General features: G+C 72.7%; 118 protein-coding genes and 3 pseudogenes (2 of these 121 running past the window's edge). 38 read left to right on the plus strand and 83 right to left on the minus strand.

The annotated features are described in order from the left end of the window. Nucleotides 1-427, plus strand: the final stretch of a protein-coding gene (locus QI554_RS23025; protein ID WP_281472096.1) for an alpha/beta hydrolase family protein. 755 nt of this gene lie to the left of the window's left edge; only the last 427 of its 1182 coding nucleotides appear in the window; its start codon lies off the left edge, out of view; it ends in the stop codon at nt 425-427. A 164-nt stretch (nt 428-591) separates the two neighbouring features. Here QI554_RS23025 and QI554_RS23030 read toward each other — a convergent pair whose 3' ends face one another. The 4 genes from QI554_RS23030 to QI554_RS23045 form a co-directional block, all read right to left on the minus strand. Next, a complete protein-coding gene (locus tag QI554_RS23030) occupies nt 592-1827 on the minus strand; it encodes an NAD(P)/FAD-dependent oxidoreductase (protein WP_281472097.1) in 1236 nt (411 codons plus the stop codon). Between the two features lie 93 nt (nt 1828-1920). Then, entirely contained in the window at nt 1921-2385 is a 465-nt protein-coding gene (locus tag QI554_RS23035) for a hypothetical protein (protein ID WP_281472098.1), read from the minus strand. Nucleotides 2386-2491: 106 nt separating this feature from the next. Beyond that, nucleotides 2492-3049, minus strand: a complete 558-nt coding sequence (locus QI554_RS23040) for a hypothetical protein (protein ID WP_281472099.1) — start codon at nt 3047-3049, stop codon at nt 2492-2494. Nucleotides 3050-3111: 62 nt separating this feature from the next. Then, nucleotides 3112-3708: a TetR/AcrR family transcriptional regulator gene (locus tag QI554_RS23045; RefSeq protein ID WP_281472100.1), complete on the minus strand. Its 597-nt coding sequence runs from the start codon at nt 3706-3708 to the stop codon at nt 3112-3114. A gap of 245 nt (nt 3709-3953) precedes the next feature. Between QI554_RS23045 and QI554_RS23050 the strand changes: the two genes are divergently transcribed. After that, nucleotides 3954-6239, plus strand: a complete 2286-nt coding sequence (locus tag QI554_RS23050; protein ID WP_281472101.1) for a glycoside hydrolase family 3 C-terminal domain-containing protein — start codon at nt 3954-3956, stop codon at nt 6237-6239. A gap of 73 nt (nt 6240-6312) precedes the next feature. Here QI554_RS23050 and QI554_RS23055 read toward each other — a convergent pair whose 3' ends face one another. The 5 genes from QI554_RS23055 to QI554_RS23075 all read right to left on the minus strand — a co-directional run bounded on the left by QI554_RS23055 (nt 6313) and on the right by QI554_RS23075 (nt 11707). Next, nucleotides 6313-8298 carry an NACHT domain-containing protein gene (locus tag QI554_RS23055; RefSeq protein WP_281472102.1) on the minus strand — a complete coding sequence of 662 codons (1986 nt, stop codon included), beginning with the start codon at nt 8296-8298 and terminating at the stop codon, nt 6313-6315. A 66-nt stretch (nt 8299-8364) separates the two neighbouring features. Continuing rightward, entirely contained in the window at nt 8365-8721 is a 357-nt protein-coding gene (locus QI554_RS23060) for an MmcQ/YjbR family DNA-binding protein (protein WP_281472103.1), read from the minus strand. Continuing rightward, the gene (locus QI554_RS23065) at nt 8718-9371 is read right to left on the minus strand and encodes a winged helix-turn-helix transcriptional regulator (protein WP_281472104.1); all 654 of its coding nucleotides are present in this window, start codon (nt 9369-9371) and stop codon (nt 8718-8720) included. The genes QI554_RS23060 and QI554_RS23065 overlap by 4 nt, the downstream gene beginning before the upstream one ends. Before the next feature lie 124 nt (nt 9372-9495). Beyond that, nucleotides 9496-11109 carry a serine/threonine protein kinase gene (locus QI554_RS23070; protein ID WP_281472105.1) on the minus strand — a complete coding sequence of 538 codons (1614 nt, stop codon included), beginning with the start codon at nt 11107-11109 and terminating at the stop codon, nt 9496-9498. 88 nt (nt 11110-11197) lie between these two features. Then, the gene (locus QI554_RS23075; protein WP_281472106.1) at nt 11198-11707 is read right to left on the minus strand and encodes a GNAT family N-acetyltransferase; all 510 of its coding nucleotides are present in this window, start codon (nt 11705-11707) and stop codon (nt 11198-11200) included. A 211-nt stretch (nt 11708-11918) separates the two neighbouring features. Between QI554_RS23075 and QI554_RS23080 the strand changes: the two genes are divergently transcribed. Continuing rightward, nucleotides 11919-12434 carry a DUF2231 domain-containing protein gene (locus tag QI554_RS23080; RefSeq protein WP_281472107.1) on the plus strand — a complete coding sequence of 172 codons (516 nt, stop codon included), beginning with the start codon at nt 11919-11921 and terminating at the stop codon, nt 12432-12434. 37 nt (nt 12435-12471) lie between these two features. On the opposite strand, the gene QI554_RS23085 is transcribed toward QI554_RS23080, so the two are convergent. From QI554_RS23085 to QI554_RS23095, 3 genes are all read right to left on the minus strand, one after another. Then, a complete protein-coding gene (locus tag QI554_RS23085) occupies nt 12472-13716 on the minus strand; it encodes a YncE family protein (RefSeq protein WP_281472108.1) in 1245 nt (414 codons plus the stop codon). A gap of 254 nt (nt 13717-13970) precedes the next feature. Next, nucleotides 13971-15035 (minus strand): hypothetical protein, encoded by a 1065-nt coding sequence (locus QI554_RS23090; RefSeq protein WP_343230813.1) that lies wholly within the window; start codon nt 15033-15035, stop codon nt 13971-13973. A gap of 108 nt (nt 15036-15143) precedes the next feature. Further along, on the minus strand, nt 15144-17249 hold the full coding sequence (locus tag QI554_RS23095) for an outer membrane protein assembly factor BamB family protein (RefSeq protein ID WP_281472110.1): 2106 nt from the start codon (nt 17247-17249) through the stop codon (nt 15144-15146). A gap of 410 nt (nt 17250-17659) precedes the next feature. On the opposite strand from QI554_RS23095, the gene QI554_RS23100 reads away from it, so the two are divergent. After that, nucleotides 17660-18748 carry a hypothetical protein gene (locus QI554_RS23100; RefSeq protein ID WP_281472111.1) on the plus strand — a complete coding sequence of 363 codons (1089 nt, stop codon included), beginning with the start codon at nt 17660-17662 and terminating at the stop codon, nt 18746-18748. A gap of 109 nt (nt 18749-18857) precedes the next feature. On the opposite strand, the gene QI554_RS23105 is transcribed toward QI554_RS23100, so the two are convergent. From QI554_RS23105 to QI554_RS23135, 7 genes are all read right to left on the minus strand, one after another. Beyond that, nucleotides 18858-19418, minus strand: a complete 561-nt coding sequence (locus QI554_RS23105) for an SWIM zinc finger family protein (protein ID WP_281472112.1) — start codon at nt 19416-19418, stop codon at nt 18858-18860. A 2-nt stretch (nt 19419-19420) separates the two neighbouring features. Then, nucleotides 19421-21118: a DEAD/DEAH box helicase gene (locus QI554_RS23110; protein ID WP_281472113.1), complete on the minus strand. Its 1698-nt coding sequence runs from the start codon at nt 21116-21118 to the stop codon at nt 19421-19423. A gap of 420 nt (nt 21119-21538) precedes the next feature. Continuing rightward, entirely contained in the window at nt 21539-21853 is a 315-nt protein-coding gene (locus QI554_RS23115) for a transcriptional regulator (RefSeq protein WP_281472114.1), read from the minus strand. After that, a complete protein-coding gene (locus tag QI554_RS23120; RefSeq protein WP_281472115.1) occupies nt 21850-22314 on the minus strand; it encodes a hypothetical protein in 465 nt (154 codons plus the stop codon). The genes QI554_RS23115 and QI554_RS23120 overlap by 4 nt, the downstream gene beginning before the upstream one ends. Nucleotides 22315-22415: 101 nt before the next feature. Continuing rightward, nucleotides 22416-23048 (minus strand): hypothetical protein, encoded by a 633-nt coding sequence (locus QI554_RS23125; protein WP_343230809.1) that lies wholly within the window; start codon nt 23046-23048, stop codon nt 22416-22418. A gap of 200 nt (nt 23049-23248) precedes the next feature. Next, nucleotides 23249-23731: a MerR family transcriptional regulator gene (locus tag QI554_RS23130; RefSeq protein WP_281472116.1), complete on the minus strand. Its 483-nt coding sequence runs from the start codon at nt 23729-23731 to the stop codon at nt 23249-23251. Next, nucleotides 23728-24060 carry a hypothetical protein gene (locus QI554_RS23135; RefSeq protein WP_281472117.1) on the minus strand — a complete coding sequence of 111 codons (333 nt, stop codon included), beginning with the start codon at nt 24058-24060 and terminating at the stop codon, nt 23728-23730. The genes QI554_RS23130 and QI554_RS23135 overlap by 4 nt, the downstream gene beginning before the upstream one ends. A 199-nt stretch (nt 24061-24259) precedes the next feature. Between QI554_RS23135 and QI554_RS23140 the strand changes: the two genes are divergently transcribed. Then, complete coding sequence (locus QI554_RS23140; RefSeq protein WP_281472118.1) at nt 24260-24643, plus strand: hypothetical protein; 384 nt, start codon at nt 24260-24262, stop codon at nt 24641-24643. 36 nt (nt 24644-24679) lie between these two features. On the opposite strand, the gene QI554_RS23145 is transcribed toward QI554_RS23140, so the two are convergent. Beyond that, nucleotides 24680-25543, minus strand: a complete 864-nt coding sequence (locus QI554_RS23145; RefSeq protein ID WP_281472119.1) for an alpha/beta fold hydrolase — start codon at nt 25541-25543, stop codon at nt 24680-24682. Nucleotides 25544-25598: 55 nt separating this feature from the next. Here QI554_RS23145 and QI554_RS23150 point away from each other — a divergent pair, with 55 nt between their 5' ends. The 3 genes from QI554_RS23150 to QI554_RS23160 all read left to right on the plus strand — a co-directional run bounded on the left by QI554_RS23150 (nt 25599) and on the right by QI554_RS23160 (nt 27726). Continuing rightward, nucleotides 25599-26204 (plus strand): TetR/AcrR family transcriptional regulator, encoded by a 606-nt coding sequence (locus QI554_RS23150; RefSeq protein ID WP_281472120.1) that lies wholly within the window; start codon nt 25599-25601, stop codon nt 26202-26204. Between the two features lie 76 nt (nt 26205-26280). Further along, nucleotides 26281-27399 carry a hypothetical protein gene (locus QI554_RS23155; RefSeq protein WP_281472121.1) on the plus strand — a complete coding sequence of 373 codons (1119 nt, stop codon included), beginning with the start codon at nt 26281-26283 and terminating at the stop codon, nt 27397-27399. 123 nt (nt 27400-27522) lie between these two features. Further along, a complete protein-coding gene (locus tag QI554_RS23160) occupies nt 27523-27726 on the plus strand; it encodes a hypothetical protein (RefSeq protein ID WP_281472122.1) in 204 nt (67 codons plus the stop codon). Nucleotides 27727-27831: 105 nt separating this feature from the next. Here the strand turns inward: QI554_RS23160 and QI554_RS23165 are convergent, their stop codons facing one another. Then, nucleotides 27832-28416: a helix-turn-helix domain-containing protein gene (locus QI554_RS23165; protein WP_281472123.1), complete on the minus strand. Its 585-nt coding sequence runs from the start codon at nt 28414-28416 to the stop codon at nt 27832-27834. A gap of 211 nt (nt 28417-28627) precedes the next feature. Here QI554_RS23165 and QI554_RS23170 point away from each other — a divergent pair, with 211 nt between their 5' ends. The 3 genes from QI554_RS23170 (at nt 28628) to speB (ending at nt 31951) form a co-directional block, all read left to right on the plus strand. Further along, nucleotides 28628-29563, plus strand: coding sequence for a carbon-nitrogen hydrolase family protein (locus QI554_RS23170; RefSeq protein WP_281472124.1), 936 nt, complete (start codon nt 28628-28630; stop codon nt 29561-29563). After that, nucleotides 29560-30924 (plus strand): APC family permease, encoded by a 1365-nt coding sequence (locus QI554_RS23175; RefSeq protein ID WP_281472125.1) that lies wholly within the window; start codon nt 29560-29562, stop codon nt 30922-30924. Before QI554_RS23170 ends, QI554_RS23175 begins: the two co-directional genes overlap by 4 nt. Nucleotides 30925-30985: 61 nt before the next feature. After that, entirely contained in the window at nt 30986-31951 is a 966-nt protein-coding gene (gene speB, locus QI554_RS23180; RefSeq protein ID WP_281472126.1) for an agmatinase, read from the plus strand. Between the two features lie 116 nt (nt 31952-32067). Here speB and QI554_RS23185 read toward each other — a convergent pair. Beyond that, nucleotides 32068-32646, minus strand: a pseudogene (locus QI554_RS23185) (dihydrofolate reductase family protein); the annotation flags it as partial. Nucleotides 32647-32904: 258 nt separating this feature from the next. Between QI554_RS23185 and QI554_RS23190 the strand changes: the two are divergent. Next, nucleotides 32905-33126, plus strand: coding sequence for a hypothetical protein (locus QI554_RS23190; RefSeq protein WP_281472127.1), 222 nt, complete (start codon nt 32905-32907; stop codon nt 33124-33126). A 50-nt stretch (nt 33127-33176) separates the two neighbouring features. Here the strand turns inward: QI554_RS23190 and QI554_RS23195 are convergent, their stop codons facing one another. Beyond that, complete coding sequence (locus QI554_RS23195) at nt 33177-33845, minus strand: HD domain-containing protein (RefSeq protein WP_281472128.1); 669 nt, start codon at nt 33843-33845, stop codon at nt 33177-33179. Nucleotides 33846-34055: 210 nt separating this feature from the next. Here QI554_RS23195 and QI554_RS23200 point away from each other — a divergent pair, with 210 nt between their 5' ends. After that, nucleotides 34056-35162: a GlxA family transcriptional regulator gene (locus QI554_RS23200; protein ID WP_281472129.1), complete on the plus strand. Its 1107-nt coding sequence runs from the start codon at nt 34056-34058 to the stop codon at nt 35160-35162. A 282-nt stretch (nt 35163-35444) separates the two neighbouring features. On the opposite strand, the gene QI554_RS23205 is transcribed toward QI554_RS23200, so the two are convergent. After that, nucleotides 35445-35675, minus strand: a complete 231-nt coding sequence (locus QI554_RS23205) for a hypothetical protein (RefSeq protein WP_281472130.1) — start codon at nt 35673-35675, stop codon at nt 35445-35447. Nucleotides 35676-35723: 48 nt separating this feature from the next. On the opposite strand from QI554_RS23205, the gene QI554_RS23210 reads away from it, so the two are divergent. Further along, nucleotides 35724-35972 carry a hypothetical protein gene (locus QI554_RS23210; RefSeq protein ID WP_281472131.1) on the plus strand — a complete coding sequence of 83 codons (249 nt, stop codon included), beginning with the start codon at nt 35724-35726 and terminating at the stop codon, nt 35970-35972. Between the two features lie 140 nt (nt 35973-36112). Here QI554_RS23210 and QI554_RS23215 read toward each other — a convergent pair whose 3' ends face one another. Next, nucleotides 36113-36661, minus strand: a complete 549-nt coding sequence (locus QI554_RS23215) for a CGNR zinc finger domain-containing protein (RefSeq protein WP_281472132.1) — start codon at nt 36659-36661, stop codon at nt 36113-36115. Nucleotides 36662-36779: 118 nt separating this feature from the next. Here QI554_RS23215 and QI554_RS23220 point away from each other — a divergent pair, with 118 nt between their 5' ends. After that, entirely contained in the window at nt 36780-37643 is an 864-nt protein-coding gene (locus QI554_RS23220; RefSeq protein WP_281472133.1) for an NAD(P)-dependent oxidoreductase, read from the plus strand. A gap of 204 nt (nt 37644-37847) precedes the next feature. Here QI554_RS23220 and QI554_RS23225 read toward each other — a convergent pair whose 3' ends face one another. Further along, nucleotides 37848-38123, minus strand: coding sequence for a hypothetical protein (locus QI554_RS23225; RefSeq protein ID WP_281472134.1), 276 nt, complete (start codon nt 38121-38123; stop codon nt 37848-37850). A 461-nt stretch (nt 38124-38584) separates the two neighbouring features. Between QI554_RS23225 and QI554_RS23230 the strand changes: the two genes are divergently transcribed. Beyond that, a complete protein-coding gene (locus tag QI554_RS23230; RefSeq protein WP_281472135.1) occupies nt 38585-39295 on the plus strand; it encodes a tyrosine-protein phosphatase in 711 nt (236 codons plus the stop codon). A 139-nt stretch (nt 39296-39434) separates the two neighbouring features. Here the strand turns inward: QI554_RS23230 and QI554_RS23235 are convergent, their stop codons facing one another. Beyond that, entirely contained in the window at nt 39435-39833 is a 399-nt protein-coding gene (locus QI554_RS23235) for a VOC family protein (protein ID WP_281472136.1), read from the minus strand. Nucleotides 39834-39926: 93 nt separating this feature from the next. Between QI554_RS23235 and QI554_RS23240 the strand changes: the two genes are divergently transcribed. Beyond that, the gene (locus QI554_RS23240) at nt 39927-40916 is read left to right on the plus strand and encodes a helix-turn-helix transcriptional regulator (protein ID WP_281472137.1); all 990 of its coding nucleotides are present in this window, start codon (nt 39927-39929) and stop codon (nt 40914-40916) included. Between the two features lie 73 nt (nt 40917-40989). On the opposite strand, the gene QI554_RS23245 is transcribed toward QI554_RS23240, so the two are convergent. Then, entirely contained in the window at nt 40990-41520 is a 531-nt protein-coding gene (locus QI554_RS23245; RefSeq protein ID WP_281472138.1) for a hypothetical protein, read from the minus strand. A gap of 78 nt (nt 41521-41598) precedes the next feature. Continuing rightward, entirely contained in the window at nt 41599-42687 is a 1089-nt protein-coding gene (locus QI554_RS23250) for a hypothetical protein (RefSeq protein WP_281472139.1), read from the minus strand. 204 nt (nt 42688-42891) lie between these two features. Between QI554_RS23250 and QI554_RS23255 the strand changes: the two genes are divergently transcribed. Then, entirely contained in the window at nt 42892-43911 is a 1020-nt protein-coding gene (locus QI554_RS23255) for a hypothetical protein (protein ID WP_281472140.1), read from the plus strand. A 28-nt stretch (nt 43912-43939) separates the two neighbouring features. On the opposite strand, the gene QI554_RS23260 is transcribed toward QI554_RS23255, so the two are convergent. Beyond that, complete coding sequence (locus QI554_RS23260; RefSeq protein ID WP_281472141.1) at nt 43940-44431, minus strand: hypothetical protein; 492 nt, start codon at nt 44429-44431, stop codon at nt 43940-43942. Between the two features lie 192 nt (nt 44432-44623). On the opposite strand from QI554_RS23260, the gene QI554_RS23265 reads away from it, so the two are divergent. Next, nucleotides 44624-44941, plus strand: coding sequence for a carboxymuconolactone decarboxylase family protein (locus tag QI554_RS23265; protein ID WP_281472142.1), 318 nt, complete (start codon nt 44624-44626; stop codon nt 44939-44941). Between the two features lie 83 nt (nt 44942-45024). Here the strand turns inward: QI554_RS23265 and QI554_RS23270 are convergent, their stop codons facing one another. Next, complete coding sequence (locus QI554_RS23270; protein ID WP_281472143.1) at nt 45025-45228, minus strand: hypothetical protein; 204 nt, start codon at nt 45226-45228, stop codon at nt 45025-45027. 33 nt (nt 45229-45261) lie between these two features. Between QI554_RS23270 and QI554_RS23275 the strand changes: the two genes are divergently transcribed. Beyond that, nucleotides 45262-45423, plus strand: coding sequence for a hypothetical protein (locus tag QI554_RS23275; protein WP_281472144.1), 162 nt, complete (start codon nt 45262-45264; stop codon nt 45421-45423). Here the strand turns inward: QI554_RS23275 and QI554_RS23280 are convergent. Together QI554_RS23280 and QI554_RS23285 are read right to left on the minus strand one after the other, a co-directional pair. Then, entirely contained in the window at nt 45420-45686 is a 267-nt protein-coding gene (locus QI554_RS23280) for a hypothetical protein (RefSeq protein WP_281472145.1), read from the minus strand. The two genes, QI554_RS23275 and QI554_RS23280, sit on opposite strands and share 4 nt — an antisense overlap. Before the next feature lie 66 nt (nt 45687-45752). Further along, nucleotides 45753-46778, minus strand: a complete 1026-nt coding sequence (locus QI554_RS23285; RefSeq protein WP_281472146.1) for a hypothetical protein — start codon at nt 46776-46778, stop codon at nt 45753-45755. A 449-nt stretch (nt 46779-47227) separates the two neighbouring features. Here QI554_RS23285 and QI554_RS23290 point away from each other — a divergent pair, with 449 nt between their 5' ends. The 4 genes from QI554_RS23290 (at nt 47228) to QI554_RS23305 (ending at nt 50859) form a co-directional block, all read left to right on the plus strand. Then, nucleotides 47228-48640, plus strand: coding sequence for a hypothetical protein (locus QI554_RS23290; protein ID WP_281472147.1), 1413 nt, complete (start codon nt 47228-47230; stop codon nt 48638-48640). A 155-nt stretch (nt 48641-48795) separates the two neighbouring features. Next, nucleotides 48796-49062 carry a DUF4235 domain-containing protein gene (locus QI554_RS23295; protein WP_281472148.1) on the plus strand — a complete coding sequence of 89 codons (267 nt, stop codon included), beginning with the start codon at nt 48796-48798 and terminating at the stop codon, nt 49060-49062. Between the two features lie 308 nt (nt 49063-49370). Next, nucleotides 49371-49961, plus strand: coding sequence for a TMEM165/GDT1 family protein (locus QI554_RS23300; protein WP_281472149.1), 591 nt, complete (start codon nt 49371-49373; stop codon nt 49959-49961). 175 nt (nt 49962-50136) lie between these two features. Next, nucleotides 50137-50859, plus strand: a complete 723-nt coding sequence (locus tag QI554_RS23305; protein ID WP_281472150.1) for a helix-turn-helix domain-containing protein — start codon at nt 50137-50139, stop codon at nt 50857-50859. 10 nt (nt 50860-50869) lie between these two features. Here QI554_RS23305 and QI554_RS23310 read toward each other — a convergent pair whose 3' ends face one another. The 9 genes from QI554_RS23310 to QI554_RS23350 all read right to left on the minus strand — a co-directional run bounded on the left by QI554_RS23310 (nt 50870) and on the right by QI554_RS23350 (nt 60634). Further along, nucleotides 50870-52564 (minus strand): serine/threonine-protein kinase, encoded by a 1695-nt coding sequence (locus QI554_RS23310; RefSeq protein WP_281472151.1) that lies wholly within the window; start codon nt 52562-52564, stop codon nt 50870-50872. Nucleotides 52565-52688: 124 nt separating this feature from the next. Then, nucleotides 52689-53702, minus strand: a complete 1014-nt coding sequence (locus QI554_RS23315) for an agmatine deiminase family protein (protein ID WP_281472152.1) — start codon at nt 53700-53702, stop codon at nt 52689-52691. Nucleotides 53703-53942: 240 nt separating this feature from the next. Beyond that, on the minus strand, nt 53943-54119 hold the full coding sequence (locus QI554_RS23320) for a hypothetical protein (protein ID WP_281472153.1): 177 nt from the start codon (nt 54117-54119) through the stop codon (nt 53943-53945). Nucleotides 54120-54201: 82 nt separating this feature from the next. After that, a complete protein-coding gene (locus QI554_RS23325; protein WP_281472154.1) occupies nt 54202-55539 on the minus strand; it encodes a serine/threonine-protein kinase in 1338 nt (445 codons plus the stop codon). Between the two features lie 182 nt (nt 55540-55721). Then, on the minus strand, nt 55722-56258 hold the full coding sequence (locus QI554_RS23330; RefSeq protein WP_281472155.1) for a putative immunity protein: 537 nt from the start codon (nt 56256-56258) through the stop codon (nt 55722-55724). Between the two features lie 111 nt (nt 56259-56369). After that, the gene (locus tag QI554_RS23335) at nt 56370-57077 is read right to left on the minus strand and encodes a class I SAM-dependent methyltransferase (RefSeq protein WP_281472156.1); all 708 of its coding nucleotides are present in this window, start codon (nt 57075-57077) and stop codon (nt 56370-56372) included. A 432-nt stretch (nt 57078-57509) separates the two neighbouring features. Beyond that, on the minus strand, nt 57510-58079 hold the full coding sequence (locus QI554_RS23340; protein WP_281472157.1) for an ATP-binding protein: 570 nt from the start codon (nt 58077-58079) through the stop codon (nt 57510-57512). A 237-nt stretch (nt 58080-58316) separates the two neighbouring features. Beyond that, nucleotides 58317-59390, minus strand: a complete 1074-nt coding sequence (locus QI554_RS23345; protein ID WP_281472158.1) for a zinc-binding dehydrogenase — start codon at nt 59388-59390, stop codon at nt 58317-58319. Nucleotides 59391-59440: 50 nt separating this feature from the next. Beyond that, on the minus strand, nt 59441-60634 hold the full coding sequence (locus QI554_RS23350; RefSeq protein ID WP_281472159.1) for an LLM class flavin-dependent oxidoreductase: 1194 nt from the start codon (nt 60632-60634) through the stop codon (nt 59441-59443). 265 nt (nt 60635-60899) lie between these two features. On the opposite strand from QI554_RS23350, the gene QI554_RS23355 reads away from it, so the two are divergent. Then, nucleotides 60900-61862 carry a PaaX family transcriptional regulator gene (locus QI554_RS23355; protein ID WP_281472160.1) on the plus strand — a complete coding sequence of 321 codons (963 nt, stop codon included), beginning with the start codon at nt 60900-60902 and terminating at the stop codon, nt 61860-61862. A 90-nt stretch (nt 61863-61952) separates the two neighbouring features. On the opposite strand, the gene QI554_RS23360 is transcribed toward QI554_RS23355, so the two are convergent. Then, nucleotides 61953-62513 carry a hypothetical protein gene (locus QI554_RS23360; RefSeq protein ID WP_281472161.1) on the minus strand — a complete coding sequence of 187 codons (561 nt, stop codon included), beginning with the start codon at nt 62511-62513 and terminating at the stop codon, nt 61953-61955. 524 nt (nt 62514-63037) lie between these two features. Between QI554_RS23360 and QI554_RS23365 the strand changes: the two genes are divergently transcribed. Both QI554_RS23365 and QI554_RS23370 read left to right on the plus strand, forming a co-directional pair. Next, nucleotides 63038-63397, plus strand: a complete 360-nt coding sequence (locus QI554_RS23365) for a hypothetical protein (protein ID WP_281472162.1) — start codon at nt 63038-63040, stop codon at nt 63395-63397. Further along, nucleotides 63394-64005, plus strand: coding sequence for a DUF6892 domain-containing protein (locus QI554_RS23370; protein ID WP_281472163.1), 612 nt, complete (start codon nt 63394-63396; stop codon nt 64003-64005). The genes QI554_RS23365 and QI554_RS23370 overlap by 4 nt, the downstream gene beginning before the upstream one ends. 48 nt (nt 64006-64053) lie before the next feature. Here the strand turns inward: QI554_RS23370 and QI554_RS23375 are convergent, their stop codons facing one another. The 3 genes from QI554_RS23375 to QI554_RS23385 form a co-directional block, all read right to left on the minus strand. Continuing rightward, nucleotides 64054-64392 (minus strand): VOC family protein, encoded by a 339-nt coding sequence (locus QI554_RS23375; protein ID WP_281472164.1) that lies wholly within the window; start codon nt 64390-64392, stop codon nt 64054-64056. A gap of 26 nt (nt 64393-64418) precedes the next feature. Further along, on the minus strand, nt 64419-64688 hold the full coding sequence (locus QI554_RS23380) for a hypothetical protein (RefSeq protein ID WP_281472165.1): 270 nt from the start codon (nt 64686-64688) through the stop codon (nt 64419-64421). 268 nt (nt 64689-64956) lie between these two features. Next, nucleotides 64957-65802, minus strand: coding sequence for a hypothetical protein (locus tag QI554_RS23385; RefSeq protein WP_281472166.1), 846 nt, complete (start codon nt 65800-65802; stop codon nt 64957-64959). A 364-nt stretch (nt 65803-66166) separates the two neighbouring features. Between QI554_RS23385 and QI554_RS23390 the strand changes: the two genes are divergently transcribed. Further along, nucleotides 66167-67384 (plus strand): YncE family protein, encoded by a 1218-nt coding sequence (locus QI554_RS23390; RefSeq protein ID WP_281472257.1) that lies wholly within the window; start codon nt 66167-66169, stop codon nt 67382-67384. A 9-nt stretch (nt 67385-67393) separates the two neighbouring features. On the opposite strand, the gene QI554_RS23395 is transcribed toward QI554_RS23390, so the two are convergent. From QI554_RS23395 to QI554_RS23405, 3 genes are read right to left on the minus strand one after another with little or no spacing between them, the layout of a single operon-like run. Then, entirely contained in the window at nt 67394-67828 is a 435-nt protein-coding gene (locus QI554_RS23395) for a hypothetical protein (RefSeq protein WP_281472167.1), read from the minus strand. Beyond that, nucleotides 67825-68010, minus strand: a complete 186-nt coding sequence (locus tag QI554_RS23400; RefSeq protein WP_281472168.1) for a DUF397 domain-containing protein — start codon at nt 68008-68010, stop codon at nt 67825-67827. The genes QI554_RS23395 and QI554_RS23400 overlap by 4 nt, the downstream gene beginning before the upstream one ends. After that, on the minus strand, nt 68007-68819 hold the full coding sequence (locus QI554_RS23405) for a helix-turn-helix domain-containing protein (RefSeq protein ID WP_281472169.1): 813 nt from the start codon (nt 68817-68819) through the stop codon (nt 68007-68009). The genes QI554_RS23400 and QI554_RS23405 overlap by 4 nt, the downstream gene beginning before the upstream one ends. Nucleotides 68820-68961: 142 nt before the next feature. Here QI554_RS23405 and QI554_RS23410 point away from each other — a divergent pair, with 142 nt between their 5' ends. Then, nucleotides 68962-69399 carry an ATP-binding protein gene (locus QI554_RS23410; protein WP_343230810.1) on the plus strand — a complete coding sequence of 146 codons (438 nt, stop codon included), beginning with the start codon at nt 68962-68964 and terminating at the stop codon, nt 69397-69399. On the opposite strand, the gene QI554_RS23415 is transcribed toward QI554_RS23410, so the two are convergent. From QI554_RS23415 to QI554_RS23425, 3 genes are all read right to left on the minus strand, one after another. After that, nucleotides 69359-70642 (minus strand): serine hydrolase domain-containing protein, encoded by a 1284-nt coding sequence (locus tag QI554_RS23415; RefSeq protein WP_281472171.1) that lies wholly within the window; start codon nt 70640-70642, stop codon nt 69359-69361. The genes QI554_RS23410 and QI554_RS23415 overlap by 41 nt on opposite strands. A gap of 269 nt (nt 70643-70911) precedes the next feature. After that, entirely contained in the window at nt 70912-71841 is a 930-nt protein-coding gene (locus QI554_RS23420; protein WP_281472172.1) for a LysR family transcriptional regulator, read from the minus strand. A 9-nt stretch (nt 71842-71850) separates the two neighbouring features. Further along, complete coding sequence (locus QI554_RS23425) at nt 71851-72696, minus strand: aldo/keto reductase (RefSeq protein ID WP_281472173.1); 846 nt, start codon at nt 72694-72696, stop codon at nt 71851-71853. Nucleotides 72697-72886: 190 nt separating this feature from the next. On the opposite strand from QI554_RS23425, the gene QI554_RS23430 reads away from it, so the two are divergent. Next, nucleotides 72887-73225, plus strand: a complete 339-nt coding sequence (locus tag QI554_RS23430) for a hypothetical protein (RefSeq protein ID WP_281472174.1) — start codon at nt 72887-72889, stop codon at nt 73223-73225. A 59-nt stretch (nt 73226-73284) separates the two neighbouring features. Here the strand turns inward: QI554_RS23430 and QI554_RS23435 are convergent, their stop codons facing one another. The 5 genes from QI554_RS23435 to QI554_RS23455 all read right to left on the minus strand — a co-directional run bounded on the left by QI554_RS23435 (nt 73285) and on the right by QI554_RS23455 (nt 76946). Next, nucleotides 73285-73842, minus strand: coding sequence for an RICIN domain-containing protein (locus tag QI554_RS23435; RefSeq protein WP_281472258.1), 558 nt, complete (start codon nt 73840-73842; stop codon nt 73285-73287). Nucleotides 73843-73978: 136 nt separating this feature from the next. Beyond that, complete coding sequence (locus QI554_RS23440; RefSeq protein WP_281472175.1) at nt 73979-74638, minus strand: PhzF family phenazine biosynthesis protein; 660 nt, start codon at nt 74636-74638, stop codon at nt 73979-73981. Nucleotides 74639-74802: 164 nt separating this feature from the next. After that, nucleotides 74803-75186 (minus strand): VOC family protein, encoded by a 384-nt coding sequence (locus QI554_RS23445; RefSeq protein ID WP_281472176.1) that lies wholly within the window; start codon nt 75184-75186, stop codon nt 74803-74805. 57 nt (nt 75187-75243) lie between these two features. Beyond that, complete coding sequence (locus QI554_RS23450; RefSeq protein WP_281472259.1) at nt 75244-75903, minus strand: NADPH-dependent F420 reductase; 660 nt, start codon at nt 75901-75903, stop codon at nt 75244-75246. 116 nt (nt 75904-76019) lie between these two features. Then, nucleotides 76020-76946, minus strand: coding sequence for an MBL fold metallo-hydrolase (locus QI554_RS23455; RefSeq protein WP_281472177.1), 927 nt, complete (start codon nt 76944-76946; stop codon nt 76020-76022). Nucleotides 76947-77054: 108 nt separating this feature from the next. Here QI554_RS23455 and QI554_RS23460 point away from each other — a divergent pair, with 108 nt between their 5' ends. Beyond that, nucleotides 77055-77420: a winged helix-turn-helix transcriptional regulator gene (locus QI554_RS23460; protein ID WP_281472178.1), complete on the plus strand. Its 366-nt coding sequence runs from the start codon at nt 77055-77057 to the stop codon at nt 77418-77420. A gap of 148 nt (nt 77421-77568) precedes the next feature. Here the strand turns inward: QI554_RS23460 and QI554_RS23465 are convergent, their stop codons facing one another. From QI554_RS23465 to QI554_RS23475, 3 genes are all read right to left on the minus strand, one after another. After that, nucleotides 77569-79674 (minus strand): DUF5808 domain-containing protein, encoded by a 2106-nt coding sequence (locus QI554_RS23465; protein ID WP_281472179.1) that lies wholly within the window; start codon nt 79672-79674, stop codon nt 77569-77571. A 2-nt stretch (nt 79675-79676) separates the two neighbouring features. After that, nucleotides 79677-80096 (minus strand): GntR family transcriptional regulator, encoded by a 420-nt coding sequence (locus QI554_RS23470; RefSeq protein WP_281472180.1) that lies wholly within the window; start codon nt 80094-80096, stop codon nt 79677-79679. A 696-nt stretch (nt 80097-80792) separates the two neighbouring features. After that, a complete protein-coding gene (locus QI554_RS23475) occupies nt 80793-81530 on the minus strand; it encodes a PASTA domain-containing protein (RefSeq protein WP_281472181.1) in 738 nt (245 codons plus the stop codon). 257 nt (nt 81531-81787) lie between these two features. Here QI554_RS23475 and QI554_RS23480 point away from each other — a divergent pair, with 257 nt between their 5' ends. Next, nucleotides 81788-82075 (plus strand): hypothetical protein, encoded by a 288-nt coding sequence (locus tag QI554_RS23480; protein ID WP_281472182.1) that lies wholly within the window; start codon nt 81788-81790, stop codon nt 82073-82075. 432 nt (nt 82076-82507) lie between these two features. Here the strand turns inward: QI554_RS23480 and QI554_RS23485 are convergent, their stop codons facing one another. Together QI554_RS23485 and QI554_RS23490 are read right to left on the minus strand one after the other, a co-directional pair. After that, nucleotides 82508-83017: a hypothetical protein gene (locus tag QI554_RS23485; RefSeq protein WP_281472183.1), complete on the minus strand. Its 510-nt coding sequence runs from the start codon at nt 83015-83017 to the stop codon at nt 82508-82510. Then, nucleotides 83014-83928, minus strand: coding sequence for an arginase family protein (locus QI554_RS23490; protein ID WP_281472184.1), 915 nt, complete (start codon nt 83926-83928; stop codon nt 83014-83016). The genes QI554_RS23485 and QI554_RS23490 overlap by 4 nt, the downstream gene beginning before the upstream one ends. A gap of 91 nt (nt 83929-84019) precedes the next feature. Between QI554_RS23490 and QI554_RS23495 the strand changes: the two genes are divergently transcribed. Then, entirely contained in the window at nt 84020-84694 is a 675-nt protein-coding gene (locus tag QI554_RS23495; RefSeq protein WP_281472185.1) for a CGNR zinc finger domain-containing protein, read from the plus strand. A gap of 205 nt (nt 84695-84899) precedes the next feature. Here QI554_RS23495 and QI554_RS23500 read toward each other — a convergent pair whose 3' ends face one another. The 16 genes from QI554_RS23500 to QI554_RS23575 all read right to left on the minus strand — a co-directional run bounded on the left by QI554_RS23500 (nt 84900) and on the right by QI554_RS23575 (nt 100273). Beyond that, a complete protein-coding gene (locus QI554_RS23500) occupies nt 84900-85847 on the minus strand; it encodes a PDR/VanB family oxidoreductase (RefSeq protein WP_281472186.1) in 948 nt (315 codons plus the stop codon). Beyond that, nucleotides 85844-86881 (minus strand): aromatic ring-hydroxylating dioxygenase subunit alpha, encoded by a 1038-nt coding sequence (locus QI554_RS23505; protein WP_281472187.1) that lies wholly within the window; start codon nt 86879-86881, stop codon nt 85844-85846. The genes QI554_RS23500 and QI554_RS23505 overlap by 4 nt, the downstream gene beginning before the upstream one ends. 172 nt (nt 86882-87053) lie before the next feature. Continuing rightward, entirely contained in the window at nt 87054-87839 is a 786-nt protein-coding gene (locus QI554_RS23510; protein ID WP_281472188.1) for an IclR family transcriptional regulator, read from the minus strand. A 161-nt stretch (nt 87840-88000) separates the two neighbouring features. Beyond that, nucleotides 88001-88480: a MerR family transcriptional regulator gene (locus QI554_RS23515; RefSeq protein ID WP_281472189.1), complete on the minus strand. Its 480-nt coding sequence runs from the start codon at nt 88478-88480 to the stop codon at nt 88001-88003. A gap of 11 nt (nt 88481-88491) precedes the next feature. Then, nucleotides 88492-89355, minus strand: a complete 864-nt coding sequence (locus QI554_RS23520; RefSeq protein ID WP_281472190.1) for an SDR family NAD(P)-dependent oxidoreductase — start codon at nt 89353-89355, stop codon at nt 88492-88494. A gap of 222 nt (nt 89356-89577) precedes the next feature. Continuing rightward, complete coding sequence (aspS, locus tag QI554_RS23525) at nt 89578-90828, minus strand: aspartate--tRNA(Asn) ligase (RefSeq protein WP_281472191.1); 1251 nt, start codon at nt 90826-90828, stop codon at nt 89578-89580. A gap of 605 nt (nt 90829-91433) precedes the next feature. Beyond that, nucleotides 91434-92117, minus strand: coding sequence for a class I SAM-dependent methyltransferase (locus QI554_RS23530; RefSeq protein WP_281472192.1), 684 nt, complete (start codon nt 92115-92117; stop codon nt 91434-91436). A gap of 239 nt (nt 92118-92356) precedes the next feature. Beyond that, nucleotides 92357-92701, minus strand: coding sequence for a hypothetical protein (locus tag QI554_RS23535; RefSeq protein WP_281472193.1), 345 nt, complete (start codon nt 92699-92701; stop codon nt 92357-92359). Between the two features lie 7 nt (nt 92702-92708). Continuing rightward, the gene (locus tag QI554_RS23540; RefSeq protein ID WP_281472194.1) at nt 92709-93503 is read right to left on the minus strand and encodes a hypothetical protein; all 795 of its coding nucleotides are present in this window, start codon (nt 93501-93503) and stop codon (nt 92709-92711) included. Between the two features lie 114 nt (nt 93504-93617). Then, nucleotides 93618-94328: a response regulator gene (locus QI554_RS23545; RefSeq protein WP_281472195.1), complete on the minus strand. Its 711-nt coding sequence runs from the start codon at nt 94326-94328 to the stop codon at nt 93618-93620. Then, nucleotides 94321-95793 carry a sensor histidine kinase gene (locus QI554_RS23550; RefSeq protein WP_281472196.1) on the minus strand — a complete coding sequence of 491 codons (1473 nt, stop codon included), beginning with the start codon at nt 95791-95793 and terminating at the stop codon, nt 94321-94323. The genes QI554_RS23545 and QI554_RS23550 overlap by 8 nt, the downstream gene beginning before the upstream one ends. A 171-nt stretch (nt 95794-95964) precedes the next feature. Further along, nucleotides 95965-96720 (minus strand): ABC transporter permease, encoded by a 756-nt coding sequence (locus tag QI554_RS23555; RefSeq protein ID WP_281472197.1) that lies wholly within the window; start codon nt 96718-96720, stop codon nt 95965-95967. Between the two features lie 79 nt (nt 96721-96799). After that, nucleotides 96800-97771, minus strand: coding sequence for an ABC transporter ATP-binding protein (locus QI554_RS23560; protein ID WP_281472198.1), 972 nt, complete (start codon nt 97769-97771; stop codon nt 96800-96802). A gap of 576 nt (nt 97772-98347) precedes the next feature. Next, a complete protein-coding gene (locus tag QI554_RS23565) occupies nt 98348-98710 on the minus strand; it encodes a hypothetical protein (protein ID WP_281472199.1) in 363 nt (120 codons plus the stop codon). Nucleotides 98711-99412: 702 nt separating this feature from the next. Next, nucleotides 99413-99721, minus strand: a complete 309-nt coding sequence (locus QI554_RS23570) for a hypothetical protein (protein WP_281472200.1) — start codon at nt 99719-99721, stop codon at nt 99413-99415. 138 nt (nt 99722-99859) lie between these two features. Then, on the minus strand, nt 99860-100273 hold the full coding sequence (locus QI554_RS23575; protein ID WP_281472201.1) for a hypothetical protein: 414 nt from the start codon (nt 100271-100273) through the stop codon (nt 99860-99862). A gap of 609 nt (nt 100274-100882) precedes the next feature. On the opposite strand from QI554_RS23575, the gene QI554_RS23580 reads away from it, so the two are divergent. The 4 genes from QI554_RS23580 (at nt 100883) to QI554_RS23595 (ending at nt 106363) form a co-directional block, all read left to right on the plus strand. Then, on the plus strand, nt 100883-101650 hold the full coding sequence (locus tag QI554_RS23580; RefSeq protein WP_281472202.1) for an SMI1/KNR4 family protein: 768 nt from the start codon (nt 100883-100885) through the stop codon (nt 101648-101650). Between the two features lie 739 nt (nt 101651-102389). Next, on the plus strand, nt 102390-103598 hold the full coding sequence (locus QI554_RS23585) for an IS256 family transposase (RefSeq protein ID WP_281472203.1): 1209 nt from the start codon (nt 102390-102392) through the stop codon (nt 103596-103598). A 109-nt stretch (nt 103599-103707) separates the two neighbouring features. After that, nucleotides 103708-104514 (plus strand): transposase, encoded by an 807-nt coding sequence (locus tag QI554_RS23590; RefSeq protein ID WP_281472204.1) that lies wholly within the window; start codon nt 103708-103710, stop codon nt 104512-104514. A 313-nt stretch (nt 104515-104827) separates the two neighbouring features. Further along, on the plus strand, nt 104828-106363 hold the full coding sequence (locus tag QI554_RS23595) for a hypothetical protein (RefSeq protein WP_281472205.1): 1536 nt from the start codon (nt 104828-104830) through the stop codon (nt 106361-106363). Nucleotides 106364-106514: 151 nt separating this feature from the next. Here QI554_RS23595 and QI554_RS23600 read toward each other — a convergent pair. The 5 genes and pseudogenes from QI554_RS23600 to QI554_RS23620 form a co-directional block, all read right to left on the minus strand. After that, a pseudogene (locus QI554_RS23600) lies at nt 106515-107178 on the minus strand (transposase); the annotation flags it as partial. A gap of 118 nt (nt 107179-107296) precedes the next feature. Then, nucleotides 107297-107842, minus strand: coding sequence for a hypothetical protein (locus tag QI554_RS23605; protein ID WP_281472206.1), 546 nt, complete (start codon nt 107840-107842; stop codon nt 107297-107299). A 121-nt stretch (nt 107843-107963) separates the two neighbouring features. Next, nucleotides 107964-108180: pseudogene (locus QI554_RS23610) on the minus strand (IS5 family transposase); the annotation flags it as partial. Between the two features lie 538 nt (nt 108181-108718). After that, on the minus strand, nt 108719-109009 hold the full coding sequence (locus tag QI554_RS23615) for a hypothetical protein (protein WP_281472207.1): 291 nt from the start codon (nt 109007-109009) through the stop codon (nt 108719-108721). A gap of 256 nt (nt 109010-109265) precedes the next feature. Beyond that, nucleotides 109266-110135, minus strand: coding sequence for a hypothetical protein (locus QI554_RS23620; RefSeq protein ID WP_281472208.1), 870 nt, complete (start codon nt 110133-110135; stop codon nt 109266-109268). A gap of 239 nt (nt 110136-110374) precedes the next feature. Here QI554_RS23620 and QI554_RS23625 point away from each other — a divergent pair, with 239 nt between their 5' ends. After that, nucleotides 110375-110616, plus strand: partial view of an ArsR/SmtB family transcription factor gene (locus QI554_RS23625; RefSeq protein ID WP_281472209.1) — the 5' portion only. Its footprint extends 220 nt past the window's final position; the window shows 242 of its 462 coding nt (coding positions 1-242); it begins with the start codon at nt 110375-110377; the stop codon falls past the right edge of the window.

Genomic DNA, 110616 nt, shown 5'->3' on the forward strand with positions numbered 1-110616 from the left:
TCCGGGGCAGTGGGACATGATGGCGCACTTCCCGAAGGAGCTGACGGAGCGCGTGGCCGACGGCGACACCGCCGAACTCGGCGCGTTCCTGGAGCCGTTGGCGACCAGCCCCGTCGGGCGCTGGAAGTTCGTGCAGCGCGCCCTGTGGGTGCACGGCGTCGACGGCCTCGGCGAACTGGTGCTCGACATGGCCCGCTACCGGGTCTCCGACGTCGTCGACCGCATCACCTGCCCGAGCCTGGTCGTCGCCAACGAGAACGACCCCGTCAGCGAACAGGCCCTCCGACTCCACGACGAACTCCCGGGCCCCAAAACCCTCCTGCGCCTCCCGCGCGGCCAGGGCTACGACAGCCACTGCCAGACCACGAACCGCTCCGGCTACGACCGCCTGGCGTTCGACTGGCTGGACGACGTCGTCAAGCCTTAGCGGACCTGTCGCTGCCGACCGCGGAAGGCCGTTGCCGTTGTTGAGCACCACCAGCGAAGGAAGGCACCGGCTATCGTCCTGGACCGGCGGCGTGCTTTGGGGCAAGCCCTGTTCCGGCCGCCGCTCCAGATGTTCCGGACGCGGTAGCCCCCGAGGCACGACGGTCAGGTCGTGACGGCGTCGGACAGCGGGACGTTCGGGTCGGCGAGGCGGTCCGGGTCGACGGTGGCGCGGACGGCGACCAGGTCGCGGATCGCGTCGGTCTGGTCCCAGACGTTGACGTTCATGCCGGCGAGGACGCGCCCCGACGCGAGCCAGAAGACGACGAACTCGCCGGAGTCGCGGGCGCCGCGGAAGACGACCTGGTCGTAGCCGCCCGGGTCGACGTAGCCCTGGTACTCCATGCCGAGGTCGTACTGGTCGGTGAAGAAGTACGGGACGCGGTCGTAGCGGACGTCCTGGCCGAGCATCGCCTTGGCCGCGGTCTGCGGCTGGTTGAGGGCGTTCGCCCAGTGCTCGACGCGGATGTGCTTGCCGAGCACCGGGTGGAACGCGCTGGCCACGTCGCCGGCGGCGAAGACGTCCGGGTCGGAGCTGCGCAGCTGCGCGTCGACGCGGACGCCGTTGTCGACGGTGAGCCCGGCGTGTTCGGCCAGGCCCGTGTTCGGGGTGATGCCGACGCCGATGACGACCGTGTCGGCGGCGACGCGGGAGCCGTCGTCCAGGCGGACGCCCGCCGCGTGCCCGGCGCTGCCGAGGATCTCCGCGACGCCGACGCCACAGCGCAGGTCGACGCCGTGGGACGTGTGCAGGTCCGCGAAGATCCGCGCGGCCTCGGCCCCCAGCGGCCCCAGCAGCGGCAGCTCGGCCGCCTCCAGGACGGTGACCTCGACGCCCGCGGCGCGGGCCGCGGCGGCGGTCTCCAGGCCGATCCAGCCCGCCCCGATGACGACGATCCGGTCGGCCGTCGCGACGGCCTCCTTGATGCGGTCGCTGTCCGGCAGCCGCCGCAGGTAGAGGACGCCGTCCAGGTCCGCGCCCGGGACGGGGAGCCTGCGCGGGGACGAGCCGGTGGTGAGCAGCAGCTTGGCGTAGCCGAGCCGCGAGCCGTCCTCGAACGTGAGTTCGTGTGCGGCGGCGTCCAGGCCGGTCGCGGTGACGCCCAGGCGCAGGTCGACGTCGTGCTCGTCGTACCACTCCAACGGGTGAACGTAGACCTCCTCGCGGGTCTTGTCGCCCATCAGATAGCCCTTGGACAGCGGCGGTCTCTCGTACGGCCGCTCGCGTTCCTCGCCCACCAGGACGATCCGTCCCGCGTAGCCCTGGTCGCGCAGGGTCTCGGCGGCCTTTGCGCCGCCGAGCCCGGCCCCGACGATCACGAACCCGTTGTCGTCGCCCACGGTCCACTCCTCGGGCAGCCTCGTTCCGGCCCCCCGTCACGTTCAAGATCCCCGCGCGGGCGGGTGTTATGCCGCAGGGCGCGGACGTCCTGCTCAGTACTCGTTCTTGATGACGAAGAACGAGCCGCGAATGGTCCCCGCGAGCTTCGACTTCTGCCGGGCGAACTTGAACCGCGAGGCGAGTTCCTCCGGGACCTCCATCCCGTCGGAGAGCTTGAACCCGACCGCCCGCTTCCCGGCGTCGGTAATGGTGTACATCACGTTGATCGACAGCCCGCTTTCGTAGAAGACGTAGGCCATCCGGATGTCCTCGACCTGGAAGGACGTGGCCTCGAGCGGCCGGGACGCGATGACGATGTCGCGTTCCTCCATGAGGATCCGGTGCACCCAGTCGACCGCCTCCTTGGCGTCGCTCGCCGGCTCCACCGTGAAGTCGTGGTCGTACTTGTTCTTGAAATAGCGGGCCTCGTTCGCCCGCAGACCGGCGAGCGCGGTCGCGACGGGCGACGACTCCAGGCCGACGGTGGAGACGGTGTGGAAATCGACGGTGTAGGTCATCGCGGCTGCTTTCTCATCGGCGTCCCGAGGGCTGTACACCTTTTCCCTCGGCCGCCCCGCGCTAAGCCCCGCGCTCGCCGTGACCGGCGGGTCCCGCCGGCGCGGGTCACTGCGCCGAGTTGACCCGGTCCACGCGCTGGTAGCCGGGCTTGGACTGGTACGTCCGGCCGTCCACGGAGACCCGCTTGTACGCCGCCAGCAGCGTGTCCTGCGGCGTGTCGGCGGGATAGGTGCGGCGGAACCGGCTCTCCCGGGCGGGGTCCTCCAGGTACGTGAACGTCCAGGAGACCGTCTCGTGCTTCATCGAGGACAGCGCGAACAGGGCCGCCGGGCCGTAGAACTTCACCTCGTGACCGGCCGACGCCAACGTGTGGGCGTCGTTGAAGCGGGCGTCGAACAGCTGCGCCGCCGCGTCCAGGGCCGCCTGGAGAGCGGGAATCTCCGCTTCCACGGCGCCCACGGTGGCCCGGGCGGTGTTGAACGCCGCCAGGATCGCCTTGCACTGGTCCAACACGGGCGCGTCGAGCTGCTCGGCCGGCGCCAGCAGGGCGTCCAACTCCTGGCAGTCGAGCGTGAATTCGGCGGTCTTGGCGGACCGCACGTCGTCCAGGAAGACCGCTCGCGCGGCCAGCTCCGTCAGCGCCGCGTCGAGCGCCCGGGACACCTCCGCCAGCGCGCTCCCGTTCCGCTCACGGGCGACGTCCGGCGCCCACAGGCGTGGTCGGGTCAGAGCGGGTCGGTCAGCTGGGCGCGGATGTGGTCGCGCACGGTGCCCGCCATGTCGGTGGCCGGGTCGTAGAGCCACTGCACCTGAAGGCCGTCCATGAGGGCGATCAACTGGCGTGCGGCGGAGGCGGGTTCGATGCCGGGGGCCAGCGCGTCCGCGGTGCGCGCGTGCTCGTAGTCGGTGGCCGCGGTGCCGACGGTGCGGTGGTAGCGGTCGCGGAAGTACGCGTGCGCGGGGTGGTCGGGGGAGGTCGCCTCGGCGGCCAGGGCGGTGAACATCTCGACGATGACCCGGCGTCCGGCGTTGCGCTCGACCACGTCCACGGTGCGGCGCAGGCGTTCGACGCCGACCGCGTCGTCGGCCAGCAGGTGCCGCGCGTCCTCCTCGTCGCGCGCCTCGAGGACGGCGAGCAGCAGCGCCTCCTTGCTCGGGAAGTGGTGGATCAGCCCCGGGTGCGACATGCCGCACCGCGCGGCGAGCTCGCGCATCGACGTGCCGCGGTAGCCGGCCTCGCCGAACAGCGCCATCGCCTGCTCGATGATCTCGCGCTGCTTGGCGCGCCCCTTCGCGTAGCTGCGGCGTGCCTCGCCGGCCATGGTGCCCTGACGCCTTCCCGTGCCCGCCGCCCCGCCTGCCGGGGCCGGCCGTCCGCCGCCCCGGGCCGGGCCCCGGTGCGGTGCACCGGTTCCGACCTGGGCGTTGTCCGGTGGAGATGATCTCATGACCGCGAATACCTACCATGTGGTAGGTATTCATGCCTATAGTGAGCGGCACCGGCCGCCCGGACCCCCGTCCCGGCGCGGCCGCTCCGCCTTGCACCGGCAAAACTCGGAGTTGACGCATGACCACCGACGTCCCGCGCCTGGACATCCCCGCGCTGCTCGCCGCGCTCACCCTGGAAGAGAAGGCCGCGCTCCTCGACGGCTCCGACTTCTGGAACTCCCAGGCCGTCGAGCGCCTCGGCGTTCCGGCCGTGATGCTGTCCGACGGCCCGCACGGCGTACGCAAGCAGCCGGAGGAGGGCGACCACCTCGGCATGCTCGACAGCGTCGAGGCCACCTGCTTCCCGCCCGCCGCAGGGCTCGCGTCCAGCTGGGACGTCGACCTGGTCAACCGGGTCGGCGAGGCCCTCGGCCGCGAGGCCCGCGCCGAGCGCGTCTCCGTGCTGCTCGGCCCCGGCGTCAACATGAAGCGCTCGCCGCTGTGCGGCCGCAACTTCGAGTACTACTCCGAGGACCCGGCGCTCGCCGGCGAGCTCGGCGCCGCGTGGGTCAACGGCCTGCAGAGCCAGGGCGTCGGCGCCTCCGTCAAGCACTACGCCGCCAACAACCAGGAGACCGACCGCATGACGGTCTCCGCCGAGATCGACGAGCGCACGATGCGCGAGATCTACCTGCCCGCCTTCGAGACCGTGGTGCGCAAGGCACGGCCGTGGACCGTGATGTCCTCCTACAACAAGGTCAACGGCACCTACGTGGCCGAGAGCCGCGAGCTGCTCACCGAGGTCCTGCGCGACGACTGGGGCTTCGACGGCCTCGTCGTCTCCGACTGGGGCGGCGCCGGCCGGCGCCCCGAGTCGGTGGCCGCGGGCCTCGACCTCGAGATGCCGTCGTCCAGCGGCGCCGGCACCAAGCTCATCCTCGACGCCGTCGCCGCCGGAACGCTCTCCGAGGCCGACGTCGACCAGGCCGTCACCCGCGTGCTCACGCTGGTCGACCGGGTGCGCGACAGCCTCCCCACCGGCCGCACCTTCGACCGCGAGGCCCACCACGCGCTCGCCCGCGAGGCCGCCGCGGCCAGCACCGTGCTGCTCAAGAACGAGGGCGGCATCCTGCCGCTCGACCCGAACAGCGGCGGCACCGTCGCCGTCATCGGCGAGTTCGCCCGCAGCCCGCGCTACCAGGGCGCCGGATCCTCGCAGGTCAACCCCACCAACCTCGAGAGCGCCCTCGACGCGCTGCGCACCGCGCTCGACGGCCGCCGCGAGGTCGTCTTCGCGCAGGGCTTCGAGGTCGAGTCGCCGGACGCCGACCCCGAGCTGGTCGCCGAGGCCGTCGCCGCCGCGGCCGCCGCCGACGTCGCCGTGGTGTTCCTCGGCCTCCCGGCCTCGTACGAGTCCGAGGGCTACGACCGCAGCCACATGGACCTGCCGGCCCACCAGATCGACCTGCTCCACGCCGTCGCCGACGCCAACCCGCGCGTCGTCGTCGTCCTGTCGAACGGCTCGGTCGTCACCGTCGCGCCGTGGCAGGACCGCGCCCAGGCGCTGCTCGAGGGCTGGCTGCTCGGCCAGGCCGGCGGCGGCGCGGTCGCCGACCTGCTGCTCGGCGCCGCCAACCCGTCCGGCCGCCTCGCCGAGACCATCCCCGTCCGGTACGAGGACAACCCGGCCCTGGGCGCGTTCCCCGGAGCGTTCGGCACCGTCCGCTACGGCGAGGGCCTGCTCATCGGCTACCGCTGGTACGACGCCCGCAAGCTGGCCGTGGCCTACCCGTTCGGGCACGGCCTGTCGTACACCAGCTTCGAGCACAGCGGCCTGACCGCCACCGTGGTCGCGGACGGCGCCGAGCCGCGCGTCGAGGTGTCCGTCACCGTCACCAACACCGGCGAGCGGGCCGGGACGGAGACCGTGCAGGTCTACGTCACCGACCCCGAGGCCAGCGTCTACCGCCCCGAGCAGGAGCTGCGCGGCTTCGCCCGCGTCGCGCTCGAGCCCGGCGAGAGCAAGACCGTCACCGTCGAGCTCGGCCACCGCGCCTTCGCGTACTGGCACGAGGCCGTGCGCCGCTGGGTCGTCGAGGGCGGCGTCTTCGGCATCCGCGCCGGCGCCTCGTCCCGCGACATCCGCCAGGAGACGACCGTCGAACTCGCGGGCGACCACGTCGTCCTGCCGCTGCGCGACGACTCGACCGCCGAGCAGTGGCTGGCCCACCCCGAGGCCGGGGCGTGGCTGCGCGCCGCGCTCGACGTCGACGGCGAAGGCGGCGGCATGGCCGGAATGCTGTTCGACCCGCACGCCGGCCAGATGGTCCGCGCCATCCCGCTGGAGCGCCTCGCCCGGTTCCCCGGATTCCCGGTGGACCACGACCAGATCGCCGACGCGTTGAAGAAGTTCAACGCTTCCTGAGGTGGGGAGTCGAAGCGGTGCCGGCGGTTCGTCCGACGGCACCGCTTCGGCGTTCTCAGGGGTCTCAGCGGTGTCAGGGGACGGGGTCCGGGTGCGCCGCCAGCCAGGCCTGGAGCTCGCGGTGGCGGAACTGGTAGGCGACCCCCGAGACGCGGAGCAGGCCGGCGCCGTAAGACCAGTGGAGGAACGCGCCGAGGCGCCAGGGGAGTCCGCGGGCACACAGAAGGAAGACGAGGTAGCGGCGGCCGGCGCCGGTCAGGACATACAGACCCGCCACCAGGCTTGCCGCGAAGCCGAACACCCGCCCGGCCGGAAAGTCCGACGCGACCAGCGACGTGAGCCCGAACGCGACACTGAGCATGAGCCCGAACGCGAGATCGTCGCGCACCGGGCGGCGGGGGTCCGTGGGCTGGGTTTCCCCGAGTCCCTGGGCGAACCCGCCGAGCGCGGCCGCGACCCCGATGCCGAGCCCGACGGGCAGCCCGAGCGCCCACCCGCCCCGGTAACCGGACGCCAATCCGAAGCCGGACCCGCCGACGAGTGCGAGGGTGAGCAGCTGCCACAACTGCCCTCGTCGGCCGCGGCGGTGGAGTATCCGGGGCCCTTCGACCTCGGACCGGCCCGCGAGCAGGACGGCGGCGAGCACGACGGCCGCAATCACGACGACCCCGACGAACAGCCACAAGGGCGGGGCCGGGGAGCCCCACGGCACGACCGGGACGCCCGCCCCGAGCACGAGCGCGGCCGCGATGGCCGCGTCGGCGCTGCGCACACGGCGCGCACCGGCCACCGGCCACAGCTCGTGCAGCGCCAGGTCGGTGCCGGGCCCGGTACCCGAGGCCGGCGTCGTCGCGGCGAGGTGGCGGGCGAGCGCCGCGAGCCAGCGGTGGGTCTCCTCCGGGCCGTAGCGTCCGGCGTGCGTGGGGTGCTGCCGACAGGCCGCCGGAAGGTACAGCCCGAGCAGGTGGTCCCTGACCGCGCTCGGTGAGGCAAACGCGAGCAGGTCGTCCGGCCGCCGCACCGGCAGCAGTGTCTCCGGGTCGCGCTCCTCGTACACCGTCACGGCCAGGTTCAGCCGCCACGGCGTGGCGAGCGAGCGGGCCAGCGTCCCGCCGGGTGCGGCGTACAACGTCTGGACGACCGAGGCCCAGCGCGTCGGGTCGGTGCTGCGCGCGGTCAGGTAGGCGTCGGCCTGGGCGGGGGTGACGGGCGCGATCTCGATGCGGGCGGCCTCGCGCATGCGCACGTCCAGGGCCGCGAGTTCGTCGTACTGCTCGGCGCGGCAGGTCAGGATCACCGGCGCGCTTCCCGCGGCGTCCTGGTACGCGTTGAGCTGCCGCAGCGCCGCCACCGCTCGGCGGCGCGGCACCGGGGTGGCGGCCCCGTCCATCTCGTCGAGGCCGTCGAGGACCGGCAGGATACGGCGCTGCTCGACGAGCGCATGGGCGTCGGCCGGCGTCAGGCCGCGGTCGCGGAACCGGCGGTGCACCTGCTCGGCCAGCCACTGCTCCAGCGGGATGTCGGTGTCCCAGCCGGCCAGGGACATCCGCACCGGCACCGGGTCGGCGTCGGTGCGGGCCGGGTCGGTGAGCAGGCCGAGCACGAGGTCGATCGCGAGCACGGTCTTGCCCGCACCCGGAGCGCCGGTGACGACCAGGCGAGCGGGCCGCACCGTCTTGTAGTACGCGGTCACCCCGCTCAGGTGGCCGGTCGCCGCCGCTCCCGCGGCGTTGTTGGCCGGCTCGGCGCGGAACTGGAACCCGAGGTCGATGCGGTGCGCGCCGTCGCCGGTCAGCTGGGCGCGCTGGCGGGTCTCGGCCGCGAGGACGGCCTTGGCGAGCAGCGCGGCCCGGGCCCCGGTGTCCGCCGCGCCGCGGTGGCCGTCGAGGTAGGCCTTCCACCCCAGGAACGACGCCGGCCCGGCGAGCACAACCGTCGTCGCCGTCGCGGCGAACGGGGCATCCTGGAACCGCCACGTCACCCACAGCGCGACCACGGCGGTCGCCGCCAGCAGCAGGACATAGACGCCGCGCGTTCCCCCGGTCCCCGATCCCCCCACGGCACCATCATCCCGACCGGGGGTCACTGTCTGCAGCGGAACGCGGTTACCGCGCCGAGGGGTTGTTCAGTCCTTCTCGCGGAGCCCGTCGACGTACTCGTAGGCGTCGGCGGCCACCTTGCGCCACAGTTCGAGCGTCTCGGCGTCGTTGTCCTGCGGCGGGACGCCGATCCACTCGCGCATCGTGCGGGTGCCCATCGTCACCTGCTCGGCGGTTCCGGCCTCGACGAGTCGTTCGACCTGCTCGCGGGGGAGCTTCACGATCAGCTCGCCCTTGTGGCCGAGGAACGCGAAGATCTTGCCGCCGGTGCGCAGGCCGGGGCTGGCGAACATCGTGCCGAAGACGACGTCCGGCTCGCCCTCGTAGTCCTCCGCCACGCGGTCGAGCAGGTGCCGGTTGGGTGCGGTGCGGGTCTTGGTCATCGGTCGGTCCCCTTGCCGGTGTTCGGGAGAAGGCGTTCGAGTGCCGCGTGCGAGCCGTCGACCACCAGGCCTTCGGCCTGGGCCGCGCGCAGCGGGGTCGTTCCGGTGAAGAGTGCGACGAGCAGTTGCGGCGGCGCGGTGACGACGGCGTCGGGGCGGCGCTCGGTCGAGCACGGTTGGACGTCGACACGGCCGCCGTCGGCGGTGATGTCGCAGCCGTCGTACAGGTCGCCGAGGCGTACGGTGACGGCCGGTTCGTCCGGCGCGCCGTCCTGGCAGAGGTAGCGCGCCGGGAGCGAGAACCAGTGCATGCGGAACTCGGCGCCGTCCGCCGGGGTGAACATCAACGGCGCGCCCCAGCGCACCAGTTCGCGCACCACGCCGCCGAGGTCCTCACCCCGCGCGGTCAGGCTGATCAGGGTCGCGGCGATCGGGGGCGGCTCGTCGTGCCGGACGACCACCCCGGCCGCCTCCATCTCGCGCAGCCGGTCGGCGAGCAGGTTGCTGGCGATCCCGGGCAGCCCCCGCCGCAGGTCGGAGAACCGGCAGGGCCCCTGCGTCAGCAGCTCGCGGACGATCAACAGCGTCCAGCGGTCGCCAACCACGTCCAGCGCGCGGGCCATGGAGCAGTACTGGTTGTACGAGCGCATACGGCCAGTTTACCCCGGTGGGTGTTGAGATTCTCAAGTCGGTGGTTGAGTTTTTCAACCACGGTGAAGGTCGCGGAAGCCACGGCTGCGGAGCGGCGCCCGATCGGGCCCGCCGTCGCCGCGGTCAGGACTTGGCGAGGGTTCCGGACGGGTTGCCGGTGCCGGCGGCGACGGTGGAGTACAACAGCCGTCCGTCGGGCTGCAGTCGGATGGTCGCCTCGCCGCCGCTGGTGCAGAGCGGGTTGCCCGTGCCGCCGCTGTTCGGGACGTCGGCGACGGTGACGACGGTGGGGCTGACCGCGACGAGCTTCTCGTCGCCGGTGCAGTCCAGCCCGACGACGGTGACCTTGGTGCTGCCCACCACGTCTCCGGTGCGGCCCGCGTGCAGGGTGAGGGTCAGCTGCTGGGGCAGCAGGCCGTCCTGCGTGGTGATCGTGCCGGTCCACGTCCCGACGAAGGCGCCGGGGAGCGTGCCTTCGCCGGTCGGGTGGGGGAGCGTGGTGGGTGTGGTCGGCCCGCCGGTGATCGGTGGGCCCGAGGTGTGCGTCGCGTTGTCGCTGTGGTCGCCTTGGTCGCGGGTGAGGAGGAAGGAGGCCAGTGCGGCGACGACGGCGACCGCTGCGGCGGCGACGCCGTAGAGCCTCCGGTTGTGCTTCCGGGGCGCGGGTGCGGGCTTGTCGGCCTCGAACGGCGGTGCCGTGGGGGCTTCGTAGGGCGATGCGGGGTAGGTGGGCGGGGCGCTGTACGGCGGCGCGTCCTGCCCGTGTGTCGCGGCCTGTGTCGGTGCCGACGCGGGCGGGCCGCCGAAGACCGGTGCCGTCCATGATGTCTGCGGCGCCGGCTCGTCCTCGAGTTCGAGCAGCGCGACCGCACGCCGGCTGACCTCGTTGGCGAGCTCGGGCGGGAGCCAGCCCGCGGCGACCAGGGCCTCGACGTCGCCGTCCGGGCTGAGGGCGCGCAGCACGTCGTCGGGCGTCGGCCGGTCGGCGGCGTCCTTGGCGAGGCAGGCCGCCACGAGCGGCCGCAGCCCGTCCGGGACCGCGTCGAGCCGCGGCTCCTGGGAGAGGATCCGGAAGAACACGGCCTGCGAACCGCCGTCCCCGAACGGCCCGCCGCCGGTCGCCGCGTAGGTCAGGACGGTGCCCAGGGAGAACACGTCGGTGGCCGGTCCGACGTCGCGGCCCTCGATCTGCTCCGGCGACATGAACCCCGGGGAGCCGACGGTCAGTCCGGTGCCGGTCAGCACGCTCGCGTCCACCGCGCGCGAGATGCCGAAGTCGATCACGCGCGGGCCGTCCGGCGACAGCATCACGTTGGACGGCTTCAGGTCGCGGTGCACGACGCCCGCCCCGTGCACCGCCGCCAACGCCGCCGCCAGGCCCGCGCCGAGCGTGCGCACGGTCGCCTCGGGCAGCGGACCGCGCTCCGCGACCGCCTCGCCGAGCGACAGGCCCGGGACGTAGCCGGTGACCAGCCACGGCTGCGCCGCCTCGGTGTCGGCGTCCAGCACCGGCGCCGTCCACGCGCCGCCGACCCGCCGCGCCGCCTCGACCTCGCGCCGGAACCGGGCGCGGAAGCCCGGGTCGTCGGCCAGGCCCGGAAGGATCAGCTTCACCGCGACGGCACGCCCGGTGCGGCTGCGCCCGACGTACACGCGCCCCATGCCGCCCGCGCCGAGCACACGCAGGATGCGGTACGAGCCGACGCCGCGCGGGTCGTCCGGTCCGAGGGGCCTCATGTCCTCACCACGGCCCGAGGATACGGAAAATCGGGCGCGTGCCGTGACGGTGCTTCCCTCGTATGGGGGAGGGGAGTTGGGGCGGACGTCAGGCGCGGGCGTCGCCCGGGGCCGGCTGCTCCGTCCGGAACGCCCGGAACCCGCGCCGCTGGTAGTTCGGCAGCGCGTTCGGGTGATCCTTCGACGAGGTGTGCAGCCAGACCCGGCTCACCTCCGGGAGCTGCCGCCACGCCCGCTCGATGCCGAGCGTCAGCGCGTAGCCGCCGAGCCCCTTGCCGACGAACTCCGGGAGCAGACCGAAGGTTTCGATCTCCACCTCGGAGCCGTTGCGGACGTCGTAGATCACCAGTCCTGCCGGCTTTCCCTGCCAACTCAGCAGCCAGAAGCGCCGATCGGGATTCCCGGCGAACCAGGCGGCCCAGTCCTCCTCGGTGCGGCTCGCGCTCTTCCAGCCGTACGGCCCTCCGATCCCGGCCAACGTCGGCGCGATCAGCGGCGCGCCGCCGTCCAACTGTTCGAGGACCAGTCCGGCGACGGGGGCGGACGGGCGGAGGTCGGCTTCGGCCGTCATCTCAACGTACGTGATCGTCTCGTGCACCCGGCCCAGCTTAGGCGGCGCTGTGGTCCGACGGGTGCCCGCGGACCCGCCCGGACCGCCGGACGGCGAAAGACCACGGCGGCGGCCGGTTGATCGCGGATTCCGTCCCTCCGCGCCCGTGACCCGCGATTTTCCGGAGTCGCCGCGGCCGTGTCACACCTTTCGGGCCCGGGCAGCCGCCGGGCGAGGCCCCTTGAAGCCGGGAGGCGTCATGAAGAGCAAAGCCGCCATCGCCGGGCATCCCATCCATCCGATGCTCGTCGGGTTTCCCGTGGCCGCCTACATCGGGAGCCTGGTCGGGTACGCCGTGTACGCGGGCACCGGCCACCAGTTCTGGCTGAACTTCGCCATCGCGCTCAACGTCGCCGGGGTCGGCGCTGCCGTGCTGGCCGCGCTGCCGGGGGCCGTCGACCTGCTGCTGGTGGTCCCGTCCAAGTCACCCGCCCAGTGGGTCGGCCGCGCGCACGCCGGGTTCAACGTGGTGTCCCTCGCGCTGTTCTCGATCACCCTCGGTGTGTACGCGTCGCACTGGAACGGGCCGCCGCGCAGCGCCTCGCTGGGCGTGACCCTGGCCGCCATCGGCGTGGCCACGACGCTCGCCGCCGGGGCCCTGGGCTGGTCGCTCGTGCAGGACTACCACGTCGGCATCCGCGAGACGGACGCCGACGGCGCGCGGTGGACGGCCGACACGTCCGCGGCGCGACCCCGGCACGGGCAGCAGGGCTGACGACCTGCCGCCCGCGCACGGTTCGACAGCTGACCCGCTATGCGCCGGACGGGCCGGTCCAGCCGGCCGGGACGTGTCCGAGGCGGACCCGCTGCGGGTGGTCGCCCACCGGCACCGAGGTGATCTTCTGCCCGGTCGCGAAGTCGATCGCGGTCACCTGGTCGGCGCCGCTCTCCGAGATCAGGCACGCCTTGCCGTCGCCGCTGACGGTCGCCCAGTACGGCTTGGACGCCGGGACGAGCGGCCCCTCCTGCAGGCTCGCGCGGTCGACGACGGTCGCGTAGTCGTCCATCGTCCCCGCGACGCACAGCTTGGTGCCCGCCGGGTTCATCGAAAGCCCGTGGTGGCGCGAGTCGTTGACCCAGGTGGTGCGGTCCTCGCTGGTCGCCGGGTTCTTCGGGAGCGTCTTCACGCGGGTGACGGCGTCCGAGGCGACGTCGTACTCGACGAAGCCGTTGAAGAACGACACCTGGAAGTACAGCGTGGCCTCGTCGGGCGTGAAGACCGCCGGACGGACGGCGTCCGACAGGTCTCCGCGGCCGAACGCGTCCAGGCGCTGCCGCATGTCGATGATCCTGACCTGCTGGAACGTCGTCGCGTCGGCCACCGTGATGTGGCGGTCGCCCTTCGTCCAGTCCAGCCACGGGGCGTCGAACGAGGACGTGACGTCGCCGATCGACATGTTCCAGATGTAGCGGCCGTCCTTGCTGAAGACGTTCTCGTGCGGCTTGTCGCCGGTCGCGAACGAGCCCAGTTGCGCGCCGGTGTTGATGTCGAGCACGTGCACCCGGTTCGCGGTGGACGCCGACACCGCCACGCGCGTGCCGTCCGGTGAGACGGCCATGTGGTCGGCGCGGTAACCGGCCACCGGGAAGCGCCAGTTGATGCGTCCCGTCGCCAGGCTGATCGACACGACGTCGGCGAAGCTCGGGCGCGAGACCACGACCGAGGAGCCGTCCGGCGTCGTGTACATGTCGTCGGCGAACTGGTCGTGCCCCTCGCCGGGCCCGTACCGGACGCCGAGGAAGTAGGCCAGCTTGACGGGGTTGAGGTAGATCTCGGTGAGCCGCTGGGCCTTGTCCGGGATGACGTTGATCCGGCCGACCTTCGCGAAGTCACCGCTGGACGCGATGACGTCGGCGGTGCCGTCCCAGTTGTTCCCGACGAACATGACCTCCCGCAGGGCAGCGGAGTTGCCCGGCTGGGCGGCCGAGGCCGGGCCGACGGTGAGCGCCGCGCAGACGCCGAGAACCACCGCGACATGCGCGGCGGCGCGCCGCATGCGCCCGCGTCCGGATCCTCTCGTGCGCGTGATGCTTGCGATTCCCGCGATGGCGGGCAGAGACGGAGCCATCGTGCTTCCTCCCACGTGGACGGTACGTGCGTCGTCGTGGTGCGCGATGTGCCGTGCGTTTTGCGTACCGGACGGTAACAAGGTGTCCGTGGCATCACAAGGGGCGGCCGGGGTCGACAACTCCAAAGCGTTGGAGGGAAGTCGCCCGTTACCAGCCGTTTGCGCCGTCGGGCCGACCCCGGCTAGAACCCGACGGCGTAAGGGCGTTCGTGGTGCCGGTCGTAGAACGCGCGCAGCCACGGCGTCCGGACCTCGGGCAGGCGGGCGAGGGTGGCGAAGAACAGCCGCTCGTCCGGGCGGAACTGCGTGGGTGGCGGCAGCGAAGGATAGTCGTCGCGCAGCACACCGTCGGGAAGTCGGCCGCTGACCGGCATCGGCGCCTTCCCGGCGGGGAAGGCCATGTGCCGCCACACATCGAACGGTATTGGTACCACATCGGGTTCGGGCGCTTTGGGCGGCGCTTCCGGCCGCCATGTCCCGGCCGTCTGCGGGTGCTGAGGGACGAGGAGGAGGCCGGCGCCCGGCTCCTCCGGCAGACCCGGCCCGGCGAGTGCCAGGGTCAGCCGCGGCGGTCCCGCGGGCAGGAGCACACGGAGCGCGCGCCGGAACGTCTGGGCGACGAGGCCGTCCGGGACCCCCACCGGCACACCGCCTGACATCGCGAGCAGATGCGCCAACGCGAAGCCTACCGCGGCGTACCACTCCGGCTCCCACCAGCCGAGCCCGTCGCGCGGGGGAGTGCCGGGCCGGTCGCGCAGCAGCGTGTCCCACGTGTCCGGAGGGCGTGAGGGCGCGACGTCCGGGATCCGGCTGACCGCCTCCGGGTCCAGCCACACCGCCCGCCACCGCGCGTGGTCGTCGAGCAGCGTCGCCACGGCCTGCCCGCACCCCTCGCACGCGAGGTTGGGGCCGTCGCGGCCGTCCAGGCCGCAGCAGAACCCACCACGGCGTTCCGGGATCACCACGGTCCCGCGCGTATCAGAAGGCGCGACCACAACAGCGCCCGCGGGGCCGAACGACAGGACGGGTACCGGCGCGAACAGACCGCGCGCCGCGGCCTCGTCCGCCGTGACCTCCGCCCAGGGCCGCCACGGCCACCCCGACGGCTCCGGGTCGACGGCGTACGTCCCCGACTCCATCAGCACCGGCATCAGGTCACAGCCGTAGCGCTGGTGTGCATGCACCGGCAGCGCGACCCGCTCGACGGCGACGGTGAGTTCCGCACCGCACCGCCCACACACGAACACATCCAACGGCGCCTCCCCCGAACGGCGGAAAGGCCGATGATGCCAAGCCCGCCCTTCGGGGCCAACCGCATTTCCGGCGCCGCGGCCCCGCGTTTGACGGCGTGTCGGTCACATGTTGAGCGCGTACAGGCCTGTCGGGTTTCCGAAGTAGACGAGTTCGCCCGTCAGCGCCGGCACGCACTGGATCAGGGCGTGCGCTTCCGAGCGGAACGACCACAGCTTCGCGCCGGTCGCCGCGTTCAGGGCGTAGAGGTATCCGCCCTCGCTCGCTACGTACGCGATGCCGTACCCGATGGTGGGCGCACGCCGGAAGTGGCCGTCCGGGACGAACGTCCAGCGCTGGGCCCCCGAGTTCGCGTCCAGCGCCCACAACTTCTCGCCGCAGAGGTAGACGAGCTCGCCGGCCACGGCCATCCCGCTCAGTTCGGGGTTCTCGCCGTCTACGTGGTACTTCCACTTCTCGGCGCCGGTGGCCACGTCCAGCGCGACGGCCGAGAGCAGTCCGTCCGTCGTGTAGACGGTCGGGCCGACGGTCGTCAGCACGTAGGAGTCGCTTGCGTCGCGGCTCCATTTCCGGCCGCCGGTGAGCGCGTCCACCGCCTGAAAGCCGTATCCGTTCGCGCAGAGCACGTTGCCGTTGAGGGCCAGTGTCGCCGACGTCGGAGGCCCGGACCGGGCAGAAGGGGCGGTCCATCGCTTGGTGCCGTCGGAGACGGCCAGCGCATAGAGGAGGTTGTCGGAACTGCCCACGTACACCAGCCCGTTACCGACCACGGTGGGCTTGTAGTTGGCGCCGCCTGTGGTGAAACTCCACTTGCCGGCACCCGTGTTCGCGTCGAGGGCGTACACCTTTTTGTCGCCGGTGCCGACGAACACCGTGCCGTCGGCAACCGTGGGGGTGGTCAAGAACGAGGAACCCACAGTGACGGACCAGTTCCGACGTCCGGTCCGGGCGTCCAGGGCGAACACCGCCCCCTCGTCGGTGGCGACGTACAGGACGTCGTCCACGACCACCGGCGACCCGAAGGCCCCGTTCGTCGCCTCCACCTTCCAGCGCAACCGCGAGGACGAGGAGCCGGACCCGATGAGCGCCACGGCTGTGCCGCCCGCCGCGGCGGCGACCGCGGCACCCGCTCCGAGCCACAAGGCGCGCCGCCGGGTGAGGAACCGGCTTGATGTCGCGGGAGGTTCGGGGGTGCCCGCGTCCGTGTCCGGGTCCGGACCGGGTGCCGGGCGCGGGTCGGTGGACAGCGGTGGTGTCTCGGGTCGCGTCAGCGTCGGGAGCTGGGCGGCAGGCACCCCCTGCGGAGCCGACGCGCCTTCGGTGTCCAGAGCGACGGTCGCGATCCGCAGCAGCGCGTGCGATACGGCCGCGGGTAGCCACCCCGTGTCCGGGCCGACCATCGTCGGCGCGGCCGGAAGGAGGGCGCGGGCCTGCGCCGACGTCGGCCGGGTCTTGGGGTCCTTGGCCAGAACCGCACGCAGCAGCGGCAGCAGGGTGGGCGGGGCGCCGTCCAGGTCCGGGTCGCGCATGGTGAGGTTCGCGATGAGGACCGGCAACGTGTCACCGGCGAACGGGGCGCGACCGGTGGCCGCATAGGCGAGGACCGCGCCGCAGGAGAACAGGTCGCTCTCCGGGCCGACGTCCGACCGTTCGAACTGCTCGGGCGACATGAACCCCAGCGTGCCGACCGTCTGCGCGGTACGGGTGAGGCTCGTCGCCCCGGAGAGCAGGGCGATCCCGAAGTCGATGACCTTGGGCCCGTCGACCGCGAGCATGATGTTGGACGGCTTGAGGTCCCGGTGCACGAGACCGGCGGCGTGGATCCCGGACAGCGCGGTCAACAGCCCCGCGGCGAGATGGCGGAGCGACGCCTCGGGCAGCGGTCCGAACCGCGCCACCGCCTCGTCGAGCGCCAGTCCCGGGATGTAGGCCGTGGCCAGCCAGGGCACGTCCGCGTCCGGATCCGCGTCCACTACCGGGGCGGTGAACTCCGCGTCCACGGCCCGCGCCGCGCCGACCTCGCGCGCGAACCGGCGGCGGAACTCCGGCCCGCCCTCCTGGAGCAGATCGGGCCGTACGAGCTTCACCGCGACGGTACGCCCGCTCGAACCGCGCCCCAGGTACACGCGTCCCATGCCGCCCGCGCCGAGTCGGCCGAGCAGGACGTACGGTCCCACCTCGCGCGGATCCCCGGCCTGCAGTGCCTCCACGATCCCACCCCCACACCCCGCGCGGCTCACGCCGCCCGACACCGCACCCCTACGGCGTCGCCCCTGGAACGGAGACTGGCACATCCGTGCCGACGGCGGATGCGGATCAGCGAACTACGCGGCTTGGGTGGGTAGTTCGGTACTTCCTCGGGGCGGGTGGGGCAGCGTGCCGGGTCAGGACCGGGGAACGGGTGCGATGGCCGTCGGCGGCATGTGCGGCGTCCTTCGGCGTCGCGTAGGCGGGCGCCGGCCGGTGGGGGAGAGGCCCAGTGGGATTCGGCCAACCGGGCTGTGTGATCATGGACGGCTTTCGTTAGGCGGCGTGCGTCGGATCTGTCTGGTCGCGCCGAGCATCCTGGGCGGCGTGAGGCGCGCGGATGCCTGTGTGTGTGGGGGTGGGGCAAGTGCGGGTGTCGGAGACGGTTTCGGTGCGTCGTGGGCTGTGCGTGGGGGCGCTGGCCGGTGCGGTGGTGATCGCGGCGGCGGGCTGCGGGACCGGGGTGGCGGGGAAGGCCGTCGAGGCCGCGGGCGGGTCGGCGTCGGCGACGCCGAGCGGTACCGGGTCCAGGCCGGGCGGGTCGGCGTCCGCGAGTGCGAGCCCGACGACGCCGAAGGCCCCCGCGCCGACCGACGCTGAGGCGCTGCGGATCGTGCGGGCCGTCGACCTCGGGCCGACCACGCCGTCGGGCGAGCTCGACGAGGTGGCCGCCGCTAAGCAGTTGGCCGAACCGATGCTGAGCATCGTCAAGGCGAGCTGGCGGCTGGAGAAGCCCGAGTACCGCATGGGCGGCGCGCTCGAGGACCTGGACGACCCGCTCGTCTACCGCACCGCTCCCGCGGCCAACGGCGACCGCTGGTTCATGGTCGTCGACCGCGCCACCAAGGACCAGCCCGTCTACGTCTTCCGGGCCACGGCGGCGGACCCCGCCTGGAAGCTGGCGTTCGCCAGCTACATGGTCGACAACGTCGACGGGAGGCGCTTCCTGGGCCTCAACGAGGACAAGAACGGCGCGGCGGAGATCGTCTCCTCGGCCGCCGGGCTCGCGGCCGACCCGGCCAAGGTCTGCGCCGAGTCCACGGACGAGACCCCGTCCAAGACCTACGGCTGGGGCCCCAACGAGGCCGCCGCCGAAGCGGCCACCGCAAAGGCGGTCGCCGAGTCCGCAAAGCACGGCGCCAAGACCACGGTCACGCGCAAGCTCCGCCCCGAACAGGTCGGCCCCGTCTGGCGCTACGGCGACGGCGGCGCCCTCGTCCCCTGCCTGCGCGAAAACGCCTGGACGGAAACCATGAAGCCCGGACAGGCCATCACCTGGGACGGCAAGAGCCCCTTCAAGGACGACACACCCGACTTCGCCGTGACGTCGTACACGCGGACGAACATCTCCATGGAGCTCATCTGGGTGCCACCGACCATCGGCACGGCGTCGAGCATGCCGGACCTCGCCGCGAGCGACGCGTACCTCTACGACTTCACCTTCAAGGAAGCGAAGCGCTGACCCGACGACGAGCGCGAGCCGCGCTGGGATCGCTTCTGCGGCATCTGCACTGAGCCCTGCCGCCGGCACGGCCGTCCTGCGCGGGTGCGGGATGCATGCCTGGGCGCGGCTACGCGGACCGGCTGAAATAGTCGGCTGGGTCGAGGGCGCTGAGGGCGATCCAGCGCTGTGGTGCGACTGGGGTGGATACGTCCGTAGTGCCCTGTGGGGCGCGGAAGAAGCCTCGGACGGAGAGTGCGATCCGTGGGTCGTCGTCGATGCGCCGGGCCATTTCGTAGTAGACGGCCAGCACGTGGACGCATCGAGGGGCGCTGGTCGGGCAGGAGCATTCGACGCGGGCGAGCTTCGGGGCGGGCGGGTGGCCCGCTGCGACGATCGCGCGGTACAGCTCGTCGGTGAGGGCGGGTTGACCGCCGGACAACCGCCGGGAGATCTCGGCCAGTTCCTCCTTCGGCATCGGCGCGACCTCGATGTCGGCTGTCAGCCTGTTGCGGCCGTGCTGGATGGCGGCGCGTACCGTCGTGCCTTCGACGGCGACCTGCACGTGTCCGTCGCGGGCGAGTCTGCGGGCGCGCGGCAGGTGCGGATCCGGGCGGGTCTGGCTCAACGGCTCGGCGAGCCGGACCCAGGCCTTTCCCCACGCCGTGTAGCCGAAGTCGTTGTCGGGCATGGTCAGTTGTCTCGCTTCCGGCGCAGGATCGCGATGAGTCGGTCGTCGTCCATGCGGGCGAGTTCGGCGACGCCGGACATGTCGGCGACGTCGGAGAGCGCGGATTTGCGCGCGTGCATGGCGGCGATGTGCTCTTCGACGGTGGTCGCCGAGGTGAGCGTGGTGACGGTGACGGTACGGGTCTGGCCGATCCGGTGGACGCGGTCGGAGGCCTGGGCTTCCACGGCCGGGTTCCACCATCGGTCGAAGTGGATGACGTCGGCCGCCCGGGTGAGGGTCAGCCCGGTGCCGCCGGCCTTCAGGCTGAGCACCAGCACCTCCGGTCCGTCGTGGGCCTGGAACCGCCTGACCATGTCGGCGCGTTGCTCCTGGTTCAGGCCGCCGTGGAAGAACGGCACGGTCAGGCCGAACTGTTCGGCGCAATGGCGTACCAGCAGCTCGCCGGTCCGCCGGTATTGGGTGAAGATCAGGGTCGGCGAGCCGGCGTCGAGGTTGTCGGCCACGATGTCCGTGCAGAGGTCGAGCTTTCCGGACCGCCCGGCCGTCTCGTCGAGGTCGCCGGTGATCAGCCCCGGGTGGTTGCACGCCTGCTTGAGCGCGGTCAGGGCTGCCAGTACCCGGCCCTGGCGCTGGACGCCGCTGCCGAAGCCGTCGTCGACCGCCTGCTCCAACAGCCGGTCGTACAAATGCTTCTGCTCCTCCGTCAGGTCGCAGATCAGATCGGCGTGGATCTTGGCCGGGAGGGAGCCGGCGACCTGCGCCTTCTTCCGCATGAGCACAACCGGCTCGATCACCCCGCGCAGCCGGGCGGCGGCGGCAGTGGAACCTTCCGCGACGGGCCGCGCGAAGCGGCGCCGGAACTGCGTCCGGTGCCCGAACAGATGGGGTGCGACCAGGTTGAGCAGCGCCCAGAGTTCCTCGAGGCGGTTCTCGACAGGCGTGCCGGTCAGGGCGATTCGTGCGTTCGCCGCGATGCTCCGCGCGGCCTTGGAGATCTGCGTGCGGGGGTTCTTGAGCACCTGCGCCTCGTCGAACACCGCGGTGACCCAGTGGTGTCCGGTCATGGCCGGGCCGTGCAGGCGCAGCGTCGGGTAGCCGGTGAGCACGACCGTCCCGGGGTCCGCCGGTTCGAGTGGTCCGCCGCGCCAGACGATCGTGCGCAAGTCGGGTGCGAAGCGGGCGATTTCGTGTGCCCAGTTGCCGACGAGGGTGGTGGGGCAGACCACCAGCTGCGGCCCGGACTCGGCTTGCGGGACGAGGTGGCCGATGGTCTGCAGCGTCTTGCCGAGGCCCATTTCGTCGGCGAGCACCGCCCCGCCGTGTGCGGCGACGGTCTCGCGCAGCCAGCTGACGCCGCGTACTTGGTACGGCCGCAGCCTCGCGTTCAGGGTCGCGGCCAGTTCGCTCGCCGTGGAGGCGGTGTGCCGGAACACGGCCGCGGCATGCTCCGCCGACATCACCGCCACCCCGGTGGCGTCGGGAACGGCATGCGCGGCGATCGGGAGTGGCGCTTCGCCGCCTGTGATCCACGTCCGCCAGACCTCAACCGACCGGCCGGGCCGGTCGAGCGGGGCGTCGAGGAGCGCGTCCGGCTCGATCAGCACACACGGGACATCGGCCACCTCGAACCCGCCGAGGTCCGACGTCGGGACGACCAAAGCCACGGTCTCGACATCGCCGACCGGAGGGGCAGCCCCCACGCCTCGTCCGGACCAGGTCCACAAGGCGAACATGTGACGACCCGGCAAATATGTGGCTTCGCTGCTGAGCACGGTTTTGGTGGCCGCCGGGGGCGGATTCGGGCCGGGACCCGGAACGGTTTCCACGGCCGTACCCATAAACCGCCGCCGTGACTTCGGCGGGGCCGGCGCTGCGGTCATGAACACCCCCGGTGCGAGCGGAAAAGAACCAGCGACCGGGACCATAAGGATTATTTGCAAGCCTGTCAATCATGCTTTTCGGCGGACCCCAAGGGCATATCGATTCGGTCGTGTCAAATGCGCCGGGGCGCATTTTGTCGCCCTTGTCAAATTCCGCTCGCGGGCATGCTGTGGCATCTATGTCAAATTATGAAAGGGCATATTTGCTCGGGTTCGTTTAATGGGGCCGCGAACAGGGTGTCAGGCGGGTGGGGGTTCGGGTGGGGTGGCTGCGGCGAGGATGGCCTGGAGGGCGGCGATGTGGCCGTTGAAGGCTTCGCGGCCGGTGGGGGTGAGGCGCGCTCGGAGGCGTTGGCGGCTGCCGGTGAGGCGGCGTTCGGTGGTGACGTAGCCGGCCTGTTCGAGGGTGGTGAGCTGCTTGGAGAGCGCCGAGTCGGACAGCCCCACGCGGTCCTTGAGGTAGGCGAACTCGGCCCAGTCGGCCGCCGCCAGGGTCGCGACCAGGGTCAGGCGGGTGCTGGGGTGGATCAGCTCGTCGAACCGCGCTGTGGTCATGCGTGCGCCCAACGGCGCAGGACGCGCAGGATCTCGGGTCCGCCGAATCCGATGACGGCCGCGGCGAGCAGCCCCGCCCAGATGCCGGCGTGGTCGGCGCCGTCCGCGTCGAGGGCGAGCGCGGCGAGGACGGTGAGGGCGACGAGGGTGGCCAGCATGCCGACGACGAGCCACGGGATGCGGCGGCTGGCGAGGGCCGAGCCGACCTGGAGGCGGCTGGTGCGGCGGCGTCCGTCGAGCAGGCGGGGCGCGAGGGCGGCGTTGGCCGCGCCGAAGAGCAGGGTCGCGGCGCCGGCCAGCCACGGCGAGGCGACGGTGCCGAGTACGCCCAGCAGCAGCCAGCCGCCGGCCATCGCCCACCAGTAGGCGCGTGGCAGGCCGATCTCGTCGGCCACCTGGCGTTGGGCGCGTTCAGCCGCCTCGAGGGCGGTGCGGGCTTGGTCCGGATCGATGTCGTCCATGATGGATCCCCACTTTCCTAGTAGGAAACAAGCGTGCGACTTTCCCACCAGGAAAGTCAAGAGGGGGATCCCTCGTGGGGCTGGGACCTCCGCGGGTCCGCTCAACCGAGTCCGGCTGCGCGGGAGCGGCGTCGGCGTTGCGCGTAGGCGACGGTGACTACGGCGAGCATCGGTCCCCACAGGGTGAGGGGGAGGTAGGAGGCGTAGAAGTACGCGGCGCGCCAACCACCGGCCTTGGAGGGGAAGTCGTCCGGCAGCGGGTCGCCGTTGGCCTTGGTCTGGGTGATCTCCAGCAGCGGCATGACGATCGTCCACATGAAGGTGAGGACTGTTGCGCCGATGGCGGCCGGTACGACGGCTGCGGTGGTCGGGACGCGACGTCCGCGCAGGAACGGCACCCAGCGCGGGAACACCTCGCCCCAGCGGGCGACCAGCCCGACCGCGGTGAACGCGAGGAGCTCGGACACGATCGTCAGGCAGGCCACGTAGATGTTCATGGCCCAGTCGGGCAGCATCCCGCCGCGCTTGTCGTCGGCGAAGAGCACGCCGAGCCGCCAGATCCCGGACGGGAGCACGACGAACGGGACCGCATACGCCGTACGCCGCGCCCAGTCCGGCACCCCCGCGACCGGCTCGTGCGCCGCCCGCCACGCGCTGCGCAGGCGGCCCGGGGGCCTCGGCGTCGCGGGCTCGGCCGTGCCGCCGCAGGGGGCCGGAACTGTCGCCTGGTGCATCGGAGTCCTCCCGTTCGCGAGCCGCTCGGCCCGCCCGAAACGAAGATCGCAGAGGGGCGGGTGACGGCACGTCGCCCGCGCGGGGTAAGGCGGGCAGGTCGCGGGGTGGACGTCGGTGGGGGTGTGGATGCGCCAACGGGGGGACGGGCGGGGCGACTTGCGGCGTACCCGGTGCTGCGGGATCCCGCTGAGCCACCGCGTCAGGCACGCCGGGCGCGGCGCTCCTCGATGGCGAGTTCGGTGAAGGGCAGGGGGCAGCAGTCGCTGGTCGCGCACGCGGTCAGGTCGTCGCAGCCCGCGTCGACGGCCTCGACCAGCGCGGCGCGGATCACCTGCAGGTCGGCGATCCTGGCGTCGATCTCGGCGAGCTTGGCCGCGGCCCGCGCCTGGAGGCCGCCGCTGTCGCGGCCGTGGTGGTGGCGTCCGGCCTCAAGCAGTTCCGCGACCTCGTCCAGGCTGAACCCGAGGCGCTGGGCGGCCTTGATGACGCGGAGCAGCGCGACGGCGTCCGGCGGATAGACGCGGTGGCCGCCGAGCGTCCGCTCCGGCTCGGGCAGCAGGCCGCGGCGCTCGTAGTAGCGCAGCGTCTGCGGGTTCACCCCGGCGGCGTCGGCCAGTTGCCCGGAACGCAGGCCGGCGGAGGTCTCGGAGGTCGAGGAGCTCGCGGACGTCTCGGCGCTCATGCCGCCCCCGTCCGGGACGCCTCGGCGCGCCCGACCATCGCGTCGAGCACCGCCACGTACGGCCCCGGGACGGCCACGTCCATCCAGACCGTGTCGGCGTCCGTACGGCCGAACGTGAACGTGAAGAACGAGCAGCAACAGGCCTCCCGCTGCGCCAGGTCCCGCGCTCGGGCCTCGACCTCCAAGGGCAGCGTCAGCCGCGCCCGGGTCGGCTCCGGCCGTGCCACCTCGGCCAGCAACGCCCCGAACAGCGCGTCGAACCCGGCCGCCCGCAGCGGCTGCTCCCGTGTCGGCAGGGTGCACGCCTCCGGCACCCAGGTCTGCGCCATCGCGGACTCCCTCCGTCGACCGCCCGCGCCGGTGAGGGCGGGGGCTCCTCTCCGACGGTAAGCCTGCACCCGGGTACCGATTGCAAGTCGTGCGGACCAGCCCTTGCGCACCGCCCCTGCGCCGATATTCGGGAGACGGGACACGCGGGACGTCGTACGTTGCGACGCGTCCCACGACACCGCCCACGCAGGAGGCCCGGTGGTCCGCGACCTCGGATATTTCCGCGAACTGCCCGACGGGGAGCCTGACGGCGAGTCGCTGCACGATGCGGTCGGCCGGCAGGGTGAGTACGCCGACGAGCTCGCCGCCTACCTGGACGGCGGCGTATGGCTGGCCATTTCGACCAGCAGCGCCCCGGACGTGCTCAGCGGCAACGACCGTGTCGCGGGGCGTCGCGGCATCCGCACCGACGGCACGTGGTGGTGGCCCGGAGAGCTCGGCTACTACGTGAGGACCTATCGCGTCGCGCTGCCCGCCGAGTTCGCCGCCCACGCCCGGAGCCGCGGTTGGCATGCACCCGAGGTCAGCCATGAACGACTGTTCGAGCTGGAGCAGTGGTCGGTCGTAGGCTCGGCGGAATAGGCCGGTGCCCGTCGGGCCGACCCGGGCGTGGCGGGGTCAGCGTCCGGCCATGTCGAGGATCCGTTCGGCGACCAGCTCAGGCGCGTCGGTGGGGAGCGCGTGCCCGGTGCCGGGCACGATCTCGACGCGCGCGGACGGGGCGGTCGCCGTGATCCGTTCGGCGACTTTGCGCGCGTCGTGCAGGGCACTGCGCTCGCCGAGCAGGACCAGCGTGGGGATGTCCAGGCGTCGCAGCTCGTCGTCGGAGTAGACCGGGGGTATCGGCAGGGCGCGGCGGAAGCCCATGGACGCCCGCATCAGACGCATGAGTTCGGTGTCCAGGATCGCGCTGTTGCCGACCAGGCGGGCCAGGCGCGGGCGCAGGCGCCGGGGTGCGGCTGCGGCCAGGCCGCCGGCGATCAGCCAGGCGTAGAAGCGTGTGCCGAACTCGGCGAAGCCGGCGGGGTCGACGAGGGTGAGCGAGGCCGTCCGGCCGGGGTGGCGCAGGTGGTGGGTGAGGGCGAGCCATCCGCCGTACGAACAGCCCACGACGTGCGCGGCGTTCGTGTCGATCCCGGTCAGGACGTCGTCGAACCACGTGGCGGCGTCGTCGCCGTCGGCGATCGGCGTGGTCTGCACGCTGGCACCGGGCTCGCCGACCGTGTCGACCGCGACAACGGTGCGGTGCTTCGCGAGGAGGCCGACGTATGCGTGCCACATCAGGGAGTTGCCTCCGGCCCCCGGCAGCAGGACGACGGGGTCCTCGGCCGGTGGCCCGACGCGGTAGGCGCGGGTGGTTCCGTAGCGGGTCGGGATGTCGAGCGCGGTGCGCGGGCCTGGCCACAGCTCGTCGAGCGCGTGGTCGTAGGCGGTCTGGAAACGGTCACGGGCACGGTCGTTCTTGAACTCGCCGATCCTCATGATACATGTGTATCACAGGCATGATACGGGTGTACCACGAGAGGGAGTCCTGACCATGCCCGAGCGCGTCGACCACGAAGAACGCAGGCGGCAGATCGCCGAAGCCCTGCTGCGCATCGCCGACACCGACGGCCTCCAGTCGGCCAGCATGCGCGCCGTCGCCGCCGAAGCCGGGGTCTCCCTGCGGCTGGTGCAGTACTACTTCACGACCAAACAGGCCCTGCTCCTGGACGCGCTCGCCCGCCTCGGCGGCCAGCTGCAAGCCCGCATGGACGCCTGGATCCGCGCCGCCGGCACCCCGCCCACACCGCGCAGCATCGTGACCGCGATCCTCTCCTGCGTCCTGCCGACCGACGCGGAAAGCCGACGCATCACCCGCACGTACGCCGCCTACTACACACTCGTCCTCAGCGACCCCGAGGTACTGGCGCAGCACGGCACGGCCCAGCCCGACCTGCTCGAGGGGTTCCTGGCAAAGCAACTGCGCGCCGCCCAAGAGGCGGGCCGGATCAGCCCTCGCCGGGACCCGGCGATCGCCGCCGCCGGACTGCTCGCCATGGTCAACGGCCTCGGCTCGAGCGTCCTGGGCGGCCAACGCACGGGCGAGCAGGCGCTGGCGATCCTCGACCGCCACCTGGACGAACTGTTCGACACGGTCTGACCGCCCGGCGGCTCGTCGGCGCTCACCGCACGTCCCGTCGCTGATCAGGCCGCCTTTCCCCGTAGGGTGAACGCTCGTGGAACCTACGACCGAGCAGGTGCGTCCCTGCGCCCACTGCGCGCGCCCCGTCCCGCAGAAGCCCGGCGCCGGACGGCCGTTCCGGTACTGCCAGGACAACGACGGCGCGTGCCTGAAGGCGGCCCGCAACTCCCGCCAGCGCCAGCGGTACGCGCCGGGCCTGCCCGGACAGGTGGCCCGCACGTGGGAGATGGTCGAGCGGATGGAGCAGCTCGCCGACGCCCTCGCCGACGCGCTGTCCGGCGAGCTCAGCGCCGCCGGGGTGGAACGCCACATCGCCGAGGTACGGGCAGAGGCCGCGGGGCAGATCGCCGCCGCCCACACCGGACGCGAGGCCGCGCGCGAAGCCCAGGAGGCCGCCCACGCGGAAGCCGAGGCGGCACGCGCCGAACGGGACCTGGCGCGCGCCGAGGCCACCGAGGCCACCGAACTCGCGGCCGCCGCCCGCGCCGAGGCCGACGCGGCGGCCACCGCCCGCGACGGCGCCCTCCTCGAGGCCGACCGGGCCGCCGAGGCCGCCGAAGCGGCACGCGCCGAACGCGACCTCGCCCAGGCCCGGGCCCAGACCGACCGCGACGCGCGCGACGCCGCCGAAGGCCATGCCGCCGCCGCCCGCGACGCCGCCGCCCACGCCACGGCCAAGGCCGACGCGGCGGAGCAGGCCCGGGTGTCCGCCCAGCAGTCCGCCGACACCGCCCGCGCCCAGGCCGAACAGGCCACCGCCGACCGCGACCAGGCCCGAGCGGCCGCCGAACGCGCCGAGGCTGCACGCCACTCCGCCGAACGCGCCGAAGCCGCCGCGGAAGAACGCGCGGCCACCGCGGAACGCGCCCGCACCGACGCCGAACAGGCCCGCGAGACGGCCGAATCGGCATCCGCCCAAGCCCACGCAGACGCCGCCCGGGCGACCGCCGACGCCGACCGAGCCCGCACCGAGACCACCGAGGCCCGCGCCGAACTGACCGCACTCCACGCCCGCCTCACCGCGGCCGAACAGGCCCGCGACGAAGCGGCCGCCGAGGTCACCCGGTCCCGCGCCCGCATCGAACAGCTGACGGACCAGCTGATCGCCCTCACGGCAGGCCTGACCCGCTCGGCGGACCCGACGAAGGGCTGACGAACCGCCTCGCGGACGCCGGGCCGAGGCGAGGCGAGGCCGACCTGGGACCGCAGCCCCGGAGACCGGGAGCGCGTGGGCGCGCCGTCGTGGTCCGAGCCAGAACGGGTCGAGGTACCACCAGTGGGGGACTTCAGCGCGGGCGTTCGCCTCGGTATCCCCGGCGACCCCGAGTCGAGGTCCGCGACCGGGCACACCATCGTCCGCATCGGCGACGTCCTGGCGGCGTTCCGGCACTTCGACCCGCTGGGCCAGACCCCGACGATGGCCGCCGACGACCTGGTCACCGCCCAGATCGCCCGTATCCGCGCCGCCCTGGGCCCGTAGGGCGCGGGGAGGCCGTCGGCCGGAGCTTGGAACCTGCGGAACCGGAGGCCGCGGCCGGGCCGGGCCCGGTGTGGGGCGTCCGCAGGCCGTCGACACGCCCAGCGGTCAGTTCGATCCGCTCCAGGCGGCGGGGGTGATGACCCACAGGACCTCGGCGGTCTCTTCGCCTGTGTTGCGCCAGGTGTGGGGTTCGCGTCCGGGGAAGGTCAGGGTGGCGCCGGGGCCGAGGGCGACCTCGTGGGTGGCGAACACCACGGTGATCCGCCCGGTGACGACGTGGATGACCTCGACCTCGCAGTTGATGGTGTAGAGCTGCCGGCCGCCGTCCGCGCCGGGTTCCAGGGTGGAGCGCAGGACCTGCACTTTCGCCTGGGCCCGGGGGGTGACCAGGCGTTCCACGGCGCCTGTGCCGCCCATGTTGATGAGTGGCGCGTCGGCGAGCTCCACGGTCGCGCTCGGGGCCTCCTCGAACAGCGAGCCGATCGGTAGCGACAGCGCCTGGCACAGCGTGACCAGCGTGGCGACGCTCGGCGAGGTCTCGTCCCGCTCCACCTTGCTGATGAAGCCCTTGCTGAGCCGGGTCGCGGCGGCCACCTGCTCGACGGTCATCCCCTGGGCCAGGCGGCTGCCGCGCAGCTTGGCACCGATCCGGACCGGCGCGTCCGACGCCTGCGGGCTGACCGGTCTCATCGTGCCTCCACCTCGATCCGTGACTCCACGCACATCTTGACAGAGGCCACCGCCAGCCAAATACTTGCCGACGCGTTTCCTCATAGAAATCAGATGATTCCTATAAGGAAACTTCGTGAGGTCCCTCCCGCCCCGTCCCACGACCCTCACCTCCCATCGCCGCCGCGCCCGCACCATCCCGCGGCGGCCGTGGAGCAAGGAGCCACGCCCCATGAGCCGACATCTGCGACTGGCCCTCGTCCAAGCGGCGGCCGAGTCGTTCGACGACTTCGCGGCCGGTCTGCGCCTACGCATGAAGTCCCCCAACGCGGCGGAACTCGTCGTCTACCCCGAGCTGCACCTCTGCTCGCTCGGGGCCGAGACCATGACCGAGGACGAGTACTACGCCGAGTACGCCGAACCCCTCGACGGTCCGCGCGGCCGCGCGCTCGCCGGACTCGCCCGCGAGCTCGGCGTCTGGCTTATCCCCGGGACCGTCCTCGAACGCGACACCGACGGACGCGTGTTCAACACCGCCGTCGTGTACGACCCGGACGGCCGCCTGGTCGCCCGCTACCGCAAGATCTTCACCTGGCGCCCGTACGAACCCATGTGCGTGGGACGCGAGTTCGTCGTCTTCGACATGCCCGGAACCGGTCGGATAGGCCTGTCGATCTGCTACGACGCCTGGTACCCCGAGGTCACCCGGCACCTCGCCTGGATGGGCGCCGAACTGGTCGTCAACGTCGTGCAGACCTCGACGTCAGGACGCGCCCAGGAGATCCCGGTCAACCAGGCCAACGCGATCGTCAACCAGGTGTGGGTCGCCAGCGTCAACGGCGCCTCCCCGACCGCGGTCGGCAAGAGCCTGCTGGTCGACCCGGAAGGCGGCATCCGCGTCGCCGCGGCGGGCACCGAGGAGACCACCCTGCTCAGCGTCGTCGACTTCGACCAGGTCGCCGCGGCGCGCAAGTTCGGGACCGGCGGCGACTCCTGGCCCTGGGACCACTTCCGAGAAGGCGACAGCCCCCTCGAACTCCCGCTCTACAACGGCCACATCGACCCGGCCACCTGGCGCCCGGCCATCTCCCCCGAGACCCCCGCCGACCTGCGTCCGGCCGCCCCCGCCGTCTTCCGGCGCCCCGCCGCCGAGGCGGCGGGCGAATGAGCGACGCACCGGGCAGACTCACGCCCACCCTGTCGCTGTTCTCGGTCGTCGCCTTCGGCATCGCCTACATGGCGCCCAGCATGGTGATGGCCATCTTCGGCATCATCGCCGCCGACAGCGACGGCGCCGCCCCGACCGCGTTCCTCCTCGCCACCTGCGCCATCTGCCTGACCGCGCTCAGCTACGCGAAGATGGCCCGGCACTACCCCGCCTCCGGTTCCGCGTACGTCTACTCGCGACGGCTGCTCGGTTCCCCCGTCGGGTTCCTCGTCGGATGGAGCGTCCTCCTGGACTACCTCTTCCTGCCGATGGTGGCCTGGCTATTGCAATCGGTATATCTGAACGCCCAGTTCCCCTCGGTACCGGTCTGGGCGTGGATGCTCGTCAACGCCGTGCTGACCACCGCGGTCAACATCGTCGGTGTCGCGCTCTCCGACCGCGTCAACAAGCTCCTCACCGGGCTGGCGGTCTTCCTGGTCCTGCTGTTCGCCGCGTACTGCGTCGTCCACCTCGCCGAGCACCACCCGGCGTCCTACACCGCCCCGGTGTGGAACGCGGACAGCGGCATCACTGGTATCACGGCCGCCGCAGCCGTCGCCGCGTACTCGTACCTCGGCTTCGACGCGGTCACCACGCTGTCGGAGGAGACGCGCGACGCCGAACGCACCATCCCGCGGGCCGTGGTGCTGGTCGTCGCGCTCGGCGGCATCCTGTTCACCGCGGTCGCCTACATCATGCAACTCGTACACCCCGGGGGCGCGTTCGACGACCCCGAGGTCGCCGCCTACACGATGTCCGTCGACGTCGGCGGCCAGACCTTCGCGGACTGGACGAACATCGCCGGCATCATCGGCGGCTTCGCGTCCGGCCTCGCCGTGCAACTGAGCTCCAGCCGACTGCTGTTCACCATGGGCCGCGACGGCGTGCTGCCGAAGCGGATCTTCGGCACGCTCCACCCGGCGACCCGAACACCGGTCTACAGCCTCCTGGCCACCGGCGCGATGTGCCTGGTCGGGCTGAAACTCTCGCTCGCCACCGCGACCTCCTTCATCAACTTCGGCGCGTTCGCGGCCTTCACCGTCGTCAACTTCTGCGTCATCGCCTACTACATCCGGCACCGGCACATCGAGCGCGTCCCCGTACTCGGGTACGTCGTGCTGCCCGCCCTCGGCGCCTGCGTCACCGCGTACATGCTCACCCGCCTCAGCCCGCTCGCGCTCACGATCGGCTCGTGCTGGCTGGCGGCCGGGGTGGCGTACCTGATCTGGATGACCCGCGGATTCCGGCGGCCCACACCGGAGTTGAGCATGGACGACGCACACAGCCGACCCGCCGACGTCACGCCGGCCCCGGCGGCCTGACACCTCGCACACCCGTCCCGGGGCGCGGCAGCGCCCCGGGACCGACCCGGAAAGCCCCCTCATGAGCAACCCCCGCGGCCCCGTCGACTCCTCCCGCATCCCGCGCTACGCCGGACCCGCCACGTTCGCCCGGCTGCCGCGCCTGGACGAGGTGCCCCGCGCCGATGTCGCGGTGGTCGGCGTCCCCTTCGACACCGGGGTCTCCTTCCGCCCCGGCGCGCGTTTCGCCCCGACCGCGGTCCGCGAGGCGTCGCGGCTGCTGCGGCCGTACCACCCCGCGTTGGACGTGCACCCGTTCGGCACGCAGCAGGTCGCGGACGCCGGCGACATCGCGGTGAACCCCTTCGACATCAACGAGGCGATCGAGACCATCGAGCACGAGGCCGGCGAACTCCTCGCGGCCGCCGGCAGCCTGGTGACCATCGGCGGGGACCACACCATCGCACTGCCGCTGCTGCGCGCGGTCGCCAAGCGGCACGGCCCGGTCGCGGTCCTGCACTTCGACGCCCACCTCGACACCTGGGACACCTATTTCGGCGCCGAGTACACCCACGGCACGCCCTTCCGCCGCGCCGTAGAGGATGGCGTCGTCGACACCGAAGCACTCAGCCACGTCGGCACCCGCGGGCCGCTGTACGGCAAGCGCGACCTCGACGAGGACCGCCGGCTCGGCTTCGGCATCGTCACCTCCTCGGATGTGATGCGGCGCGGCATCGACGAGACCGTGGACGCGCTCCGCGCCCGGATCGGCAACCGCCCGCTGTACGTCTCCATCGACATCGACGTCCTCGACCCCGCGCACGCACCCGGGACCGGAACCCCCGAAGCCGGCGGCATGACCTCCCGCGAACTCCTCGAAATCCTGCGCGGCCTGGCCGGCCTCAACCTCGTCGGCGGCGACGTCGTCGAGGTCGCCCCCGCCTACGACCACGCCGACATCACCTCCATCGCCGCCTCGCACGTCGCCTACGACCTGGTCAGCCTCCTGGCCCTGGCCGGCGACGACAACGGAGCGGTGTCTCCGTGACCGTGCGGCTTCATGATCGCGGTGCCGTGTCCTGAGGGGCCGCGGAGGTCGTCGAGGGCGCCGGCCCCGGGGACGGCCGGGGGCCTCGACGGGGGGCGCGCGGGCCTGGGGACGGCGCGGTACGTCGCCACGTGCACGCCCGCCTCGCTGATCACCGTGGACACCAGCTCGAGCGTCCGCAGGCCGCCGTCCTCGGGGAAGATCGACTTACCGCCGCCGACCAGCACCGGCATGACCATCAGGCGGAGTTCGTCGACCAGCCCCGCGCTGAGCAGCGTCCGGACCAGCGACGGGCTGCCCATGATCACCAGGTCGCCGCCCTCGGTATCCCGCAGCTCGCGGACGCGTGCGGCGGCGGCCTCGACCGGGATCCGCTCCTTCGTGTTCCACGGCAGGTCGGCGTCGCCGAGCGTGTCGGAGACGACGTACTTCGGGAGCTCGTTCATCCGGTCCGCGAACGGGTCGCCCGCCCGCTCCGGCCACGCCCCCGCCATGTTCTCCCAGGTGCGCCGGCCGTACAGCAGGGCGTCCGCCTTGGAGACGGCGTCGGCGAACGCGCCGCCGACGACCTCGGGGTCGAAGAACGGGTGCGTCCAGCCGCCGTTCGCGAATCCGCCGTCGCGGTCCTCGTCCGGACCACCCGGCGCCTGCACGACGCCGTCCAGGCTGATGAACTCGCTGACCACTACGCGCATCGGAATGTGCTCCTCGGGTGTCTTTCGCGTGCGTTACGGCAATAGAGACCGCCGCGCCGCCCCGGACTCATCGGTCCCGGAGCGGCCCCGACCATGACGTGGATCACAGCCGGTACCCGCTCCGGCCGGGGCGCTTTCACGCCACGGCTCGGGCGGTGACGCCAGCATCGCGGGAACGGCGTCGCGAAACAATCACCGGTCACGACACGACGAGCCCCCGCGACGACGCGCCCGTCGACACGGCCTAAGGTCGACCCCATGCACCAGGACACGCCGCCCGCGCCCGACGGCGACGACACCGCCTACTGCGCCCCCGCCGCGCCGCGCCCCGAACCCGCCACCGCGGACGAGGCCGGGGCGCCGTATGCCGACTGTGTCCGGTGCGGCAAGCCCACCGAGTACCCGGCCTCCCGGCCCGGTGCCACGCTGTGCCCGGTCTGCGAGTGGCAGGACGACCAGCGGGGCGCCTGCTCGGGCTGACGCGTCCTCGGCCTTTGGGGCGCACGCTCGCGGGGGACGTCGCGCGCCGCTCACTCCGGCCAGCCCGACCCCTCGATCACGTCCACGAAATCGCCCCGCACGAAGCCCGGGACGAACCGCTGCAACACGTCCGCCTTCACGTTCCCGAACGTCGTCTGCGGACGGTGGGCGATGCCGTCCGTGAACGCCGCCAGGATGCGCCGCTTGAAGTCCGGACGCGGGTGCGCGGCGACGACCGCGGCACGCACCTCGGCGGGCAGGTCCGCGTAGCCGATGCCCAGCACGTCCAGCTCGACGCCGGCCGTGACCAGCGCGACCTCGGGGCGCATGCCGTACGGGATCTCCGGCGTCGTGTGCAGCGCGATCGCCTCCCACACCAGCCGCACCGACTCCTCGGGCACGCCGTGGCCGCGCAGGAACGTCGCCGCCTCCTCGGCGCCGTCGATCTCGAAACGGCGGTGTGTGGTCCGGTAGGGGTCGACGAGGCCGAGGTCGTGGAACATCGCTCCGACGTACAGGAGTTCGGGATCGAATGCCAGTTCCCGTCGGGCACCCTGCCAGGCACCGAACAGGTAGACGCGGCGCGAGTGATGGAACAGGAGTTCGCCCGCGACGTCGTGCACCAGTTCGGTGGCCTCGGCGGCGAGACGGCTGTCCGGCACCTTGATGCCGCCCACCTCGGACGGAACGGACGGGACGGAGGAGGAGGTCGTCGACATGGCAGGCTCCCGGGTTGCCGGTGAACGGGCCGACCGGGGCGAACACCTCGTCCCCGGTTGGCGGAACACCCCTAGCCTCGCCTCCGGCACCCCGTCGGCACGATGACCGTACGGCCATGCATCCCTCGGATCCGGACACGGGTCGCGATCGCTACGTGCGAGCCGGGGCCGCCGCCCGGCCACCGCCACAGCGCGCACTACGGTGACGGGATGCCCGCCCCGGAACGACCCGACCGCACGACGCGACCCGGCCCCGCCGGCCGCACACGCCCTGTCGAAGGCGCAGCCGCAACGCCCGCCGCAGGCACCCGCGGCCGCGCCGACCGCCACATCGTCTTCCTGGCCTTCCCCGGCGTCCGCCAGCTCGACATCACCGGCCCCCTCGAGGTCTTCGCCACCGCACGCGCGCTCGGCGCCCCGTACCGCTGGACGGTCTGCTCGCCCGACGGAGCCGACGTCCTCACGCCGTCCGGACGCCTCGCCGTCGACACCCCCGCCGACCCGTCGGCCCTCGAGGCGTACGGACCCGTCGACACCGTTGTCGTCCCCGGCTCCGCCGACCTGCCCTCAGGCCCGCCCCCCGACGGCCTGCTGCCCGCCCTGCACGCGCTCACCACCGACGCGCCCCGCCCGCCGCGCCGCGTCGCGTCCGTCTGCACCGGCGCGTTCGCCCTCGCCGCCGCCGGACTGCTCGACCACCGACGCGCCACCACCCACTGGCGGCACGCAGCGGCCCTCGCCCGCCGCCACCCGCTGGTCCGCGTCGAACCCGACGCCATCCACGTACGCGACGGCCACCTGCTCACCTCCGCCGGCGTCACCGCGGGCATCGACCTCGCCCTCGCCATGCTCGAAGCCGACACCGGCCCCGACCTGGCCCGCGAAGTCGCCCGCGACCTCGTCGTGTTCATGCAACGCCCCGGCGGCCAGTCGCAGTTCTCCACCGCGCTGCGCACCCCTCCGCCGCGCCACGACCTGCTGCGCGGCGTCGTCGACGCGGTCACCGCCGACCCCGCAGCCGACCACTCCGCCACGGCCCTCGCCGCCCGCGCGGGCCTCAGCGTCCGGCACCTGACCCGCCTGTTCCACGACCAACTCGGCACAACCCCGGCCGCCTACGTGGAAGCCGCCCGCATCGAGGCCGCCCAGGCCCTGCTGGCATCCGGCGACACCGTCACCGGCGCGGCCCGACGCAGCGGGTTCGGCAGCGACGAGTCCATGCGACGGGCGTTCGCCCGCAGGCTGGGAGTGACCCCGTCGGCCTACCGAACCCGATTCCGCACAACGACGGGCAGCCCGACGGGGGAGGAGGCCTGACGCGGGCCGAGCACCCATGTCGACGTCGCGCGGCGCCAGATCGACTGGTGGAGCCCGTATCCCGCCTCGCACCCCACGACCGGAGAGGCGGCGCTCTCTGGCCCGGCTGGATGGTGAGCGGCCACGGCGACCCGTGGGACGAACCTGTCCGGCTCGCCCGCGTGCGCTTCACGCCTCCGCCCGAAGCCCCCAAGCGGCTGCACCACCGCGAAGCGTCCTCGCGGGGCCGACGGGCCGACTACTCCGAGCCGGACCCGTCGACCCGTACTTGCCCAGCGACCGTCATCCGCTGAGTAGGTCGTCGACGACGACGGGGACCAAGTCGTTCTGTGCGGAGCTGGGCTGCATGTTCATATTGAAGTTCGTGCTGCTGTCCCCCGACCCGGTGTGAATCTCGTCGACGGCTTGCCGGATGCCTGCGTTGTCGCTGGTACCGGCGAAGGCGGGCGCGGCGCCGGCCAGGACGGCCGCCGCCGCGAGGGCGGCGGGGAAGACTGCCTTGGGGATCCTCATGACCCCGACAACGACAACGGCATCCATTGGTTGCGCCCCACCCCTTCCGTGCCCCACAAACGCGCCGGCGGTCAGAGCTACCGTCAGGTCCTCGCGGCCACCGACGAGTTCCTCCACGACCTGGCCGCGCGCCGGGACGGCAGCCGGATCCTGGTGATCGTCCACTCGGCCAACCGATGGGCCCTGGAATGCCTGCTCGCCCGCGCCTCACTGGAAGACCTCGTCGCAGCCCCACCCGCGTGGCGCCCGGGCTGGAACTACACGCTCCCCACCGGCTGGACCGCCTCGACCCGGTGAACCGTCCCGGTCACCGCACCAGGTGTTGCGGGCCGTGAGGTTGTCGACGGGGTGCTGGTGGAGTCCGCAGCTGTCAACCCGCCTGTGACTTGAGCGCGAGGCAGTAGCGGACAGCTCGGGGAGCGGCTGCCTGGCGTCGGCTACTTGTTGGCGAGTCGGGCCTTCTTGACCCTGTTGCCGCAGGTGTTCATCGAGCACCAGCGGCGGTTCGCCCCGCGGCTGGTGTCGAGGAACAAGCCCGCGCAGCCGGGGCCTTCGCATGCCCTGATCCGGTCGCGCTCGGGGCCTCCGAGTACGTGTATGGCGTCGGCGGCGAGCACGCCGAGCGCATCCCGTACCGGTGCCTGCTCGCCGAGGTGCCACACCGCGAGCCCGTTCTCGAGCGCGAGCCTGGGCTGTCCGGCGGTCGCGGCCCCGTTCAATATCGCCACGTCACCCGGATCGGGTCGCCGGGCGGTAGTGACGGCCAGACCGGCACGGTAGATCGCTTCCCTCAGGCTGAGCGCGTCCTGAAGCTCGGCGGGTGAGACGTCGGGGACGCCGAGCTCCGCGGCATGCAGCCAGAGCTTCAGCCGGCCGCCGCTGGAGAGCCGCTCCCGGGGCGCCGCGCCGGCCCGGTCGCTCAGCGTGGCGGTGAAGCGGAACGCCAGCACCTCGTTGTCCAGCCGGAACAGTTGACGGCCCTCCACGGTCACCACCTTCCGCACCACCAGAGACCGCTACCTGAACCAGCTTAACCGGTTCGACACAGGCATCGACCCGCGCCACAATGGAACCGTCTTAGGCGGTTCATGTGGAGGTTGGGCGATGGGCGAGGTTGCTGTCATCGGACTGGGCGGGATGGGGCGGGCGATCGCGCGCAATCTCGTGCGGGCAGGCCACGAGACCGTGGTGTGGAACCGCTCGGCGGGGCCTGCGGAAGAGCTCGCGCAAGCCGGTGCTCACCGCGTTGCATCTGTCGCGGAAGCCCTCCAGTGTCCGGTGGTGTTCTCGGTCCTTTCCGACGACGCATCCGTCGCGGAGGTCTTTCTCGACTCCGGCGTCCTCGGCCAGGCCCGACAGGCAACGGTCCACGTCAACGTCGCAACGGTGAGTGTCGGGCTGGCCCGCCGTGCCGCAGAGGCGCACGTCGCGCACGGGATCGGCTATGTCGCCGCCCCGGTGTTCGGCCGGGTCAGCGTCGCGGAGGCCGGTTCGCTGAACGTCCTCGCGGCAGGAGAGCCCGAACTCATCGACCGGGTCCAGCCGTTCTTCGACGTGATCGGATCCCGCACCTGGCGCCTAGGGGAGCTGCCCGAGCAGGCAAACATCGCCAAGATCCTGGGCAACTACCTGATCGCCTGCGCGATCCAGTCGCTCGGGGAGGCGGTCAGCGTCGCCTCCGCGGCCGGCACCGACCCGGGCCGGTTCGTCGAACTGCTGGCGTCGACGCTCTTCCCCGGACCCGTCTACTCCGGATACGGGTCGATGATCGCGCAGCGGACATACCAGCCGGCCGGATTCACCGCGGCACTCGGCCGCAAGGACCTCCACCTCGCCCTTGACGCAGCCGCCGGCCAAGCAGTCCCCTTGCCGTTCGGCGAACTGCTCAGGGACGTCTTCGACCGGACAATCGCCGACGGCCACGCAGCGGACGACTGGGCGGTGATCGCCGAACAGCAGCCGCGATGAACACCGCTGCCTGCACGGTCGCCGCTGTGCCGCTTGCGGGACCGTGCAGGCCGCCGCCGACGCCACCCGGCCCACCTTTCGACGGCGACGCAGGACGAACCGATCGAAGACGACGCCTGATCCACAGGCGATCCACGCGGACAGCGCGCCGGTCCGACTCAGTCCTCACACACCGCGCTGGGGCGCCGTCGTGTGGGCGGGCGGTCAGAGGATTTGAAGGACTTCACCCATAAGCCCGCCCAAACTTTGATTGTCGACACCGACGCCGATCGGAGGGGTGCCGAGCGGGCCGAGCGAGTCGAAGACCGAGCCCAAGACGCCCAAGTCGAGGTCCGAGGACACCTGGGACAGAACGTCCTCGGGGTCGATCTGCCTGGACGTGCTCGCGGGGGGTTCCCCGGCGAACGCGGCCGGCATGGCCGGCGAGGCCAGGACCGCGGTCGCCGCAATCACGGGGACGAGGACGTGTCGAAGGCGCATGGCCGGCTCCGTGCGACGGGGGACAGGACACCGCCACCGCTTCCCACCGCCGGGCCGCCGCACACCGACGACGCCCGTCCACCACCCGGACAGACGCGGCCCCGGCTGCATGCGGAGCCCGGTGGCGGCCAGGGCCGCCCGCGCCGACCAGCTCGGCGGCCCGCGCGTGGACGCGGCGCAGGACACGCTGTTCGCGCTGCACGACCTCGCGACCGTGCCGGTCGTCGCTGAGGCCACCCGCCGGTCGGCGGAGGAGCCGGTGGTGGCGCCCGGGTCGGGCAGGTGCGGGACGACGTCCGGGCCGCCTTCTGATTGCATTCCTGAGGCCGGCTGCGTCCGGTCGGGTAGGCGGTCGTCATGGACGCGGACGAGTCAGCGTCGGGACCTTGGTCGCCGAGACGGGGCGGCGGCAAGACTCGTGCTACCAGGTAGTGAACTCGGGGCGGGGGGCGAAGCGACTGATGGGCACGGTCGGTAGTAGGGAGCTTTCGTGGGATGGCTGCGTCAACATCCGGGACTTGGGCGGTTTGGGGAGGATGAGGCGAGGTGCGGTCGTGCGCATGGAGGCGCCGACACGCTTGAGCGCCCAGGGGTGGGCGGCCGCCTGGGCGTACGGGGTTCGAACCATCGTTGATCTGCGCCATCAGGACGAGTGCGAGCCGGATCTCGCGGAGAGACCGGCAGGGATCGCCCTCACCCGGGTGCCGCTCGACCCGGAGGCGGGTACTCCGTTCCACGAGCGCTGGTCGAAGATCGACAACCTGGCTTCTCCGCTCTACTTCCCGGCGCTGCTGGCGGAGCACCCGGAGACAATCGTGGCCGCCGTACGCGCGGTTGCCAACGCCGCGCCGGGATGTGTGGTGATCCACTGCGCGGGCGGCAAGGACCGCACGGGAATCCTGTCGCTGGTGTTGCTCACGCTGGCCGAAGCCGGGCCGGAGGAGATCATCGCGGACTATCTGCGGACGTTCGACTGCATGAAGCCTCGATTCGATGAACTCGGAGCACGCGATCAGCTCACCGCGGTCACCGAGACGCTGGCGAGCCACGGCACCTCGATCGAGGCTTCGCTCACCTCGACCATCACCTCGTTGGCGATGCCGGACTTCCTCCTCGAAAACGGCCTGAATAGCGACGAACTCAGCGCACTCCGCGCCCGCTTGACCGCCTGACACAGCCTGGATCGGGCTCCACCGCGGAGGATGCGCCGGGGCAGGGGCGCTCCAGCTCGCGGGCGCGCGTCACTCGGCGGCCGCGTTCACCGGGAGCCCTGGGATCTCAGGGCTCCCGCGTGAGCGGCTGTGCGTGGCGTCAGCGTGTGAACTTCTCGATGGCCGCCGGGGTGACGGGGGTGAAGAAGTTGACGAGATTGCCGTCGGGGTCACGGAACAGCAGCGACCGGTTGCCCCAGGGCATCGTGGTGGGCTCGGTGACGAAGTCGGTGACGAAGCCGGTCAGGTTCTCGTGGACGCGGTCCACGTCGTCGACGAGGAACTCGGTGATCACGCTGTGGTTGGCCGCCGGGCGGGCGGAGCCCGGGGCGAACAGCGGGACGGTGCGGGTGCTAGCGATCGCGAGGGTGGCGCCCGTGGTCCTGAGTTCGGCGAAGTCCTCGGTGGCCCACGTGGCCCGCGCCCCTGTGGCTCGCTCGTAGAACTCGACGAGGCGCGCCACGTCGCTGGTGATGATGCGGATCGAGACGAAGTCCATGGGGATCTCCTTGGCTGTGTTGAAGGCGTGCACGTCGCAGGCTAGGAGAAATAGTGGACAGAATCGGTCCTGTATTCGCGTTAGGCTGCGAACATGCCTCGACCCACCGGCCGCGTGCTGACACTCCTGGAGCTGCTGCAGTCCGGCGGCACCCGGACGGTCGCCGAACTCGCCGACCGGCTCGGCGTCGAAGGGCGCACCGTGCGGCGGTACGTGGACCAGCTGATCGACCTGGACGTGCCCGTGGAATCGGTGCGCGGCCGCTACGGCGGGTACCGGCTCGCCCCCGGGTACCGCTTGCCCCCGCTCATGCTCAGCGACGACGAGGCGCTGGCCGTGCTGCTCGGCCTGGTCGCCGGCCGCCGAGCGGGGCTGACGACGACGGAGCGCACGGCGAGCGAGACCGCATCGGCGAAGATCCGGCGGGTGCTGCCCAAGCACATCGCCCGCAGGCTCGACGCACTCCTGGAAGCTCTCGCCTTCACGGACCGGTTCGACGACCTCGACACCCCGGACGCCGAGGTCCTGCTCACCATCGCCGACGCGGTGCGCCACCGCCGACCCGTCTCGATCCGCTACACCGACCGCGACGAACGGCGCAGCGAACGCACGCTGCACGCGTACGGGATCGTCGCCCACGCGGGCCGGTGGTACGTCACCGGCCAGGACGCCCAGGTCGGCGAGGACCGAACCTTCCGGCTCGATCGCATCACAGACGCCAGGGCCCTGCCCGGCTCGTTCGAGGCGCCCGCGGGTCTCGATCCGGCACAGCGCGTAGTGTCGGGGTTCGCCACGGCCGAGTACCGGCACGAGGTGACCTTGCGGATCCACGGAACGGTCGAGCAGATCCGCGCCCACCTTCCCGCCAGCGTCGCGAGCCTGCATGAGTACGCGCCCCCGGCAGGAGAGGACCTGGCGGCCGAGCGCTGGCTACGCGTCGAGCTGCGGGCGGAGCGGCTCGACTGGCTGCCTCCGGTACTCGCCGCACTCGACCGGCCGTTCGTCATCGAGCGCCCCGCTGAACTGCAAGACCTCGTCATCGCCCTCGCCGATCGCCTCGCGTCCTACGCCCGCCAAGCCTGACCGCGAGGAACCAAGGGTCATGAGATGGCACACCTATCCCCTGAGGGCACGCCTCTGTCTTCAGGCCGTCTGCTCAGTATCGGGACATGACCGTGCGCCAGCGCCCGCCGAGGCGCGATCCGAGCTCGGCGACGAACTCGCCCTTCAGCCCCGGCCAGTTCTCGAACGAGACGGCCAACTCGGCCACGTAGGCGCCGTACTCCGACTCCCAATCACCGAGGGGCGCGGAGCCCCGGCAGGCGTCACACGTCACCGTGGGCTCCCCGTCCCGCTCCCACACGCGGAGAAGCTCCAAGTGGTCCTCCACGGCCAGCTGGCTGCCGCAACCGGGGCATGGCGGCGGCTCGAACGACTCCATTGCGCTATAGACGTCGCGCCCGCACAGGACGTCCGCCTCGTGGCCACCGCTCAGCCATTCGTCCGTCGCCCGAGCCTCAGCGCCGGGACCCGCAAGGAACTCTCCGGAGTCACGGGGGCGTACGTGTCGCGGGTTGAGGATGAGCGTGCCCTGATCGGTCAGCCAGCGCACGATCTCCGCACGGCGTACTCGCGCCTCGTCGGCCGACAGATCCAGGGCAAGGACGTACACGATCGTGTCACTCACGCGCCGGATCGTATGTGCCGCAGCCGACAGCGTGTACGACCATCGCGCACCGGCCGTGAGGCGCGTCGTCCGGTAGGCCTACGCGGTCGCGGCCGATGCCGTGTGGAGGAGTTCCCGGACGCTGCCCTGGAAGTCCTCCAGCAGCCTGAGGGCCACGATCCACGCCTCCGTGCGGTCGCTGAGCGTGGCCCGCACCACGTCGCCGATCTCTGTGGCGGCGGCGTCGCGTACGGCGCCTGCGCTCGTCACCAGGTCGGCGAGTGCCTCGGCTGCGGGGCGCGCGTCCAGGACGGCGAGGCGGCGGGGTTCGAGCAGGAGGGCGCGGGGCGGGCGTGGGCGGAAGTCCGGGGGGCAGTCCGGCTCTCGGGCCAGCAGCCAGGCGTAGTGGCTGCGCTTGGCGGGGTACAGGCGCTCGCGGAGGACCGTCCAGTCGAGCGGCTCACGTGGGGCGAGTAGCAGCAACACGACATCCCGCCAGCCGTTCACGAGCTCGATCCGGTCGGCGAGGTGCTCGGTGGAACCGAGGTGGGCGAGGGCCACGGCCACCGCGTCGGGGTCGTCGGGTGCCTTGAACGCCCGCCAGACCACCAGCGGTACGTCGTCACGGCCGGGGGTCAGTTCGGGGTGTGCCCGAACCAGCCGCCTTACCGCCCGCGGTCCGGCGGTCTCGTGCAACGACGCGTATCCGCGCAGCACGGCGGTGCGCGCGCCGGGCAGCATGACGCCCGGGACCAGCCCGGCGACGGCCGCGGTGACGACGTCCGGGTCGCGTGATTCCACCAGCGGGTACAGCGCCTGGTTGACGTCCGGGTTGCGCCGGTACTCCGGGTCGACGACGGGGAACAGCCGCTCGGGCGGCAGCATGGCGGCCACGCGTTGCTGCAAGTGCCGGGAGACCCGGAAGCTTCGGTAGACCGCGAGTGCGACCTCCGGGTCGCCGAGGTCGAGCAGCCGCCCGACGCGGTCGGCCGGAACGCCCGCATTCCCGACCAGCGCCAAGTGGTCGGCCTGGCCGCCGTGCTCCACCACCAGGTCCGTGACCGGCACGGACAACGGCGCCGAAGCCAGGAAATCACGCTTCGCGCGGGCGTCCAGGCGCGCCAGCAGTTCCGTTGCGCACTGCGCCGGCAGGTGTTCGAGCAGCGGCACGGCCGCGTTGGGGACCATCGGGGGACACCGAACCAGACCAACTGGCGGCGGGTCCAACGGGTTTCCAAGCAAGGCCGCGGTGGGGACGCGACTGCGCCGCAGTCACTGCGCCAGCCGGATTATCGCGAGCGAGCGGCCGGGGCGCCGAACTAGCCTGCGGTGGGTTCGCCATCGTGCGGCGGCGCCTGGCGGACTTCGCCGCTGTCAGACCAAGGGGCTGGTGTGTTCCCACCGATCGCCGAATACGCACGGCTGCACGACCTCGCGGACCACGGGCGCTGGGACGAGTTGACGGCGTGGCTGTTGGACGTCGAAGACGCGGCGGCGCAGGGCGGCCCGGAGCAAAGGGAACGGGTGGAGCTGCGTGACCGCATCGCGCGCGTGATCGTCGGCGACGGGCCGCGCGAGGCCGCGGCGTGGACCGTCGAGCACCGGTATGCCGTGGCCGGCGAGACCTGGCTGACGGACGTGCTGGCGTCGGTTCGGACCTGGGACGAGATCGACCCTTTTCTGACCGAGCGTTGGCTGCGTGTCCTGGTCGCGCACGGCAGGGTGATGCGGGGTGACGACCTGACCGCCGAGCCGCGGCTCGACCCTTCGTGGGGCCTCGGCGTTCCGTTCGCGCTGGAGCCGTGGGAGGCCGCCGCATGGGATCCGGACGGGTTCCCGTGGGACTACAGCTCGCGCAACGGCAGCTGCCGGGAGACGCCGTACATGCAGCACGTGGTCCACATGCCGCTGCAGGTGACCGCGGACCCGGGCCCGCCGCTGGAACCCGTGCCGTACGAGCGGGCGCACGACCTCGCGTTCGGGGAGCTGTTCCGGATGCGCGGCACCGCCGCCGAGGCACTCTCCCGACACCTGCACGTGGTGGTGGAGGCATACGCCCGAGAACCGCACTGGAGCAACCCGCCGGAAGGGCACGCCTCCGCGGTAGGCGTGGGGTTCCCGGCCGCGTATCCGCTCCTGGTCAGCGTCCTCGGCGGCACCTCCGCCTACGGGCCTCCTTCGTCGGACGCACAGGGCCGACTGGCCGTGTGGCGCCTGCTCGGACGCATGGCCGGCATGGCGGAACCCTTGGACCCCCGCGCCGTTGCCGCGTTCGTCGCACGGCTCGACTGCCTCACCTGGCAGTACCACTACCCCCATCGCCGAGTGCGGCCGCTGTACGCCGCACAGCTGGTCGTCGCCGACCCGGTCCAGGGAATCGCCTGGCTCCTGGACGGCGAATCAGACGACTGACCGACCGACGCCGACCGACGCCGACCGATCAGGCCGAGCCCTGGGCCCTCGCCAGCAGCCCAGCCGTGGCGCGTTCGAGCGTCGGCCGGTCGACCGACTCGTACACCACCGCCGCGCCCAGTTGGAGGCCTGGTGCGTCACCGCAGACGACGAGGTCCTCCGGTCCGCCGATCTGCTCGCGGGTGCGGGACAGGGTGAGGTCGTACAGGTACGAATGGCCGTTCGCCGCCGTCACGAACTCCTGGTCCGTGACGAGGAAATCCGCGCAGAAGGGATCCGTGACGGCCGGGAACGGACCCGACAGCCACCGGGCGAACTCGGCGACGCGGGGCGCCCCGCCCGTGAACCGGGATCGGGCCCAGTAGTAGGCGTCGAACCACCACTCCCCGGCGGCGTCGACCCCGACCGAGAGCCACTGACCGACGCGGGGATCGTCGTCCTCGTGCCAAGGGAGGGTCCCGAGCCAGTCCAGCCGGAACACTTCCTCGATCTCCGGCTCGTCAGAGCCTGCTTCACCCACCGAACGCCCCCTGATCCATCGCCGTCCCGACACTGCGGCAGCACGTCGTCATCGTGCCAGGGCCGTGACGGCGTCCACTCGGGTGGACCACTCCTGGTGCGGGCGGTCCGGCGGCTGCTTACCGTCGGACGAGAGCGTCCAACCGGCGCCCCCGCAGGCTGAACCAGAACACACACCTGGAGATGGTCAGGCATGCCCACCACATCATCCGAGACCCCCGTCCTGGACACCCTTATGGCCATGACCGCCGACTCGATCGAGCGGTGCGGCCTGGCCCCCGACATGCTGATCCTCACCCGGATCGCGGCGCTGGCGGCGATGGACGCCCCGGCCATGTCGTACCTCGCGCACCTCGAACCGGCGATGCGGGAGCACATGACCGCACAACAGCTGCAGGACGTGCTGGTCGCGATCGCCCCGATCGTCGGCACCGCCCGCGTGATGTCCGCCGCGACGCACATCACCGAGGCGCTCGGGATCGCCATCGCCGTCGCCGAGCGCGACATGTAGGACGCCGCACGCCGCCCGAAGCGGAACGCCGCGCCCGGACGTCCACCCATGCCCTGGGTGGACGTCTGTCGTCCGCGAGGACGTCAGTCCTGCCAGTAGAACAGCAGCTGGCGCACGGTCAGCGGGCCGCGGCGGCCGAAGTAGTAGACGCACAGGCCCTCGGCGTGGACGACGCCGAGGGTGTCGCCGAGCCGGCGGAAGCCGGCCGACTCGAGCGCGGCGCGTGCGGGCGGCTCCTCGAAGTCCTCGTAGGTCGTCGCGTAGGGGCCGAGGGTGCTGATGTACACCTCGCGCTCGTCGTCGCCGTCGAGGACGAAGGCGTGGTACGTGCCCGAGCCGGAGCCGTCGTGGCGGCCGATCTCGACCGGGGCGGCCGGGGCGAGGCCTGCCGCGTGGAGGGCTTCGGCGGCGCGGTGGAGGCGGGTGTCCAGGGCCGGGCCGGTCAGGGGGAGTTCGGCCGGTTCGGCGCACAGGCCCTCTAGCCGCCAGCGTGAGTCGGTGTCGCGCTCGCCGCAGCTTCGCGGATCTCGCCGACGCCGCCCGTGTCCTGGACGACGGCCAGCAGCGCGGCGGCGTGCGCGTCCGGCACTCGGCCGCGCAGGGCCAGGGCACACGGCCAACGCCGCCACCACGGGTGTGTCGTGTCGAGCGTGAACCGCGCCAACTCGGCGGCGTCGACCGCGCGCAGGCCCTCGTCGTCGGACCGCCGCGCGGCCGGGACCAGCGACTCGATCGTGTCCCGCATGCCGGGGACTCTATTGCGCGGGCTGGGTATTTCGTCGGCGGCGGCATTTCGGACGCACAACACACGTCAGCCGGTCGGCCCCAGCGTCACCACACGGCCGGACGGTCCGAGCAGCACGCGGTCGCCGAGCGGGGCGTCGAGTGTGATCGACGCGGTGCGCGTGTAGCCGACCATGGTGCAGAGCGCGTCGGCGGCGTGTGCCTTCCCCACGATGCCTATGGCGACCACGCCCGCCCGCTGGTCGGTGGCGACGGTGTAGTCCCAGCCGCAGGGTGACGGGTTGTCGGGGCCGCCGACGAACGTGACGACGAGGGTGCGTCCGTCGGGCTGCAGCGCCGTGGTGACACCGAATGCGTCGGGCTGCTGCACGGCGAACGTGCCGGGGGCCGCGCTTCCGGCGCTGTCGCGGTCGCCGGCGAGGGCCACGACGCTCGCGGTCGCGGCCGTCTCGGCGAAGGCGAACCGCCAGGCGGGTACGGTCGCGCGGCCCTCGGAGGTGGTGACCTGGCGCGTGATCAGCTCGATCGCCGTGACGGTGAGGTTCGGCGCCTGGGCGGTGCCGCAGCCGATGCGGCCGGCATCGGGCAGCCACGCCTTCACGGCGTTGCCGGGGCTCACGAACGGGCGGGTCAACCGCACGCCGTCGGTCCGCACCACCTCGCCGGTCGCCGGGGGCGCCGGGAGGGCGAGGACGACGGCGGAAGGGACGGTGACGCAGCCGTTGCCGAGGGAGGCCTTCGCTCGCCCGTTCTCGGCCGGCGGCAGCGGGCTCGTGTCGTAGGCGCCGGTCACGACGACGAACGTCGGGGGCGCCCCCGAGCGGCGGCTCGCCTCCCAGCGATCGGCGGCGTGCCGAAGCGCGTCGGCGACCTTCTGGGGTTCGGGGGCGCGGGGGTCGGGCGGCGGGAAGGGCAGGTCCGACGCCCCTCCCGACGGGTTGCCTGCGGCGCCCGTCGCCGGGGGCACCTGGCCCGGCACCGTCACTGCGGGCGCCGGCGTGGTCGGGGAGGGCCCGGCCCCGCGCGGGTCCGTCGTCCGGTCGTTGTGGCCGCACGCGGTCAGCACAAGCGCGGAGACGGCGGCGCAGGCCACCGCGACGGCGGGACGGCCGCGGCGCCCTCCGGCGGCCGCAGCCGAAGGCGCAGGCGCAGGCGCGGACGCGATGGCGTGCGGTGCGTGCGGGCGGGTGGGGGAGTGGTGAGACACATCGTCCTCCGGCGTCGGGCGCCGCGGCCGTGGCGTGGTGCACGGCCCGCGCGGGGCCGCTGAGGGGTGATGTCGGTCGGCCGTCCCCGGCCGTCGCCCTGCTGCCGGTGCGCGTGCCAAGTGCCCGAGTACCGCGGCGCGTTCGTCCTCGGTCCCGCGCTCGTGGCGCGGTTCCGGTCTGACGCGGCGGGCGGCCGTGCGGTTCCCTCCGGGCCGAGCGGTTCGGTCGCCGCGAACGGGTGTTGATCCGAACGGCGTACCGGAAGATGCCGCGGCCGCCGCGGTGTGCGCGAATGGGACAGCGGATGCCTTGCCGCCACGTCTCTTGGAGCGACATGAACCATGCCCCGGAGCCACCGGCCGAGCCGACCGCGGGCACTCCGGAAGGCCGTCCCGAGCGGGAGACTTCGCGGGCCGCACGCATCGCGATGAGTGGCGCCTCCGCCGTGCTGATCACGTTGGCGGTGCTGCTCGTGCCGATCTCGCTGGTGGCCGTGTGGCTCCACGACTTCGTCCTCGACACCGACCGGTACGTGGCCACGATGGCGCCGCTGGCCCACAACCCGGCGGTCCAGGACGCCGCGGTCGACCGCATCACCAAGGCGGTCGACGTGAAGGTCGACGGAAAGAAGGTCGCCTCCGACTTCGGCGACTGGCTCCAGGACCAGGAGAACCTTCCGTCGGTGGTCGGCTCGACGGTCAAGGGGCTGGGGTCCGAGGTCGACTCGCTGGTCAACGACGCGGTCTCCAAAGCGGCCGACCGGGTCGTACGCAGCGAGGCGTTCGCCAAGGCGTGGACGGATGCGAACCGCGTCGCCCACGAAGCCCTCGTCGACGCCTTGACGGGCGAGGGGCGCGGTGCGCTCGGCGTCCACGGCGGCACGGTCACGCTGGACGTGGGCCAAGCGGTCGACACGCTCAAACAGAACCTGGTGGACTCGGGCATCGCGCCCGCCGCGGCGATTCCGGACGTCGACAAGCAACTGGTGCTCGTCCAGTCCGACCAGCTGGGCAAGGCCCGGCTCGCCGCGCGCCTGCTCGACGCGGCGGGCAACTGGCTGCCCCCGCTCACCGCCGTGCTCGCCGCGGGCGGAGTGCTGCTCGCGCGGCGCCGCCTCCGAGCGCTCGTGACCGTGTCGCTGTGCGCCGCCGGGGCATGCCTCCTCGTCGTGATCGGCCTCGACGTGGGCCGCGCGATCTATCTCGACGAACTGCCCGACGACACGCTGTCCGACGCCGCTGCCGGCGCCATCTTCGACACGCTGCTGCGGTTCCTGCACACGAGCGTCCGTACCGCGCTCGTCCTCGGTGTGATGGTCGCGTTGGGCGCCTACCTGTCCGGGCCGGGACGGCTGCCCCGCCGGGTCCGCGCGGACGCCGACCACGTGGCCGACCTCGCCGCACGCTGGGCCGACGCGCACGGGGTGAACGCGGGCAAGGCCGGTGTGTGGGTGAACACCTACCGGCGGCGACTCGCGATCACGGTGCTCGTCGTGCTCGGCCTGGTGTTCGCGCTGGTGAACGACCCGACGTCCACGACCGTGATCGTGCTGGTGAGCATCCTCGTGGTGGCCATAGGGGTGCTCGCGCTGTTGGCCGCGAGCGGAAGGGCGCGCGGGACGCGCGCGGACGCCGGCACCACCGGCCGCCCGACGCCCGACGTGACCACCTGGGAGGCCGGGGAGGCCGGGGAGGCAGGGGCGGGCGGACGGCGGCACTCGGTACGGGTCCGCCGGCGACCGTCCTGACCCGGCCGCTCCGGGCTGGGGCGCGGGGGCGGACGGGCCAGGTGCCCGGCGGCGGTCGGCGCGTCCACGCCGGGCGAGGTGTCGGCGCCGCCATGCAGGGCAGCCGCCTGAGCGTGCCATCCACGCCGACGCGACCGTCTGCCCGGAGGTCGACGATGAACGCAGCGAAGCTCGCCTACAAGCCCTTCGGCCTCGCCCTGGGAGCCGGGAGCGGCATGCTCGCCGGGGTGCTGTTCCGGCACGTCTGGCAGCTGGTCGGCAACGACGGGGACGCCCCCGAGGCCGACGACGAGGAGTCCACCTGGCGCGCGGTCCTTCTCGCCGCCGCGCTCCAAGGCGCGCTGTTCGCGGCCGTCAGAGCCGCCGTGGACCGGGGTGGCGCGACCGCGGTGAAGCGGCTGACCGGGACCTGGCCCGCGTGAGCCGCGCCGCCTTGCGCGGGGCCCTCGGGTCCGGGCCGGTTCGGAGCGTGGTGTCCGCGCCCGGTACAGTGATCGCTGAAGGGGAGTAGTCCCGCTCTGTCGGTTGGTCGACATACTGGCGCCGTTGTCGGCGCCCGGCCGCCGAGCCCGAGCCCCGCGCCGACGCGCCGGACCGGGTGGACGAGACCTTCGACCGTAGAGGTGTGTTCGCGCACGGCTCCTGCCGCCTGCGTACGCGCACCCGGGTCGAAGGCACCCCGCCTCTGTGCGCGCTCTCGGCCCGTGACCGAGAGGCTGAGGGTTTCCGGATGAGTCTGACCGCCGCCGCGACCGCGTTCGTCGTGATCTTCCTGGCCGAGTTGCCGGACAAGACCATGCTCGCGTCGCTGATGCTCGGCACCAGGCTGCGGCCGCTGTGGGTGTGGATCGGCGTCTCGCTCGCGTTCATGCTGCACGTCGTCATCGCCGTCACCGCGGGCGGGCTGCTCAAGCTCGCGCCCGACGCGGTCGTCAAGTCGATCGTCGCCGCGATGTTCGCCATCGGCGCCGCCGTCCTGCTGTTCGGCAAGGACGAGGACGAGGACGACGAGGAGGCCGAGGTCGCACGCGCGGCCAAGCGCGGCGCGATGGGCTTCGGCGCCACCGTGGCGACCAGCTTCGGGCTGATCTTCCTCAGCGAGTGGGGCGACATCACCCAGATCGGCACCGCGAACCTCGCCGCGAAGTACGACCCGCTCTCGGTCGCGATCGGCGCCGGCCTGGCGCTGATCACCGTCTCGGCGCTGGGCATCGCCGCCGGACGCACGCTGCTCAAGTACGTGCCGATGCGGCTGGTCAAGCGGGCGGCGGGAGTGGTGATGGCGCTGCTGGCCGTGATCACGCTGGTGGAGCTGATCTGAGGCCGGTCCGAGGCCGGTCCGAGCGCGGCTGAGGGGGCGCCGCGCTCGGCGGCTTCGGCCGCTCTGTAACACCGTATATACAGCGTTATAACTGGCCTTCGCTCGCATCTCCGATCCACCCCCCAAACCCCGCAGCAGCAAGGCAAGACAGGGAACTGCTGACAGGATCGGCGGCGTGCACAGCGCGGACACCGAGGTCGTGACGCCCGGCCGCGACGGGGGAGGGGACCCCGCCGCGAGCTTCGTCATCCGCGACGGCTACGCCGTCTACGAGGGGCCCTCGGCCGCCGGGGGGCTGCACGCCCACGCGGCGTACCAGGTCCTGATCGCCGTCGAGGGGGAGGCCGGGCTGCTGGACGCCGCCGGGCGGCTCCACACCGCGCCGGTGCTCGTCGTCGCGCCGATGACGCCGCACCGGATGGTCGAGGGGGCTGCCCGACTCCGCGCGTTCTACGTCGAGCCGCACAGCGCCTTCGCGGCCGGGCTCAGGGCACGGTGCCCGGACGGCATCACCGCCGCGCCCGAGCTGGCCGACCTGCACGAAGGCGACGTGCGCGCCGCGACCCCGGCCGGAGGCGGACTCGACCCGCGGCTGGTCGGCGCGCTGGACCTGCTGGCGTCCGCGGAGGCCGACACCTCCATGCCGGGCCTTGCCGCGGCCGTCGGCATCTCCCCGCAACGCCTGCGCGCGCTGGCCCGCGACCAGCTCGGCATGCCGCTCGCCCGGTGGCGGGTGTGGCTGCGCCTCCGCCGCGCCGCCGAGGCGCTGTGCGAGGGCCACTCCCTGGCCGCCGCCGCGACCGCCGGGGGCTTTGCCGACCAGGCGCACTTCACGCGGCGGATGCGCGAGACGATGGGCCTGACCCCGGCCGCGGTCCTGCCGATCCTGCGATCGTGACGGGCGGAGGTCAGCGGCGCGGCCGGTAGGCGGTCAGCGCGACCTTGACCGGGCCGTCGCCGGACGTCGCCAGCACGCGGACGACGGCCAGGTCGCGTCCGGCGCGGGAGCGGACGCAGAACGAGCGCCCGGCCGCAGCGTCCTGGAACGTCACGACGCCGGTGGGGCCGCGGTCGAGTGCGGCGGTGCACTCGTCCGGCGTCGGGGCGGCCGCGCCCGCGGGGACCACGGCGGCGTCGGCGTCCGCCGGGATGAGGAACTCCTCGGCGTTGCGCCCGATCGCCCAGGTGGAGGACTCCGCCGGAGTCACGGTGCCGGAGGCGATGTCGAAGTCGTACCCGTCGCCGGGGGCGGTCAGCACGCGGTCGGCGTAGAGCTCGGCGTAGGCGGGTCCGCTCGGTGCGGTCGTGGGCGGGACGCCGGGCGGGCTCTGCGCCGCCCCGGAAGGGCCCGGGGACGTGGCTGGGGGAGTGGTGCCCGGTGCGCCGGGCGCGGCGGCGGGGGAGTGCGCCGACGTCGGCTCGTCGGCGGACGGGTCGAGTTCGTCGAGCAGCAGCAGCCCGGCGATGCCACCCACGGCGGCGACGATGAGCACGAAGAGCGTGGCCGTGACGGGGATGCGCCGGCGTTTGCGTCTGCCGCGCGCGGCTCTGGGCAAGCCGTCGGGGCGTTCGCCCGCGGCGTCGGCCGCCGCGTCCGCCGGCACCCGCAGTGTCGCCGCGCCGGGCTCGCCGACGAGGCGGGTCGCGGCGTCGGGGTCGGCGCCGCTCCGCGCCGGTCCCGGCACGGCGGAGCGGCGGCTGATCTCGTCGTTGACCCGGCTCGGCAGCCAGTCGTCGGTGAAGCGCAGTTGCCCGCCGAGCGCGGGGTGGTCGCGGGCGTAGGCGATGACCTGGGCGGTCGTCGGACGGGCGGCGGCGTCCTTCGCCATGCAGCTCAGCAGGATGTCGTGCAGTTCGGGCGGGACGCCGGTGAGGTCGGGCTGCTCGTGGAGGAGCCGGTAGGCCTGCGCGGTGTCCGCGCGGGTGCCGAACGGTGGGGCGCCGCCGGCGGTGAAGGCGGCGAGCACGCCGAGCGCGAAGACGTCGGCGGCCGGTGCGGCGGGTCGGCCGAGGGCCTGTTCGGGGGCCATGAACGCGGGCGTGCCCATGCGTATCCCGGCCTGGGTCAGGGCGACGGCGTCGGCGGCGCGGGCGATCCCGAAGTCGATGACGCGCGGGCCGTCGGCGGCGACCAGGACGTTCGCGGGCTTGAGGTCCCGGTGCACCACCTCGGCCCGGTGGATCTCCTGGAGGGCCTCGGCGATGCCGGCCATGAGCAGGAGCACGGTGCGGGGCGGCAGCGGTCCGTGCGTGGCGAGCACGTGGTGCAGGGAGGGGCCCGGGACGTACGCGGTGGCGAGCCACGGCAGTTCGGCGTCCGGACCGGCGTCGACGACCTGGGCGGTGTAGAGCCCGTGGATGCGTCGGGCGTTGGCGACCTCCTGGGCGAACCGCACGCGGAACTCGGGGTCGTGCGCGTACTCGGGGCGGACGACCTTCAGTGCGAGGGGGCGCCCGCCCGGGGTGTGCGCCAGGTAGACGCGTCCCATGCCCCCGGCCCCGAGGCGGGCGGCGAGCCGGTAGCCGCCCACCTCGGCCGGGTCGTCCGGCGCGAGGGACGGGAACGTGGGCTGCGATACCGGGGGCACACCGGGTGCGGTCACGGGGGTCTCCGTAGAGGCGGGGCGGACGGGGTTGGGCGGGGTGTCCCGGCGGCCGCCGGTGCCGGACGGGGCGGCCTGAATCGGCCCGGGGCGGTTCGGCCCCGGGCTTGGCGGCGTGGCCCGGCTATCCGGCCGGCTGCTGCATCGTCGAGCAGTGGATGCCCCCGCCGCCGCCCATGAGCCGGTCGACGTCGAGCTGGACGACGGTGCGTCCGGGGAAGGCGAACTCGAGGGCGGCCCTGGCCGCGGCGTCGGCGCGCGGGTCGCCGAACTGGGCGGTGACGAGGCCGCCGTTGACCAGGTGGAAGTTCAGGTACGAGTCGACCAGGTCGCGGCTGCGTGAGCGGGTGTCCTCCGGCCCGTGGACGGTGAGCACCTGGAGGCGGCGGCCCTTGGCGTCGGTGGCCTGGGAGAGGATCGCGTGCTGCTCGCGGGCGTCGCGGGCCCAGGCGTCGGTGCGGCTCGGCGGCGGGAGCTGCACCATGACGACGCCCGGCCGGACGAAGCGCGAGGTCACGTCGATGTGGTCGTCGGTGATGTCGCGGCCCTTGATGCCGGGGACCCAGATCATCGCGTCGGCGCCGTACGCGTCGAGGACGGCGGCCTCGACCTCGGCCCTGGACATGCCGCGGTTGCGGTTCTTGTTGACCAGGCTGCTCTCGGTGGCCATGACGGTGCCGTCGCCGTCGGTCTCGACCGCGCCGCCTTCGCCCACGAAGTCGGCCCATTGGAAGGGAAGTTCGGCGTACTCGGCGACGTACTTGGCGACGTAGGCGTCGTTGCGGTGGGTCTGCTTCTTGCCCCAGCCGTTGAAGCTCAGGCCGACCGTGTCCATGCGTCCGGCGCCGTCGGTGCGGAAGACGGCGCAGGTGTCGCGCATCCACAGGTCGTCGGTGGGGATCTCGGAGGTGACCGTGACGCCGGGGCCGCACTGCGCGCGGGCGTCGTAGGCGGCGTCCTCGTCGATCGCGCACATGACCACGGGCTCGAACTGGGCGACGGTGCGGGCGATGAGCGCGATGTCCCGCTGTACGCCGGCGAGGTGCCGGCCCCAGATGGAGCGGCTGGCGGGCCAGGACATCCAGGTCCGGGCGTGCGGCACATCGTCGGCGGGGACCCGCAGGCGGCGGTCGGTCACGGGATACCTCCAACGGGTCGTGCCGCCGCGCGGGGGCACGGCGTGTGCAGAGGGGCGCTACGCGGCGGGGCGCCGGGCCCGTGGCCCCAGTCTCCGACGGGTCGGCCCGGCCTGCCGCGTTCACACCCTCGCACTTACTGAAAGTTCAGTCAATTTCGAGAGTGTCGCAGCACACATGACGGCCCGGCCGAAGCGGGCAGGCACGGGCATTACGAGTGCGGGGACGGGCGGGATCAGCCCTCAGGCGCCGGTGGAGCAGGCGAACTCGGCCTCGGTGAGCAGATCCCGTACGCGCGGGTCGGTCGTGGCGGCTTCGGCGGACTGCCGTGCGGCGTCGCGGCGGGAGCGGTCCGCCCACCCGAGCGCCTGCCGCGCGGAGAAGACCGTCGTGGCCGCCGCCTCCACGAAGGAGACCAACCGGGGGCCGGAAATCCTCGTGCTGAGGTCGCGCGTCAGGGTGCGTGCGGGCCGCCGCCGGGTCAGCTGTGGTTGCGCCCTGTCAGGTCACGGCTGCCGCGAAGCAGACGAAGCCGGCGACGGCGAGGACGAACGCGATGAAGACCCGGCCCCCGGTCGCGGACGCGTCGGGGTGGTACGCCTCGAAGATCGAGTCGAGTCCGGTCCACACCCCGAGCACTCCGGAGATCGCGGACAAGATCCACATCACGGGGTCCATGCCGTGCGGCGGATCGCCGTGGTTGGCGAACCAGCCGAACAGGACGTAGGCGCCGACGGCCGTCAGTACACGGCCGAAGCCGCGCAGCGCCTTGTGGTCTCCGGGCTGGGCGCCCGGGACGTCGTCCGGGACCGGGTCCGCCTCGTCTTCGGTGTTCTCCGGGTCGGCGGGGCCTCCCTCGGCGCGTGGCTGCGCCTGCGGGGCCGACGGGTCAGGCGGGCTCGCATCGGCGCGGACCGGCGGCCACGCGTCCATGGTTGCCACGGAGTGCTCCCCGGCCCCCGTGGCGGGTTCGGCCGCGGGGGCCCGGAGCACGTCCGCGGCGGCGCGAAGGATCGCGGTGGTGACGGCGGGAGGCAGCCATCCGGTGTCGGGGCCCACCTGCGTGGGCGGGACGGGCACCACCGCGCGGGCGGTCGAGGCGGAGGGCCGCTCGGCGGGGTCCTTCGCGAGCGCGGCCTCGAGCAGGGGGAGGAACGTGTGCGGGACCCCGTCCAGGTCGGGCGGCTGGGTGGTCAGGTTCCGCAGCAGCACCGGAACCGAGTCCCCGGGGAACGGAGCGCGGCCGGTCGCCGCGTACGCCAGCACCGCCCCGGCGGAGAACACGTCGCTCGCGGGCGGGACGTCGGAGTGTTCGAACTGCTCCGGCGCCATGAAGCCCAGGGTTCCGACGGTGTGGCCGGTTTGGGTGAGGCCGGTCGCGTCGGCGAGGCGGGCGATGCCGAAGTCGATGACCTTCGGGCCGTCGACGGCGAGCATGATGTTGGACGGTTTGATGTCCCGGTGCACCAGGCCGGCGGCGTGGATCGCCGCCAGCGCCGAGAACAGCCCGCGGGCCAGCGCGCACAGCGACTCCTCCGGCAGCGGCCCGAACCGGGCCACGGCGTCGCCCAGGGGGATGCCGGGGACGAACTCCGTCGCCAGCCAGGGCACGTCGGCATGCGGGTCGGCGGCCACCACCGCGGCGGTGAACGCCCCGTCCACCGCCTGGGCGGACCGCACCTCGCGGACGAACCGGTCCTGGAACTCGTTTCGGCCGCGAACCATCAGATGCGGGTGCACGACTTTCACGGCCACGGCGGCCCCGTCGGGCGCCCGCCCGAGGAACACCCGGCCCATCCCGCCGGATCCCAGCACGCCCACCAGCCGGAACCGGTCCACTCGCGGTGGATCCCCGACAGCCAACGGCTCCATCGCATGCCCCCGTGTCCGCATCAACTACCGGCCGGGTGACGGCCGGTGCCTGTGATCGACCAGCGAATCGCACAGCGCGCGAGCGCGCAACGGCGTGGTGTGTGCGGGTCCTACCGCCGCCGGCCAGCAGCAGGTGGCCGGCGGCGAGTTCACCCGCGCAGGGCGGCGTCCAGGTCGCGGATCAGGGCGCCGGCGGGGCCGCCGCCGGGCGGGGCCGGGGGCAGGCGCTTGAGGACGCCTCTGACGGCGGAGGGCGCGTGGTCGCGGGCGAGGGCGAGGCTGTGGGAGGCGATGTCGGGGTCGTGGTCGGGGGAGGCCAGTTCCTCGGCGCGGGCGGCGTGGGCGGCTGCGCCGAGGATGTGCTTGACCTGATGGGGGCTGGCGAGGGGGTGGAGGAAGGCCGCGCCGGCGGCGTGGCTGGCGGCGCGGGCGGCGTCGGCCGCGGCCGGGGTGGTGGCCTCCTGCGCGGCCTTGAACGCCGCCCAGCCGTGCTGCCGCAGGGCGTTGGTGCGGCGGCCGCCGGCGGCGAACGCGTCTGCGGCGTCGACCGCGTCGCGCGGGCGGGTGTCACCTGGGTGGGTCTCCTCGTACAGCGCCAGGGTCCTGCGCGCGCAGTCGGCCGCGTAGCCGGTGACGGCGCGGAGTTCGTCGTCGCTGAGTTCGATGGGGGGAGGGGTGGTGGGCACGGTGTCATCGTGCCGTAGGCGGCCGAGCGGCGGGTGGAACCGGGCGGCCAGGCGCGTGCGATGTCCCAAGTGCGCGGAGGCGGCTCGGATTTCCCTCGGTCGCGACGTCGGTCAGCGGCGGTGGGCTACGTAGACGGAGATCGATCCGGTGACCGTGGCGACGACCTCGGCCTCGCGGACGGCGTCGAAGCCGGTCTCGATCATCAGTGACGGGAGGACGCCGTCGGCGTTCGGCTGGGTGTCGGCGACGCCGTCGGTGAGTTGGACGAGGCGGAACGCCTGGCGCATGGTGAACGTCCGCTGGAGGCCGTAGTCGGCCAGCACGAGCCTGCCGCCGGGGCGCAGGACGGCGTACATCGACGCGAGGATCGCACGCTTCATCGGCATCGGGCACTGGTGCAGGACGAGACTGCACACGGCGGTGTCGGCGCTGCCGTCCGGGACGACGCCGTCGAGGGCCTCGGTCAGGGCGTCGCCCATCCCGTGCAGCCAGGTGACGGGGGTGGCCGGGGTGCCGTCGAACGTGCTTGCGAGGCCGCCGCCTTCGTCGGAGCGCGCCTTCTTGCGGGCGATGGCGAGGACGTTCTCGTCGGGGTCGACGCCGATGACGCGGGCGTGCGGCTGGAGGCGGTGCAGGAGCAGGGCGAGGGACCCGGTGCCGCAGCCGACGTCGACGACGGTCTCGCCGGGGCGGGGGGCCGCGTGCATGGCGACGAGGCTGCGCCACAGGCGTTCGCGGGTGAGGGCGATGACGGGGTCGTACAGGTTGGTGGGGGCGAGGCGGCCGAGGGCGGGGGTGAAGGCTCGTTCGGTGGTCATGTGCCGAGTCTGGGAGCGGTATGCGGGCCCGGTCTTGAACGAATCGCTCGCCGGGGGTGGGCGGTTGGGCACCGGGATGGGTGGTGGCGGTCGGCGGTGGGACCATGTTCGTTCAGAATAACGGGCCCTTGCTCCCCACCTTCTTCACTCAACACCCAAAAACGCACCGACAACAGGAGGGGGAAACCGCCGAGATGGCGGACTTCCCGCTGCCGGCGAGAGGAGGAGGCAGGCGATGCGAGGTGCAGTCATACGCGGGAGGGGAGTTCGACGGGCGCGGCCGGCCGCGGCGGGCGGCGTGGTGGTCGGCGGGTGCGTGCTCGCTGTGGCCGGCGCCGCCGGTCGTACGCGTCGGGGTCGCGGCACACCCGGCGTGACCCGGGCCGGCCGCCCCCGCGCGGCTGCCCGAACACCCCGTGGTCGAACTGCCGGTCACGGCAGGGGGATCGTCACCCATACCGTCTTCCCCCCGAGGTCGTGGTCGGGTTCGATGCCGGCGGTGCCGCCGCATTCGTCGACGAGGTACTTGACGATGTGGAGGCCGCGGCCGCTGTCGTCGTCGACGGTTTCGAGGAGGGCCTTGGGGCGGAACGGGTGCCGGTCGTGGACGCCGATGCCGAGGGCGCCGGATGCGGTGAGGTGCAGGAACACGTCGATCTGCGGGGAGAGCACTCCGGCGTGCTTGACCGCGTTGGTGACGAGCTCGGAGACGATGAGGCGGACGGTGTCGGCGCGTTCGTGGTCGGGTGGAAGGCCCCAGGAGGCGGCGAGGTCGAGGACGGCGTGCCTGGCGTGGGGGACGGCGGCGTCGTTGGGCGGGATCGGCAGCCGGTACGCGGGTCCGACGCGGGGCGGGTCGGGCTGGGCGGGTGGGGGCGGGAGAGTCGGCAGTGCGGGGCAGATCTGCATGTCGGCGTGGAGGTCGGTGGCGGGCATCGTCGTGGTGCCCAGGGGGTCTCCGGGGGCCGCGGGGTGGGTGGTGCCCTGCGGTGCGTAGGACATGTGCGACATGTGGTGCGGCGTGTGACTCATGGTGCCCCCGGGGGCGTTTGCGGCTGTTCGGAGCAGCGTACCCACCCGTTCGCGACCGTGGGTGCCGAATGCGTCACTCGGTGTGGGTCTCCGGGGGTTTCGGGGTCTTGGGCCGGGCGCGCGGTGGTGTGGGGTGGTGCGTGACGTGCTCCGGCGCGCACCCGGCCCTGGGTGCGCGCCGGAGTGGGGGGCGTGCGGGGAGGCGCGTCAGCCCCGCGTGAGGTCGGGTGTGTGGACGCCGTCGCCGTCGAGGTGGGGCCTGACCAGGACTTTCACGTGGTCGTCGGGGTGGCCGAGGGTGTCGATGGCGGCGGCGACGCCGCCGAAGCCGACTTCGCCGGTGATGAGGGCGGCGGCGTCGACGGTGCCGTCGGCGATGCGTTGGAGGGTGGCGGGGTACTGCTCGGGCGGGTAGGTCAGGCACATCTTGACGGTGAGGTCCTTGTAGATGCCGACGACCGGCCGGAAGGAGTCCATGGTCATGCAGACGCCGATGAGCATGACGGTGGCGCCGCGCGGGACCTTGTAGAGGACGTCGTTGAACATGCCGGCCTTGCCGGAGCATTCGAACACGGTGAGGGGCTGCCCGGGTTCGGAGGCCTCGCGCCAGGCGGCGAACGGGTCCTGCTCAGCGGGGTCGACGACGATGTGGGCGCCGAACTGGCGGGCGAGTTCGCGGCGCCGCGGCGAGGGCTCGGAGACGATGACGGGTGCGACGCCGCGTTCGACGAGGCCGCCGATGGCGCCGAGGCCGATGGGTCCTGAGCCGATGACGACGGCGCCGCCGCCCTTCTCCGCGCCCGAGCGGGCGACGTTGCCGAAGCCGACGGCGAGCGGTTCGGTGAGTGCGGCGACGGGCGCGGGGACGTGGTCGGGGACCTTCACGAGGGCTGCGGCCTGCATGACCATGCGCTCGCCGAAGCCGCCGGGGAACTGGTTGGAGTAGCCGATGGTGCGCAGCGTCCCGCCGCCGTCGAGGGCCCAGGGGAGGCCGACGACGACCTGTCCCTCCTCGAAGCCGTCGACGCCGGGGCCGGTGCGGACGACGCGGGCGGAGAGTTCGTGGCCCATGACGAGGTCGGCGTCGGGGTCGAAGATGAACGACGGGGTGTCGGAGTCGATGGAGGCCTGCAGGAATTCGGCGGTGTGCTTGTAGGCGGACAGGTCGGATCCGCAGATGCCGCAGGCGGCGGTCTCGACGAGGACCTGGCCGGGCCCGGGCTGGGGTTCGGGGATGTCGTCGACGGTGAAGGTGCCGCCGCGAAGGACCGCTGCGCGCATGGGTGCTCCCTGGTGGTCGGGGTGGGGTGGGGGGTAGGGGTGGCGGGGCGTCAGGACGCGGCGGTGTCGCTCTCGGCCTGGGCGTGCTGGGTGAAGGCGGCTTCGACGGCTTGGCGGAGTGCGCCGATGAACTGTCCGCTGTTGGCGTTGGCCCAGGCCATGGAGGCGTGGCGGGGCTTGTTGGCGCCGGTGAAGTGCGGGACGACGTATTCGGCGAAGAGTTCGTAGCTGCGGCGCTTGGCGGCGGGTTCGGCGATGGGGAGGTCGAGGAGCAGGAGGGTGCCGAAGCCGCCGGACTTCTCGGCCATGGCTTCGATGCGGGCGATGGCGTCGGCGGGGGTGCCGATCATGGCGACGCCGAAGGTGGGGAAGCCGTCGGTGGTCCATTGGTCGACGGCGGCGCGGGCGCTGGTGCCGAAGGGCATGGTCATGCCGGAGAGGCCCTCGATGTAGCGGACGAGGTGGAGGATGCCGTACTCGGCTTGGCGGCGGGCTTCTTCCTGGGTGTCGGCGAGGTGCATGGGGACGACGAGGCGCCAGGTGTCGCGGTCGGCTGTGTGGCCGTGGTCGGCGCTGGTCTTGGCGTAGATGTCCCAGTTGCCGGCGAGGGCTTCGAAGCCGGAGGGGTCGGAGGCGGCGAGGGAGAGGAGGGAGAGTCCGTGGGTGCCGGCTTGGACGGATCCGGAGGGGGAGACGGTGGAGGCGCAGGTGATTTCGATGCCGTCGCGCTGGTAGGGGGCGAGGTGGAGGCGGGCGTCGGTGAGGGTGAACCAGTCGGTGTGCTTGGTGACGGTTTCGCCGCGGAGGAGGGCGACGACGGCTTCGAGGGCTTCGGCCATCATGCCGCGCTGGCGGAGGGGGTCGATGCCCATCATGAAGGCGTCTGAGGCGAGTTGCCCGGGTCCGGCGCCGAACATGACGCGGCCTTGGGACTGGTGGTCGAGCTGGACGATGCGGTCGGCGAGGACGAGGGGGTGGTGGTACGGGAGGGAGTTGACGCCGGTGCCGAGGCGGATGCGGCGGGTTTTTTCTGCGGCGGCGGCGATGAAGACCTCGGGGGAGGCGATGGTCTCGTAGCCGGCGCTGTGGTGTTCGCCGATCCAGGCCTCGTCGAAGCCGAGGGTGTCGAGGTGGGCGACGAGGTCGAGGTCGCGGCGGATCTGGAGGGTGGGGTTGCCGTCGATGCCGTGGTAGGGGGCGAGGAAGGCGCCGAAGCGGGTGGGGCCGGGGGCGGTGGTGGGCACGTGCGGGCCTCTCTCGTTGGACACAAGATTTTGGGGTGACGAGGTACGTCCTATTGGGTACGTCCTATCGCGGGCGGGGTGAAGGGTCAAGGGCCGCGGGGGCACGCGACGGTGGCTGACAACCCGCGCGCGATCCGAGATCATCTACGGGCCCGCGGCACCGCCCCGCCGGGACGCCGCCCGGCGTGCCCGTCCGGGAACCCCGCGCACGCACCCCGTCCCGCCCCGTCCCGCATGCACGTCAGGAAGCCCGCCAGGAGTGGACATGACCACCGCCCCGAGCACCCCCAGCGCCGCGAGCGGCCCGCGCACGCGGCGGCGCAGCGACGGCAGTCCGAGTGCCCGCACGCTGCTGCTGACGGTGCTGGGCGAGTACGTCGGCTACGCGGGCACTGACCGGGTGTGGTCGGCCGCGGTGGTCGAGGCGCTGCGGGCGTGCGGGGTGGAGGAGACCGCGGCGCGGCGGGCGATCACGCGGCTGACGCACGAGGGCTGGCTGACGACGGAGCCGGCGGGCCGGTTCACGCGGTTGGTGATGACGCCGCGGCTGGTGCGGCTGCTGGCGAGCTGGACGGCGCGATTGCGGCGGGCGATGGAGGAGACGCCGTGGGAGGGGACGTGGCAGCAACTGCTGCTGCGGGTGCCGGCGGCGGCGCGTACCGAGCGGGCGGCGGTGGAGGAGCAGCTGGCGTTCCAGGGGTTCGGGGCGCTGGGGCAGGGCGTGTGGATCGCGGCGGACGCGGGCGGGGTTCCGGCGTTGCGGGAGCTGCTGGCGGAGCTGGGGCTGGCGGGCGGGGCGACGTGGCTGACGTGCCGTACGGCGGGGGAGTCGGTGGACGGGTCGGGCGGCTTTGTGGAGGCCTCCGCGGAGGACTCCGGAGCGGGTTCGGGGGAGGCTTCCGGCGGTTCGCGGGCCGATCTGGCGTTGGCGGCGCAGGCGTGGGACCTGGACGCGGTGCGGCCGCTGCACACGGACTTCCTGGAGCGGTTCGCGGGTGTGCGGGCGGACGGCGACGAGGAGGCGTTCGTGCTGCGGACCCGGCTGGTGCACGCGTGGCGGCTGACGTTCGACCGGGATCCGCGACTGCCGGGCGTGCTGCTGCCGGCGGACTGGCCGGGCCGGGCGGCGGCCGAGGTGTTCGTGCGTACGTGGCTGGACTGCCGGGACGGCGCGGACCGCTGGTGGGCGCGCCTGGACGAGGACCCGCGGGGCGCGCAGCGGGGGTGACCCGCGGGAGTGACCGCAGAGGCGGCTCGCGGGGTCGGGCCGCGGAGGAGGGCGGCGCGTGGGTGCGTCGGCGGGGCCGGGCCTGTGTGGTCAGGCCGTGATCGGCGGTCGGTGGGCGTTGTCGACGATGTGCACGTGCGGGGCGAAGGCGGCGATGGTGCGGACGAGTTCGCGCAGGTCGTCGAGGTCGCCGTCCCAGCCGGTGGAGAGGCGGGAGACGTTGTATCCGGCCTGTTTCTCGGCGGCGCGGTTGTACCAGGTGTCGCCGAAGCCGGGTCCGGCCGCGGCGCGGTACGCGGGGGTCGCGAGGATGCCGACGCAGCGCACGCCGGAGTCCTGCCGCCAGAGCACAAGTGCTGTGACGTGCTGCCAGGGGACGGTGCGGTCGCGGGTGACGAAGCGGTGGATCGTCAGGCCGGCGGCGTCGGCGCGCAGTGCGACGCGGCGCGTGACGCGGATGGCGATGCCGAGGACACCGCAGATGCCGACGAAGACCCACATGCCTACGGAGACCGGGGTGGGGACGGGGGCCGAGACGGCGGCCGCGGCGGCGATGGCGGCGATGCCGAGGGTGGTGAGCAGGGACCAGATGGACCGGCCGTAGCGCAGCTCGTACGGTGTCGCGGCGGGCTGCGGCGTCAGGTGTCTCATGCCGGCGATTTTGGCGAGCGGCGCGGGGGTGGGGCTGGGGGAGTTCCCTCCGTCCGGGGCGGGCCGCGCTTTCCGGATGGGCGGGAACTCTCGTACGGGGCGGGGTGGTGGGTCGTGCCCGGTGTGGCCGGTGTGGCGGGCGGGGTCGTGGGCCGAGTCTCTGTGGCGGCGCTTGGACGCGGTGGACTTCCTGAACCAGGTCCTGGTGCTCGCTGCGACGCTGCTGTTGTGCGCGGTCCCGTTCATGATCATCGTCTCGGCGCCGGCCGGGTGGTGATCATCCTGGGGGCCGCCGTCGGCCTGATGTGGAAGGACCGGGGCATGTCGTTCCGGGCCGCGCTCCGGAAGACGCGGCGGACGCGACGAGGGCGTGACGAGGGGGCCGACCGGCCCGGGCGGGGAGGCCGAACAGCCCGGCCGGCCGGGACGGGTGCCTCTGGTGTCGGGCGCCCTACGGAGGAAGGATTGATGCCAAGCGTGATGTTTCCGCTGAAATAGCCCACCCGGCCAAGGGGGCGAGGACGATGAGGGCAGAGATCACGCGGGGAGGCTGGCTCGCCGGAGGAACGGCCTTCCTGGCGACCGCCGCAGTTGCGCACGCCGTCGCGGACGCGGCGCACATCGCGGGCGGGGTCGTGCACACGCGGCCGACCCGCAGGCGTGTGCCCGCGCAGGCCGTACCGGCCTTGCCGCTGGAGAGCGGCCGGGGCGGGTGGCTGCTGGTGACCGCCGGGCTGTTGGCCGCGGGCGCCGTGATGCACGCCGTCGACTACGCCAAGGAGATGGTCAGGGAGCTCACGGAAGCCCCCGTGCCGGTGGGCCCGCCCGGGGTGCGCGCCGCGCGCCGGCTGACGTCGGAGGGCGGGGCTACGGTTGCCCGGTGACGAATGCCGAACGGGTCGAACTGCCCGACCGCAATCTTCAGTTGGCCCTCCTCGACGAGGTCTGGAGGGAGCGCGTCGACGACTACTACTGGCTGTCGTCGCTGCGCGAGGAGTACACCGCCCACCAGGTGTCGGCCGGGGGCCCGGCGTGGGACGACCTCGAGGAGCGCCTGGGCATCGACGACCTGCCGGAGCTGGAGGCGTTCGTGCTTACGCTCCCGCTGACCGCGGACGACCTGGCCCGGGTGGACGACCTGTGCCTGGACGGCGACCGGGAGGTCTACACGCTCTCCCCGGACTGGTGGGAGTTCGGCCGGCACTTCGCCATCACGAGCCTGGACGGGATCGGGCGGTGCACGGGACTCGTCGAGCTCGACCTCAACGTGCTGGTCGACCCGTGCAGCCTCGCGCCGCTCGCCGAACTGGGCGCGCTGCGGAACCTGCGGGTGGACGCGGTCACCGCGTACGCGGACCTGGACGTCCTCGCCGCACTGCCCTCGCTGGCCGAGCTCTCGGTCGTCAACATGGCCACGGCCGAGGGCAGCGAGGACTGGCGCCGCGTCATGGGCGCGCTGCGGGCCCGCGGGATCTCCGTGCGCGGCTGGTGACCGCACCCCCTGCGGGCGGACGCGGCTCGGGCGGGGAGTGGGGCAGGGTCAGCCGGTCGGCTGCCACACGGCCAGCTCGCTGCCGCCCGGCTCGCGGAAGTGGAAGCGGCGGCCGCCGGGGAAGTCGAACGCCGGGACGGTGACGACGCCGCCCGCCGCTTCGACGGCTGCCTGGGCGGCCGCGAGGTCGTCGGTGCGGACGACGACGAGCGGGGCCGGGGGCTGCTCGTCGGGGTCCTCCTGGACGCCGAGGCCGATCCCCGCGCCGGAGATGTCGGTGTAGGAGGGACCGTAGGGGGTGGGCGTCCAGCCGAACGCGTCCTGGAAGAACCGGCCCGAGGCGGCGGCCGAGTCGGTCGGGAACTCGACGAAGTCGACGACGTACATGGTGGGAGCCTAGACGCCGCGAGCGGTCACCTGGGGCGTTCGGTGGGGTCGTCGTCGACGGCCTGCCAGGTCAGGAAGCGGGGCGCGGGGTCCTCGGGTTCGTCGTCGGGGTCGTCGTCCTCCTGGTCCCGGTCGTCCTCATCGGCGGGGAACCAGCGCTCCCGGAGCCGGTCGACGACCGGCATGCCCTTCCACATGAACAACAGCCCGAGGACGAGGACGACGCCGCCGGCGGCGAAGCCGACCAGGGCGACGCGCACGCACCACCAGAAGAACGGCACCACGGGCAGTTCCATACCTACGTCCCCCGGTCACGACGGGCACGGCGCCGGCCGCCGCCCCCTGCCTGGAGACGGTAGGCACGGCAGGTCACGCCACGGCGCCGGCGGGGTGACAATCGCACGCCCGTGCGCGGCGCGGCCCCGCGTCCTGCGGTCGTCGGACGGCCCGCGGGCGGACGGGGCGCACGCCTGCGGGTGCGGGCCGGTGCGGGCGGGGTGGGTTGCGCGGGAGCCGGGGGGCGGCGCGTCGTGTGCGTACGATGCGCCGCCCCCTTGGCCTCGGTCAGCCCTTCTGGGCGGCGACGAGCTTGTCGAGCTGGAGCTTGATCACCTCGGGCTTGACGAACTCCGGGCCGAACTGGCCGCTCTGTGGCTCGACGTCGATGTATATGAGCGTGTCACCCGAGCGCACGAGCTGGAACCGCGCCGACCGGACCTGGCCGTTGGTCGGGTCGTGCATCTCCTTGGGGGCGCCCCATGTCAGGTTGATGTACTGGGAGCCGTCCGTGCCGATCTTGACGGCGTCGAACTGGTTGTTGACCTGCCACTCCGTGGTCTGGCCGCGGACGTCGGTGGATTTCATCTCGAGGCAGCTGTCCTTGGCCATGAGGGCCGCGACGTCGGTCATGAGCTTCGCCGCGTAGCCGTCCTTGTAGGTGGCCAGCCGCCAGATGACGTCGCTGCCCTTGTCGGTGGTGGTCTGCATGATCTGGAACGCCTCGGCCACCGCCGGGTTCTGGGCGCTGCCGGTGAACGCGTCGAGGATCGGCTGGCAGGCCGGGTCGGACGACTTGACCGGCTGCTCGATCGTGGTCTTCTCGCCCGGCTTGATCGTCCAGCCGCCTGCCGCGGGGAGTTCCTTCTGGGTGATGAGCGCGGCCTTGAGCTGGTCGTACGTGGCGAGCTTCTTGCCACCCGCCGCGGCGTTGCCTCCGGGAGCGCCGGACGGCGAGGCCGGGGCCGGTGAGCCGGCGGCCGGCACTGCGGCGGGGGCGGACGTCGCGGCGGAGTTCTTCGCCGTGTCGTCTTTCTTGTCGTCGGAGCCGAACTTGCAGCCGCTGGCGAACAGCACGAGGGGGACGATCGCGGCCGCGGCCACACTTGTGCGCTTAGAACGCATGGAACGCATGGGGAGTCCTTCACTTGCTCAATGGGGGACGGCGGCAGCCGACCTGCGACACGAAATCGGTCGCGAACAGCCAGCTGCCGCTCAAGATCGGGATGCTAGCCGCGCGATGTGGATCACCACCGTGCCATTTCCCGGCCGGGGCGGCGATGCCGGAATTGTCGAGGGAACTCCGTCTGATGCGCCCCGACGTGCAACCGGTAGACGAGGTGGCCCGACGGGGGTCATCCGATCGGTTGACCCCGGTGTCGACCGGTCGGGGATCCAGACGCAGCCTCGCGGGCGAGCCGTGCCACACGCGGGCCGGGTGACGCTGGGGAGACGGCAGTGGACCCGGTCGAGGGAGCGCAAGGACATGGCAGCAGACATGACGCGGGGATCCGGGCGCGGTCGCGGTCTTCTTGGACGCCGGGGCGCCTGGGGCGTGCTGGCCGCAGCGGCGGTGCTGGCGGCGGGGTGCTCGGCAGCGGACCAGGGTTCGGGCAGCGGTCCGGGTACGGCTGCGCGGCCCGGTGCGGCGGCGAGCGCGGGATCGGGCGCGGCGGCGGGTGCCGCGGCGTCCCCGGGCACATCCGCCCCCGCCACCGTTGCCGTCCCCGGCGGGGAGACGCTGCTGGTCGCGGACTTCGGCTCCGACACGGTGACGTTCGTCGACCCCGCGCGCGGTGCGACCGGGAGCGTCGGGGTCGGGACGGCGCCGTACGGGATCGCGCTGGGTGCGGACGGGCGCGCGTGGGTGACGACGGCCGAGGGCGTGGCCGTGGTCGACACGGGCACGCGGACGACGGTGGCGCGGATCCCGTACGCGACGAAGACCGGGCCGGTGCGCACCGGCGAGTACCGGGGCGGCGGCATGGGGATCGCGCTGTCGCCGGACGGGGCGCGGGCATACGTGGGGGTGAACGTGCCGGGCGGGGACGGGGTGTTGGAGGTCGTCGACACCGCGTCGCTGCGGGTGGTGGGGACGGCGGAGGTGGGGCGGCGGCCGTTCGACGTCGAGGTGGCGCGGGACGGGTCGGAGGCGTACAGCGTCGACCACGACTCGTACACGGTGACGGCGGTGCGCGCGGGGGACCTCGCGGCGCGTCGGATGACCGTGGCGCCGTACGGGACGGCCGGCGGTCTCGGGGGCTGGCTGAAGCCGCACTACGCGGCGGTGCGGGCCGACGGCAGGCTGGCGTTGCCGTTCGAGGGTGAGCGCCTGGCGGTCCTGGACCCGCGCACAGGTGCGGTCGCGGTGGAGCGGATGGGCGCGGGGACGCACCAGCACGGCGTGGCGGAGACGCCCGACGGGCGGCTGCTCGTGGTGGGGACGGGGAGCGACGGGACGGTCGACGGGCCGCCGTCGCTGACGATCCGTGAGAAGGACGGCCGGGAGCGGGTGGTGAGGTTGCAGGGCGCCCACGAGGACGTCGCGGTGAGCCGGGACGGGAAGACGGCGTACGTGACCGGAGGCTTTACGCGCGACGGGTACTGGAACGGGATCACGGTCGTCGACGTCGACTCGGGCACGGCGCAGCGCGTGGCTGCGGGCGCCCGGCCGCTCGGCGTGGTCGTGCTCCCCGCGCCGGGGACCGACCGCTGACCCGAGGCGTCAGGACGGGGAACCGGCAGCGCGCCGGGCCTCGATCTCGTCCCGGACGGGCTGGTACGCGGCGTCCGCGGCGCGCATCCGGGCCGCGCAGTGCTCCCAGGCCTCGACGGAGCGGGTCCGGCGGCCGGGGACGAGGTCGTAGCGGCGCAGCCGCACGGTGCGGTTGTCGGCCATGAAACCGGGCTTCGTGCGGATGCCGTGCGCGTAGCGGACTTCGGACTGGGCGTCGCGCAGTTCGGCGTCGAAGGCCTCGTAGGCGTTGGCCCAACGCGTGGCCTGCGCGGCGGACTCGGCGGAGACCGGGCTGCCGAACGCGGTGACCGTGGTGGGTTCGTAGAGGACGAACGTGAGCCCGGCGGGGATCTCGACCCAGGACATGGTGGCCCAGGGCTTCGGCGCGAGTTCGAAGGTCCGGGAGCGGAAGAAGAGCGTCACGGGGCTATCGGCCGCTGCGCGTCGAGGAGAGCGGACCAGGCGCCGGCGGTGAGGGCGAGTTGCGGGCTGTCGGCGAGCTTTGAGTCGCGGACGTGGATCGTTTCGGGCGAGAGGGCGACTTCGAGGCAGGCACCGCCCTGGTCATCGCTGAAGGAGGACTTGAACCAGGTCAGTGCAGTCATAGTTCCTCCGCCAAATCCCCGATGAACCGCGACGATTCCTCAACGCTAAGCGCATGCATGCGGATCATGCCATGGCGTTGGGTCAGGGCACTCAGTTTCTCGGCATCGGAGTAGAGGACACTCGTTTCCGGAGCTTCCACGTAAGCGAAATACTCGTGCGTCGGCGACTCCAGGAGCACCAGTGGCCCGATAAGCGCCAAAGCGGCCCGACCGTCTGCCGGGAGCACCTGGATTGAGACGTTGCGCTGAAGGCCTACCTCCAGCAGGTGGTGAAGCTGCGCGCGCATGACCTCCGTGCCCCCCACCCCGGTTCGCAGCGCGGCCTCGTACAGGATGAAGCTGAAGAGCCGCATGGGCTTCTCATTCAGCTTGGCCTGTCGCTGGAGCCGTGCCGCCACGCGGCCCTCGATGGTCTCGTCGTCGAGGGGCGGGCACGAGTCGCTGATCAGTGCCCGCGCGTAGTCGGCCGTTTGCAGGAGCCCGGGGATCAACAGCGGCTCGAACCAGTTGACGCAGATGGCGCTGGCCTCGGCGTCCATGAACTCGTGAGTGCGCACCGGGTACTTCTCCGGCAGCAGGTACTCCTCCGCAGCGACCAGCATGCCGTCGGCCCGGCACAGCACATCTGCAACCCGCAGCACCCCAACCGTCGGACGCCGACGCCCGGACTCCATCGCGCGGATCGTCTCGCAGCCGTATCCCGCCTCGTTGCCCAGCTGTTCGCGTGTGACGCCCGCCCGGGTCCGCCACAGCTTGATCTGGTTGCCGCAGTAGCGCCATGCCATCGGCGGCTGGCCGTTGCCGTCCATGTCTCCCCCTCCGGAACACCCGCGGAACGTCACATGCCGTACCCGCTCTGTGACTCCTCAGGCTAGGCGCGGCGCGCCACCGTAGATCCCCGGAACGGCTGAATCTGTTCGGTATCAAGGGCCTTTTGGGTGGTGCTCGGTGGTGGAGTGGCGGTTTCCGTGCGAGGCGCGCAGCGCGTCCGTGGCTCGGGTGCGTGTGCGGGAGCAGGCGGCGGCGTGGGGGATCCCGCCGACCGTCCGGGAGACGGCGGTGCTGCTCGTCAGCGAGCTGGTCACCAACGCGTATCTGCACGCCTGGACGTTCGCCGGCGCGATCACCGTGCGCTGTGAACTCGGCGGCTGCCGACTCCGGTTGGAGGTCGCGGACGGCGGGGACGGCCTCCCGGAGGTGCGCAGCGCGGGGGAGGCGGACGTCTCCGGGCGGGGGCTGAACCTCGTCGTGCTGCTGGCGGACGCGTGGGGTGTGCTGGTCCGTCCGGGTGTGCCGGGCAAGACAGTGTGGCTGGAGTGCGCGCTGGGTGGTCAGCCGCCGGATCACCTCAGCCACCTGACCCGCCACCTGACCCGCCGCCGGGCGTAGCCCCGGTGACGGCCTGTGTCTCCCGCTCGCCCATGTCCTGCAGCGGCACGCCGTCGATGTTGCCGAGGATGACGCCGACCCAGCCGGTGTACGGATAGATGGTCCAGTTGGCGGCGACACCGGGATTGCCTCCGGCCCGCTGGTACTTCCACTGGCCGTTGACGATGGAGACCGTCATCCCGTACGCGCCGAACGACGCCGGTCCGTGGGGGATCTTGGCCCCAGTGAGCACGTCGGCCCAGGGCCGGTCCAGGAGCGTGCCGTCACCCAGCCCGCGTGCGAACCGGACCAGGTCCGGGGCCGTGGCGAAGCCGCCGTCCCCGGGGGCGTCGATGAAGGCGCGGCCCGGATTTTTGCCGAGTACGTTCGGGGACGGGCTGCTCTTGTCCAGATTGCGGACGGCGTCCACCTGGCTGCCTTCGGCCAGCGTCATGTACGGGTGCGCGATGTGCGTGTCGGTGAGCCACTGCGGCCTGGTGAAGAAAGCCGAGCCGGTCATGCCGCAGCGCTTGAAGATGTGTTCCTCGACGTAGTCCCAGTACGTCGTGCCGGCCACGGCCTCCACGATCAGCGCGGACATGGTGACCTCCGCCTCCGCGTGACCGGTGTCGGGGGTGCCCGGGACGCCCACCAGTTTCGCCTGCCGGGCCCGCTGCTCGTAGTACTTGTGCACCTCGTCCCGGCTCTGGAAGACCCGTTGCACGTCCTCAGCCGGGCTGTCCATCCCGGAGGCGCCGGCAAGCAGGTGGTGGATGGTCACCTGCTCGGCGATGTCCTTGGCGAAGCCCTTCAGGTGGGTGCCCACCGTGTCCGACAGCTTCAGCTTGCCCTGCTGCGCCAACTGCAGGACGGCCACCGCGCCGAACGGCTTGCCCGCCGAACTGAGGCTGAAGGCGACGCCCTCGTGATTGCGGACCCCGTTCTCCTTGTCGGCCATGCCGTAGCTGCGGGACAGCACCGTCCGGCCCTGGTGCGACAACAGGACCACGCCGGAGAACTTGCCCTCGGCGGCCAGCTTCGCCACGTACCGGTCGTAGGCTCCGTCGGGCCGGGCGTCCGGTGGGATGCCGGGGTCGGTCGGGGCCGGAGGCTGCTGTCCCGCAGCTACGGCATGGCCGGGTCGGGCGCCCCCCAGCGGCGCGGCGGCCGCCACCGCGCCGCCCGCCGCCACGCCGGCGGCCGTCAACCCGCCCCACCTGAGCAGCCGCCGCCGGTCGATAGCACGCACGGAATCCGAGCCCATGATCACGATCCCTTCCCGATCGACAAACCGACCGTTGCAGGTCTGCCGCGGTCCATGCCTCCACTGAAGACGGAAGACTGTTGCGGCGGCGTATGCGATTTTCGATACGCCCGCGATACGTCGTGTGCGGATAGCCCGACGGGTCCAGGCGCGGCGGTGGGGCATGCTGACGGCCGGCTGTCGCGGGGCTGGCGCCGGGCTCCGGCTGGGTTTGTGCGTTCGGTGGCCTGTCGATCGAGTACTCGGGTGGACGCGTATCCGGGCCGGAGTCAGTTCGATGGCTCCCAGCGGTGCCGGGTGCGGGCTTGGGCCGCTGCGTCGTGCAGTGCTGTCAGGGCGGCTTGGATCGTGGGGCGTTGTTCGTCGTCGTGTCGGTAGGCGGCGTAGATGTGGCGGATCGGGGCCGGTCGGACGGGGACGACGGCCACGTCGTCGGGGACGTGGTCGCGTCCTAGGCGTGGGGTGAGTGCGATGCCGAGGCCGGCTCGGACGAGGGCGAGCTGGGTCGGGTATTCGGCGGCGGTGTGGGCTATGCGGGGCTTGTGGTGGTGGGCTCGCAGGGTGTCCAGGAGCCAGTCGTGGCACAGGGTTCCGGGGGTCCAGGCGATCCAGGGCTCGTCGGCGACGTCGGTGATCCGGAGGCTTGCGTGGTGGGCGAGCGGGTGGTGGGCGGGCAGGGCGAGGTCGGCTGTGTCGTGGAGCAGGTCTCGGGTCTGGATGTCCGCGGGGAGCGGCAGAGGTCGGCTTCCCCAGTCCTGGACGACGGCGACGTCGACGACGGATCGGGTGAGGAGCGGTAGGGACTGTTCGGGTTCCTGTTCGTGGATGTGAAGCTGCAGTTCGGGGTGGGCGCGGGCAAGGGACCGGAGGGCGGGGGGCAGCAGGCCGCGGATGGCGGTGGGGAAGGCCGCGATGGACAGTTCGCCGGTGACGAGGCCTTGATGGTTTTCCAGCTCGGCGTGGGTGCGGTGGACCAGCGAGAGGATCTCGGCGGCGCGCAGGACGAGCAGTTGTCCCGCGGGTGTGAGTTGGACGGTTCGGCCGTGCGGCTGCAGGAGGGGCTGCCCGATGTCCTTTTCCAGTTTGGTGAGGCGCTGGGACACCGCTGACGGGGTGAGGTGCAGTGTCTCGGCCGCGCGGCTGAGCGATCCCTCGCGTGCCACGGCTTGCAGGGCCCGCAGCTGGTCCAGGTCAAGCATGATCGGGGGTCACGCGGACGTCTGGAGAAGGTCCATGTGCGCGGGGGTCAGCTCGATGTCGGCGGCGGCCAGGTTCTCTTCGAGGTGGGTGACGCTTGAGGTGCCGGGGATGGGCAGCAGGGCGGGTGAGTGATGGAGCAGCCAGGCCAGCGAGACCTGGGCGGGGCTGGCCCGCAGGTCGCGGGAGACGGCGGCCAGGGGCCCGGCGGCGTGGGCGTGTGAGCCCTCGGCGATGGGCTCCCAGGGGATGAAGGCGAGGCCTTCCCGCGTGCAGTACTCCAGCACTTCCTCGTGGTGCCGGGTGGTGAGGTTGTAGCGGTTCTGGACGCTGACGACCTCTGCCACCGTCCGGGCCTCCCGGATCTGGGCCACGGTGACCTCGGACAGCCCGATGTGCCGGACCTTTCCCTGCTCCTGCAGGTGCTTGAGGGCCCCGACCTGGTCTGCCAGGGGCACCTGCGGATCGACGCGGTGCAGCTGGAAGAGGTCGATGCGCTCGACTTTCATGCGGCGCAGGCTCAGTTCGGCCTGCTGGCGCAGGTACTCGGGGCGTCCCAGCGGCTTCCACTCGCGCCGGCTCGGCCGGCTCTGCCCGGCCTTGGTGGCTATGACCACTCCCGCCGGGTAGGGGTGCAGGGCCTCGGCGATGATCTCCTCGCTGATGCCGGGGCCGTAGGCGTCGGCCGTGTCGATGAAGGTCACGCCCTGTTCCACGGCCTTGCGTACAACGGCTACGGCCGCGGCGCGGTCCGCCGGCTCTCCCCAGGCGTCGGGGCCGGTCAGCCGCATGGCGCCGTACCCCAGCCGTCCGACGGGAAGGTCCCCGCCGAGAAGAAGGTCCTTGTGTCCGTTCATGGTTTCTGCCTTCCTGAGGCCGCCGACAGTGGGCGGTTCGTGTCGCGGGCTTCGCTCGTCTGAAGCGTGCCTGGCCTCGATAGGACAGAACAAGCGAAAGATTTTCGACCGGATTGGTGAATCTCTCTTAAAGATCGCGGATGGGGCGGGAGCGGGAGCGGCCGGGCCGTCCGGGGTTTTGCGTCAGCCGGTGGGCCTCACGCCCCACGGGTCCGAGCCGCACTGCGTCCACACCGGCACGGACGGGCAGATCTACCACGCGCGGTTCGACGGCACGCAGTGGAGTCAACCGCGCAGCCTGAACAGCAGCTGGCGCACCGGTGTCGCGCCCGGACTGTTCGGGGACTGGGACGAGATGTGGATGAGCAGCGTCGGCATGGACGGCTACGCGCACCTGGCCCGTTCCACGAGTCCGGACTCCTGGCTGTTCAACCACACGATGCCCAAGGCCGACAGCCCGCTCGACGTCCTCGCCGCCCTGTCCCTCGCGATCCTGGACGACCGCATGTGCGCCATGTACTACGCGTAGCGGCGCCGGACGCGTGTCGGCCCCGGTCCAGGAAGGGCCGGGGCCGAACACGCGTGGGGTCAGAGGTTGTTGGGCTCCCAGACGGGCAGCCAGACGTCGTTCGGGGCGCCGCCGCTGGTGCAGTCGTACTGGATGAGGGCGTTGCCGACGCCTACGCCGCCGGCGACGTTGAGGCACTTGCCGCTGGACTTGGCGACGACCTGGTAGCCGGTGCCGACGGGGACGAACTTCCACAGCTCGTTGTCGGCGCTGCCGCAGGTGTACTGGATGACCTGGGCGCCGTTGGCGTTGCCGCCTCCGGCGACGTTGATGCACTTGCCGCTGCTGACGGACTTGAAGCGGTAGTAGCCGCCGAGCGCGGAGTCGGCCTCCCAGCGTTCGTTGGCCGCGCCGGACCACGGGTACTGGATGAGCGGCACGCCGTCCGCGGTGCCGGCGCCGCGGATGTTCGCGACCTGCTTGGCGTCGCTCGCGAGCCGGAGCGTGAACTGCTGGGCGACGATGGACCGCAGCCCGGCCCCGCCGGAGTCGGCGGCGACGGCCGGGCCGGCCGTACCCGACAGCACCCCGGTCGACATCGCGACGACCGCCGCGCCCAGGGCCCACTGCTTGCGCATCTTCACGTTTCCGCCTCCACGGGATCAGTAGCCGCTCGTGTGCGACTGATCGCAGAGAGTAACCATTTCGTGACCAGAAATCCAGCTGGTTGGTTGTGTGGTGGCGGCGGGGCCCCGAAGGTCTGAACGCCCGCGGCTAGAGTGCGCCGTCCGCCGCGATGCGGACGCGGCCGCCGATGTCGATCGTGCCGTCGGGGCCGGGGGCGGCGAGGATCCGGGAGCCTCTGCCCTGGGTGATCTCGACGGCGCGGCCCAGGTGGTCGGCGAGGAGCAGCGCGGCGGCGCCGGTGGCCTCGTCCTCGTCGACGCCGTCGCCGCGGCCCGGGAAGCCTCGGGCGCGGATACGCCCGGCGGGCTCGTCCTGCCAGGCCCAGGCGTACACCCACTCGCCCGGTTCGGGGACGGCGAGCGCGTCGACCTCGGCCGGGCTGTCGTACCGGCGCAGCGTGCGCGGCGGGGCCCATGCGGCGCGTGCCGTGATCCAGGTGACGCCGTCGGCGTGGCGGACGGGGATGTTCCCGACGGGGAGTTCGAGCGTGTCGAGGCCGAGGAGCCAGCCGACGCCGACGAGGGGGTGGCCGGCGAACGGGAGGCGCGTGCCGGGGGTGTAGATGTCGACGGCGCCGCGGTCGGCGTCGTCGACGAACACCGTCTCGCTGAGCCCGAGTTCGCGGGCGAGCGCCTGCCGGGCCTCCTTGCCGGGGACGGTGCTGCCGTCGCGTACGACGCCGAGCAGGTTGCCGTGGTGGCCGTCGGGGTCGCAGAAGACGCTGAGGAGGAGGACGTCAGGGCTCACGCGGGCATTCAAGCAGGTCACCGCGCCGAACCCGGTCCCCGGGCGCGCATCGTGCGCGCCCGGGGACCGGGGGTGTCGCCGTGGTCCGCGGCTCTGGGGGAGGGGCGGGTTGTGCCCCGGGTGGCGCCCGGCCCGTAAAGCCCGCTCGGGGCCGGGGCCGGGGTTCAGGTGTCGTGCTTCTCGTGGAGGCAGAGGATGTTGCCCTCGCTGTCCTTGAACCAGGCCGCGCGCATGCCGTCCTCGGCCTCGGCGACGCCGTTGACGGTCTTCAGGCCGGGCATCTCGTAGTCCTCGAAGGCGACGCCGTGGCTGCGCAGGCCGGCCATCTCGGCGTCGAGGTCGTCGACCTCCCAGGTGGCCAGGGTGTGGGCGGCCTGGCCCGCGGTGGGCGTGACGTACATCGAGAACCGCTGGCCGCCCGAGTCGAAGCCGACCTCCTCGGGGTGCTCGTCGTGGACTTTGACGCCCAGGGCGTCCTCGTAGAAGTGCTTGGCGCGGTCGAGGTCGGCGACGGGGATGACGGGTTGAAGCGGTGTGGCGGACAACATTTTCACCACCTCCGCTGTCCAGCCTATGACCGCTTCACCCTTTTGGTCCCGGTGTGGTCACTGCTCGGCGAGGGCGACGCCGAGGTTGAAGTCGACCGGGCCCAGCACGCCGTAGAGGCTCAGCCACAGCGGCATCAGCTGCTCGACGCCGCGCGCGGTCGTCAGGTCGCCGAGGTCGGTGATCTGGGCGGGCGCCCAGCCGAACGACTCCAGCAGCGCCGCGACGTCGGCCTTCGCGGACGCGTCGTCGCCGCTGAGGAACACCGTGTGGTGGCCCTTGATGCGGCCCGGGTCGACCATGACCGCGTTGTTCATCGTGTTGAGGGTCTTGACGACGCGGGCCTCGGGGAAGCCGCGCTGCAGCTCCTCGGCGAGGCTCGCGCCGTCCGGCTGGACGACGCGCGGCGGGAACCCGGTGGAGAAGTCCAGCGGGTTCGACACGTCGACGACGGTCTTGCCGCGCAGGTTCTCGGCGCCCGCCGCGGTCAGGGCGGCGAACGAGACCAGACCCGGCGTCGCGTTCACCACCAGGTCGGCGCCGGCGGCCGCGTCGGCGAACGTGCCGTGCGCGGCGTCGGGGCCGTGGTCTGCGGCCCAGGTGGTGGCGGCCTCGTTGTCGGCGGTGCGGGAGCCGAGGGTGACGTGGTGGCCGACGGCGACGAGCTTGGTGGCGAGGCGGCGGCCGACCTCTCCGGTGCCCAGGACGGCGATGTTCATGAGGGTGCTCTTTCCGGTGTGTGCGTTGTGCGGGACGTGCGTGCGGTGCGTGCTCTGCGGGGGGTGTGCGTCGTGCGGGCGGGCGTCCGCGGGTGCGGTGGTGGCGGGGTGCGCGGTCACGGTGTGTCCGGCCCGCCGACGGGGGCCGCGGGGGCGGTGGCCCCGGCGGTCCCCACGGTCTCCTCGGTTTCGGCGGTTGCGGCGGTTGCGGCGAGCTCGGCCGCGACCGCGTCCGCTCCCAGGCCGATCATCCAGGTCAGCGGGGCGTCGGGCAGGTAGGCGCGGACGGCGCGGTCGAGTCGTTCCTTGCCCGCGTCGTCGAGCGCCGGGGCTCCGGCGGCGATGCCGCGGACGGCCTCGCGGTAGAAGAGCAGGTACTGGCGCTGTGCCGCGAACAGTTCGACGCCGCCCGGCGCGCCGTGCCCCGGGTACAGGACGGCGGCGTCGGCGAGCTCGCGGGTGAGCGTGTCGAGGGCCTCGAGCCAGCGGGTGCTGTGGCCGTCGGCGGTGTAGGAGTGCACGTGGTGGAACGCCAGGTCGCCGATGAACGCGACCGGCCGGCCGTCGCCCGCCTGGGCGAGGAGGTAGCTGTCGGCGTGGCTCTCGGCCGGGCCGACCTCGCGGGCGGTGAAGGTGACGCCGCCGAGGACGACGGTGTCGCCGTCGGCGAGTTCGACGGTCGGGTACGCGGTCTCGGCGGGCCACTCGTCGCCGTACACCGGGCCCCACTGGGCGCGCTTGGCGTCGGCGATGTCCCGGATCGTCTTCGCGACGGCGGTCGTCGCGTACACGGGCGCGCCGTGTGCGGCGACGAGGGCGTGGGCGCCGTTGAAGTGGTCGGGGTGGGCGTGGGTGACGAAGACGCCGAGGAGCGGCTTGCCGACGGCGGCGACGCGGGCGGCGAGTTCGGCGATGTCGGTGTTGAGGAGGCTGGTGTCGATGACGACGACGCCGTCGGCGGTCTCGACGAGGTAGGCGTTGACGAACAGGCCGGCCTCGCCGGCGGTGTGGGTGTGGACGGTCAGGCGGGCGTTCGCGGACATGCGGGGTTCCCCCGGGTTTCTCGGTGAGGAGTGATGCGGTGACCGTAAGGCGTGTACCGTCCTCAGCGGGAGTACGCACTATTCAGTGCCTGTGACAAAGGGGGACATATGGAGCCGAACGTCTTCGACCCGGAGTGCGGTTCGCGGGCCGTGCTCGACCTGGTCGCCGACAAGTGGAGCGCGCTCGTCCTCTACGCGCTGCGCGGCCGCGCCCTGCGGCACGCCGAGCTCAAGCGCGCCATCGGCGGCATCAGCCAGAAGATGCTCACCCAGACGCTGCGCAGCCTGGAGGCCGACGGCATCGTGCGCCGCGTGTCGTTCCCCGTGGTGCCGCCGCACGTCGAGTACTCGCTCACCCCGCTGGGCGCGTCGCTGTCCCCGCTGCTGACCGAGGTGTGCCGGTGGGCGGAGGAGCACCTGGGGGAGATCCAGGAGTCGCGGGACCGGGCGGGGGCGGGCGCGGCGGCGGGCTGACCGGGGTGCCCGGTCGGCCCGCCCGTCGACCTGCCGTTGGCGTCGTGCGCTGGGTCGCGGCTGGGTCGCGGCTGGGTCGCGGCCGTACGCGCGGGTGACGACGTGTGGTCCGCGCCGCCCCGCGGCCGCCGGCCGTCCCGCGCCGCTGTCAGGCGCGGCGGCGCCAGGGCTGGTCGAACTGGTGGAGCGCGTCGAGGACCGACGGGTCGAGCACCTTGGTCTGGGGCGGTGCGGCGGCCGGGCGGAGCAGGTGGTCGACGCCGTCGAGGCGCCGTTCGACGAGCGACGCGGTGCCGGTCTCGCGGAGCGCGGCGGTGAACGGCGGCAGGGTGTCGCAGGGCACGTTGGAGTCGGCGGTGCCGCAGGTGACCTCGACGCGGGTGCCGGGCGGGATCCCGCGGGCGGCCTGGAGCGGGTCGGTGGCGTCGTCGGTCCGGACGAAGCGGCTGTTGTAGGGCGAGAAGAGCCCGTTGAGCAGGTCCGCGAACGGGGGCAGCAGGCCGCTGGTGTCGGCGGCGCGTTCGGCGCGGAAGTCCGCGACGGCGCGGGTGATCCCGGCCTTGTTGGACGCGGCCGTGGCGGCGTCGACGCGGCCGGCGGCGGCCAGTTGGTCGAGCTGGTCGCCGAGTTGCCGGGATATCAGGTCGAGGAGCCGCTGGTCCTGCGGTGCCAGCAGGGCCAGGCCGGCCGGGGCCGGGCTGACGTCGTGCGCGGCCAGGAGCGCGTGCAGGGCGCCTTCGCTGTGGCCGATGATCAGCAGCGCCCGCGGGTCGGACTCCGGCTGGTCGCGCATGACGGCGTACGCGGCTTCCGCCTGCCGGGTGAAGGCGGCCATGTCGATGCGGCCCGGATCGTCCCGGTAGGCGCCGGGGCCGGTCCGCCCGGAGTCGTACTTGTCGAACCGCAGGGACATGACCCCGTCCGCGTCCAGGGCGTTCGCGGTGAGGGCGAGGGTGTCGACGACCATTGCGGGCGGCTGGTTGCCGTCGCGGTCGGTCGTTCCGCTGCCCGGCAGCAGGAGGGCCGCCGCCAGGCGCTGTCCGGCCCGGTGGGCGGGGACGTGGACGGTGCCGTAGGTGAGCGTGCCGTCCACGGTGAAGGTGACGTCGCGGTCGGTGGCCGCGATGGTGGTGTGCTCGGGCGCCCGCCACGCGACGGTGAGGGCGACGACGAGGGCGACGGACGTCAGGAGCAGCAGCACCGCGCGCGGGTTGCCAGCGTTGACGGTCCAGCCGATCCCGAACCGTTTGCGGACGAGCAGCGCGGGGTCCTGCCGGTTCACGTACACGATTCCGGCCCTCCAGTGGCGGTCGTCGTCGGCGTGGACGAGCCCGCTGTCCGGCTCGACGGTGCTCTCGTCGGGGCCGTCCGCGGCGGCCGGGCCGCTGTCCTGGGCGGTGCGTGCGGCCGCGACGACGAGGACCGCGAGCCCGAACGCCACGGGCGCGAGCGGCAGCACAGGGGGGATCTCGCCGGCGCCGTCCCAGATCCTGAGCGCGGCCAGCAGCATCGACAGGTCGAGGGCGGCCGCCAGCACCAGCAGCGCCGCACCCATCCGGGCGACGTACCGGCGGTGCCCCGCCGCGCTCGCCACCGGCCGGGCCGGGTCGAGGTCGGCCCGCCCGCGCAGGACGGCCCAGACCGTCGCCGTGATGAGGGCCGTCAGCGCCACCTGGCCGAAGACGGGCACGAAGGCTACGCCGACCGACTTGTCCGCGAACCCGACGGCCGTCCCGTCGAAGCCGAAGTACATCGGCAGGCGCTGCGGCATGTCGTCGTAGCGGGCCGCGCCGATCGCCGCCGTCGCCGCGGTCAGCAGGACGGACGGGAGCGCCCACAGCCACGGGAACGGCTGCCGGCTCGTCCGCAACGAGGTGTCGGCGGCCACGCCTTGGCGCAGGCCCTCGTACCAGCCGCCGGCCTGCTTGGCGGCCAGCACCGCCCGGCGGGCCCGGGTGTAGCCGGTCACGTACACGGCGAGGACGACGAACGCCGGGACGGTCCCCACCACTTCGGCACCCGCCCCGTCGGGGAAGAAGCCGGCGAGCACGCAGCCCGCCACCGGCACGACCGCGCCCCAGCCGACCAGCCAACGCCGGTAGGGCCGCAGCTGACCGACGATGGCCGGCTCGTTCCGGCGGGCCGCCGGAATCCGTACGCCGAACGGGAGGTCCGGCGGCGTCAGCGACGGCATGAGCCACGCCAACACCAGAAGGACCGCCGGGACGAGCGCCCCGGACACAACCACCGCCATGTTCACTGCAGTTCCCCCTCGCTGGGTATGTGCGCCGCTCCGGTCCCGAAGTCGTCCAGCGCCGCTCCGCACGCCGCGAGCACCGCGGCTGCGTCCAGGCCCTGGGCCACCGCCTCGGCCAGCAGCGTGCGCATCCGACCCGCCCACTCCTCGGCGAACCCCGGCTCCGCCGGGCCCGATCGGGGATCGCGCCGCACGACCGCCCCGCTCTTGCGGTTGATCAGCAGCAGCCCTTCGTGCCGCAGCTGGTCGTACGCCTTGCCGACGGTGTGGAAGTTGATGCCGAGGTCGCCCGCAAGCTGACGGGTCGACGGCAGCGGGCTGCCCGCGACGAGCTCCCCGGCGGCGATGGCCGCCACAACCTGGTCCCGGATCTGCTGATAGATCGGGACCTCACTGCTCAGATCAAGGTTCAGGATCACATCGACTCCACCGATCCGCTATCTGCTCTATAACTTATAGAACAGATAGCCGGCGTGCTGCAAGACGCGTCTGCGAGGCCACAGCCCGCGGGAACATCAACAGCCGCGGCACGCAGCCACCGGTATGCGCCCCGACCCGCGTGGCCGTCGCCGGCGCGTGACGCGTACCGCATGCTCGGCAGGGCCGCCCTCCCCGGCGGATCCGCCTCGGCCCGGCCGCGGCCCGAAGTCTCCCGTCGGATGCGGACGGCCGGGCCCCGGACCGTGAACTCACGGCCGCGCCAACGGGCTTCGGGCGGGAGGGCGCGCGGGCGCGTCGGCCGCGCCCGCGATGATGGTGCGCATGACGACGGGTCAGGCGGACGACCGTCCGCCGGCGGGGTGGTCCGCGGCGGAGCAGTCGCTGTGGCACGCCTACCGCGAGGGACGGGTACTGGACCTGCGGACGGGCGACGCGGCACGACGGGCACGGACAAGGCGGTCGCGATGACGTTGACCATCGCGGGCTGGGTGCTCGTCACGACGGTCGTGACGGGGGTCGGGCGCACGCTCCAGCGGCAGTAGGCGGCGTGCGGCGTGCGGCCGCGTGAACGGGACGGCCGCCGGTGTGGTGTGGTGTCCGGGGCCGGGCGCGGCGGCGGGCTGACGGGGGTGCCCGGTCGGGCCGCCCTGTCGACCCGCCGCCGACGTCGTGCCTCAGCCGCAGCCGTACACGCGGGTGATGTCGACGAGGCTGCCTTTCGCGACCACCGTGCCGGCGGGCGGGGTGAAGGCGACCACGTAGCACCGGTTCCAGACCGGGTTCGCCGCGTGGTCCACCGAGTCCTGGTCCATCACGAGTCCGGCGGCCCGCACCGTCGCGGTGGCGTCGCGGTAGCTCTTGTTCATGATGTCCGGCACGACGGCTGTGTCCGGTTTCGCCACGGTCACGGTCACCCGGGTGCCCTTCGCCGCCTGGGTGCCCGAGGCGGGGCTGGTCGCCGTGACCGTGCCCTGGGGTTTCGCGGACACGGCGTCCACGCGCACGACGGTGAACCCGGCGGCGGTCAACCGGGCCGCGGCGTCGGCGTACGCGGCGCCCAGCACGTCGGGGACGGGGGCGGGGACCGGGGCCTGTGCCGTCTGCGACGCCGTGGACGCCGCCGGGGACTTCGCGGCCGTGGACGCGGGGGGCTTGGAGGTGGAACTGCGGGCGCCGCCTGCGGTCGCGGGGTTGGCCGACACAGAGGACGCCGCGGGCGGGCCGCTCGGGCCGGGTGCCGCGCCCTCGGGCGACGGCGTCACCGCTACGCCGGTCGCGACCGCGCTGCGGGTGGCCGGGTCACGGCCTGCGGCGTCTCCGTTCCCGCACGCCGCGAGCAGCGCCAGGGCGAGGACGGCCGCCGCCGCGCCCGGAAGCCGACGGGCGGCATCGCGGGCCGCGGGGGAACGCATGGGCAGGACGGCATGAGGCACGAGACGCTCTCTCCTGGTGAATTCGTGGGTGTGGCAGGGGTGTTCGAAACAGCGGGGCGCCGTAGACGGCGCGGAGGCCGGCGTCGAAGCCGTCGGCCGGAACGCGAGGCGGGTGCCGGGACACCGCGTGCGGTCGCGGCGCGTCTGCGCGGTCGACCCGGCCGGTCGACGGGGCGCGGGGGCACGTGTGGGGGGCGGGGCCATTACGCGGGCGGGGCGGGATCGTTCACCCGGGCATGAACGAGATCGCACGCAGCACCTCCTCTATTGGCGCGCGCACGGTCGCGCGGACGACGGCCCGCGTCCTGCTCGGGACGGTCGCCACCGCCGCGGCGCTCACCGCGGCCGCCGGGTCCGCCCAGGCCGTCGCCGTCGTCAACCCCGACCTCGGCGGCCTGCCCGCCACGGCGAGCGACATCGCGTCGACGAACCTGCTCCAGCCGACCAAAGCCCCGCAGGCCGCGGCGCAGCCCGGTGGGGAGGACGTCTCCGCCGACGTCGCGCTGCCGGGCGTGGCGGACTGAACCGCGCAGGACGGCGTAGGCACCGGAGCTCCCGAAGATCAGGCTGCGCTGCGCCGGTTGCGGCGTCGGACGCCAACGCCGGAGGCGCCCCGGGCGAGAGTGCGCGGGAGGGGTGCCGGCGCTGTTCAGGCTGCCGGAGACGCTCGTGGCGTAGCGACAGCGGAGCAGTGGCGCGGCTTGAACGTTCGGCGGGGGAGGTGGCTCGGCTGAACCGACTCCGTCGCGTTCGGCCGTCGCCTGCGCGGTGGTGCGACGGAGCAGAGCGGGGACGGCGCCCGTCGAGCGTGGCACGGGTTTCGCGGCGAGCCCCGGTTGGCCGGAGTGCTCGGCGGTGATGCGGTCAGCTCTCCCGGTCGTGGTCGCAACGACGTCGCTGGTCGTGTGCCTAACCGCAGCCGGTTCCCCACGCGACCCGCCGCCCGTGGCGCCTGCTCACGGCAGTCGGCGGGCGTGGACCTCCTGGTCGAGGTGCCAGGTGTGGCCGCCGTCCGTGGAGCGTTCGTTGCGCCAGTGGAACGTGTCGGCGGTGACGGCGCCGAAGGTCCAGCGGACGAGGGTGGCGCCGGCGGCGCGTTCCATGACGATCTCGTCGTCGATCTGGCGGGCGTACATCTGGACGACGTCGCCGCGGGCGGTGCCGTGGAAGGTGAAGCGCCACAGCTGCAGGCGCGGGTCCCAGATGCGGACGCACAGGCCGCACTCCTGGTCCTGCGTCCTGCCGCCGGCGGGGAGGTCCGCGGGTGCGGGCCAGCGCCAGACGTCGATGACGGCGCGGCCTTCGAGGGCGTAGCCGAACTCCCATTCGCCGCTGACCCGGCGGGGCGGTGTGCCGTCGGCGGGGTGGTAGGTGATCTCGGTGGCCCAGTGCCCGGCGAGGCGTCCGAACTGCTCGATTTCGGACGGGTGGAGGGGGCTGGGGCCGTCGGCGAGCAGCGTTTTCACGCGCGGGCCTCCGTGGTCGTGAGGAGGGGGGTGAGGGCGGAGGCGAGGCAGTCGACGATGGGGGCGGCGTAGGCGTGGTCGGGGTCGAGGTCCGGGTCGTAGATGGCGACGTCGAGGCCGACGATCCGGCCGGTGGTGATGAGCGCCGCGACGAGGTCGGTGAGCTGGGGGAAGTCCAGGCCGGGGCGGCCGGGGGAGTCGACGGCGGGCAGGACGCGTTCGTCGAGGACGTCGAGGTCGATGTGGAGCCAGACGCGGTCGAGCGCGCGGTCGTCGAGGCGGGCGGCGACCCGTTCGGCGATGTCGGCGACGCCGGTGCGTTGGATCTCCTGGGCGGTGAAGCGGGTGACCGGGGGCGTGTCGTCGTCCTCGCGGTCGCCGATCTGGACGACGTCGTCGTCGGCGACCAGCGGCCGGCCTACGTCCGGCCAGTGGGTGAGGAGGAGTTCGCCGCGGCCGGTGGCGAGGGCGAGGTCCATGCCGGCGGCGGAGCCGAGCGAGGCGGCGGCGTCGTAGTTTCCGGGGTGGCGGAAGTCGCTGTGGCCGTCGAGGTGGACGAGTCCGCAGCGTCCGCCGCGCCGGGCGCCCAGGAGGCAGCCGAGCAGGATGCTGCAGTCGCCGCCGAGGACGACAGGGAATCGGGACGCGGCGAGGGTGGTGTGGACGGCGTCGGCGAGCTTGAGGGTGTGCTCGCGGAGGGTGACGCCGTTGCGGACGCGGGTCGCGGGCTGCGGGTCGACGGCGTAGGGCGGGCGGTCGAGTTCCACGAGGGCGGCGGGTCCGAGGCGGGCTTCGAGGCCGGCGGCGAGGAGTGCGTTCGGGGCGCGCCAGGTGCCGGGTTCGCGCCCGGGTGCGGGCGGGCGCAGGCCGATGTTCCAGGGGGCGGCGATGAGATCGACGGCGGCTGCCATGGCGTCCTTCCACCGAAAGAGGATTCCAACCGGATAACCCAAGTACACTGGTTGGAATGAGGCGGCGCAAGCCCACGAGAGGCGGACCTACGTGACGGGAACCATCCAGGCGCACACCTTCCGGCCCCGCGACCTGGTCGGCGGACACGTCGTCGTCGACCTGCTCAACACCGTCACCGCCCGCGGCCCCGAGCCGATCGACTGGCTCGACGGCTACCCGCGCCTGCTGGAATGGGCCGCCCTCACCGGCCGGTTCGACCCGGCGGTCCTCGCCCGCCTGGCCCGGGCGGCGGAGGCCGAGCCCCGCGCCGCCGCACAGGCCCTCGACCGCGCCCGCGACCTGCGCGAGGCCCTCCACGACGTTGTCACCGCACTCCTCGCGCACGACGACGCCCCGCCCCCGGCCGGAGCACTGGAACGGGTCGAGCGGCACTGGAAGCACGCCGCCGCCCGCGCCCGCCTCACCGTCCACGGCGACACGGCGCGGCTCGCGGCCGCCGCCGAGGCGTCGGGACTGGACTACCTCGCCGACGAACTCGCCCTCCAGGCCCTGGACCTGCTGCGCGACCTGCCCCACGAACGCACCCGCGTCTGCCCCGGCCCCCGCTGCGGCTGGCTGTTCATCGACACCTCCCGAGGCGGCCGCCGCCGCTGGTGCGACATGGGCACGTGCGGGAACGCGACCAAGGGCAAGGCCCACTACCAGCGCAAACGACAGGCCGAGAGCGGGGAGCGCGGCGGCGGGGCGGACGCGCCCTCGCTGTAGACGGCCGTAGATGCGCCGATGGCCGCGGACGCTGGAGCGGCCTGGACGCCGAGCAGCAGGAGGCAGCCGGCCGCGACCAGGGTGAGGAGCCCGCGAGGTAGACGCGCACGTGACACCTGCGTGAACTCGTCCACGCCGCCGACGGCTTGAAGTCGTCCAACCGGCCTGAACGGTGGGCGCGGCGCGGCTCTCCGGAGATGATCACTCACAGATCGAGCACGAGGCGCGGCCCCGTGCAGCGCGACACGCAGATCATCATGGTGTCGCCCGCCGCGCGTTCCGCCGCTGTCAGCACACTGTCGCGGTGGTCCGGCACACCGTCCAGCACGTCGGTCTCGCAGGTGCCGCAGGTGCCTTCGGCACAGGAGTAGAGCACCTCGATCCCGGCCGCCCGCACGGTCTCCAGGACCGACGCCGTCGGCGCCACGGGCAGGGTCCGCCCGGAGCGTGCCAGGACGACCGTGAAGCCGGTGCGGGGGGCCGCGTCGTCCGCGGCCGGCCGGAACCGCTCGATCCGCAGGGCGTCGTCCGGCCGGCACCGGCCCACCGCGTCGAGCAACGGCCCCGGCCCGCAGCAGTACACGAGCGTGCCCGGGGCCGCGCCTCGCAGGTGGTCGGCGACGTCGAGCAGTCCGCTCTCGTCGTGCGGCGCGATCCGCACCCGATCGCCGTAGCCCTCCAGTTCGTCCAGGAACGCCATCGACCCGCGCGTGCGTCCGCCGTAGAGCAGGGTCCACTCGGCTCCGGCGGCCTGTGCCTGGGCGAGCATCGGCAAGATGGGCGTGATGCCGATGCCGCCCGCGATGAACCGGTAGCGGGCCGCGGGTTCCAGGACGAAGTGGTTGCGCGGCCCCCGCACGCGCACCCGTGCGCCGGGGGTGAGCCGGGCGTGGACGTACGCGGATCCGCCGCGGCCGCCGGGCTCCTTCAGCACCGCGACGCGCCACGCCGCGCGGTCGTCGGGGCTGCCGCACAGCGAGTACTGGCGGGTCATCCCGTCGGGGAGCAGCACGTCGACGTGCGCTCCCGGCGTCCACCCCGGCAGGGCCCCGCCGTCGGACCGGCGCAGCGTCAGGGCCACGACGCCGTCGGCCGGTGCGGTGCGGGCCGCGACGGTCAGTTCGAGGGTCGGCTCCAGGGTCGGCTCGCTCACGGCGTCACCGCGGCCGAGCCGGGCACGGCGGCGGCCGCCAGGGCGGCCAGCATGCGACGGGCCGCGAGGGCGCCCGTGTCGATGCCGATGCTCAGCTCCTGGTAGCCCTCCGGCTCCGTGTCGAGCGTCCGCTGGAGCAGATTGAGCGCGTCGACGTCCTGGATGACGACCTCGCGGTTGAAGTCGTACAGGAAGGCGTCCAGCTCGGCGTCGTCCGTCGCGAAGTCGCGGGACACCGCCCAGAAGTCGTACACCGTGCCGGGGGCCGACGGGGTGATGGCGTACGTGATCTCCGTACGGAACACCCGCTCCGGCTCACCGACCGGGGAGATCCGGCTGTGCAGCAGGTACAGGCACGGCGCGAAGTACTCGATGTCCTGCCACCGCGTGATGCGGCCGGCGATGCCCGTGGAGCGGGCGTAGAACGGCGGGCACGCGGCGTCCGCCATGCGCCTGCTCACGCGCACGACGCGGGCGTCCTCGTCGACGTCGGTGGTGATCGGGCTCTCCGCGACCTCGGGTGTGCCGATGTAGCCGTTGTGCAGGTAGGTCTCGTGCGACAGGTCGAGCAGGTTGTCGACCAGCAGACCGTAGTCGGCGTCGATCGGCTCCATGCCGCGGACGGTCGCCCAGCCCGGGGCGTCCAGGTGCCGCGCCCGCGGCACGGCCGCCGGGTCGGCGAGGTCCGGGCTGCCGATCCACACCCACACCAGGGAGTCCCGCTCCACGACGGGGTATGCGGCCACCCGCGCCGTGCGCGGTATGCGGGTCTGCCCGGGCACCCGGACACACGCCCCGGTCCGGTCGTACGTGAAGCCGTGGTAGCCGCACACGACGGTGTCGTTCTCCAGGCTGCTCGCCGAGAGCGGGTAGCGGCGGTGCACGCAGCGGTCGGCCAGCGCGACCACGGCACCGTCCTCCTCGGAGCGGAACAGGACGAGGGGCTCGCCCAGGATCGTGCGGCCGAGCAGGTCCCGAGCCACCTCCTCGGCATACGCCGCGACGTACCACTGATTGCGCACAAACTCCGTCATGGTGCCTCCAGCGGCGACGAGTTCCGGGGATGTCGCGGACAGGCTCGCGGCGGGCCGTCCCTCACCGCAACGGAACTTCCGCCCAGCGAAAGACCACGGCGCCCGTCGAGGCGCTCCGGGCGCGAAACCCGGTTCCGGACCCGGCGCGGCACGCCGCCGAGGTCGCGCGGGTTCAGCGCTGCGGGCGGCCCAGTGCCCGCGAGATCCCCCGGGCGGCGAGCCGGACCACCGGCACGAGGGCGTGCGGCTGGGTCGTGCGCACGGGCGCGACAACGGAGACGGCTGCGACGACGTCGCCGTGCGGTCCGAACACCGGCGCGGCCACCGACACCGCGTCGTCGGTGATCTGGCGGTCGCTCACCGCGCAGCCCGTCGCCCGCACATCGGCCAGCACGCGGCGCAGATGCACGGGGTCGGTGATCGTGTACGGGGTGTAGGAAGCCTGCAGGCTGCCGCACACCTCGTCGACGACCGCGCGGTCGGCATGCGCGAGCAGCGCCAGGCCGACGCCGGTGGCGTGCAGCGGCCAGCGTCCGCCGACGCGCGTGCGGACACCGACCGCCGACTGGCCGAAGATGCGTTCGATGAAGAGGACCTCGAAACCGTCGCGGACCGCCAGTTGGACGTTCTCGTGGGTGGTTTCGTACAGGTCTTCGAGGAACGGCAGCGCGGCCTGCCGCAGGCCCAGTCCCCGGGGTGCGAGGGTGGCGACCTCCCACAGGCGCAATCCGATGTGGTACGCCCCGGACCCGTCCCGCTCCAGGGCACCCCAGCGCGCCAGTGCGGCGACCACCCGGTGCGCGGTGGGCAACGGGAGGTCCGCACGGCGGCTGATCTCCGTCAGCGTGAGCGCGGGATGGTCGAAGTCGAACGCGTCCAACACCGACAGCAGGCGGTCGGCGGCCGACCGCGGCTGTGGCGGGTCGTACGCACCCGGCTCAGCGTCGTGCCCGCTCACCCGCCGCCCTTTCGGAACAGTGCCGCTCCTCGCCGACGTCCATCATCACCCAGCCGCAGGTCGGCACGACCGTCGACCCGCCTCACCGGACACGGGGGCACCGCGTCCACGACGAGGCCGGCCGGCGGGGCGGCTCTCCGCCGCGTACGGCGGGGCGGCCGTCACAGGTCCGGAACGTCCGGACCCGCCGACCCGCCGTACGTCGCGATCTTGTACTCGGTCGCGGCGAGGGACAGCGTCAGCTCGCGCATCCGGCGGCGGATCGTGTCGCGGTGCTCGATGAGCATGTCGAGGCGCTCCGGCTCGGTGTGCTCGCCGGCGTCGACGAGCGCGATGTAGTGCTGGAGGTCGCGCATCGGCATGCCGGACAGCCGCATCCGGGTCAGGAACACCAGCCGCCGCACCGCCTCGGTGTCGTACACGCGGTGGCCGTTGGCGTCGCGGGGCACGTCCACCAGCCCGGCCCGCTCGTAGTAGCGCAGCGTGTGGGGCGACAGGTCGAGGAGGTCGGCGACCTCCGCGATCGTCATCGCCTCGGTCGCCGCGGCGGTGTCGGTGAGGCGGAGCAGCGCCTCGACGGACAGGGCGTCGTCGTCCCCGAAGGACTCCAGGGCCCTGGTCATCAGGTCGTCGGTGGGCATGACCGTCAACCCTAGATCGCCCGGGCCGACGCCGGGACGCCGGCGAAGTCCGCGCCGCGGGCGGTGTCCGCCCACCGCTCGACCTCGGCCAGGCCGCGCCGGTACGCGCCCGAGATGCGCTCGACCGCCTCGCTCCCGAGCGGCAGCCGCAACGGCACCTCGTCGCCGTGCGCGAGCCCGACGAGGATCTCCGCCGCCCGCACCGGGTCGCCCTCCTGGGCGCCGTCGGCCCCGGCCATGTCCGCCCGGACCCCGTCGAGCAGCTCCCCGTACACCTCGGACGGCTCGGCGAACTCCAGCACGTCGGCGGCGTTGAACCCGGTCCGGAACCGGCTCGGCTCCACGATCAGCACCCGCACCCCGAACGGCGCCACCTCCCCGGCCAGCGCCTCCGACCAGCCCTCCAGCGCGAACTTCGACGCCGAGTACGCCGACACGCCCGGGAACGACATGCGGCCGCCCTGGCTGCTCATCTGCACGATCGTCCCCGAGCCCTGCGCGCGCATCGCGGGCAGCGCCGCGCGGACCAGCGCGGCGGGGCCGAACAGGTGCAGCTCCATCAACTCGCGCAGCGGCGCGTCGCCGAGCTCCTCGACCGCGCCGACCACGGCCCGGCCCGCGTTGTTGACCAGCACGTCGAGCCGGCCGAAACGCTCCAGGGTGTCCCGCACGAGGCCGTCGGCCGCAGCGGTGTCGCGGGCGTCGAACTCCGCGACCAGGCAACGCTCCGGGTAGGCCGCCGCAAGGTCCGCCACGCTCTCCGGCCGCCGCACCGCCGCCGTCACACGGTCGCCCGCCGCCAGCGCCGCCTCCGCCAGGGCGCGGCCCAGGCCGCGGGACGCGCCGGTGATGATCCAGGTCTGTGTCGTCGTCATGCCGGGGACGCTAGGCCTTCGAGCGCGCTCGAACGCAAACCCGGGGCGTCGGCGGACGGGTTCGCGGCCGAAGGGCGGGGCGGGGTACGGGACCTGGGGGTACGGGAGCCGGGAGGTCGGCAGGCCTCGTCGGGCCTCGTCGGGCACGACCACTCACCGCTGGCGGCGGCCGGCAGGGGTCCGCCCGTCCCGTCCCGGACGGACCCCCCGACCGCCCCGCGCCTACGGCGTCAACCGGTGCAGGTCACGCGGGAACAGCGTCGCGCTGCGCACGTTCTCCGCCCCGACCAGCCGCGCCGTCCACCGCTCCAGGCCGAGCGCGAACCCGCCGTGCGGCGGCATCCCGTGCCGGAACGCCGCCAGGTAGCCGGCGTACGGCTCGGCCGCCTCGCCGCGGGCCGCGAGCGCCGCAACGTAGTCCTCGTACCGGTGCAGCCGCTGCCCGCCGGTGACCAGTTCCAGGCCGCGGAAGAGCAGGTCGAAGCTGTTCGAGTACGCCTCCCGGCCCGGCTCGGGGTGCGTGTAGAACGGCCGCTTCGCCATCGGGTAGCCGGTGACGAACAGGAACTCGCTGCCGTGCTCGCGCACCGCCCACTGCGACAGCCACCGCTCGTGCGCGGGCGCGAGGTCCGGTTCGCCGCGCGGGTCCTCGCCGGTGTGCGCGGCGAGCAGCTCCTGCGCGTCGGCGAAGTGCACGTGCGGGATCTCCTCCGGGACGCGCGGGAGATCGACGCCGAGCAGCGCGCACTCCGCCCCGGCCCGCTCCGCCACGGCGGCGGCCATGCCGGCCAGGACCTCGCGGACGACGGCCATCACGTCCCGGTGGTCGGCGACGAACCCGAGCTCGGCGTCGAGCGAGGTGTACTGGGCGAGGTGCCGCGCGGTGTCGTGGGGTTCGGCGCGGAACACCGGCCCCGTCTCGTACACGCGCTCGAACACGCCGACCATCGCCTGTTTGAAGAACTGCGGCGACTGCGCCAGGAACGCGCGTGATCCGAACCAGTCGACACCGAACACGTTCGCACCCGACTCGGTCGCCGACGCGACGATCTTTGGCGTGTGGATCTCGGTGAACCCGGCCGCGTCCAGCACCGCGCGGAACCCGGCCGTCGACGCGGCCGCGATCGCGTGGGGGGCGCGCAGCAGCGGATGCCGCAGCGCGACCGGCGCGTGGTCGAGGACCGTCGGCAGCGCCGCGGACACGCTCGGCCGGTACAGGTCGAACGGCGGCGCGGCCGCCCGGGACGACAGCACCGTCACGGTCGGAGACGTCACCTCGACGCCGCCGGGCGCCTGCGGGTTCGCGGTCGCGGTGCCGGCGACCTCGACGACGGTCTCCTCGGTCAGGTCCGGCAGCCCGGCCGCGTGCGGGCCGACCGCAACGGCCTGCGCGAGCCCGGTGCGGTCGCGGACGACGAGGAACGTCGCCGACTTCAGGACCCGGCGGCGGTGCAGCCAGCCGCGCAGCACCACCTGCTCGCCGACACGGGCCGGCAGATCGGCGGCCAGCGTCCTGGCGGCGGCAGCGGAGGAAGCGGAGGAAGCGGAATGAGCCGAGTGGGCGGCGTGAGCCGCGGAAGGCCCGGGCGGCTCGGGAGCCGACGGAGTCGCGGAACTCGCTGGAGTAGAACGGGAGATCATCACAGGCCTCGCGGGGGTGCGTGCTGATCCCTTGGGAGTGCGGGCGAGAAGGGGACTCGCGGTGCCACCGCACTTTCGCCGCCGCCAGCCCTCGACCGTGACGGTCGACGGCGTGGCGGGGCCTTCGAGCGGCCCGGTGACGGGGGCCGGCCGGCGGGGCATGGGGCCCGGGGCCGGGCCGTTCCTCCCCGCACTCGGGAGGGTCTTCACCACCGGGGACAGGTCCGCCTTCGCAACGAGGGGCGGCTCTCTCCTACCTGCCCGGTCCGGCGGCTACTCGTTCTCCGTCGACGCGTTCCCAGGAGGCTACGTCCGGCCCGCCCGACGCGGCAACCGAGTTCCCCACCACGCCGACCGGGTGAACCACCGCCCCCGTCCGTGCGTAGCCGCCCGGCGGCGGGCACGGCGACGAGGCGGCTCCGAAGCCGGAGTCCGGGTCACCGGCGGGCCCGGACCGCCCGTACCGCGAACACGATCGGCGTCGGCGAGCCGCTCTCCGCGAACCGCTCCAGGCGCAGCCCGGCGTCCACGAACGCGCCCAGCAGGGCAGGGAGCGGCAGGTGGGTGGCGCCGACCTTGTCGCGGACGCCCTGCGCGGTCCACGACTTCCGCGTCCACGCGCCGTCCAGGTAGCCGGGGCGCACGAGGATCGCGTCCGGGTCGCTGCGGTCGGCGAACCCGCCGCAGAAGCACGGGTGGACGCCGATGTGCACGAACACCCCGCCCGGGCGCAGCACCCGGGCGACCTCGCGCAGCACCCGCGGGTAGTCGGGCATGTCGGTGTGCACCATCACCGCCACGGCGGCCAGCAGGACGACGGATGCGACGGGCAGCCGCGCCGCGTCCCCGCACACGACCGGCAGGCGTCCGCGGGTGTGGGCGTGGCGCAGCATGCCGTGCGACAGGTCGAGCCCGAACGGCGTCCACCCGAGCGCCCGGACACGGTCCGCGTGGACGCCGGTGCCGCAGCCGATCTCCAGGCAGGGTCCGGTGCCGGGGCCGAGGAGGTCGTCCAACAGGTGGCCGAGGCCGAGCGGATGGCCGTCGGAGGACGGGTCGCGGGTGAGGAACTCGGTCTCGTACCAGTCGGCGACGGCGTCGTAGGGAGCGGGCGTGGGCATGGCGCCTCCGGGATATCGCGGCCTCCGGCGTGTCGCCGCCCCACCCCGGCCCGGGCGCGGCAGCGGCCGGTCACCGTCATCCCTGCCCGGTCCGGCGGACGCGGGCGCGAGGTTCCGCCGAGGGCGGAGCAAGCGGAAGCACGGAACCGCGTACGCCCGGGCCCGGTTCGGCGTGGTTGGGGGCTGCGGTGCCCAGGCATGTCGTGCCCCGGTTCCGCCGGTGTGCCCGTCCCGGGGCGTCAGTCTTCGGTGTCGTCGAAGGGCTCGTCGGTCCAGCGCCATGACGCGGTGCCGTCGGCGTGGACGTGCAGGAGGAACTCGGCGACCGGGCGGCCGTCCGGGAACAGCAGGGTCAGGTCGGCGCGGATGCGGTCGTAGCAGGCGTCGAACAGTTCGTCGTCGCCCGCCTCCAGGGCCTGCTCCTGGTCGGCGAAGACGGCGCGGAACTCGTCGAAGGCGGGGAGCGGTTCGACGTCGGCGAACGTCCACGGCATGTCGGCGCCGGTCACCGTCAGGCGGGCGACGTCGCGGTCGCCGTGGCGCAGCAGCCACACGCTGCCGTCGGTCAGGTGGGGGTTGGCCATCGCCCGATCATGCCGTGCCGCGCCGACGCCAGGCGCGTAGTGCCGAGACCGCCTCGTCCCGGGTCAAGGGACCGTGTTCTTGCGCCAACTCCTTGAGGTACCGCGCCGCTGCGCCGACCGCCGGCCCGGGAGGGAGCCCGAGCACGTCCATGATCGTCCGGCCGTCCAGGACGGCGGGCAGCTCGTCGACCTGCCTGCGGCGTTCGGTGTCGGCGGCCGCCAGGAACCGCGCCTCCCGCTGTGCCAGTGCCGCCGCGTGGCCCGAGGCCCTGACGGCCCGGCCGGCGGCGCGCCAGGCGTCACTGCCGCGTTCCCAGCCCAGCCCGGCGCGGTGGAACAGGTCGACGTATCGCGGGGCCGCGCCGTCGCGTCCGGACGGCTGGTCGGCCCGGACGGCACCGAGCAGGGCCAGTGCGTGGTTGATCGGCCAGTGCGGGCGTGGTCCCGTGAACTCGTCGTCGTACGCAGGGCCCCACTGCCGGACCCCGGCCCGCCACACGACAGCGGCCTGCGATCCGGCACCGCCGAAGAACTCGGCCTCCACATAGGCGACCGGCCCGCGCCGGGACCAGCGCGACAGCACCGCCTCCAGCGCGGGGGGCACGGACGTGAGCGGCTCACCCGACCTGGGCCCGCCCGGCCGCGTTCCCGGCACGGACACCCCGTGCAGCGGCACGTCCTCGGCCGGCACCAGCCCCAAGCCGTCCCGCAACGCCGCCACCGGCACCGGCACATCGCCGGCCTCGGCGGCGCAGCCGCACAGCAGCTCGAAATCCGCGATCACCGCGGACAGTTCGTACACGCGTCCTCCGTGGCGGAAGCATCATCCGACGCGCGCTGGGCGCGACGCCCGCCCGACACCGTAGCCCGGGACGTGGACCGGCGAGGTCGCGGGAACAAGGCAACGGGGCTGGTGTCAGCCGAGGATCCCGCGGGTGTAGCCGGCGGCGACGGCGGAGGCGCGGTCGTTGGCGTCGAGTTTGGCGAAGATGTGGGTCAGGTGGGTCTTCACGGTGGCCTCGCTGATGAACAGGGCTCGGGCGATCTCGCGGTTCGAGGTGCCGCGGGCGACCAGTTCGAGGACTTCGCGTTCGCGGGTGCTGAGTGTCGTGACCGGGGCGGCGGGCGTGCGGACGCGCTGGACGAGCCGGGAGGCGACCGCGGGGGACAGGACGGTGCGTCCGGCGGCCGCGGCGCGCACGGCGGCGAAGAGTTCGTCGCGCGGGGTGTCCTTGAGCAGGTAGCCGGTGGCGCCCGCCTCGATGGCCGGGAGGGTGTCGGAGTCGGTGTCGTACGTCGTCAGCACCAGGACGCGGGCGCGGGCGCCGCGCCGGGCGAGCTCGGTGATGGCCGCGACCCCGCCGCCGCCGGGCATGCGCAGGTCCATCAGGACGACGTCCGGGTCGAGGCGTTCGGCCAGTTCGACGGCGGCCGGCCCGTCGGCGGCGTCGGCCAGGACCTCGAAGTCGGGGGCGGCGGCGAACATGCCGCGCAGGCCGTCGCGGACGACGGGGTGGTCGTCGGCGATGACGAGCGTGATGGGGGCCGGTTCGGTCCCGTGCGGGCGGGGCGGGAGCGCGTCGGAGGCGCCGCGGTGCGGGCTGTCGTGCTGGTCGGTCTCAGGCATGGCGGACCAACGGTACGCGGGCCGACACCGCCGTGCCCTGCCCGGGCTCCGACTCGATCTCCACGGTCCCGGCGAGGCGTTCCGCGCGGGCGCGCATGCCGCCGAGCCCGAACCCGCCGCCCGGCCCCGGCGGAGCCAGCGCGTCGGGCTCGAAGCCGCGGCCGTCGTCGCGGACGTCGAGGGTCACCTCGTCGCCCATGTAGGACAGGGTGACGCCGACGCGGGACGCGGCCGCGTGACGGCGGGCGTTCGCGAGGGCCTCCTGGGCGATGCGCAGCAGGGTCGCCTCGATCTCGCCGTGCAGGGGCTCGACGTCGCCGGTGACGGTCAGGTCGGCGCGTACGCCGGTCTCGTCCGCCCATGCGGCGACGGTCTTGCGCAACGCGTCCGGCAGCGCGTCGTGTTCGAGCGCGCGCGGGGACAGGCCGTGGACGGAGCGGCGGGCCTCGCCGAGGCTGTCGCGGGCCAGCGCGGCGGCGCGCCGCACGTGGGTGCGGGCCGTGTCGGGGTCGGTGTCGGCGGTGTCGTCGGCGGCCTGGAGCTGCGTGACGATGCCGGCCAGGCCCTGCGCGATGGTGTCGTGGATCTCCGCGGCCAGCCGGCGGCGTTCCTCGGCGACGCCGGCCTCGCGGGCCTGGACGAGGAGCTGCGCGTGCAGCCCGGCGTTCTCGGACAGGGCCCGCTCCAGGCGGGCGTTCGCCTCGGCGAGGTCGCCGATCATGGCGGCCTTGGCGCGGGTGTTCTCGGTCTCCTGCGCGGACAGGTGGGACAGCACCAGCGTCAGGCACGCGTTGAGCCCGAACAGGCCCCCGAACGCGACCCACGCGACCGGGCTTCCGGGCGGCAGCCCGCCGGCCTGCGAGCCGGCCATCGTCACGGCGGTGGCGAGGAGCGCCGCGCGGACCAGGCGCGCGGGGAGCAGGCGGTCGGCGTCGAAGTACCCGAGGACGGCGTAGATCGCGTAGAACGGGTTGAGCCAGGTGAGCGCGAACGCGAGGGCGTAGCGGGCGGCGTAGTAGAAGGCGGCGGCGCGGCGGTGGGGGGCGCGGGCGACGGGCGCGGGTGGGGTGGTCGTCGCGCCGGCGGCCGCGTCTGTGGCCGCGTTGGTGGCCGCGTTGGTGCGCGCCCACCACATGTGCAGCGCGAGCGCGGCCGCGGTGAGGGCCGCGACGCCGTACCAGCGCGTGGGCGAGGTGATCGACGTGCGGGTCGCGGCCGCCACGGCGGTGGCCGCCGCGAGCAGCAGGTACGGGCCCCAGCGGAAGAACAGCGCCCAGCGCTCCTCGACCTGGGCGTCCGCGACGCGCGCGTCGGCCGGCAGCCCGGGGGCGGGCGGCGTTTCCTGCTGGGCGGCCGCTGTGTCGAGCGCTTGCCGTGCGGCCGCCGCGGTGTCGGAGGGCGCGGTGTCGGAGGGCGCACCGTCCACGGGGTCGGTCTGCCGGGCGGGCGTGGTCGGTGCGGGCATGGGCGCCAGTCTCCCTGGGACGGCGGCGCGGGCGCGCACCGGCTCCTGCCCGGTGTACACGCCCGTGGCCCGACCCTGTCGTCTCCGTGGTGTGCGTGGTGTGCGTCGTCTGTGCGGGCTGTGTCGTGTCCGTGGTTCCGGCGCGTTCCGTCGGCGTACGCGCCCCTGTGGTCACTCCCAGCGGAACCAGCGCGCCGCGGCGGCGAACAGCACCACGGCCCACGCCGCCATGACCCCCAGGTGCGACCACGACGGCCACATGCCGGTCCCGGCCTGGTTGAGCGCCTCCGCCGCTGCGCCGAACGGGGTGAAGTCGACGATGGCGCGCAGCGGTTCCGGGAAGACCTGCACCGGCAGCCACAGGCCGGCGGTGCCCATCATCGGGAAGAAGAACGCCGACGCGACGCCCTGCGCGATCTTCATGGTGCGGGACAGCGCGCAGATGATCGCGCCGATGCCGAACGCGGTCAGGGTGGCCAACGCCAGGGCGAGCAGGTATCCGGCGGGCTGGCCGGGCAGCGGCACGCCGAACGCGACGCGCCCGACCACGACGGCGAGCAGTGCGGACGCCAGCGCGGCACCGCCGTTCACCGCGACCTGGGCGACCAGCAGTTGCCGGGGCCGCACCGGCGTGAGCGCGAGGCGCCGCAGGACGCCCTGTTCTCGGTAGCCGACGAGCACGGGCGGCATCGTCTGCAGGCCGGCGACGAGCAGGGCGCTCAGGACGCAGACCGGCACGTACAGGGCGATGACGCTCTGGCCGTCGAGCTCGGGCTTGTGCTCGCGGAACGCGGGGATCGCGCCGAGCGCGGCGAGCAGGACGGTCGGGAAGGCGAGCACCCAGAACATGTTGACGGGCTCGCGGGCGAACAGGCGTGCCTCGGTGCGGAGGATCGCGGCGGATGCGGGGGACAGGGCGCGGGACACGGGGGCTCCAAAGCGGGTGTGCGGTGGGGGGTGGTGGTGCGGGGCGCGAGCGCGGGGGCGTCGGCGGCGGCCTTGAGGGTCAGGCCTGTCCTGCCGCGGCGGCCGACGCAGGCGTCTCGAACGGCGTCTCGTCACCGCTGTCCAGGCCGGGCCCAGCGTCCGTCAGATCCAGGTAGGCGCCTTCCAACGTGCCGTCCGCGACACGGAGCTGATGCGCCGTCACCCGCAGGCGGGCGAGCAGGGCGACGACCGCCTCGACGGTGCTGTCGGAGCCCTCGATGGTGACCTGGCCGTCGCCGCGGACCCGCACGGCGCGTACGCCCGGCAGGGTGGCGGTCTCGGCGTCGGTGAGCGGGCGGGACGGGGTGAACGAGACGACCGTGCCGCGCGCGGAGCGGCGGACCAGGCCGGCGGGGGTGTCGAGGGCGACGACGCGCCCGGCGTCCATGACGGCGACGCGGTCGCACAGTCGTTCGGCCTCCGCCATGAAGTGCGTGACCAGCAGGACGGACACGCCGCGGTCGCGGACGTCCTCGATCAGGTCCCAGGTCTCGCGGCGGGCGTGGGGGTCCAGGCCGGTTGTGAGCTCGTCCAGCACCACCACGCGCGGGGCGCCGATCAGGGCGAGGGCGATGAACAGGCGCTGCTTGCGGCCGCCGGACAGCTTGGCGAACGGGACGTGGAAGTGCCCGGTGAGGCCGAGGCGTTCGGCGAGGTCGCGCCAGTCGGCGGGGCGGGGGTAGCAGGCGGCGTACAGCTCGAGGGCCTCGCGCACGGTGAGCTTGGCGGGCAGCGCACACTCCTGCAACTGCGCCCCGAGCAGCGCCCGGACCCGGTCCCGGTCGGCGACGGGGTCCATCCCGGCGACGCGGACAGTGCCCGCGTCGGGGACGCGCAGGCCCTCGACGCACTCGACGGTGGTGGTCTTCCCGGCGCCGTTCGGGCCGAGCAGGCCGAAGATCTCGCCTTCGGCGACGGACAGGTCGACGCCGTCGACGGCGGTGGTGGATCCGTAGGCCTTGCGGAGTCCGGTGACTTCGATGATCGGCATGCCCCAAGATTCGCCGCCGGGCCGGGGTACGGACATCGGCCGACCCGCTCGAACGCCCATCAACCGATCGGCTGATGGCGCCCTACGACCCGACGGGGGTAGAGGCCGGCACATGGTCGCGCTGCACGCCGGAGGATTGGCCCCGCGCACGCCGGAGGGCCGGCCCCGCGCCGACCGGTACGGCCTGCCCGAACACAAGCCCGACGGCGACGCAGCCGGGAGCGCGCGGGTGCCGCCCTGCGGGGCCGACGAGGCCTGGCCCGGGTCGGGCGCGGGCCGGACGCGGGTCGGACGCCCCCGATCACGGCGGCGCTCCGGGTGAGGGCCGCGGCGCGGCCCGGCATGGAGGTGTCGGCTTTCGCGGACGCCTTTATGGCGCGGACGAGTACCGGCGATGGCCGGGCCCGGTGGTTGGGAGATGCGTGCGACGCCTCAGCGCTGTCGTGCCCTGGGAGCGTCGCGGTAACCGTGTTGCTGACGAGGACGCTGTCGCCCTGGACGTGCGCGGCAACGTCGCATGGGATCCGGCTCGTGGGCGGGGCTGGGGTGCGGTCTCGTGGCCGAGCCGTCGGCGCGCTACCGGTCCAGGGCCTCTGTGCGGACCTGCGTGAGGGTGACGGCGACGCCGCCGTGGCGCAGGAACGCCGCCGTGCGTTCCATCTCGACGAGGGTGCCGGTCATACCGGTGCCCGCCAACGCGTCGGCGAGGGCGCGGGTTTCGGTGAGCGTGCGGCTGTACGCCTGCCGAAGGGCGCGCAGCACGGCCGTCCTGTTGACGGGGGCGGGGGCAGCCAGGCGTAGGCGGGTGGGGCCGTGTTCGGAGAGCAGGGCCTGGCGGATGTCCTCGGGCGTGGAGTGCGCGCCGCGGCCGCACTCGGCCCAGGCCTCGCCGCAGGTGCGGCAGCAGGCCTCCGTCCCCCACTCGACACGGGTACCCAACAGCGTCTGCCCAAGGTCGAGTGCGAGGGCCCCTCCGCACGCACCACACGTGGCTGAGGCCCGAACACCTTGGCTGATCACGGGGAGGCTCCTGCAGTGGTGGGTCAGGGGGACTTCTGCGGCACAAGGTTGGCCCACTCCGCCGCGTGACGCGCCGTCAGCGTGCGAGCGAGCCGCCAGGTGCGTTGCGGGCCTCGCCTGTTGGGGGATGGACGTCGAAGACCTGCACCGTCCCGGACCTGTCTGCCGGCGGTGGCCATCTCCCCCTCCCGACTTTGGATTGTCCGCGCGGCCGAACGGCCGTCAAGGCGCGGTGGACCGGTCTTCGACAGGTGGCCTGTCGCGTGCTGTTGGGGGCGCCTTGACAGCCGCCCGGCCGCGCTTCAAACCGCGGCAACTATCGGGAGGGGGAGGCGGTGTGGAGGCGCAATGCGTGCTTCGCGTCGCCGTCCTGCGGTCCCAGCGTGGTCGCTGCTCGGGTTTTGACGACTCGTGACCAGCCGCCACCAGGCGGTACGGGCGAGCCCGGGCACGCGCGCCTTCACACCCCGCGGCCCTTCCGACAGCTGCCGGGTTTTCTGCGCGGACAGGCGGCTGTCACGCCGCCCCGACAGCACGCGACAGGCCGCCGCCGGCAGGCAGGTCAGGGACGGTGCGGGCGGGCGCAGTCCCCGCCGCGACGGAGCAGCGTCGGCGACGCGGTCAGCCGGTCTCTTCCTCGTCCCGGAGCACGAAGCAGACCTCCTGCGGCATCCCGTCGCCGAGGAGACCTCCGCTCGCGATCACCGTGTCGGCCACTGCGGCGTTGTTGCCGCACACGTTCGCGCTGTTCATGACGCCCACGTTGATGTCGCTGGCCGCGAGGACGTCGTTGAGGACCTCGTCAAGGACAGGGCCCGGCACCTGCGAGACCGCGGTCGGTGGCGCGGCGACGGCCGGAGCCGCGGCTCCCGCGATCACGGCAAGGGCGGCCGACACCACGGCGGCGGCAAGGCGGGCGCGCGTACGCATGAGGTCTCCCGGCATGGGTCTCGCTGTCGGACGTCCATCACACCGGCGCGCACGGGCGGGGCATCCGGATTGGTCGGACGGTGGGCGTGTTCCAGTCCGGTCGCTCGAGCTGCGAACCGGGGGTCGCGCAGTGCTGGGCTACGGTCGCACCTGCCACGAACGGTCCGCCTCAGCGCGAGCCAATTCGGCGGCGTACTGACTCGCGTCGAAGTGGAACTCCGGCAATGGGTAGGGATCGGGGTCGAGCGGGGACTCCCGCGGCATCCCCCAGTCCGACCACTGCACGATCTCCCCGAACCGCTGGACGACCACGGTCAAAAAGCCGCAGCAGCCACCGGTGCACTCCGGTTCCCCCAGTTCCAGGCGGCGTGCCTCGTCGATCGTCCGGAGAGGGCTGGGGCGGCCGGCCGGCAGCACATCAGCCGCGTAAGGTCCGCGGCCGCCTTCGCGAACCGCCTGTTCGACCACGTCCTCGCCGTTGACCCGGAACCGCACCTGGGCAGCGAACCGGGGTCCCGGCGGCACCACCACGATCTCCAAATGATCGAACATCAGACCACCCTATGAAGCCCGCTGATGTCGGCGTACGGCCAATTCCTGGTTCCGGCGGTCCGGTGGGAGGGGCCACGAGACGCCTCCCGTTCTCGTGAACGTCGACCGCGGCCTGCTCGGGCTCTGTCTCAAGTTCTGTGGAGTGTGAACTGTGCGGTATCGCCGACCGTGGCTCTGGGCTCGTTGGTCGGGACGTGACATGCTCGCCCCGTCGCTTCAACAGGTGTCGCCGGGGCATCCGAGGCCCTATGGCCGAACCAATGGGAGTAAGAGGCGGTGAAAGCGGCAGCCGCACGCGTGACTCGCGACCGGAGTCCTGAATAGACCCCATTGGATCCCGGCCTTTCGCCCGAGCAGGGTGGGCCTGCAGAGGCGCCGGAAGCCCTCGCGAGCCGGCGTCGCGCAACGCTCTGTCCTGGCTGCTCCACAGAACTTGAGCCAGAGCCGCAACTCGTGGACAGAGCCACCCGCTCGCCGCGAACGCGTGACCCCACGCCGTCGGATGGGCTGCTGTAGAAGCTGGACGTGGGCGTTTCCACGGGATTCGGCGTGTCCCGCGGCGCGTGTGCGGCGCACCGCCGTCGGTGCGCGTCCGTACAGTCCGGCGCCATGAGCACCCGCACCCAGACCTCCCTCGAAGAGCCCGACGAGGAGCCGCGCCGCCGCGAACGGCTGCCGTCCCCTGTCCAGGACGAGACCGATGACGACGTGCTCCTGGCGAAGCTGGCCATGCGTGCCTGGTGCCCCGGGCAGCGCTTCGACCGGGAGTGGCTCCCGAGCGGGTGGATCGCCGAGCGGTACGGTCCGGAGCGGATGGCGCGGTGGCTCGGCCACGCGGCGACGCGCACCGCTGGCGGCGAAACGGACATCGAACTCCCGGCGCTGGCCGAGGAGGTGGCGGCGTTCTTCGCCGGCGCCGCGCGCGGACCGGTGTTCGCGCCGGCGTCCGCGGCCGACGTCGCGGCGGCCGAGCAGCTGATCGGGTACGCGCTGCCGGACCTGCTGCGCCGCGTCTACACCGAGATCGGTGATGGCGGCTTCGGCCCAGACTCCGGGCTGGTGTCGCTGCGCCGCGGGAACCGCAGGCCCGGGGACGTCACCGACTGGCCGTCCGTCCACACGGACCGCGCCGCCGACCACGACTACATGCCGCCTGCATCCTGGCTGCACCTGGCCAACGGCGGCTGCACGATGGAGTGGCAGCTCTCGCTCACCGCGGTCGACAACCCAGTCCTCCTCTACGACGCCGACGGCTGGGTATCGGACTGGGGAGAGACCCCCCACGATGGCTTGCGCCACGCCATGCCGCTACGTCGCTGGCTGTCGATCTGGGCCAACGACGGACAGGTGTGGGACGACTTCCTCGCCACCTGTTGATCCGCAACCGGCTGCCGGAAGGACGCACCGGCCGTAGCGTCCGTCCCGCCGCGGACGGGCGCGCGGTCAGGCCGGGTGGTGTGGGAGCCGTGCAGGGCAGTCGGCTTTCCGGGATGATCGTCCGCGCCCTCTGGTTCGATGTGTGCTCCCGACACGCACCAGGAGCGGGCAACGCGCTTGACTCGCGATCGGCGTGCACTGCACCCCGCCGGTATCTGACGTGCGCCGCACGCCCTGTCGCGACGCGGTGAACCGCTGTCAGGACGGCGAGTTCGGCGTCCATCGGCGCAACGGCGGATCACCGTCCAGCGCCCACAGGAGCGGGTCGCGGACGAGCTGATGCCAGGGCGTCGATGTATCGCGGGCGTATCGGAAAACGCATACGTCACCGCAACTGTCTTCCGTCTTCAGTGGAGGCATGGACCGCGGCAGACGCTGACGGTCCCCGAGGGCGCCGCTCATACCTGAAATCGAACGGACCTATCCCCTCCGCGACCGCTCCCCAAGATCTGTGCCAGAACCCAGAACTCGGGTTCTGGGCTCAGGTTCTGTGGTGCGTGCACGCAGGCTGCACGCGGTGGGATGGCGTCCCATTGCGTGGTGTAGCGGATCTTGACGGGGGTGTGCGCTGTTTGTGTGCCGTGGTGTGCATCGGCTGCCGGTGAGCGCTCCCTGAACGCGCGAGTGCCATCGTGCAACTCTCCGAGGTGAACGGGCAGTTCGACCTTGGAGGTGCACGATGGCCTTGTCCCAGCATGACCTACTTCGCTTGCTTGAGTCACTACGTTCCGCTGATGGTCTTGAACTCGTCCGCTCCGCGGCCGAGCGTCTGCTCCAGGAACTGATCGAGGCCGAGGCCACCGCGCAGATCGGCGCCGAATGGGGCGAGCACACCGACACGCGCACCGCATACCGCAACGGCCACCGCGACAAGACCGTCACCAGCCAGGCCGGCGATCTGGAGCTGGCCATCCCGAAACTGCGGGCGGGGAGCTTCTTCCCCAGCCTGCTGGAGCGCCGCCGGCGCATCGACCAGGCCCTCTACGCGGTGGTCATGGAGGCCTACGTCCACGGGGTGTCCACCCGCTCGGTCGACGACCTGGTCTGCGCGCTGGGCTCGCACACCGGGATCTCCAAGAGCGAGGTCTCGCGGATCTGCGCGGGCCTGGACGAGCAGCTCGACGCGTTCCGCACCCGTCCGCTGGACCACACCCGGTTCCCCTACCTCTACCTCGACGCGACCTACGTCAAGGCCCGCGTCGAACACCGGATCGTGTCCCAGGCCGTGGTCATCGCCACCGGCGTCACCGAACACGGCGGCCGGGAAGTCCTCGGCGTCCAGGTCGGCGACAGCGAGACCGAGGCCTTCTGGACCGCGTTCCTGCGCTCCTTGCGGGCGCGCGGTCTCGCCGGGGTCCGCTTGGTCCTGTCCGACAGCCACGCCGGCCTGGTCGCGGCCGTCCGCGCCGTGATGATCGGAGCTGCCTGGCAGCGCTGCCGCGTCCACTTCGTCCGCAACGTCTTCGCCGTCATCCCCAACGGCGCCGCCGAGATGGTCGCCGCGACCATCCGCACCATCTTCGCCCAGCCCACCGCCACCGCCGTCCGCACCCAACTCGACAGCGTCGCCGACCTGCTCGGCCACCAGTTCCCCAAGGTCAAGGACATGCTCCTCGACGCCAAGGAGGACCTCACCGCGTTCGCCGACTTCCCCCACCAGCACTGGAAGAAGATCCAGTCGACGAACCCCCTCGAACGCCTCAACCGCGAGATCAAACGCCGCTCCGACGTCGTCCAGGTCTTCCCCAACACCGACGCCGTCACCCGCCTGGCCACCGCCGTCCTCGCCGAACACCACGACGAATGGATCGCCTTCCCCCGTCGCTACCTCTCCAGCGAGAGCATGACCGGGCTCTATCCCGACAACCCCGCCCTCACCACCGACTGATCACCTACACCACAGCAAGGGACATGACCCGCGGTGGACGTTCGTCGAACAGTTTGCGGGGCTGACGCGGCGGTACGGTCAGCGCACCGAGCGCCTTAGGTCGGTGGTGATGGCCGTCGGGCTTGCGCTGGCGGGCCGCGGTGGTGCCCGTCTGGCACGCGTCTTCGGTGTCGCGATAGGCCGCAGCACTCTGTTACGCCTGGTCTGTGTGCTTCCCGAACCGGGGCTGGCCACCCCGCGTGCGGTCGGCATCGATGAGTACGCCACCCGCAAGGGTCGCACCTGCGGTGCCGTCATCATCGACCTCCAAACGCACCGGCCAATCGACATGCGGCCCGATCGTGAGACGTCCACGGTCGCCGCCTGGCTGAAGGAGCGACCCGGCATCGAAATCGTCTGCGGCGACCGGGCGCCGCTCTTCGCCGAAGCCGCCGCCGTCGTTGCCTGCAAGCGCGTTCTGATGGCGTGGCACTCTGCGGTTGCCAGCTGCATACGACACGAACACAGGAGTACTCCGCACATGACCAGCACATCGTCGGAGCGGAAGCTCGTGTTTGCCCAGGACATCACCCGCGAAGACGTCCGTGTGCTTGAGGAGTTCCTGCACACGCAACTTGGCCGAGTGTCCGACCGGGTGGGTGAGAGCGGCGAGACCGCCTTCGCGATCAACGCCCTGGTCAGCCTGGTTGCCGACTCGGCGGGACTGCTCCACATGCTGCTGAAGGTGAAGCAGCCCGATTGGTGGCAGAAAGCGATGATCGTGAGCGAATGGCAGCGACTGCGCCTCATCGCCCACCCCTACAACCACTGCGACGGATTCGATCACGAACGTTGGTGGCGTCGCATCGATCGGTACGACGCCGACGACACATTCATCACGCAGCGACGTTTGGCAACCGGCGACCCGCACGCATGACTCTGAGTTGCCGGGCGCAGAGGGCACCACGGAACCTGAGCCAGAGCCCCAACTCGTGAACATCTCGCCATTGCGCAGGGAACTCAATCGCCAGTGGACGCATGGTCGTTGGCCCGACGCCGTCAGGCCTCGGCGGGGTACCGGACGCTACGACAGGTGATCCACGCCGCAAGGCTCCGAAGGAACAGATCCCCCTCATCGCGCCTACCACTGTCGTCGCCGCTGCGGCGCTGTCCGTGGTGGCGTGCGCCGCGCCGCGCCGACGGCAGCTGCGCCGCGTGAACACCGGTCTGCAGTTCAACGTGTCGGCGGCATGCTGTTCACGGATGGCACCTTGCCGGTGTGCGCTCGTCTCGGACAGCAGCATCCGCGGCCGATAATGTCTGGCTTCATGGATCTACCGACGGTCACGGCCGAGGCCCGGCGACGCATTCTCAAGGGGGTGGCACGCAGTCCTGCCGCGCCCGACCGCGTCCTGCACCGCCTCATGCGGAAGCCCTGGGCAGCGACGGAGATCGCCGGCCGTCGTCAGCAGATGACCGAACAACTCGCCACCGCTCTCCTGGAGACGGGCAACAACCAGGTAGCGGCCGCGCTCGGCCGTAACAGGGACCTTCCCACCCCGGTCCGCTGGCGGCTCGCCGCCCACGCTGACGCCAAGGTGCGCAGTACGGCAGTCCGGCGGTTCGCATGGCCCCCGGCCAAGCCGGGCTGCGAGATATCCGTCGCCTTGCTGACCCATCTGGCGGCTGACGTCGACCCTGAGGTGCGGTCCGAGGTCGCCGGTCACAACAACACACCGGATGACGTGCGCACAAGGCTGGCTTCTGATCCGGTCGTGGAGGTTCGGGTCGCCGTAGCGACCTGGTGGAAGACACCGACGGCGGACGTCCGCCGAGCCCTGCTGTCGGATCCTGAGCCCCTGGTCCGAAAGGCGGCCTGCTCGCCCTGGCATCCCGTCCCGCCTGCGGACCTCCGCCCGAGGCTGCTCGCCATGGCGGAGACGCGGCCGCTCGTAGCACCCCACGTCAGCCTCACGCCCGCACTTGCGGCGGCGCTCGCCCGCGACCCCGACGAGGAGGTACGCGCCGCCGTGGTGGGCAACCCCGATCTGCCGCAGGCTCTGCGCGATGAGCTCGCCGCCGAACGCAACGCCCTGGTGCGGTACTCGCTTCTGGTCGCGCCGCACACCCCCGCCGAGACCCGCGAACGGTTGTACGAGGAAGTACGCGCCGGAGCCGACGACGACGACGAGTGGTTCATCGTTGACGGGCTTCTCCCGGCGGCCTGGATGAGCCGCGATTTGAACTGGCTGCGAAAGGTATCTCCAGACGAGCGGCTGACGCTCGCGGGCTCCCCCCTGGCCTTCCTGCGCTGCGGCGTGGCCTCATGGTCCGATGACCTCCCCGAGGAGGCCGTGAAGCGCTTGCTCAACGATCCGGACCCTCAGGTGCAGAAGGTCGCTGCCCTCTGCGCAGCATCCCCGTCGGCGGAGGACCTTGAGCGGATCGTCTGGGAACACGGGGATCATCGCAAGGTCCGCCCCGGAATCCTGGGACGGTCCGACTTCCCGTCGCAGGCATACCTGCGGTTCGCGACGTCCGAACGGGCACAGCTGCGAGCCGCAGCCGCAACGGCCGCCCTGCCGGCGGACATCCTGGAGAAGCTCGCCGCCGACGTCGAGCCGCGGGTCCGTGCCGCGGCCGCCGGCAATCCCAGCCTGCCCTTGCGGTGCCTTGCGCCGCTTCTCGCCGACGAGCAGCGCAACGTGGCCGAGGAAGCCGGCGCCTCCGCCCACATGCCCGTGGAGTGGATGGACGCCCTGCTGGCCGCCGAGGGCATGGAGTAGCCAGCGTATCGCTTCCTTCTCTCAGCCCTCGTAGCGGGCGAGCCTCCGACGCAGCACGAGGTTCTCACCCTGCGCGACCCCCAGGGCCTTCCGAAGCTTCGCCACCTCTTCCCGACAAGCTTGTCGCTTGACCGTTGAGGCGGCCTTGGGCCGCGGCGAGTGATCGGGCGAGGAACAGCTGTGCATGCGCGGCGATGACGATCCACGTCCAGCGGTCGGCGGATTCGGGATCGCGGAGCCGCAGCGCGGTCCAACCGAGGGTCTGCTTGAACAGACGGAACGTGTGCTCGATGTCGAACCTCCGTAGGAACGCCTGCCAGCAGCGGTCGACGTCCGCAGGCGTCGCATCCGTCTTGGAGCACCACAGCCAGACCGGCTTCGGGGTGCCGCCTTTGGGCAGGTCGACTTGGAGGTGCCGGATGACCGTCCCGGAGATCATCGGGAGTTCGTCGCTGTGGCGGACCCACGCACATCGGCGGGTCAGCCGCGGGTGGAGCCGGTCCCAGGCCGTTGCCCGCGCGGTGCCATAGCGGGAGGTTTCGGTAGTGGTGACGGCCTGGGGTTCGCCCCGTGTGTCGGGCTTGCCGAACATGAACTCGCCGCCGTGCTTGGGCGGTCAGCCACCTCGAGGTGGATGGGCGTACTTCGGTGTCGGGCGCCGAAGGACGCGGTCCGAGCGCATTCGCCCGAGCACCTCGACCGGCAGGTCGGCCAGCAGGTAAGAATTGCCCGGCGGTTACCAGCCTCTCGACAACCACGCGGATCTGCATGGTGGTCGCCTCGGCGACGTCCTCGCCCGGTCCGAGACGGACCGCGACCGGCCCGGGCTGGTGTCCGCGTTTGGTCGCAGCCACTTAGAGCGTTTCCCCCTCGGGGGTACGTTCGGTGCCGGAGCAGATCGCTGCTCTGGGGTCTGGTGGCGATTCTTGGCGGCTACCAACCGATTTCGCCCGGGCCCAGCATTCGCAGCCCCGCCTGCTCGGCCAGCCACTCGGCACGCCGGTCGCCTTCGGCAATGCTCCATTTCACGTGGACGTAGACCCGGTGTCCGACAGCGGGCTGCGACCGGTAGATGCCCGCGCAGTTGAGCATCAGTTGCACCTCGGAGTACTCGTCCCGGCGCGGCAGGCCGAGTTCAGGGACCTCAGGCCACGCGACTTCCCATCCGACGGCGGCGATCAGATGGCCGGCCGCGTCGAGGAACGGCGCTTCGACGCCCTGCTTGGACCAGTACATCGCTTCCAGCTCCCACCAGCCCGGACGCGCCGTTCCCTCACCGCACTGCGAGATCGTCACGGGTGTATCGGGCTCCGACAGGATGCCCAGCAGCCCGTCGAGCACCGGTCTCTCCGGCGCGTCCGCCCACAACGTGGTGTGCACATCGCCCGTATCGGCCAGGGCCAGCAGCCGCTGGGCGGCATCGTGCGCCGCTCCCAGGTCGTCGGACTCGAACACCGGAAAGTACCTGGTCTGCCCCATACCCGCAGATCCTGCCAGGCCACGTTCGGGACACTTGGGCGGCCTCGCGGTACGGTCCGTCGTCGGTCAACCTGGTGGCCGGGAGGCTGGCGGCGGACGTCGGCGACATGTCAGAGCTGGTTCAGGCGCCGCGCCTGTTCGGGGTGTTCTCGCGGGTGAGGCGTCGGCTCATGAGGTCGATCGGAGCGATGCGCTTCGGTTTCGTAGTCACGGGCGAGTCGCCGGTGGTGCATGAGCCGGCCGAGGGTGCGTTCGACGATCCAGCGCCAGGCGATGACCTTGAACCCGCGTGTCCGGTCGTCGGGGCCGCGTCGAACGACGTGGACGTCGATGCCGAGTTCGGTGCTGGTTGCGGTAGCCGGTGCAGGGTTCTGACCTGCGTTGGTGCGGCGGCGTTCGCGTGGGGGCGCCGCTGTTCGCGTACTACCTGAACCTTCGTCGACCACCTCGGGCTGCGGCGGCGACTCCAGGACACTCGTGACGTGGGTACTGGCCCGCCAACGCGCGAGCGGCCGTGGGCATCCTGCGAGAGCGTCTCCTGTCGGTGAGCAGGCTTCGTTGGGGCACCACAGCAGTGGCAGCAGGTCGCAGCCCTCGGGGAAGAACATGGTGGGTGCGTCTCGCGCGAAGACCTGCAGCAACGGCTGGTAGGCATTGGGCCCGTCATGCTCGGATGACGCCGTGCACCACGGCCACGGTTCGTCCGCGGGCCACAGCAGCGGCCCGCTCACGGACGAGTTGCGCACACCGGGGTTGCCGCGCTGCGGGTGCGCGAGCTTAGAACCCGAGGCCGACACAGCCGTTTTCTCCGCTTCTGCGAAACGCTGGCTACGGCCATCGACTACGGGCCTCGCAAGCACGCGGGGGCGCAGGAGCTCAGCCTGTCGGCTTCGCGGGCTCGTCCGCTACCAGTCCGCACGCATAGGGAAACAAGCGCAACCGGTAGCCCCAGTCCGGGTTCGGTGAGCCGTCGGCCATCTCATTGAGCACGTGGACAAGCCGTTCCTGCTGTTCGGCCGGCAGGTCCTCCAGGACCCAGGCCACGCTCTCCAGCATCTTCACGGCCGAGTCAGGGTCCACCTCGTGGTCGTCGCAACCCTCCAGCCACGACACGATCCCCACGACAAGGCCGGCGAGCACCGGCACCAACGGATCTCTCTCGCTCACCCTGGCAGGTTATCCACGCGGCCTGACAAGCCGAAGATCACCAACAGCATCCAGAACTTGAGCCGGAGCCTGTGAACTGAGAACGTTTGCGCCCCGTTTCGGGGAACGCTCGGGCCCCGGCGGCGGCCGGGGTGTTCAGGAGTTCTGGAAACGCCTGTGGTCGGGCGGCCGTGGTGGTGTCACCGGCTTCGGGTGCTGCGGCTCGCTCGCGCGAGGGAGAAGCGGGTTGGGGCAGCAGAGGTACAGGGGCGGCGGTTCAGAAGGGTGGCGGCAGGTCGTCGTCGGGCCACCAACACGGGAGGTCGTCACCGGGTGGGGTGCTTGGCGTTGTCGGCAGCGGGGGAACGGGGTAGGCGAACCGTAGGCCGTGGACGAGTTGCCGCACGGTGCTCAGCAGACCGTGGTGACGGGCGAACCACGGCACCTCGTCCAGGACCTTCTCCGTGTCGGCGACGACGAAGGAGTCGACCACGGCGCGCAGGGAGTCCGGGACGGGGTCGTCGGTGAGGCAGAGCCAGCCGAGGGCGGCCGCGACGCGCGTGTCCGCCGGCTGGTCCGGGTCGGGCCACAGGGCGCCGAGCCAGTCGGCGGTGTCGGGGCCGCGGTGGCTGCGGGCGAGTTCCGCGCAGGCCAGGACGAGTGCGGCGCGGACCGCGGGCACCTGCTCGGTGGCCAGCCGGGCCCGCAGGGCGGCCGTGACGAGGTCGGCGTGGTCGATCACGGTTGCGAGCGTGTCGGCGGCGGCGGTCCGCACGTCCGGGGCGGGATCGTGGAGCAGGGCCAGGAGCAGGTCGGTGTCGGCGGTGATGGCCAGGCGTGACGCTTCGATGGTCCAGGTCATCAGGTAGCCGTCGCAGGAGAAACGCCAGCCCGGACGGTCGGTGACCAGGAACGAGTCGCGGGTCGCCCCGTAGTCGCCGTGGCGGGCCACGGCGGCGGCCAGGCGCAAGGCGCGGACGCGGCACGGTGTCGCCGGGGTGGCGGCCAGGCGCAGCAGGAACGGGACGAGCAGCGGGGCGCTGGCGTTGACCTCGTAATCCGGGAACAGGTGCCTCGTCAGGTCGACCAGTGCGCGGCCGGCCGTCTCGGGGTCGGCGGAGCAGGCCTGCACGAGCAGGCGCTTCACCAGCATTCCCTCGCCTGGGCCGTGGCCCTGCCGTGAACAAAGCCACGGCCGCGCCGCTGCGTCGACGGGTCCGTCCGCTCGACGCCGGGTCGGCGCCGACGCGACAGCCGTGGCGCGCCGTGGGCGGCTCCTGACCGAGCGTGGGCCGGGTGACCGCCCGGCGTCGCTGACCGTTGTCGACCGGTGTGTCGCACGCGTCACCGTTGCGTCGGATACCCCCCACCCGTACGGTAGGACATATGAAGACCTCTTCAGATGTGCTCGTGGGGGACGACGCCGACGCCACGTGCGGCATCCGGGTCGTCGACGCCGAGCGGGTACGTGCCGTCCGGGCCGCGCTGCCCGCCGAGTCGCACGTCGCCGACACCGCCGCCGTCTTCGCGCTCCTCGGCGACCCCGGCCGCCTCAAACTGCTGGTCGCGCTCCTCGAGGGCGAGATGTGCGTGTGCGACCTCGCCGCCGCGTGCGGGCAGGGCGAGTC

Source organism: Yinghuangia seranimata, assembly GCF_029953285.1.
GTDB lineage: Bacteria > Actinomycetota > Actinomycetes > Streptomycetales > Streptomycetaceae > Yinghuangia > Yinghuangia seranimata.

Bases quoted from the DNA above. Each gene is read 5' to 3' on its own strand.
- QI554_RS23035 (WP_281472098.1), bottom strand. From the start codon at position 2,385: ATGACCTACACCGTCGATTTCCACACCGTCTCCACCGTCGGCCTGGAG.
- QI554_RS23045 (WP_281472100.1), bottom strand. From the start codon at position 3,708: ATGGCCGGCGAGGCACGCCGCAGCTACGCGAAGGGGCGCGCCAAGCAG.
- QI554_RS23050 (WP_281472101.1), top strand. From the start codon at position 3,954: ATGACCACCGACGTCCCGCGCCTGGACATCCCCGCGCTGCTCGCCGCG.
- QI554_RS23060 (WP_281472103.1), bottom strand. From the start codon at position 8,721: ATGACCAAGACCCGCACCGCACCCAACCGGCACCTGCTCGACCGCGTG.
- QI554_RS23065 (WP_281472104.1), bottom strand. From the start codon at position 9,371: ATGCGCTCGTACAACCAGTACTGCTCCATGGCCCGCGCGCTGGACGTG.
- QI554_RS23070 (WP_281472105.1), bottom strand. From the start codon at position 11,109: ATGAGGCCCCTCGGACCGGACGACCCGCGCGGCGTCGGCTCGTACCGC.
- QI554_RS23080 (WP_281472107.1), top strand. From the start codon at position 11,919: ATGAAGAGCAAAGCCGCCATCGCCGGGCATCCCATCCATCCGATGCTC.
- QI554_RS23085 (WP_281472108.1), bottom strand. From the start codon at position 13,716: ATGCGGCGCGCCGCCGCGCATGTCGCGGTGGTTCTCGGCGTCTGCGCG.
- QI554_RS23105 (WP_281472112.1), bottom strand. From the start codon at position 19,418: ATGCCCGACAACGACTTCGGCTACACGGCGTGGGGAAAGGCCTGGGTC.
- QI554_RS23115 (WP_281472114.1), bottom strand. From the start codon at position 21,853: ATGACCACAGCGCGGTTCGACGAGCTGATCCACCCCAGCACCCGCCTG.
- QI554_RS23120 (WP_281472115.1), bottom strand. From the start codon at position 22,314: ATGGACGACATCGATCCGGACCAAGCCCGCACCGCCCTCGAGGCGGCT.
- QI554_RS23125 (WP_343230809.1), bottom strand. From the start codon at position 23,048: ATGCACCAGGCGACAGTTCCGGCCCCCTGCGGCGGCACGGCCGAGCCC.
- QI554_RS23130 (WP_281472116.1), bottom strand. From the start codon at position 23,731: ATGAGCGCCGAGACGTCCGCGAGCTCCTCGACCTCCGAGACCTCCGCC.
- QI554_RS23135 (WP_281472117.1), bottom strand. From the start codon at position 24,060: ATGGCGCAGACCTGGGTGCCGGAGGCGTGCACCCTGCCGACACGGGAG.
- QI554_RS23145 (WP_281472119.1), bottom strand. From the start codon at position 25,543: ATGAGGATCGGCGAGTTCAAGAACGACCGTGCCCGTGACCGTTTCCAG.
- QI554_RS23150 (WP_281472120.1), top strand. From the start codon at position 25,599: ATGCCCGAGCGCGTCGACCACGAAGAACGCAGGCGGCAGATCGCCGAA.
- QI554_RS23165 (WP_281472123.1), bottom strand. From the start codon at position 28,416: ATGAGACCGGTCAGCCCGCAGGCGTCGGACGCGCCGGTCCGGATCGGT.
- QI554_RS23170 (WP_281472124.1), top strand. From the start codon at position 28,628: ATGAGCCGACATCTGCGACTGGCCCTCGTCCAAGCGGCGGCCGAGTCG.
- QI554_RS23175 (WP_281472125.1), top strand. From the start codon at position 29,560: ATGAGCGACGCACCGGGCAGACTCACGCCCACCCTGTCGCTGTTCTCG.
- speB (WP_281472126.1), top strand. From the start codon at position 30,986: ATGAGCAACCCCCGCGGCCCCGTCGACTCCTCCCGCATCCCGCGCTAC.
- QI554_RS23190 (WP_281472127.1), top strand. From the start codon at position 32,905: ATGCACCAGGACACGCCGCCCGCGCCCGACGGCGACGACACCGCCTAC.
- QI554_RS23195 (WP_281472128.1), bottom strand. From the start codon at position 33,845: ATGTCGACGACCTCCTCCTCCGTCCCGTCCGTTCCGTCCGAGGTGGGC.
- QI554_RS23200 (WP_281472129.1), top strand. From the start codon at position 34,056: ATGCCCGCCCCGGAACGACCCGACCGCACGACGCGACCCGGCCCCGCC.
- QI554_RS23205 (WP_281472130.1), bottom strand. From the start codon at position 35,675: ATGAGGATCCCCAAGGCAGTCTTCCCCGCCGCCCTCGCGGCGGCGGCC.
- QI554_RS23220 (WP_281472133.1), top strand. From the start codon at position 36,780: ATGGGCGAGGTTGCTGTCATCGGACTGGGCGGGATGGGGCGGGCGATC.
- QI554_RS23225 (WP_281472134.1), bottom strand. From the start codon at position 38,123: ATGCGCCTTCGACACGTCCTCGTCCCCGTGATTGCGGCGACCGCGGTC.
- QI554_RS23230 (WP_281472135.1), top strand. From the start codon at position 38,585: ATGGGCACGGTCGGTAGTAGGGAGCTTTCGTGGGATGGCTGCGTCAAC.
- QI554_RS23235 (WP_281472136.1), bottom strand. From the start codon at position 39,833: ATGGACTTCGTCTCGATCCGCATCATCACCAGCGACGTGGCGCGCCTC.
- QI554_RS23240 (WP_281472137.1), top strand. From the start codon at position 39,927: ATGCCTCGACCCACCGGCCGCGTGCTGACACTCCTGGAGCTGCTGCAG.
- QI554_RS23250 (WP_281472139.1), bottom strand. From the start codon at position 42,687: ATGGTCCCCAACGCGGCCGTGCCGCTGCTCGAACACCTGCCGGCGCAG.
- QI554_RS23265 (WP_281472142.1), top strand. From the start codon at position 44,624: ATGCCCACCACATCATCCGAGACCCCCGTCCTGGACACCCTTATGGCC.
- QI554_RS23280 (WP_281472145.1), bottom strand. From the start codon at position 45,686: ATGCGGGACACGATCGAGTCGCTGGTCCCGGCCGCGCGGCGGTCCGAC.
- QI554_RS23290 (WP_281472147.1), top strand. From the start codon at position 47,228: ATGAACCATGCCCCGGAGCCACCGGCCGAGCCGACCGCGGGCACTCCG.
- QI554_RS23295 (WP_281472148.1), top strand. From the start codon at position 48,796: ATGAACGCAGCGAAGCTCGCCTACAAGCCCTTCGGCCTCGCCCTGGGA.
- QI554_RS23300 (WP_281472149.1), top strand. From the start codon at position 49,371: ATGAGTCTGACCGCCGCCGCGACCGCGTTCGTCGTGATCTTCCTGGCC.
- QI554_RS23335 (WP_281472156.1), bottom strand. From the start codon at position 57,077: ATGACCACCGAACGAGCCTTCACCCCCGCCCTCGGCCGCCTCGCCCCC.
- QI554_RS23340 (WP_281472157.1), bottom strand. From the start codon at position 58,079: ATGTCCTACGCACCGCAGGGCACCACCCACCCCGCGGCCCCCGGAGAC.
- QI554_RS23345 (WP_281472158.1), bottom strand. From the start codon at position 59,390: ATGCGCGCAGCGGTCCTTCGCGGCGGCACCTTCACCGTCGACGACATC.
- QI554_RS23355 (WP_281472160.1), top strand. From the start codon at position 60,900: ATGACCACCGCCCCGAGCACCCCCAGCGCCGCGAGCGGCCCGCGCACG.
- QI554_RS23360 (WP_281472161.1), bottom strand. From the start codon at position 62,513: ATGAGACACCTGACGCCGCAGCCCGCCGCGACACCGTACGAGCTGCGC.
- QI554_RS23365 (WP_281472162.1), top strand. From the start codon at position 63,038: ATGAGGGCAGAGATCACGCGGGGAGGCTGGCTCGCCGGAGGAACGGCC.
- QI554_RS23375 (WP_281472164.1), bottom strand. From the start codon at position 64,392: ATGTACGTCGTCGACTTCGTCGAGTTCCCGACCGACTCGGCCGCCGCC.
- QI554_RS23380 (WP_281472165.1), bottom strand. From the start codon at position 64,688: ATGGAACTGCCCGTGGTGCCGTTCTTCTGGTGGTGCGTGCGCGTCGCC.
- QI554_RS23385 (WP_281472166.1), bottom strand. From the start codon at position 65,802: ATGCGTTCCATGCGTTCTAAGCGCACAAGTGTGGCCGCGGCCGCGATC.
- QI554_RS23390 (WP_281472257.1), top strand. From the start codon at position 66,167: ATGACGCGGGGATCCGGGCGCGGTCGCGGTCTTCTTGGACGCCGGGGC.
- QI554_RS23400 (WP_281472168.1), bottom strand. From the start codon at position 68,010: ATGACTGCACTGACCTGGTTCAAGTCCTCCTTCAGCGATGACCAGGGC.
- QI554_RS23405 (WP_281472169.1), bottom strand. From the start codon at position 68,819: ATGGACGGCAACGGCCAGCCGCCGATGGCATGGCGCTACTGCGGCAAC.
- QI554_RS23415 (WP_281472171.1), bottom strand. From the start codon at position 70,642: ATGGGCTCGGATTCCGTGCGTGCTATCGACCGGCGGCGGCTGCTCAGG.
- QI554_RS23420 (WP_281472172.1), bottom strand. From the start codon at position 71,841: ATGCTTGACCTGGACCAGCTGCGGGCCCTGCAAGCCGTGGCACGCGAG.
- QI554_RS23425 (WP_281472173.1), bottom strand. From the start codon at position 72,696: ATGAACGGACACAAGGACCTTCTTCTCGGCGGGGACCTTCCCGTCGGA.
- QI554_RS23435 (WP_281472258.1), bottom strand. From the start codon at position 73,842: ATGCGCAAGCAGTGGGCCCTGGGCGCGGCGGTCGTCGCGATGTCGACC.
- QI554_RS23445 (WP_281472176.1), bottom strand. From the start codon at position 75,186: ATGTTGTCCGCCACACCGCTTCAACCCGTCATCCCCGTCGCCGACCTC.
- QI554_RS23450 (WP_281472259.1), bottom strand. From the start codon at position 75,903: ATGAACATCGCCGTCCTGGGCACCGGAGAGGTCGGCCGCCGCCTCGCC.
- QI554_RS23455 (WP_281472177.1), bottom strand. From the start codon at position 76,946: ATGTCCGCGAACGCCCGCCTGACCGTCCACACCCACACCGCCGGCGAG.
- QI554_RS23460 (WP_281472178.1), top strand. From the start codon at position 77,055: ATGGAGCCGAACGTCTTCGACCCGGAGTGCGGTTCGCGGGCCGTGCTC.
- QI554_RS23465 (WP_281472179.1), bottom strand. From the start codon at position 79,674: ATGGCGGTGGTTGTGTCCGGGGCGCTCGTCCCGGCGGTCCTTCTGGTG.
- QI554_RS23475 (WP_281472181.1), bottom strand. From the start codon at position 81,530: ATGCGTTCCCCCGCGGCCCGCGATGCCGCCCGTCGGCTTCCGGGCGCG.
- QI554_RS23480 (WP_281472182.1), top strand. From the start codon at position 81,788: ATGAACGAGATCGCACGCAGCACCTCCTCTATTGGCGCGCGCACGGTC.
- QI554_RS23490 (WP_281472184.1), bottom strand. From the start codon at position 83,928: ATGGCAGCCGCCGTCGATCTCATCGCCGCCCCCTGGAACATCGGCCTG.
- QI554_RS23505 (WP_281472187.1), bottom strand. From the start codon at position 86,881: ATGACGGAGTTTGTGCGCAATCAGTGGTACGTCGCGGCGTATGCCGAG.
- QI554_RS23515 (WP_281472189.1), bottom strand. From the start codon at position 88,480: ATGCCCACCGACGACCTGATGACCAGGGCCCTGGAGTCCTTCGGGGAC.
- QI554_RS23520 (WP_281472190.1), bottom strand. From the start codon at position 89,355: ATGACGACGACACAGACCTGGATCATCACCGGCGCGTCCCGCGGCCTG.
- QI554_RS23530 (WP_281472192.1), bottom strand. From the start codon at position 92,117: ATGCCCACGCCCGCTCCCTACGACGCCGTCGCCGACTGGTACGAGACC.
- QI554_RS23535 (WP_281472193.1), bottom strand. From the start codon at position 92,701: ATGGCCAACCCCCACCTGACCGACGGCAGCGTGTGGCTGCTGCGCCAC.
- QI554_RS23545 (WP_281472195.1), bottom strand. From the start codon at position 94,328: ATGCCTGAGACCGACCAGCACGACAGCCCGCACCGCGGCGCCTCCGAC.
- QI554_RS23550 (WP_281472196.1), bottom strand. From the start codon at position 95,793: ATGCCCGCACCGACCACGCCCGCCCGGCAGACCGACCCCGTGGACGGT.
- QI554_RS23560 (WP_281472198.1), bottom strand. From the start codon at position 97,771: ATGCCGATCATCGAAGTCACCGGACTCCGCAAGGCCTACGGATCCACC.
- QI554_RS23570 (WP_281472200.1), bottom strand. From the start codon at position 99,721: ATGCGTACGCGCGCCCGCCTTGCCGCCGCCGTGGTGTCGGCCGCCCTT.
- QI554_RS23575 (WP_281472201.1), bottom strand. From the start codon at position 100,273: ATGTTCGATCATTTGGAGATCGTGGTGGTGCCGCCGGGACCCCGGTTC.
- QI554_RS23580 (WP_281472202.1), top strand. From the start codon at position 100,883: ATGAGCACCCGCACCCAGACCTCCCTCGAAGAGCCCGACGAGGAGCCG.
- QI554_RS23585 (WP_281472203.1), top strand. From the start codon at position 102,390: ATGGCCTTGTCCCAGCATGACCTACTTCGCTTGCTTGAGTCACTACGT.
- QI554_RS23590 (WP_281472204.1), top strand. From the start codon at position 103,708: ATGGCCGTCGGGCTTGCGCTGGCGGGCCGCGGTGGTGCCCGTCTGGCA.
- QI554_RS23595 (WP_281472205.1), top strand. From the start codon at position 104,828: ATGCTGTTCACGGATGGCACCTTGCCGGTGTGCGCTCGTCTCGGACAG.
- QI554_RS23605 (WP_281472206.1), bottom strand. From the start codon at position 107,842: ATGGGGCAGACCAGGTACTTTCCGGTGTTCGAGTCCGACGACCTGGGA.